Genomic DNA, 115,343 nt, shown 5'->3' with positions numbered 1-115,343 from the left:
GTCGTCGCCAAAGAGTTCGCGCCAGAAGGCCCGGTCGGCATCGCGCTGCAACTGGTCGGTGAGCGTGCGGAAGCCTTCGCCTGTGAAGCGTCGCCAATCGATGCTGATGCCCGTGCCGCTGGTTGCGAACGTTTTCGCGTAGCGGGCCCGGAAGCGATAGCCGCTTGTCGTGGCGCCGCCGGGTTGCGCTGCATTCGAGCGCGCGACATCGAGCGACGCTGCGCCGGCCGCGCCGAGGCTCCACCCGGCGCCGGCGGCCGTGCTGCGATAGCCGCGCGCCTCGACGATGCCGGCGAACGGACTGAGGCCGAGCGGCAACCCGAAACCGAGCGTCGCCTGCATGAACTCGGGTTGTGCATAGCGTTCATAGCTGCTTTCACGCCGGTAGCGGCCCACGTTGAACGCGTATTTGACGTCCCGCTCGTGCAGGAGCAGCGGCATGGAGATGTACGGGATGATCGTTACGCGCTCGGTTCCGTCCGCTTCCCGGATCGTGACGTTGAGATCGCCGCTGCTCGACGGTGGGTGCACGTCATGGAACGCAAAGGGCCCCGGCGCGACGTTCGCGTGATAGATCAGCACGCCGCGCTGGCGCACGAAAACCTCGGCGTTGCCAAGCGCCATGCCGCGTACCACGGGTGCGTAGCGCGTCAGGTAGTCCGGCCGCAGATCGTCTTCGGAGGCCAGTTGCACGCCGGTGAACGGCACGCCGTCGAACAGCAGGCTGTCAGTCGTGCCTTCGCCGATCAGCAGCCTTGCGCGCAACGAGGCGATATCGCGCTGTAGCCATGTGCCGAGGTTTTCCCACTGTGGCGGCCCCACCGACCCGCGTGAATAGACCTGGCGGGTGCGAAAGCGCCAGGGGCCGAAATTGGCCCCCCCGTTGATCGTGCCGTACAACGTGGTGGATCGTCCGTCGGCGGGTACGTTGGTGCCTTCGCTGCGCGACGCGCTGAACTGGTAATCGAGCAGGAGCGCCGATACGCCGTGGTCGAGTCGTGCAGGCTGCACGGAGCCGCGCGAGTGGCTCAGCAACGACGCGTCGATGCGCACCGTCATGCGCTGCTGGCTCGCGTCGTAACTGAGCCGCACCGCCTCGTCTGCGTCGCCGGGCGTGTCCGGCTGCGGGCCGGCGGGTAGGCGCTGGGGCTGCGCGCATTGCGTCGCGCCCGCGTCGCCATCCGGCACGAACCGCGCATCTTCTGCGACGCCCCATTCCAGCCAGTCTGAGACCGGCACGCAAAACAGGCCGTCGTCACGCACGGTCAACGAGTAATAGCCGTTCCAGCGGCCGTTCACATAGACGCCAGCCTTGATCGGCTCCAACTGCGGCCGGTCCTCATCGTTGGCGGGCGACTCAGGTGCATCGGCATCGTGTTCATTGGGAACGGCGGGTAAAAAGCTTGGCCCAGGTCGCGTAGCGTCATTCGCATCGCTTTCGAGATCGTCGCCCGAAAGATACGGCTCGCCAGCATAGCCGGTCAGCGGTGCAAACAGTAGCGCTACGCCGCAGACCGGAAACAGCGATCCTCTAATAGCCACCAACGTCGTGCTCGATCAATGAAAAAAGGACAGGGGGCGCCAGCCACCTGTCCCTGTATCAGGGGCGGCGCTTCGACTACGCGCGAAGCGCCGTTGGATCTCTTAGCCCTTCAGTGCGGCGAGATCCGCTTGGGCGACGCGCAGCTTGTCCATCTTTTCACGCAGCTTGTCCTGCTTGTCGGCAAGCTTTTCCTGGGCGCTCTGGATTTTCTTTGCGTCGCCGCGGCTTTGTGCGTCGCGCAGTTTGTCGGAGGCTTCTGCCACTTCGGCCTGCGCTTTGCGAACGTCTTCCTGCTTCTGTTGCACATCGCGCTGGGCGCGCTCGATCTGATCCGTGTCCCTGCAGTTCGCCTGCACGTTCGCCAGCGAGCGCTCGAGACCGGCGACCTGGTTGACGTTACCCCATTGCTTGGCGTTCTGGATCTGCGTCTGGATCGCGTTGATGCGGGTTGCGCAATCCTGCGAACCGGCAAACGTAGCAGTGCTGATGAAGATGAAAGGGAGGGCAGACGCGATGATGATTTTTTTCATGATGAATTTCTTCACTCCGTGAGTTGTGAGCGGCGCTGTGTGCCGCTCGTCGATACTGTGCCGCAGCTCGTCGCCGGCGAGCATCGAATTTATTCGAGAGTTGTCGTGCGCGCTGCCGCGCTTGCCGGACCCAGGCGGCGCGGCTTGGGCTAGCGAGCGGAATGCGCGCGCAAGAGCGCTGTGACGCGCGCGCCTTGCGCGCGAAGTCTTTCCGGAGCGGTTTGGCCTGCTCGTTTCGCGAGCATTTCGAGTACCAGGCAGGCCTGATCGATATCGGCGTCGGCGAGCGTGCAGGCGAGCACGCCGCGCAGGCGATGTGCGAGATCGGCGACTTCGAGCCATGCGTGCGCGGCGAGTGCGCGCTCCAGCGCCGCGCAGTCGTCTCGCAGGCTGTTCGCCAGTTCCGTTTCGATTCGCGGCGATGCGGGCGCCCCGGACCCGGCCGCCTGCGCTGGCCGGTCGGTCCGGGTCGCGAACCAGCGCGCGAGGACACGGCCGATTTGCGTCACGTCGAGCGGTTTGACGAGCACCTCGTCCATGCCCGCCTGGAGGCAGGCCGCGCGCGCCTCGGGCAGCGCATTCGCGGTGTAGCCGACGATCGGGCAGCGGGTGTAGCGGGTGCTTGAGCGCGCGGCTTCGTCGGCCCGGATGCGGCGCGCCAGCTCGATGCCGGAAACTACGGGCATGTTGCAGTCGGTGAGAACGAGGTCGACGCCGGCCTGCTGCAGGTGCAGCGCTTCTTGCGCGCCGGACGCTTCGATGGGCGTGTAGCCGAGCCAGTCTAGCTGGTCGGCGAGGATGCGCCGGTTGACGGGATGGTCGTCCACGATGAGGATGCGGCGCGATACTGCGGCGAAGAGCAGTGGCGTTTGCGCTTCCACGCCGCCCGACACGCTGCGGCAAGGCACTTCGAAGCTCACGCACGTGCCGCCGCCCGGTTTGCTCGCGAGTTCGATGCGCCCGCCCATCAGCGTAACGAGCCGTTTGACGATGCCAAGCCCCAGTCCCGTGCCCATATGGGCGGCCGGCGACGATGCCTGCCTGAACGGCTCGAAGAGCATCGGCAGGTCGTCGGCGGGAATGCCGCTACCGGTGTCGCGCACGACGATGCGCAAAAGCGGCGTGGCTTCCCGGCTCTCATCGTCGGCCACCGGCCCGGCTGCGACGAGGCTTGCCTGTAGCTCGATCTCGCCGTACGCGGTGAACTTCAGTGCGTTCGAGAGCAGATTGGAAATCACCTGGCGCAGTCTTAGCGGATCGAACGCGGCCCATTCGGGCACCTCGGCCGCCACGCCGTGCGAGAGGCGCAGTCCCTTGACCTCGGCCGCGTGGCGAAAGAGCGTCACCGTGTCGGCCAGCAGCGCGCGCAGTTGGACGGCGCACGGTGAGAGCGTCAGTTCACCGGCCTCTGCCTTGCGCAGGTCGAGCAGGTCGCCGACCAGATCGAGCAAGCCGCGCGCCGAGGATTCGGCGAGCGCGAGCGCCTGCTCGTCGGCCACGCCCGCCCGCGCACGCCGGTGCGCAAGCTCCAGCAGGCCAATCACGGCGCTCATCGGCGTGCGGATTTCGTGGCTCATGACGGCGAGAAAGTCGCTCTTGGCCGTGTTCGCGCGCTCTGCCTCGTCGCGCGCCGCGCGCAACTCGCGTTCGAGCTGCTTGCGGCGGCGGATCTGATAGCGCAGCAAGCTGTTCCACACGAGCGCAAGCCCGAGCGCGCCCAGCGCCCACGGCAGCCAGTGGAACACCTGGCGACGCAGGTTCTCCCACGTGCTGCTCGGATAGTTGATGTTGGCGAGCCATTTCGAGGCGATGCTGGCGCGCTCGGCGGGCGTGATGCCGGCCAGCGTCTTATTCAGGATGCCGAGCAGTTCCGGCGAATGGGTCTCCACGCCGAAGCGCGCCTGATCCGGGCCGCCGAACGCGGTCGCGGCAATCCGGAGCTGATTGGGAAAATACCGCTCGACCGTGTAGCTGGCGTTCGCCATGCTGAGCAGTGCCGCATCGGCGTGGCCTTGCGTCACCTGGACCAGCGCCTCGTTGGGCGTGGACGTGAACACGAGCGCGATGTCGGGGTGGAGCGCGCGCAGCGTGCCGGCCAGTCCGTGGCCGCGTGTCAGCGCGAGGCGCTTGCCGCGCAGGGCGTCGAGCCCATCGAGTCCGTCGAACACCGCGAGCGGCGTCGTGTCCGCGGGCGTCGTGCCGCGCCGCTCGACGAGCGCCCAGATCATGGGGGCAATGTCCTCGCTGAAATCCAGAAAGCCGCGCCGCTCGGGCGTGGGCATCAAGGTCGTCACGAGTTGCGTGCGTTGGGTGCGCAGATCGTCCTCGAGCCCGGCCGTCGACGCGCGCGCGGAAACCTCGAAGCGCAGCCCGGTGCGCCGGCTGATCAGCTTGAGCAGGTCGGCGTACATGCCGGTGAATTCGCCCGTGGAGTCGATAAACGTATAGGGGGCTTCGGTGGTGTTGACGCCGACCCGCACCACGGGATGCGCCTCGAGCCAACGTTGTTCGGCGGCGCTCAGTTGTGGCCGGCCAACGATGTCGGGCACTGCGCCCGCCGTCCAGCGGCGCAGGATGCTACGGCGCATCCATGCCGGCACCGCGTCGATGCCGGCGCCGACGATGCGCGCAGACGGGGCCGGTCCGCGGCGATGGCGAGTGCGAGCGTGGTTTCCTCGCTTTCGACACGCACGACGCGCAGGTTCAGGAAGATGCCCTGTTCGACGTAATAGCTGGCGCTGATCAGGTCGCCCACATAGAAGTCGGCCTGGCCGAGCGACACGGCTTCGAGCGCGTCGAAGAGCGTTGCCTTGCCGCTTGCCTCGAGCCGTTGCTTTTGCAGGGCGGCGAGCGGTTCCGGCTCGCTGTCTTTGACGACGCCGCGGCCATCCCATGCGCCGTTGCTCGCGAGCATGGGGCCCGCGCGGCGCACGGTGGCGAGCGGCATGCTCAGGCAGGGCACGGCGTAGGGCGCGTCGGGCTGCACGAAAGGCGCCGAACCGATCTCGCCCAGCACGTCGATTTCATGCGAGCGCAGTGCGGCGAGCGCGGCACTGCGATTGGCGAACCAGCGCACGCGCACGGGCCGCTGCAGCGCGTTGCCGAGCAGCACCAGATAGTCGACCGTGATGCCTTTGACGCTGTCGTTGTCCGAGCGAAACTGGAACGGCGCGTAATCGCCGCCGTACAGGCCCGCGACGAGCGTGCCGTGGCGATCCAGCCAGCCGACCTCCTCTCTGGACAAGTCGACAGGGAAGCGAGCGCGCGTGAGCGGGCTCGCCAGGGAAAGCTCGGCAACCTGAGCGGGCTGCGCCGCGCATGCCGTGCCCGCCCAGCTCATGGCGCACAGGCTCAGCACGATCCACAGCCGGAGCAACGGGGCAAGCAGGGCGCGCCACGGCGGTGTGGCGCACACGCTATCGGACGATCCCGACGTCGTAGGCATAGCAGATCAGATCGGCGTTATTCGCCAAGCCGAGTTTGTGCATGGCGTTCTGCTTGTGTGTGGCGACCGTGCTTTTCGCACGCTGAAGATTGGCGGCGATTTCGTCCAGCGTCTGGCCCTGCGCGAACAGGCGCACCACGTCAAGCTCGCGCTGGCTGAGCGCGGCGAGGTCGTTGCACGCGGGCTTGAGCGATTTGAGCGGCTCGTAGAGCCAGCCGCGCAGGCTGGGCGAGCGCCAGGGGAGCCTCGCTCCCGCCTCGATGGCGCGCAGTGCCCGCAGCACTTCGTGGCGCTCATCGTTCTTGCTGACGATCCCATGGACGCCCAGTTGCGCGAGCTGCCCGCACAGCGCGGGGTTCGACAGCATCGTGAAGACCACCAGCCGAAGCGGTGCGAACTGCCGCAAGACGCGCTCGATCAGGGCAAGGCCGTCGCCGCCCGGTGCGCCTTGCGTCATCGAGTAGTCGGTCACGACGTATTCGCACGGACTGGTGCGCAAGGCGTCCAGCAACTGCTCGCCCGTGCGTACCTTGAAGGCGATTTCGAATTCGCCCGTCTCGAGCAGCGCCGTTTCCAGCGCGTCCATGATGATGGGGTGATCGTCGGCCAAACCGATCCTGCGCATGATCATTCCCTGAAATTCGGATCGTAGACGCGTAACTCTACCCAAATCGGGCGCCGCATCTGTCCAAATAGGGGTGATATGCGTCAAATAGATGGGAGAACGGCTCAGGATGCGCGCAAAAGCCGTACGCATCGCCGCACGATGGCGGCCGGCACTCGCTCGCGGCACCAAAAACTTGGCTCCGCCCGATTTTTTCCTTTATAATCGTGGGTTTCCCGCATCCATGCCCGCGGGAGAAGAACAGGGAGAGCCTGCGCCGGCGCCAACGAGCGTCACCATACAAGCAGGACCGAATCAGGGCACAGCATATTTTTTGGATCGATCATGAAGACTTTTTCCGCCAAGGCACATGAAGTGCAGCGCGAATGGTACGTGATTGACGCGACGGATAAGGTTCTCGGCCGTGTCGCCAGCGAAGTGGCACGCCGTCTTCGCGGCAAGCACAAGCCTGAGTTCACCCCGCACGTCGACACTGGTGATTTCATCATCATCATCAACGCCGGCAAGCTGAAGGTCACGGGCAACAAGACCACCGACAAGAAGTACTACCGTCACTCGGGCTACCCGGGCGGTATCTACGAAACGACGTTCGGCAAGATGCAAGAACGCTTCCCGGGCCGCGCGCTCGAGAAGGCCGTGAAGGGCATGCTGCCGAAGGGCCCGCTGGGCTACGCGATGATCAAGAAGCTCAAGGTCTACGCAGACGCAACGCATCCGCACTCGGCTCAACAGCCGAAGGCGCTCGAGATCTAAGGGGAGCCCACATGATCGGTAACTGGAATTACGGTACGGGCCGCCGCAAGAGCGCCGTTGCTCGTGTCTTCATCAAGTCGGGCAAGGGCGACATCATCGTCAATGGCAAGCCCATCGCCGACTACTTCTCGCGCGAAACGTCGCTCATGATCGTGCGTCAGCCGCTGGAACTCACGAACCACGCCACGACGTTCGACATCAAGGTGAACGTGAACGGCGGCGGCGAAACCGGCCAGGCCGGCGCAGTTCGCCACGGCATCACGCGCGCGCTGATGGACTACGACGCAACGCTCAAGCCGGCACTGTCGCAAGCTGGCTTCGTCACCCGTGACGCACGTGAAGTGGAACGTAAGAAGGTCGGTTTCCACAAGGCACGTCGCCGCAAGCAGTTCTCGAAGCGTTAATCCGCTTTGGATCGTGCCCCTTCCTTCGCGGAACGGGGCGCGATGCAACTGCAAAAGCCGTCCGCGCGTATTGCGCTGGGCGGCTTTTTTCGTTTGTTCAGCAACGATGCGCGAGATGTGTAGCACCAGCCGCAAGAAAGTGGCGAGAAACCCTTGATTTTCTGGGCTTAAGCACGATCTGCGGAAGAGCCCTACAATAGCGGCTAGAAGCTTTTTTGGAGAGTTCGAATGAGCGCTGTCACCGAGACCCCCGTGACTGAAATGCCCGGTCCCTTCGTCTTTACTGACGCAGCGGCTGACAAGGTCAAGCAACTGATCGACGAGGAAGGCAATCCGGAGCTGAAGCTGCGTGTGTTCGTGCAAGGCGGCGGCTGCTCGGGCTTCCAGTACGGATTCACGTTCGACGAGACTGTCAACGAAGACGACACCGTGATGAACAAGAACGGCGTTCAATTGCTGATCGACTCGATGAGCTATCAGTACCTCGTCGGCGCTGAGATCGACTACAAGGACGATCTGAACGGCGCGCAGTTCGTCATCAAGAACCCGAATGCCACGACCACCTGTGGTTGCGGTTCGTCGTTCTCGGTTTGAGCGGACACGCCAGGCATTGAAAAACGGGGCATCACGCCCCGTTTTTCGTTTCTATGCCCGGAGTCTTTATCGCGGATAAATCGCGCCCAGCACGCGCTCTCCCGCCGCGCCCGTCACGGTCGGCAGATTGCCCGGCTCACGCGCGAGGCAGCGCATCGCAAGCCACGCGAAGGCCAGCGGCTCCACCTGCTGCGGCGGCACGCCCAGCGTCTCGGTGGTCGTGACCGGCACGCCCGCCACGCCGCCCGTCTCCAGCGCTTTTTGCAGCGCGCCCATCAACGCACGGTTGCGTGCGCCGCCGCCGCACACATAAACCGCGCGGCAGTCTCCCGCATGACGCTCGATTTCGCGCGCGACGCTCACCGCGGTGAGCGCGACGAGCGTGGCCTGCACGTCGGCGGGCGCGAGCGATTCGAAGCCCTTGAGCTTTGCATCGAGCCATGCGGCGTTGAAGAGATCGCGGCCCGTGCTCTTGGGTGGCTGTTGCTCGAAGTACGGTTCGTCGAGCAGCACGTTCAGGAGCGGCTGGTGCAGCTTGCCGCTCGCCGCGAACTGGCCGTTCTCGTCGTAGGGCTTGCCCAGATGCCGCTCGGCCCACAGGTCGAGCAGCGCGTTGGCCGGGCCGCAGTCGAAGCCGCGCACCGCGCCCGTCGCCGCGAGGATCGTGATGTTGCTGATGCCGCCGAGATTGCAGACGACGCGGGTTTCCTCGTGCGAACCGAACAGCGTCGCGTGAAACGCCGGAACGAGCGGCGCGCCCTGGCCGCCCGAGGCGACGTCGCGGCTGCGGAAGTCGGCGATCACGTCGATGTGCGCAAGCTCCGCGAGCAGCGCGGGGTTCTGGATCTGCACCGTGAAGCCCTTTTCGGGCCGATGGCGGATGGTCTGGCCGTGGGCGCCGATGGCGCGCACCTCGCTGGCGGAGAGGTTGCCGGCGCGCAGCAGCTCGTGGCAGCAGACCGCATAGCGCGCCGTGAGCGCGTTGCCTGCGAGCGCCGCGCGCTCGATCTCGTTTTCGCCGGGCTGCTGGAGCGAAAAGAGCGCTTCGCGCAGGCTCTGCGCGAAGCCCACGAAGGCCTCGGCCAGCACCACGGGCCGTTTGCCGTGCTCGAAGCGCACGGCGATGCCGTCCACGCCGTCCATGCTGGTGCCCGACATCAGGCCGAAATACACGCCGTCGGCTGGATGTGCGCTGTCTTTGCGTGCGTCGCGTGGCGCCACGTTTGTGCTCCTTTCGTGAGTGCGAAGAACGGATTCTGACGGTGATTATCGGGGCAATGGCCTTTCAGCGTAAGCCGATCGGATGAATTGAGCCGAACGCGCCTGGCATGTGACCCTATGGGCCTGTCTGGCTCGTGTGGGCACGGGCGAAACCTCGATTCGATCAAGTTTCGTGCTCAGGCACGTTGATTGTGCCAATCGTGGATTGTATAGTGAGGCTATACGCTATACAGATCGTCCGGCGCCCACGAACCGAGCTATCCATGTTCGTTTCGCTATGTCAGGGGCACCATGATCAAGTCGTGGAAACACAAAGGGCTCAAGGCGTTCTTTTTCGACGGGACGCAAGCGGGCATCCGGCCCGATCACGCACCCCGGCTGCGTCGCCAGCTTGCGCGGCTCGACGAGGCCGAGTCTGCGCGGGACATGAACGTGCCGGGATGGCGCTGCCATGCGCTCGCAGGTTCGCTCGAGGGCCATCACGCGGTATGCGTGAACGGCAGCTGGCGGTTGACCTTCGCGTTCGAGGGCAGCCATGCGGTGCTCGTCGACTACCGCGATTACCACTGAGGCAGATTGAAGATGAACGAGATCATCCGCATGCATAACCCGCCGCACCCGGGCGAGACGCTCCGCGAAGACATCCTCCCGGCGCTCGGGCTGAGCGTGACCGAGGCTGCGGCGCAGCTCGGCGTCACGCGCGTGGCGCTTTCGCGCGTGCTCAACGCTCGCGCCGGCATTTCGCCGGAAATGGCGCTGCGGCTCGAGGCGTGGCTTGGCGAGGAGCACGGCGGCCGCGCCGATCTCTGGCTCGCGCAGCAGGCAGCCTACGACCTTTGGCAGGCGCGCTCGAAGGGTGCGCCGCGCGTCGAGCGCGCCGTCGCTCGCCCGTGAGCGGCGCGGCTTCGTCGTAACCCCGCTCGTTCTTGCTTGCGCCGCCTCATGCGGACCCGCGCCGCATGAGGCGGCCGACGAGCCGTGTTCACCCGCAAACTTCGGCCTCGCGAGTCGAATCACGTAAAATCCCGGTCTAGACCCAGACCTAACGAATCCGATCGAAGCATGAGCACCGAGTCCACTCCCAACAGCGGCGCCAAAGACGCCTTTCCGGTCACCGACGAAGTTCGTCACGCGCTTGCCGTCACGAAGCGCGGCGTCGACGAACTGCTGATCGAAGAAGAATTCCAGCAGAAGCTTGCGAAGAGCGCCGCCACTGGCAAGCCGCTGCGCATCAAGCTCGGGCTCGATCCGACCGCGCCCGACATCCACATCGGCCACACGGTCGTGCTCAACAAGATGCGCCAGCTCCAGGATCTCGGCCACAACGTGATCTTCCTGATCGGCGACTTCACTTCGCTGATCGGCGACCCGTCGGGCCGCAACGCCACGCGCCCGCCGCTCACGCGCGAGCAGATCGAGTCGAACGCGAAAACGTATTTCGAGCAGGCCGCGCTCGTGCTCGACCGCGAGAAGACCGAGATCCGCTACAACAGCGAATGGTCGATGCCGCTCGGCGCCGACGGCATGATCAAGCTCGCGTCGCGCTACACGGTCGCGCGCATTCTCGAGCGCGAGGACTTCACCAAGCGCTTCCAGGGCGGCGTGCCGATCTCGATCCACGAATTCCTCTACCCGCTGATGCAGGGCTACGACTCGGTCGCGCTCAACGCCGACCTCGAGCTCGGCGGCACGGACCAGAAGTTCAATCTGCTCGTGGGCCGCGAACTGCAAAAGCAGTACGGGCAGGAGCAGCAGTGCATTCTCACGATGCCGCTGCTCGAAGGCCTCGACGGCGTCGAGAAAATGTCGAAGTCGAAGAACAACTACGTCGGCATCAGTGAGAAGCCCAACGACATGTTCGGCAAGCTCATGAGCATCTCGGACGTGCTGATGTGGCGTTACTTCGAACTGCTCTCGTTCCGTCCGATGGCGGAAATCGAAGGCTACAGGCACGAAATCGAAGCGGGCCGCAACCCGCGCGACTTCAAGGTGATGCTCGCGCAGGAAATCGTCGCGCGCTTCCATTCCCAGGCGGATGCCGAGCGCGCACTCGAAGACTTCAATCACCGCGCGAAGGGTGGCGTGCCCGACGACATTCCGTCGGTCACGCTCGCGGGCGCGCCGCTCGCCATCGGCCAGCTGCTCAAGCAGGCGGGGCTCGTGCCTTCCACGAGCGAGGCGCTGCGCAATATTGAGCAGGGTGGCGTGAAGATCGACGGTGCGACCGTGTCCGACAAGGGACTGAAGGTCGAGCCGGGCGAGTTCATCGTGCAGGTCGGCAAGCGCCGCTTCGCGCGCGTGACGCTCACCGCGTGATGACGGTTCGTGTTTTTGCCTGCATGCGCGCGGTGCGCGTGTGCGTGTTGAAGGAGCGCACGCGATGATCGCGCTGATTCAACGCGTGCGCCGCGCGGAAGTGCGTGTTGCCGACGGTCAAACCGAGCGCGTGACCGGCTCGATCGGCCAGGGGCTGCTCGCGCTCGTCTGCGCGGAGCGCGGCGACACCGAAGCGAATGCCGACAAGCTGCTCGCGAAGCTGCTGGGCTACCGCGTGTTCAGCGACGCGGCCGGCAAGATGAACCTGCCGGTGCAGAACATCGACGGCAACGGCGCGGCCGGCGGCCTCCTGCTCGTCTCGCAGTTCACCCTTGCCGCCGATACCAACAGCGGCCTGCGTCCGAGCTTTACGCCCGCCGCGCCGCCCGACGAGGGGCGGCGTCTGTTCGACTACTTCGCCGCCGCCGCGCGAGAAAAGCACCCGTTGGTCGAGACCGGCGAGTTCGGCGCCGATATGCAGGTCTCGCTCGTGAACGACGGCCCCGTCACGTTCTGGCTGCAGGTGCGCAATTAATCCATGACGACGCAGATTCTCTTCATCCGCCACGGCGAAACCGCCTGGAACCGCATCAAGCGCATCCAGGGGCACATCGACATTCCGCTCGCGGAGAGCGGCGTCGAGCAGGCCCAATTGCTCGGCGCGCGTTTTGCACATGAGGCGCACGAGGCGCACGAGGTGCGCAAAGGCGCACGCCTCGACGCGATCTGGTCGAGCGACCTGATGCGCGCGCAACAAACCGCGCAGCCGATTGCTGCCGCGCTCGGACTGCCGCTTCAGCTCACCGAAGGCCTGCGCGAGCGCAACTACGGCGCCTTCCAGGGCCACGACAGCGACCAGATTGCCGAACGCTTTCCCGATGAATACGCGCACTGGCAAACGCGCGACCCCGGTTTCGCGCCGCCCGAGGGCGAATCGCAGCGCGCGTTCTACCACCGTGTGCTGCACGCGCTGGAGCCGATCCTCGCGAAGCATCCCGAGGGGCGCATCGCCTGCGTTGCGCACGGTGGCGTGCTCGACTGCATCTATCGTTTCGCGAACGGGCTTACGCTCGACGCGCCGCGCGCCTGGCCGCTTCTCAACACGAGCGTGAACGTCGTCGACTTCGAGCGCGACGGCGCGGTGACGCAAGCGCGGGTGGTCGCGTGGGGCGACGTCACGCATCTGCCGGCCGCAAGCGCCGACGACGGCTTCAAGCGCACGCCCGAAGCGGGCCGTTAAACGCCGGGCAGTAAAAGAGAGCGCCGTTCGTCACACGAGCGGCGCTTTTACCGCATGCAGCGTTCGGCGCCGCCGTCAAGTCTCTTACCCGCGACTTTCATCTGCTTTCCAAAGGCCAACCGGAAAACGGGTGCGCCTGATACCATTCATCAGACCTTTGTGCTTTGCCGCGCTGGTGGGGCCTCGCAGCGATTCTCAACAATCCTTGCGAGCGCCGGCCGCGCGTTGAAGAGGGACGCACGCGCACCACGTGCAGGCGGTGTCGGCGAAGCCGGGGTAGCACATGAAAAACGAAAGGCAGTTTCCAGAAAGAACAAGTCGCAGGAGATTCTCAATGACGTTCAAGCTTCACAAGCTGTTGCCGGTGAGCGCCGCTGTCGTGGCGTTCGCTGCATGGTCGGCCAACGCTAGCGCAGACCAGGTCGTGAAGATCGGTCACGTGGGCCCGCTCACGGGCGGCTCGGCCCACCTCGGCAAGGACAACGAAAACGGCGCGCGTCTCGCGATCGAAGAGATCAACGCGAAGGGCCTCACGATCGGCGGTCAGAAGGTCACGCTCGTGCTCGACGGCCAGGACGACGCGGCCGACCCGCGCCAGGCGACCCAGGTGGCGCAGAAGCTCGTCGACGACAAGGTGGTGGCCGTGATCGGCCACCTGAACTCGGGCGCGTCGATCCCCGCCTCGAAGATCTATAGCGACGCGGGCATCGTGCAGATCTCGCCGTCGTCGACGAATCCGGCCTATACGCAGCAGGGCTTCAAGACCACCTATCGTGTGGTGGCGACCGACGCGCAGCAAGGCCCGGCGCTCGCCAACTACGCCGCGAAAGGCTTGAACGTGAAGACCGTTGCTGTGGTCGACGATTCGACCGCCTACGGGCAGGGCCTCGCGAACGAATTCGAGAAGACCGCGAAGTCGCTCGGCATGAAGGTCGTCTCACACGATGCGACCAACGACAAGGCCGTCGATTTCCGCGCGATCCTCACGAAGATCAAGGGCGAGAATCCCGACGCGATCATGTACGGCGGCATGGACGCCACCGGCGGCCCGTTCGCCAAGCAGGCGCGGCAGCTTGGCCTGCGCGCGAAGGTGCTGGCGGGCGACGGCGTGTGCACGGAAAGCCTCGCGCAGCTCGCGGGCACGGCGGCCGACAACATCGTCTGCTCGCAGGCCGGCATGGCGCTCGAGCGCATGGAAGGCGGCGCGGTGTTCTCGGCGAAGTACCAGAAGCGCTTTGGCCACCCGGTCGAGTACGATGCGCCGTTCACCTACGACGCGGTGTACATCGTCGTCGACGCGATGAAGCGCGCGAACTCGACCGACGCGGCGAAGGTCCTCGCGCAGATCCCGGGCACCGACTACAAAGGCGTGATCGGCGAAACGGTGTTCGATTCGAAGGGCGATCTCAAGCACGGCGTGATCTCGCTCTACAACTACAAGGCAGGCAAGAAGACGCTGCTCGACGTGGTGAAGATGTAAGACGCGTCCGGTCTCGCACCGGTCGACGTTTCCTGTCAAGCGAAAACGGCCAGCCTGCTCGAGCAGTCTGGCCGTTTTTCGTTGCGTGCGGGACGAGGAGGGGGCTCAGCGCGCCGCAGGGGCGGCCGCGCGCCGGCGCGCGCGCTTCGAGACGCCGTTCACGAGCGCCCAGCGCAACACGGGCGCGACCGCGCGCATGCCCGGCTGCACCATTGCGCGGCGTGCGAGGGCGAAGCGGTCGAAGCCGAGCATCTGCTGCGCGAACGGCGGCAGGAGGTCAATCCCGGCATTGCGCATCAGCGCGCCGGCGGGGCGCATTGCCGGACGCGGCACGGGCGCTTCCATCAGCACGCGCACGACTTTGCGCGTGCGCTCGCTCGCAACGAGCTCGGGCTGCATCGACTCCAGATACGCGGCGACTTCGGCGCGCGAGCGAGGCACCTCGGTTGCGCCCAGCAACTGCGCGATGAGGGCGACCTCGGCGTAGTACTGGTCTTGCGCTTCGCCCGGCAGCGCAGGATTCACGTAGCGCAGATACGCGGCGAGAAAGCTCGACACCTCGGCCACGTGCACCCAGGTGAGCAACGCGGGATCGCTCGCGCGATAGGGGCGGCCATCGGGTCCGGTACCCGTCACCGCGAGGTGGATTGTCTTCACGCGCTCGATCAGCGCGAGCGCGTCGGCGCGGCTGCCGTAGGTCGTGCCGGCAATGAAGGTCGCGGTGCGGCGCAGGCGGCCGAGAATGTCGGCGCGAAACGTCGAATGGTCCCACACCCCCGCGAGCGCGAGCGGGTGCAAGGCCTGCAGCAGCAGCGCGCTGATGCCGCCCGCCATCATCCCGGCGAAATCGGCGTGCACCTTCCAGCAGATGGCGTCGGGGCCGAACAGGCCGGGGTCGCCGGGCGGCGACGAGTAGTCGAGCTTCGGGCCGCTGCCCGTGGTGAGATGCGTGACGTTTTCGGCAAGCGTCATGCGCAGGCGCCGCGCGAGCTGGCCGACGAGGCTGGTCGGCTCGGGAGCGTTGGGAGGCAGGCCGGCGTGATCGGACATCGTGCTTTGGCTCGCGCTGCGCTGTGCCTTGCCGCGCCTTATGACGCGTCCGGGGTCCAGTCGCCGCCGGTCGATGCGTCGTCGGGCACCGTGAGGCCGAAGTGGCGGTAGGTGAGCTGCGTGGCCACGCGGCCGCGCGGCGTGCGCTGCAGGAAGCCTTGCTGGATCAGATAGGGCTCCAGCACGTCCTCGATCGTGTCGCGCTCTTCGCCGATGGCCGCCGCGAGGTTGTCCACGCCGACCGGGCCGCCGTCGAACTTGTGCAGGATCGCTTCGAGCAGCTTGCGGTCCATCAGGTCGAAGCCCACGGGATCGACGTCGAGCATCCTGAGCGCGGCGTCGGCGACTTGTGCGGTGATGGCACCGTCGGCCTTCACCTCAGCGTAGTCGCGCACGCGGCGCAGCAGACGGTTGGCGATACGCGGTGTGCCGCGCGAACGGCGCGCGATTTCGAGCGCGCCGTTGGGATGGATCTGCGCGCCGAGCAGCGCAGCCGAGCGCTGCACGATGCGCGAGAGCTCGCTCGCGTTGTAGAACTCGAGCCGCGAAACGATGCCGAAGCGGTCGCGCAGCGGATTCGTGAGCATGCCCGCGCGCGTGGTCGCGCCTACGAGCGTGAACGGCTGCAGGTCGAGCTTCACGCTGCGCGCGGCCGGCCCTTCGCCGATCATGATGTCGATCTGATAGTCCTCGAGCGCGGGATACAGGATTTCCTCGACGACCGGCGAGAGCCGGTGGATTTCGTCGATGAAGAGCACGTCGTTCGCTTCGAGATTGGTGAGCAGCGCCGCAAGGTCGCCCGCGCGTTCGAGCACGGGACCCGAGGTCTGCCGCAGATTGACCCCCATTTCGCGCGCGATGATGTGCGCGAGCGTGGTCTTGCCGAGGCCCGGCGGCCCGAACAGCAGGACGTGGTCGAGCGGTTCCGAGCGGCGCTTCGCGGCCTCGATAAAGATTTCGAGCTGGCCGCGCACCTTTTCCTGGCCGACGTATTCGTCGAGCTGGCGCGGGCGCAGGGCGCGCTCGAACGCCTCCTCTTTGGACGAGGCCGGCGTGGCGGCGATCACGCGGTTTTCGCCCGCACGGTCTGCGGCGAGTTTGTCGGTTTCGATCATGCAGCGATTGTACCGCGCGCCATGCGCGCAGGACGCCGCGTTTCCGGCACCACGCGGCGCGTGCAACTAACAGCCAGCCAAGGCCCGACCGTACCGCGCTCGCGTCGAACGCGCGTGTGCATCAGGCCTTCGAGAGCACCTTCAGCGCGAGCTTGATGCCTTCGGAGACGCCCGTGCCGGCCGGCACGTTCTTGATCGCCGCGAGGGCTTCCTTCTCTGAATAGCCGAGCGCGAGCAGCGCGTTGAGGATGTCGTTCGCGTGACCGGAGGGTGACGCGGCGGCCGCCATCGCGCCCAGATCCGCGCCCAGCTTGCCCTTGAGTTCGAGCAGCAAACGCTCGGCCGTTTTCTTGCCGATGCCCGGCACCCGCGTGAGGCGTGCCGAATCCTGCAGCGTGATGGCCTGCGAGAGGTCGTGCACGCTCATGCCCGAGAGGATGGCCAGCGCCATGCGCGCGCCAATGCCCGTGATCTTGAGCAGTTCGCGGAACGTCGCGCGTTCTTCCACCGTGGCGAAGCCGAAAAGCAGATGCGCGTCCTCGCGCACGATCATCTGCGTGAGCAGGACGACACGCTCGCCGTTGCCGGGCAGGTTGTAGAACGTGCTCATCGGCACATCGACTTCGTAGCCGACGCCGTTGCAGTCGATGAGCAGGTGCGGCGGGTTCTTTTCCAGCAATACGCCGGCAATGCGACCGATCATGGCGGATTCAGTGATGAGGGAAAGCGCAGAGTGTAGCGGAGCGCGCCGCGCCGCGGCGTGCTTTCCGGGCACGTTGGCCGACCGGCCAGGGGCGTCGTTGCGAAAACCGCTGCGCAGCCAGGCGCGCTTTTAAACGCGCTTCTAACCGCGCAGTCAACCAATCAAGCGTCCACGCCGCACGCGCACGCCCTTCTTCGCGAGCGCCGGCGCGATACCGCCGAGCGTCGCGAGCGTGTCGCCGCTGTGCGCGTGGCAGATCGCCATGCCGAGCGCGTCGGCGGCGTCGGTGCCGGGCGTGCCCGTGAGACAAAGCAGGCGCACGACCATCTGCTGCATCTGCTCCTTGGTCGCGCGGCCATAGCCCACCACGGCCTGCTTCAGTTGCAGCGCCGTATATTCGGCCACCGGCACGCCGCCCGAAACGAGCCCGCAGATGGCCGCACCGCGCGCCTGGCCGAGCAGCAGCGTCGACTGTGGGTTGACGTTGACGAAGACCTTTTCGATGGCGGCCTGGTCGGGCGCGTGCTGGCGGATCAGCGTGGAGACGCCTTCGAAGATGGTGCCGAGGCGCGTGGGCAGATCGGCATCGGCGGTGCGGATGACACCGCTTGCGACATATGTGAGCTGATGGCCGTGACGCTCGATCACGCCGAAGCCGGTCACGCGCAAGCCGGGGTCGATGCCGAGAATTCTCATGAAATGCGGGAAAAGCGAGTGTGCCTGCGATGGTACAACGAACGGCACAGGGCCCGCGAGCGCTGACTCGCGATGCGCATGGCGCGCGCGGCAAAGAAAAAGCCCGCAGAACACGCGTCCGGCGGGCCTTGCAGCGATGCGGCGACGCGTGCACGACGCGCGCCGCACGCGAGGATCAGTGACGGAAGTGGCGGATGCCCGTCACCACCATGGCGATGTTGTGCTCGTCGGCGGCGGCGATCACTTCGTCGTCGCGCATCGAGCCGCCCGGCTGGATCACGCAGGTCGCGCCGGCGTTGACCACCACGTCGAGGCCGTCACGGAACGGGAAGAACGCGTCCGACGCCACTGCCGTGCCCGCGAGCTTGAGGCCCGCGTTTTCCGCCTTGATGCTGGCGATGCGCGCCGAGTCCACGCGGCTCATCTGGCCCGCGCCCACGCCCATCGTCATGCCGTTCGCGCAGAACACGATGGCATTGGACTTCACGAACTTCGCGACGCGCCAGGCGAACAGCAGATCGTCCATTTCCTTCGGCGTCGGGTGGCGCTTCGTGACCACGCGCAGCTCGTGCGGCTGCACGTTCTTCGCGTCGAGCGACTGCACCAGCAGGCCGCCGCCCACGCGCTTCAGGTCGAACGCGTTATGGCCTTCGCCCAGGGCGATTTCGAGCAGACGCACGTTCTGCTTCGCCGCGAACACGGTCTTGGCGGCTTCCGAGAACGACGGCGCGATCAGCACTTCTACGAACTGCTTCGCCACGGCTTGTGCCGCCGCTTCGTCCACTTCGCGGTTGAACGCGATGATGCCGCCGAAAGCCGAGGTCGGATCGGTCTGGAACGCCTTCGAGTACGCCTCGTGCGGGTTCGCACCCATGGCCACGCCGCACGGATTTGCGTGCTTGATGATCACGCAGGCCGGCGCGTTGAAGGTCTTCACGCATTCCCATGCCGCGTCGGAGTCGGCGATATTGTTGTACGAGAGCTCCTTGCCCTGGATCTGCTTGTAGTTGGCGAGCGCGCCGGCGGGCGTTTGCAGGTCGCGGTAGAACGCGGCGCTCTGGTGCGGGTTCTCGCCGTAGCGCAGGTCCTGGACTTTGTCGAACGCGAGGTTCAGCACAGCCGGGTAGGTGTTGCGCGCCTTGTGGTCGAGCGCTTCAGTCAGGCTCGTGAGGTAGTTCGTGATCGCGCCGTCGTACTGCGCCGTGTGCGAGAACACCTTGGTCGCGAGGCGGAAGTTCGTGGCGTAGCTCACGGTGTTGCCGTTCGCGCGCATCTCTTCGAGCACCTTCGCATAGTCGGCCGGATCGACCACGACGGTCACGTCGCGATGATTCTTCGCCGCCGAGCGCAGCATGGTCGGGCCGCCGATGTCGATGTTCTCGATCGCGTCTTCCAGCGTGCACTCGTCCTTCGACACCGTCTGGACGAACGGGTAGAGGTTCACGACGAGCAGGTCGATCGTCGGGATGTCGTGCTTTTCGAGCGCGGCCATGTGCTCGGGCAGGTCGCGGCGCGCCAGGATGCCGCCGTGGACCTTCGGGTGCAGCGTCTTCACGCGCCCATCGAGCATTTCCGGAAAGCCGGTGTAGTCGGCCACTTCGGTGACGGAGAGGCCCGCGTCCGCGAGCAGTTTCGCGGTGCCGCCGGTCGACAGGATCTTGACGCCGAGGTCCGACAGCGATTTCGCGAAATCGACGATACCGGCCTTGTCGGAAACGGAGATGAGCGCTTGCTTGATCATGATGGGGGAGAAGTTGCCGAAGGATCGAGGAGTCCGCGCCAGAAGTCCAGTACCGCCCCTGAAGAGCGGCGACGGCCGTTACAGCAGGCCGTGCTGCTGAAGCTTCTTGCGCAGCGTGTTGCGGTTGATGCCGAGATACTCGGCGGCCAGCGACTGATTGCCGCCTGCCTGCTCGAGCACCACCTCGAGCATCGGTTTTTCGACGCACGCCATCACCATTTCATAGACGTCGTGCGGGTTGCTGCCGTCGAGATCCTGGAAGTAAATGCCCAGACTCTCGCGGACGGATTGTTCGATGTTGTGCTTGCTCATGCTGCCAGTCGATCGGTGGGTTCGCGCTCGCCGTCTGCACCGTTTTCGTCATCGACATAGACGAGGCGCTCGGAAACGGCCTTTTGCTCGTCGAAGAACTGGTTGACGGCGGCGAGCTGTTCGCGTGTGGTGTCCAGCGTGTTCATGCGATGCCGGAACGCGTTGGCGCCACAAAGGCCGCGAGTGTACCAGCCGATATGCTTGCGCGCAGTACGCACGCCCGTAAACTCGCCATAAAACGCGTAGTGGTCCTCCAGATGCTCGTTCATGATCGTCTGGATTTCATCGACGCGCGGGGGCGGCAGCAGCTCGCCCGTGGCGAGGAAATGCTCGATTTCACGAAAGAGCCACGGGCGGCCCTGCGCCGCGCGGCCGATCATGATGGCGTCGGCGCCCGTGAAGGCGAGCACCTCGCGCGCCTTCTGCGGCTTCGTGATGTCGCCGTTGGCGACCACCGGAATGCGCACGGCGGCCTTGACCGCGGCAATCGTTTCGTACTCCGCTTCGCCGTGATAGAGGTCGGTGCGCGTGCGCCCGTGCATGGTGAGCATGGAAATGCCGCTGTCCTCGGCGATGCGCGCGATGGTGAGCGCGTTGCGGTGCTCGCGGTCCCAGCCGGTGCGGATCTTGAGCGTGACGGGCACGGCATCGGGGCCGATGCCCACGGCGTCCACCACGGCCTTCACGATGCGCGCGACGAGCGGCTCGTTTTGCAGGAGCGCGGAGCCGGCCGCCACGTTGCAGACCTTCTTGGCCGGGCAGCCCATGTTGATGTCGATGATCTGCGCGCCGTTTGCGACGTTATAACGCGCCGCTTCGGCCATCATTTCGGGGTCGGCGCCGGCGATCTGCACGGCGATCGGCTCGACCTCGCCCGCGTGGTTGGCGCGGCGCATGGTCTTCTCGCTCTTCCAGAGCTGCGCGTTGGACGCGACCATCTCGGAGACCGCGTAGCCGGCGCCCAGGCGCTTGCACAGCTGACGGAACGGCCGGTCCGTGACGCCCGCCATGGGGGCGACGAACAGGTTGTTGCGCAGGGTGTGGCGGCCGATTGTGAACATGATGCGCGGACGAAAGCAGCGCCGCGCCCGGCTGGCTTCAACAGACGTCGAAGGCGTTGGCGCGGCTGCGGCTCGAAATGGGGAAACGCATATTTTAGCGTTAACGAGATGTGGGGTCTCGGCTTGCGGACCCTGGTGTTGTTCTGGGCAAGGCTTCGAAAGAGCAGGCGCTCCCTGAAAAATCCGACCCTTATACTTGTTGGGTGGCTTGGAGCGCTGTCTCGGGCGCAGGCAACCTTACCTAAGCATGAGCTTGCCAGTCCTCAACCCGCAACCCGTCCACGCGTGCAAATTCGCGCACATTGTGCGTGACGAGCGTCAGTCGACGGGCACGCGCTTGCCCGGCTATCAGTGCGTCGTAGGGGCCGATTGGCATGCCCGCGGCTGCCAGCCGGGCGCGGATCTCGCCAGCGTGTTGGGCGTCTTCCGCATCGAAAGCAACGACCTCAAACTGTAGCGCTTCGACGCGCGCCAGATTTTGCGTCGAACGCTGGCTCTTGTACGCGGCGTAATACAGTTCGTGCGCCACGATTGAGGGCAATCCAAAGTCGACCGGCAAGTACGCACGCAACTGCGTCAGCATCGAAGTTTCGCCCTTGAGTATTGCAATCACGGCGTTCGTGTCCAGCAGGAATTTCATTCGAACAGATCCAGTCCGGGCCGCAGTTGCTCGGCGGGTTGCGTGGTGGCCGCACTTTCGAAGTCGGTGTCGACCGGTCCGATCAGCGCGGTTAGCCAGGCCCAGTCTTGCGGAACGGGCTCGAGAATCACGGCGGTGCCGTGTCGGCGAATCCGGACCTCTTCTGCATCGAAGCGGAATTCCTTTGGTAGCCGGACGGCTTGCGACCCGCCGTGCTTGAAGATCTTGGCGATATCCACGTGTGCCCCCTTGAGAATATCTACAAATTGTAGATATTCTACTGCATATATTGAAGCGCACAGATACGGCTCGAAGATCAGATTTAAAACCGATCCGATCAGCTCCTTTGCCCGAACATCATCTGCCGCGCGAGCGCCGCTTTCACCGGCGGCGCGAATTCCAGCGCCGTGAGCGCAAGCCCGCGCAGCGTCGCGAGCGGCGCGAAGTCGATGGTGAACAGCCGGGCGAGGGTGTCCGTCGCCCCGATCGTCATGCGGCGGTCGAAGGCACGGCGGCCCGCGAAGTCGGCGAGCGCGAGCGGCGTGGCGCCGTGCTGCGCAAGGGCGTCGACGAGCGCATGAGCGTCGCGCAGGCCGAGATTCAGCCCCTGGCCCGCAACCGGATGCAGCGTTTGCGCGGCGTTGCCCACCGCGGCGATGCGGTTGTGGCCCGAGACCAGCGTATCGAGCGCGTTCAGGCCGAGCGGAAATGACGCGCGGCCGTGAATGTGCGTAAAACGGCCCATCCGTGCGCCGAAGGCGGAGCCGAGTTCGGCGAGGAAATCGGCGTCGGAAAGCTGGGCGCGGCGTTCGGCCTCGACCGGCGCCGAGCACCACACGAGCGCGTAGTCCGCGCCGCGCACGCCGCCCATCGGCAAAAGCGCGATCGGGCCTTCTTCCGTGAAGCGCTCCCAGGCCACGTGCGGCTGCGGTGCCGAGACCGTCACCACGCCGACCAGCGCGGTCTGGTCGTAGTCGCGGGTGCGTTTTGGCGTTTGCTTGTGCGTTCGATGCGGCGGGGCGCTGTCGCGCGCGGCCGTGGTGGCGCCTGCCACATCGGCCTCGCTCGCAGCCTCGGCAGCGGCGGCGTGGCTCGCGACGGCGGCGTGTTCCATTGCCGCCACGTCCTGATTTTCGTCTTCGTCTTCGTCCTGACGTGACCCGGCGCGCGGCCGCTTGTGCGCGGACTGCGTCCGATAAAGCCCGCCTTCCGCGTTCACGAGAATGCGCGCGCGCAGCGTGCGCGCGACGCCCGCGCTTTCTACGGGCAGCGTGACGCCGTCGTGCTCGACGACCGGCTCGTGCGCATGCGTGTGATGCAGCCAGTGCACACGCGTGCCGCGCACCGCGTGCGCGAGCGACTGCACGATCGCGCCATAGCGCGCGACATAGCCGAGCGCGGGCAAGTCGTAGTCGTGCCGGTCGATGAGCGTGCGGCCGAAGTGCCCGCGCTGCGAAACGTGGATGCGCTCGATCGGCGTCGCGTCCTGCGGCCACGCGAGCGCCTGCAACAGGGTGCGGCTGCCTTGCGAGACCGCGATGGCGCGCGGGTCGCCGGCACTGTCGTCCGGCTCGCGCGCGTCGATCAGCGCGACCGAGAGCGCGGCCGTCGCGCTGCGCCGCGCGAGCCAGCCGGCGAGCGCGAGCCCGACCGGCCCCGCCCCGACGATGATGACGTCATACTCGTTGGACGCGTGGCCGGTCCCGCTTGCTGGGTTCACTGCATTCATGTCGCTGGGGTCACTTCAGATCGTTGGCTTTTCCTGCGCGCTTCGGCGCTTGTGAGCGCGCGGCGGCCCGTCAGAGCGTTGGGCGTGCCTGCCGTTCGCGTCGCTCGCACGGCTCACGCGCCGCGGCTCGCGTTCTGCATCAGCGCCTCGATTTCGTCGGCGGCCACGGGCACGCCGCGCGTGATCAGCTCGCAGCCCGTGTCGGTGACGATGGCGTCGTCTTCAATACGGATGCCGATGTCCCAGTAGCGCTCGGGCACGTCTTCGGCGGCGCGCACGTAGAGGCCCGGCTCGATCGTGAGCGTCATGCCGGGCCGCAGCGTGCGCCAGGGCGGCGCGGCGGCGGCGCCCGGTGCGCCAGCGGAGTGCGCGCTGCCCGTTGCGCTTGTGAGGCCGGCCTGCGCATCGCGCTCGCGGTAGTCGCCGGCGTCGTGCACGTCCATGCCGAGCCAATGCCCCGTGCGATGCATATAGAAGCGCGCATAGGCGCGCTCGGCGATCACTTCGTCGACGCTTGCGAAGCGCTGCTTGTCCAGGATGCCCGTGTCGAGCAGCCCCTGCGCGAGCACGCGCACGGCGGCCTCGTGCGGCGCCTCGAAGTTCACGCCCGCGCGCGTGGCGTCGATGGCGGCCTGCTGGGCCGCGAGCACGATCTCGTAGAGCTCGCGCTGGGCGCTCGTGTAGCGGCCGCTCGCGGGAAAGGTGCGCGTGATGTCTGATGCATAGCCGTTCAGCTCGCAGGCGGCGTCGATCAGAATCAAGTCGCCTTCGCGCACCACCGCATTGCCGGCCGGATAGTGCAGCACGCAGGCGTTCGCACCGGTCGCGACGATCGAGCCATAGGCGGGCGCCTGGGCGCCATGCTTGCGGAACGTGTAGAGCAGCTCGGCTTCGATCTCGTATTCGCGCATGCCGGGGCGGCACGCCTGCATGGCGCGCACGTGCGCGAGCGCCGAGATCTTCGCGGCACGGCGCATGGTGTCGAGCTCGTGCGCGTCCTTGACGATGCGCATGTCGTCGAGCAGCGGCACGAGGTCGTACACAGCGGCCGGCGCGGCAACGCCGCTGCGCGATTGCGCGCGCACCGCTTCGATCCAGCGCTTCACTTGCGCATCGAAGCGGGCATTGGCCGCGAGCGCATAGTGCAGCGCCGGGCGATCGGCGATGAGGCGCGGCACCTGGGTGTCGACCTCGTCGATGGCAAACGCGGCGTCGAAGCCGAACGCCTCGCGCGCGCCGTCCGGCCCGAAGCGAAAGCCTTCCCACGTTTCGCGCTCGACGTTCTTCGCGCGGCAGAACAGGATCGACACGGGCTGATTCTCGCCCGCGCTCGCGTCGAGCACGAGCAGCGCCTCGGGCTCGGTGAAGCCGGTGAGGTAGTAGAAGTAGCTGTCGTGCCGATACGGATATTCGGCGTCGCGGTTGCGCAGCGCCTCGGGCGCGGTGGGCACCAGCGCCACGCCGCCGCCTTTGGCGCGCAATGCGGCGAGCACGCGCTCGCGGCGCGCGCGGTACAGCGCGGCGCCGCCATCGGGGCCGCGCGGCGCATCGGCAGCGGCGCGCGAGGCGGCCGAGGCGCTTTCCGTGAGGGTCGTGTCCATCGTGCGATTGTAGCGCCTGTGTAGAACCCGCATCGGCCGGCTAGCGCCCGTATTCGTGGCGCAATGCGTAGCGCAACCCCACTCGCGCAAGACGCCGCTGTTGCATCGAGCCGACAGCGCGGATCGGAGAAATCCGGCGCCAAGGAAGGTGACCCGTCAGAATTGGGGCATTCCAACGTATACTTCCGCCGGATTCCAGAAAAGGCAGGTGTGATGAAACTTATCGGTTCGCTCGGCAGCCCGTATGTCCGCAAGGCGCGGATCATGCTCGCCGAAAAGAAAATCGACTACAAGCTGGTGCTTGAAAACGTGTGGGGCGCCGAGACGGCAATCCACGATTTCAACCCGCTCGGCAAGGTGCCGTGTCTCGTGATGGAGGACGGCGAAGCCGTGTTCGACTCGCGCGTGATCTGCGAATACGTGGACATGCTCTCGCCGGTCGGCAAGCTGATTCCGCAGGGCGGGCGCGAGCGCGTGGAGGTGCGGTGCTGGGAGGCGCTCGCCGACGGCATGCTCGACGCCGCCGTGCTGATCCGCCTGGAAGGCACGCAGCGTACGCCCGAGCAGCGCTGCGAGGCATGGATCACGCGTCAGGAGCGCAAAATCCGCGAGGGCTTGAACGCGATGGCCAAGGGCCTTGCGGGCAATGCGTGGTGCGCGGGCAACCGCTATACGCTCGCCGACATCGCGGTCGGCTGTGCGCTCGGCTACCTCGACTTCCGCATGCCGGAGCTCGACTGGCGCGAGCCGCATCCCAATCTCGCGCGGCATTTCGACAAGCTCATGCAGCGCCAGTCGTTCGCGGATACGGTGCCGCAGGCTTGATGCCCGCGGGCGGCGGCGTGCCGTCGCCCGCATGAAGACGTAAAAAAAGCGCGCAATATATTCTTGCGCGCTTTTTTTTCGCGCCGCCGCCAGACATCGACCCGGGCGGCAAGCGGCGCGCAACCATCAAACCATCAAACCCTCAGACGATCTTTTCCACATTCGGCGCGAACGAATCGCTGCGCGCGACCGGCCACCATTTCTCGTACAGCTGATAGCGGTAGCGGCCTTCGAGCAGGTCGCCCGGCTTCAGGTACTTGAGCAACTCCGACATCAGCTTCACTTCATACGACGACACGCGCCGCACGATGTGGTGCGCGCGCAGATCGGCGGGGCTGTCGAGGCCCGCGGCCTGGAGAATTTCCTGCAGCGCGTGCAGCGTGTTGCGATGGAAGTAGTAGACGCGCTCGCCCTTGTCAGGCACGTTCAGCGCGCGCTGTCGCGCCGGGTCCTGGGTGGCGACGCCGGTCGGGCAGCGGTCCGAATGGCACTTCTGCGCCTGGATGCAGCCCACCGCGAACATGAAGCCGCGCGCCGAGTTGACCCAATCCGCGCCGATCGCGAGCGTCTTGGCGATATCGAACGCGGTGATGATCTTGCCGCTCGCGCCAATCTTGATCTTGTCTCGCAGGCCGATGCCGACGAGCGTGTTGTGCACGAGCAGGAGGCCTTCCTGCAGCGGCGTGCCGATGTGATCGGTGAACTCGATCGGCGCGGCGCCCGTGCCGCCCTCGGCGCCGTCCACGACGATGAAGTCAGGCAGGATGCCCGTTTCGAGCATGGCCTTGGCGATGCCGAAGAATTCCCACGGGTGGCCGATGCAGAGCTTGAAGCCGGTGGGCTTGCCGCCCGAGAGCTTGCGCAGGCGCTCGACGAATTCGAGCAGGCCGCGCGGCGTGGAGAACTCCGAATGGCGCGCGGGCGAGACGCAGTCTTGGCCCATCGGAATGCCGCGCGTCTCGGCAATCTCGGGTGTGACCTTCGCGGCCAGCAGCATGCCGCCGTGGCCCGGCTTCGCGCCTTGCGAGAGCTTCACCTCGATCATCTTCACCTGCGGCTCGTTGGCGAGGCGCTGGAATTTCTCGGCGCTGAAGGTGCCGTCGTCGTTGCGGCAGCCGAAGTAGCCCGAGGCGATCTCCCAGATGATGTCGCCGCCGTTTTCGCGGTGATACTTCGACATCGAGCCTTCGCCGGTATCGTGCGCGAAGCCGCCTTTCTTCGCGCCCAGATTGAGCGCGCGGATCGCGTTGGCGGAAAGGGCGCCAAAGCTCATCGCCGAGATATTGAAGATCGACATCGAGTACGGCTGCTCGCGCTCTGCGCCCACGAGCACGCGGAAGTCGCTGCCCGCGAGCTTCGTCGGCGCGAGCGAATGGCTGATCCATTCGTGGCCGACCGCCTTCACGTCGAGCTCGGTGCCGTACGGGCGGCTGTCGACGGTGTTCTTCGCGCGCTGGTAGACCACGCTGCGCTGCACGAGCGAGAAGGGCTTTTCGTCGGTGTCGTCTTCGACGAAGTACTGGCGGATCTCGGGCCGCACGAATTCGAACAGGAAGCGCAGATGGCCCCAGAGCGGATAGTTGCGCAGGATGGCGTGGCGCTGCTGGGTCATGTCGTAGATGCCGAGCGCGACGATGAGCGCGGGCACGACGGCGCACAGCCACGACAGATGATGGAACGCCGCTGCGAGAACACAGGCCGCCAGCAGCAGCACCGCACACCACATGGCGAGATAACGTCGGGAAAACATGGGGAACTCCTCGATCTCTTGTTTCGCTGCGCGTGGCCGGTGGGGGCCGCCCAGGTCAGGGCGCCCCGGGGCGGGGCCATGCGCGCCGGCCGCGCCCGGGTGAGGCGCCAGCGTGCCCGAATGATGCCGCAAGTTTGTGAATTTGGCCGGCAAAAAGGCAACAGCCGGGAATGAAACCGGGGATGGAACAACGTATCGCGCGTGGCGAGGATCGCACAGAGGCGATGGGGGAAGGCCGCGCGCGGAGTGCGAGTGCCGGCAAGAAGGGTGTTTGAGCGCAGTCGAGCCCGGATGACTTCGGGTGCGTCTGGAAGGGAGGAAGGTGAAAAACGCGCGACGCGTGCTGCGTCGCGCGCGTGAACTTACGCCTGGCCTTGCGCCGCCGATGCGGCGAACTGCGCGGACTTCTTGCGCGGCGTGCGCTTTTTCTTCGGCGCGACGGGTGGCGGCACTGCGGGCACGTGCGGCTCCAAAGTCGTGACGGATTCAATGATGCCGCCGCCGAGGCACACGTCGCCGTCGTACAGCACCGCCGACTGGCCCGGCGTCACGGCCCATTGCGCCGCGGGGAAGTGCAGCGCGAACTGGCCCGAGCCGCCGTCGACGCCGTCCACGCCCGAGGGCGCGGTCCTGAACGAGCAGGGTGCGTCCGCCTGGCGATAGCGCGTTTTCGCGCCGCACGCGTGGCCGTCGGCAGGCGGCTCGCCCGCGACCCAGCTCACGTTGCCCGCGCGCAGCTCGTGCGAGAGCAGCCACGGGTGGTCGTGGCCCTGCACGACGTAGAGCGTATTGGTGGCCATGTCCTTGCCCGCGACGAACCACGGGTCGCCGCTGCCGTCCTTGCTGCCGCCAAGGCCGATGCCCTTTCTCTGCCCGAACGTGTAGAACGCAAGACCGATATGCTCGCCCACGACCTTGCCTTCGGGCGTCATCATCGGGCCGGGCCTGGTCGGCAGATAGCGGTTCAGGAAGTCGCGGAACGGCCGCTCGCCAATGAAGCAGATGCCGGTGGAATCCTTCTTCTTCGCGTTCGGCAAGCCGATCTGCGCGGCGATCTCGCGCACCTTCGTCTTCGGGATTTCGCCGAGCGGGAACATCGTCTTCGAAAGCTGTGCCTGATTCAGGCGATGCAGGAAGTACGACTGATCTTTCGTTTGATCGAGGGCCTTGAGCAGCTCGAAACGTCCGTTGCGTTCGGGGTTCTGGCGCACGCGCGCGTAATGGCCCGTGGCGATGGTCTCGGCGCCCAGCGACATTGCATGGTCGAGGAAGGCCTTGAACTTGATCTCGGCATTGCAGAGCACGTCGGGGTTCGGCGTGCGGCCCGCCGAATACTCGCGCAGGAACTCCGCGAACACGCGGTCCTTGTACTCGGCGGCGAAGTTCACCGCCTCGACGTCGATGCCGATCAGGTCCGCGACCGACACCACGTCGATCCAGTCCTGGCGCGTCGAGCAGTACTCGCCGTCGTCGTCGTCTTCCCAGTTCTTCATGAAGAGACCGACGACGTCGAACCCCTGCTCCTTGAGCAGCCATGCGGTAACCGACGAATCGACGCCGCCCGACATGCCTACCACGACCTTACGTTTGCTCATTTGTCTGCTGCCTTGTTGCTGCTTTCAGCCTTTGGGTCCTGCCTTGGGTTCCGCTTTGGGCCCAACTGCGTGCGTATGCACGAAGTCGAGCGGCACGCGCTTGCCCGCGAGGTAATCGTCGACGCATTGCATGACGAGCGGCGTGCGATGACGCTCGCTCGCGGCGCGCAGTTCGTCGGCGCTCAGCCACAGCGTGCGGACGATGTCGGGATCGAGCGCGCGCGTTTGCGGCTCGCTCGCGACGCTGCCGCAATACGTGAAGCGCAGATACGTCGTGCCGCTTTCGCCGGGCTTGCCGAAATGGGTCATGTACATGCCGACCAGCGCCTCGGGCGCGAACGCATACGCGGTTTCTTCCAGCGTCTCGCGCACGACGGCCTCATGAAGCGTCTCGCCCGCTTCCAGGTGCCCGGCGGGCTGGTTCAGGCGCAAGCCGGCCGGCGTGTGCTCCTCGACGAGCAGAAAACGCCCGTCGCGCTCGACGATCGCGGCCACGGTGACGTGGGGTGCCCAGGTTTCATCATTCATGGGCCGCTATTTTACCGGCACGCGCATAACGCTGCCCGGGGCCGGATCGCGCGCCCGGCAACGCTATGCAGGTGGTGCGCGGAATCCGGCAGCAGCCTGCAATGGTCATCGCCGACCGTCCGGTCGGACATCTCAAAGTGTTGTGTGCAGTGCACAAAAACGGGCGAATCGGGCTACAACGGCGCCGCCGCTTTCGGTTAAAGTGGTGCGTCGTTTGCCGTTGCACCAGAAAGCCGGCGAGCCTCGTCGGCCTTACTCCGCTCGATTTAGAGCCAGATTAGAAAGAAAAGCAGGTCGAGGAGGAAACAACGATGCATATTGGAGTGCCCGCGGAAACCCGGGCGAATGAAACCCGCGTGGCCGCGACACCGGAGACCGTGAAGAAGTACGTCGCGCAGGGTCACACGGTCACGATTCAGGCAGGCGCCGGCACCGGCGCGAGCTTTCCCGACGAGGCCTATGTGGCCGCGGGCGCGCAGGTCGCCGATGCGGCCGCCGCCTTCGGCGCCGAGCTCGTGCTCAAGGTCCAGTCGCCTTCGGTCAGCGAGCTCGCGTTCATGAAACGCGGTGCGGTGCTGGCCGGCATGCTCGATCCCTTTAATGCCGAGAACGCGCAGAAGCTTGCCGAGGCCGGGCTCACGGCCTTCGCGCTCGAAGCCGCGCCGCGCACCACGCGCGCGCAGAGCCTCGACGTGCTGTCCTCGCAGGCCAACATCGCCGGCTACAAGGCGGTGCTCGTGGCCGCGAACCTCTATCCGCGCTTCATGCCGATGCTCATGACGGCCGCCGGCACCGTGAAGGCCGCGCGCGTGCTGATTCTGGGCGCGGGCGTGGCGGGCCTGCAGGCCATCGCCACGGCCAAGCGCATGGGCGCCGTGATCGAAGCCTCGGACGTGCGTCCTGCCGTCAAGGAGCAGATCGAGTCGCTGGGCGCGAAGTTCATCGACGTGCCGTACGAAACCGATGAGGAGCGCGAAGCGGCGCAAGGCGTGGGCGGCTACGCGCGGCCGATGCCGCCCTCGTGGCTCGCGCGCCAGTCCGCGCTCGTGCACGAGCGCGCGAAGCAGGCCGATATCGTCATTTCGACTGCGCTGATTCCGGGACGCGACGCGCCCACGCTGCTGCCCTCGGAAACCGTGCAGGCGATGAAGCCGGGCTCCGTGGTGATCGACCTCGCGGCAGGACGCGGCCCCGTGGCCGATCCGGCAACGGGACGGCGCGGCGGCAATTGCCCGCTCACCGAAGCGGACAAGGTGGTCACGCACCACAGCGTGCAGATCTGCGGCTACACGAACCTCGCGTCGATGGTGGCCGCCGATGCCTCGTCGCTCTACGCGCGCAACCTGCTCGACTTCCTGAAGCTGATCGTGACCAAGGAAGGCGCGCTGAACATCGATCTCGCGGACGACATCGTCGCGGCCACGCTGCTGGCCCGCGACGGGGCCGTCACGCGCAAGACCTGAGAGGAGACCCGGCAATGGAACTGATCAACCATACCGTCATCAACCTGATCATCTTCGTGCTGGCCGTGTATGTGGGCTATCACGTGGTGTGGAATGTCACGCCGGCGCTGCATACGCCGCTCATGGCCGTGACCAATGCGATCTCGGCCATCGTGATCGTCGGTGCGATGCTGGCCACCGGGCTCACGGTGGGCGGCCCGGGCAAGTTCTTTGGCACTTTTGCCGTGCTGCTCGCGGCGGTGAATGTGTTCGGCGGCTTCCTCGTCACGCGGCGCATGCTGGAGATGTTCCGCAAGAAGGAGCCGAAGAAGGTGGCCGCGAAGGAGGGTGCGTAAATGAGCATGAACGTCGTTACGCTGCTCTACCTGGTGGCGTCAGTCTGCTTCATCCAGGCGCTCAAGGGCTTGTCGAACCCGCGCAGTGCGCGCGCCGGCAATATGTTCGGCATGGTGGGCATGGCCATCGCCATTCTCACCACCATCGCGCTGATCGCGAAGCAGTCCGCCCAGTTCGGCTCGAACCTCGGGCTCGGCCTCGCGCTGCTGTTCGGGGCGCTGGTGGTCGGTGGCGGGCTGGGTGCGTTTGTGGCCGCGCGCGTCGAGATGACCAAGATGCCCGAACTCGTCGCGGCCATGCACTCGCTGATCGGTCTCGCGGCGGTGTGCATCGCGTATGCGGTCGTGTCGGAGCCGGCCGCGTTCGGACTCGTGGCCGAAGATGCGCCGTATCCGGGCTTCCTGCCGTACGGCAACCGCATCGAGCTGTTCATCGGCACGTTCGTGGGCGCGATTACGTTCTCGGGTTCGGTGATCGCCTTCGGCAAGCTCTCGGGCAAGTACAAGTTCAGGCTGTTCCAGGGCGCACCCGTGGTCTACGCGGGCCAGCACCTGATCAACCTGATGCTCGCGCTCGGCATGATCGGCTTCGGCATCCTGTTCTTCCTGACGCAATCGTGGCTGCCGTTCATCATCATGACGGCGATCGCGTTCGCGCTGGGCGTGCTCATCATCATTCCGATCGGCGGGGCGGACATGCCTGTCGTGGTGTCGATGCTGAACTCGTACTCGGGGTGGGCGGCGGCGGGCATCGGCTTCTCGCTGAACAACGCGATGCTGATCATCGCCGGGTCGCTGGTGGGCTCGTCGGGTGCGATTCTCTCGTACATCATGTGCAAGGCGATGAACCGCTCGTTCTTCAACGTGATTCTCGGCGGCTTTGGCTCGGAAGCGGGCGCGGCGGCTTCGGGCGGCACGCAGGAGCAGCGTCCGGTGAAGTCGGGCTCGGCCGACGATGCCGCGTTCATGCTCGGCAATGCCGAATCGGTGGTGATCGTGCCGGGCTATGGTCTCGCGGTGGCGCGTGCGCAGCATGCGCTGAAGGAGCTGACCGACAAGCTCGTCGAGAAGGGCGTCGACGTGAAGTACGCGATTCACCCGGTGGCGGGCCGCATGCCGGGCCACATGAACGTGCTGCTCGCGGAAGCCGAAGTGCCGTACGAGATCGTCCATGAAATGGAGGACATCAACGGCGAGTTTGGTCAGGTCGACGTTGTGCTCGTGCTGGGCGCGAACGACGTGGTGAACCCGGCGGCGAAGAACGATCCGAAGTCGCCGATCGCAGGCATGCCAATCATCGAGGCTTACAAGGCACGCACGGTGATCGTCAACAAGCGGTCGATGGCATCGGGCTACGCCGGCCTCGACAACGAGCTGTTCTACATGGACAAGACGATGATGGTGTTCGGCGATGCGAAGAAGGTGATCGAGGACATGGTCAAGGCGACGGAATAAGCCTTGCCGAACGCTTAAGCCTTCCGGCCAGCACAAAGCGCGCAGCGATGCGCGCTTTTTTTATGCCCGCATGCGGCGTTATTTCGATGGCGCTTCCACGCGCCGCAGATAGTCGGCGAGGCGTCGTCCGCTCACGTCGGGAAACGGCTCGAGCAGTTCCACGCCGTTCATCCGCGCGATGTTGAAGTTGCGGAAGTCCTCGCGCATTTCGCACCACGCGCCCACGGTCCACTGCGCGCCCCAGTACACGAGCCCGAGCGGCCAGATGCGCCGCTCCGTGTGTGCGCCGATCCGGTCGCAATACGCGAAGCGCACCACGAGCCGCGAGTCGACGGCGCGATGCAACGCGTCCACTTTCTCCGAATAAGCCGGGTCGACGTGATACGACGGTGCGAATACGGCGATGCGCTCGAGCACGGCCCGTTTCTCGGCGGGCATCGCGGCGGCGATCTTTGCGAGCGCGCCGCGCGCGCCGCCCGCCAGCACGGCGCCGCCCCAGGACTCGGCCATGCGCGCGCCCACCGCGAGGGCGGTGAGCTCGTCGGCGGTGAAGGTGAGCGGCGGCAGGCTCGCCGTGCGCGCGAGCCGGTAGCCGATGCCCGCTTCGCCTTCGATCGGCACGCCCGAGAGCTGCAGGTCGCGCACGTCGCGATAGACAGTGCGCGGCGACACCTCGAGCCACTGCGCGAGCTGCTGCGCGGTGGTGAGGCGGCGGCCGCGCAGCAGTTCGGCGATGCGGAACAGGCGGTCGGCTCGGCGGGTCATGGTGGGGCGGGCCAGGACGGTGGACTGGGGGCGGACTGCGGCGTGGACCGCGCCGCGGGCAGAGCCCGGGCGGGCGCGGTAGCGCCAATGCGCCAGCGCATCTGCGCCGGCGCATGGACGTCAGCGCAGATGATAGCGCCGATCGCGTGCCGCAGCGCTCAGCCGAGCTTGGCGGCGTGCAGGCCGACGCGGTTGCCTTCGGTATCGATGAAGAAGCCGATATAGCCGTAATTGTTCGGCAGCTCCACCGCCGGGCCCTGTTTCTTGCCGCCGGCCTTTTCCACGCGGTCCAGCACCGCCGTGACCGACGGCTGCGCGTTCAGATACACGAGCACGCCTTTCGGGTCCGGCTTGGCGTCGTGCGGATTGAACACGATGCAGCCGCCGGTCTCGGCTTCCGTGTGGGCGAACAGCGCCATCGGCACCCCGCCGACAACTTCGCGCTGCAACGGCACATCGAAAGCGGCTTCGTAGAAAGTGGCGGCGCGGTCCAGATCGTGCGCGGGGATTTCGAACCACGAGATGACACGGGAAACTTCGGTCGACATGATGCGCTCCTCGGATGCCAAAAGTGTCGATGGCAGATGCGGTGAAATGGCGGCAGCTGGCGGGATGCCATGGCGCCGACGGGCCCGCTGTGTGCTTTGCGCAGGGCGGGTTGGCGTAGAGACAGTGTGCAATGGGGCTACTGACAGCGTGCTGTCAGCAGGGTGGGGCCAGCGGGTGGGCCAACGGAAAGTCCGCACGGCCGCGCGGTTCAGGCCACGATCGAACCCCAGCCTGAGCCTGCGTTCATGCGGTTTTGAGCGCGCGTTCGCCTGCCTGGGGCGCGCGGACAGAAGCATCGTCAGCGTACGGCCGCGCACGAACAGCACGAAATCCTGCAGGCACAATCCACCGAACCTGCTCGCCGCGAGAGCCGCGTGCGTCATTCGCCGCTGGCCTGCCCTACCACACACCATGACCACCAAGCCCAGCCTCAGACGAAGCGCGATATTCAACTTGCTGGGCAGTGTGCTGCCCACATTTGTCTCGCTCGTCACTACACCGATTTATCTGCACCATATCGGCGCGGAGCGCTTCGGCGTGCTGGCTATCCTCTGGATGCTGCAGGGGTATTTCGGATTCTTCGATCTCGGCCTTTCCGCCGCAACCTCCAATCGGATTGCCCAGCTCGAGGACGAGACGCCGGCCGAGCGGGAGTCCGTTGTCTGGACCGCCCTGTTGCTGAATCTCGGCTTCGGCCTCGTCGGCGCGGTGTTGCTGTTTGCGCTCATGCATGTCATGCTCGCGCAATTCGACATCAGCCCGACACTAAGCGCGGAACTGCGGCCCGCGCTGTCATGGATCTGTTTCCTCGTGCCGCTGACGAACCTGATCAACGTCTGCAATGGCGCCATGTCGGGCCGCGAAAAATTCGGCGCGGTCAATGCCGTGCAGGTTCCGGTTGTCATGCTGTTCCAGCTTGTACCGCTCAGTTTCGCGCTCTTGTTTGGGCCGAGCCTGCGCTATCTCGTCTACGCAACGCTGATCGCCAGCGTCACCTCGCTCGTCATCACGTTTGCCATGATGGCGCATGTCTTTCCGTTGCGGCTTGCGGCGCCTCCTGCACGGCGGCACGTCAGGCAGCTCTTTTCCTATGGTGCCTGGATCAGCATATCGAGTCTCGCAACACCGGTGCTCGAGACCGCCGATCGCCTGCTCATCGGCAGCGTGCTCGGCCCGCCTGCGGTCGCCTACTATCAGGTGCCGTTCAGTCTTGCCGTGCGCGCACGGCTGTTGCCCAGCGTCATTACGCGCACGCTGTTCCCCCGCCTGTCGGCGCTCGAAAGCCAGGATGCCGCCCAGCTCTCCCGTGCGGCCGTGCGCGGGCTCAGCTCCGCGATGACGCCGGCCGTCGTGTTCGGCATCTTTCTGATGCAGCCGTTTCTTTCGATGTGGGTGGGGCACGACTTCGCGAGCAAGGCGTCCTCGGTCGGCGAGACCATTCTGCTTGGCGTCTGGATCAATTGTCTGGCCTATGTCCCTGCCTGCCATCTGCAGGCCATTGGGCGTCCGGGTATCGTGGCGCGCTTTCAGATTATCGAAACCGTGCTGTTCATCGCCGGCCTCTGGTGGGCGCTCCATGCCCTCGGTGTCTTGGGCGCGGCGCTCGCCTGGAGCGCCCGCTGCGCACTCGACGGCGTGCTCGTCTTTTGGGCGGCGCGCATCGGCCCGAATCCGCTGCGGCAGTTTGGCGTGCCACTGGTCTTGATCCTTGCGGCCTACGCGGGCTCATACGTCCTCGATCCGCTCTCGCTCATGGGCCTTTTCGTCTGGATCGGTTTAACCTGCGCAGCCCTCGCCTGGTCGCTATCGGTCGAGCCTCGATTGCGCGCCCGTATCGTGCAGACGCTCGCTTCGTTGCTCGAGCGCATACACGGACGCGCTCACGGGGGCGCGGGGCATCAGACGGCGAGCGGCGCAACGTCCAGCAACGGAGTAACACGTGAATCCAGTCAATAACAGTGTGTCTTCCGAGGCGGCACCCGGAGCTTCCATTCGTCACGTTGCGGGCCATCCGCGCGAAACGGCTACGCCGTCACGCCCGCCTGCCGGGCGAGGCTTGTGCTGGGAATACGACGCGGGCGAGCCCGCGAAGGTCGGCGCGCTCGCGCGTGCGCTCCACAGTGTCAAAGCATTCGCCAAGGCGCATATCCGCAATATCGCGCACTATCGACAGCTCACTTGCGTGCGGCTTTCGCCCGGACTCAGGGAGGCCAGGCACGTCATTATCATGCACGTCTACAACGAAGCGTCGCGCCTCGAGGCCTTTCTGAACCACTATCGGCGCCTCGGCATCAACGAGTTCATCATCGTCGACAACCGCTCCACCGATGGCCTGGCCGAATGGGTCAAAGGCCGCCCCGGCGTGTCGTACTTTTATGCGGATGGCGACTTCAAGCGCACGCGTTTCGGCGTCGACTGGATCAACGCCATCCTGTCGAAGTATTGTCACCGGAAATGGGTTCTCTACATCGACGCGGACGAATTCCTCGTTTTCCCAGATAGCGACGTCAAGACCATTCCGATGCTGACCGAGCATTTCGAACGCACTGGCCAGCAGTCGATGAACGTGCTGATGCTGGACATGTATAGCGCGCGTGCGCCGGAAGAGAACCTGTGCGCTCCCGGTGTCGATCCTTTGACCGTCTGCGCGCTGTACGACAGAAACGGCTATCACGCGAGTTTCGACCCGTGCACCCGCACGACCTGGATCAAGGGGGGCGTGCGCGGGCGGACTTACTTCGCCGACAATATCTGGAAGGGGCCCGCGCACAACAAGACGGTGCTTGTCCATTGGCGCAGGCATTTCGCCTTCCTCAAAGCGACGCACGAGGTCTGGCCGTATCGCATCAATGCGCCGTCTGCGCGTTCGGGCGGTCAGGTCAGTGGCGCACTGCTGCATTTCAAGTTCCTCGCCGACATGAAGGTGCGCCTGAACGCCGAGGTGGTCCGCCAGCAGCACACTTCGGAGTACGACGCCTACACGTCGCGGCTCGATACCGAGGCGGAGAGCCCCAACTTCGTCGGTCCATCGACTGCGCACTACGAGAGTTGGCGCTCATTACTGCGCGACGGGCTAATTGTCAGCGATGGGCAATGGAGCTGATCGGGCGACCCCGAATTCAGATGCATTGAACCCTACGCGGCTTTCGTCGATACATCCGGACTTTTCCGAGAGAGTTGCGGACACGTTTCTGCTGTAATGGGCGAGACCGTTCGACTCGTCCTCAGCACATGTCTCCAAACATCTCCATCATCACGCCCACGGCTAATCGCGAGGTTTTCCTGCCCGCGATCGCCCGTTGCGTGGCGCGTCAGCAAGTCGACTGGGAGTGGCTCGTGCTCGACGACAGCCCGCAGCCCAGCGCCTTCATGCGCCAACTGGCCGACACCGACCCGCGCGTGCGCTACTACTGGTCGAAAACGCGCATGTCGATTGGCGCGAAGCGCAATTTCCTCGTGGGCGAGTCGCGCGGCGAGCTGATCGCCCACTTCGACGACGACGACCACTACGCCGCGCACTATCTCTCGGGCATGGTGCGGCTATTGCGCGAGAGCGGCGCGCAGTTCATGAAGCTTTCGACATTCTGGATGTACGCGCCACATACGCAGTTTTTGGGCTACATGGACCTGAACGCGCGCGTCGGCCTGCACTATGTGCTCAAGGGCAAGGAAGTGAGCACGGTGACGTTCCACGAGAAGATGCAGATTGGTGCCGATTTCATCCTCTTCTACGGCTTTGCCTACGTGTACCGCAAAGCGCTCTTCGACCTCGCGCGCTTCGACGACGTCGATCTGGGCGAAGACGAGAGCTTCATCCGCCGTGTGGTGGAGGTGGGCCAGAAAGTGCTCGCTGCCGAGGACACGCAGGCGAGCTGCCTGCATCTGATCCATCCGGCTTCGACCTCGCGCTGCTTTTCGCGCCATTCGCTGCCGGTTTTCCTGCTGCCCAGGCTCTTTCCGGAGTACGAAGGATATCCGCTGCCCGTCGAGCCGGGCGGCGAGGCCGTCGGGCCTGCGCGCGTCTGAACGCGGTGCGCGGCGTAGGGGCCGCGCCGCCATGAGCGGCCCACGCGCACTGCGGCGCATGGGCTGCGGTCACGATCAGCCGTTGTTGTCGGCGCTGCCGGGGCCTTTGGCCGCCGCAGCGTCCGGGCTGGCATTCGCGGGACGCTGGCGCACGCTGCCGGCGATCAGGTCGAAGCGGAACAGACGGCATTCGAGCGCGCCATTGAAGAGCGGCGTCTTGGCGGCTTCACGCAGGCGCAACTGGCCTGGCAGCTTGCGGTCCGAGGTGAGGAAGAACGCGCGCCAGCCGGTGAAGCGCTGCTTGAGCGCGTCGCCGAGCGCCTGGAAGAACTCGGCGTCGGGGGCGTCGGTATGGACGCGGCGGAAAGCTTCCTGCGCCTCGTAGTCATCGCGCATCTCGCGGGGCGCGCGGGCCTCGCCGCGCGCATTGCGTCCGCGCACTTCAATACGCTCGCCGTACGGCGGATTCGCCACGAGGATCCCGTTGCCCTCGGCGGGCGGCGTCATGTTGCGCGCATCGAGCTGCTTGAGCGGCACGTTGCCGAGGCCCGCGCGCGCGAAGTTGGCGCGCGCCTTCTCGAGCATGACGTCGGAAATGTCGCTGCCGAAGATGCGCAGCTCCGTCGCGCGGCTCATGGCCGTGTTGCGCGCCGTATTCGCCTCGCTTTTCAGATGGCGCCAGGCGGCGGTATCGGCCTGCTTCAGACGCTCGAAGCCGAAGCTGCGCGTGAGGCCCGGCGCGATATCGAGCGCGACCTGCGTGGCTTCCGCGAGAAACGTGCCGCTGCCGCACATCGGGTCGTAGAGCGGCATCTCGGGCGTCCAGCCCGTGAGGCGCAGGATGCCGGCGGCGAGATTCTCACGCAGGGGCGCGGCGCCCTTGTCCAGGCGCCAGCCGCGCTTGAAGAGCGGCTCGCCCGAGGTGTCGAGATAGAGCGTGCAGTCGTTCGCGGTGAGGAAGGCGAACACGCGCACGTCGGGGTACGCGGTATCGACGCTCGGACGCGCGCCGGCCTTGTCGCGCATGCGGTCGCAGATCGCGTCTTTCACGCGCAGGGTGGCGAATTCGAGGCTGCGCAGCGGCGATTTGATCGCGGTGATGTCGATGCGGATCGTCTCGTTCGGCGAGAACCACTTTTCCCACTGTTGCTCGCGCGCGAGCGCATAAATGTCCTGTTCGCCGCGATAGGGCCGCTGGGCGATCTTCAGGAGCACGCGGCTCGCGATGCGCGAGTGCAGGTTTGCGGCCATGCCGCCGGCCCAGTTGCCGCGAAAATGCACGCCGCCGGGCACTTCGGCGCCGACCTGGAGCGCGCCGGGCGGCAGGCGCCGCTGCGCGGTTTCAGCCAGTTCGGCGGCGAGCGGGGCTTCGAGGCCGCGCGGGCAGGGAGCAAAGAAATCGAAAGACATGAGGAAAGTGGTGACGCTGCGGGGAAGGCGCTATTGTACGCGGGTTGGCGAAAGCGGCCTTCAGGCGGCTTGGCGGGCGAGCGGCTTGATCCTGGGGCGAGGCTGCTGGCGGGCGTGCCAAAGATCCCACTGGGTTTGCAGGCCGAGCCAATGCTCGGGTGTGGTGCCGAGCCACGCCGACAGGCGCAGCGCGATATTGGCCGTCACACCGGCCTTGCCGTTGAGCAGATTGGAGAGCGTGACGCGGTTGATCTGCAGCGCGTGCGCGGCTTGCGTCACGTTCACGTCCGGCGGGATCCACTCCCGCAACACTTCGCCCGGATGCGGCGGGTTGTGCATTCTGCTCATGTTCGTTCCCTTATAGGTGGTCCTGGTAATCGACGAGGACGGCGTCGGTGCCGTCGTATGTGAACGTGAGACGCCAATTGCCGTTCACCCAGACCGCCCAGTGCCCGACAGGACTGCCTTGCAGTGCGTGCAATCGCCAGGGCGGCGTGTTCATGTCCTGCGGGCCACGCGCCTGATCCAGCGCACCGAGCAGGATGCGCAGCCGGCCCGCATGATGCGCGAGAATTCTGCTTTTGCTGCCTTCCAGAAAAAACGATGCAAGACCTTTGTGCCGAAAGGTTTTGATCATGATGAGCTGTAGCCTATGTGACTACACGCTGCAGTGGCCTGTGGTGGCATGTCGCGGTGTAGAAAGGGGTGAGGGACGCCCCGCGAATGAGCGGGGTGTGAGCGTCCCTCAAGCCTGGCACTACGGCTTTGTACGCTTTTGGGATGGCGTCAAATTTGCGGCATCGTTGGCCGAACGAAGTATGAAACCGGTGGTGTCAATCGTTGTCTTCGCGCAACTTGCTGCGCCGGATCGGCCACACGAGATCGATCGGATGGCGCGTCACGCGCCGCCAGAACGCGCGCATGAGCGGGCGAACATCCTTGCGCCCGAGGTCGCGCGAGCGCAGTGCCATGTGCAGCGCGAGCGCGAAACTCACCGTCACGTTGAGCACGGCCATGCTTGCCACGCCCGCCACGGCCCACCAGAGCTCGCCGCTCTTGAGCGTAGCCGTGCCGAGCACGCCGAGCGCGACGCCGATCGAGCCCGATGAGAGCGTCACGTGCCGCACCTCGAAGTGGAACGCGACGGCCGAGATGATTGCCGGCACGAGACCGAGCAACATGCCCAGCACGAGGTTGCCCCACACGCCCGCCACGTTCGTGCGGCAGAAGTGCGCGAGGCGCGCCGCGCCCGCGGCACCCAGCGTCATGCGCAGGCGCCGGTTCCACGCGAGCGCGTCCTCGACACGGTGCAGCACGAACCAGTTGTCGGCCCAGCCCGCGAACAGGCTCGACGCCCACAGCAGCACGCCCGTCAGCGCGGCATAGAACGGCGTCGGGCCGATGAGCGAGAACGATTGGAGCGTGGCGTGCGCTTTCGCCGCCGTGATCAGGTTCGTGTGAAAGAGCCAGCCGCACACGAGCTGGATCGCGAGGCAGGCCGGAAACACGAGCAGCACGTTGCCGAGCACGGCGGCGGCCTGGGTGCGGATCAGCGCCACCACCGACGACACGAAGCGCGCGCGCCCCGCGCTTTCGTTGGCGCCGTCGAGCTCGCGGGCGAGGGTGGGCGCCGTCATCGCGGGCTGCTTGGTCGCGAGCGAAAAGTGGCAGAAGTGCATGACAAGGAAGCTCAGTGCGTAGTTGATGCCCGCGAAAAGCCCTTCGATCATCGAGGGCAGGTGCGCGCCCGTAACGCCGAATTTCACGTAGACCGTGACCGCCGTGACGAGGCCGCCGCCCGCCGCCATGCGCAGCATGGTGAGGTACTCGGCGCGGTCGCGGGCGATGTAGTGCTCGCCCGTATCGGCGGAAAGCTCCACCACCTTGCGCGAGAGCAGCGCGAAGTTGCTGCGCATGAGGTACGCCACGCTCTGGCTCTTCTGGTTCGCCTGCACGAGCTCGGCGACGAGGCGCGCCTGCGTCGAGGGATCGTCGGCGGCCATCCACGCGTCGAGCAGGCGCTCCGCGCGCACGATGCGCATGCGCATGCGCAAGACCTGGAACACCGTGTCCACGCGCACGCCGTGGCGGTAGAGGTGCGCGAAGACGTCGTCGGTGGCCTTGCGGCAATCGTCGAGCAAGAGGCGCAGCCACGTCACTTCTTGCAGCAGGCGCGCGGGCTCGCCCGCATCGCGCGCGTTCTCCACCGCGAGCATCGCGCGGGTGAGGCGGAAGAACGACAGCTTTTCGACGGCCACACGCGCGTCCTCGCTGGACAGGCGGCTGCGCACCGTGGGCGAGAGGCCCGTCGAGCTGATCTGGCAGGTCAGGTTGTGCAGCGCCGTGAGCAGGTCGAGCGAGAACTCGTTGGGCAGCGCCGCGGGCGCAGCGGCGCGCGTGCCTGGCGCGCCGCCATCGGTGAGACTGCTCGCGGATACGCTGGTGGGTTCGGCGGCGGCGCCAGCTTGCGCTGCACCGGCCTCGGCGATCAGGGCCTGCAGGCGCGCGAGCAGGTCGCGCGGCAGCGTCGCGATCCACTCGGGATCGTGGGTGGCGGGGAACATCAGCGTGACGAGTGCCGCGAGGTCACGTCGATTCGGCGCCGGCGGGATCAGCTGTGCCTGCACGCGGCCGATGAGCGCGCCGAACAGGCCCGAGTGGACCGGCATGCCCGCGTCGCAGAGCAGCGTGATGCTGTCACTCTCGCGCAGGAGCTTACGCACCATTGCGCCCACGTTGGCCTTCCATGCCGGATTGCGGTCCAGCACGTGCAGCAGGTAGCGCACGCGCGCGTGCTCGGGCGGCGCGCGCAGCGGAGCATCCGGCGCCGTGGCGGAGGACGTGGCGTCGGCGTCGAGCTTGCCGCGCCGGTGGATCCAGTGCGCGAGCTCGATCAGCCAGTCGCTGCGCTCCGCGTAGGGCGCGTCGGCGTCGGCGGTGGCCAGCAGCGCGTCGAGCTGACGAACCGCGCTGCGCGAAGCGCGCCATTTTTTCCAGAGCGTCGTGAACGAACGAAACATACAAAAACGTCAGGCAGTAGGGTAAAGCGGCATTGAACTAACCCGCTGAAGCGGGAGGAGGTGGTTGGCCAGCGACATCGGCTCCGGGATCATCTGCAGGGCGCCTCTGCTCGCCTGCATCGGCGGCCGGTGCTTTGGCGCTGCGGAGGCGCCAGCGCGGAAGGTGATTGAGGCGCACCCGGCACGAGATCTGAACGCGGCGCGCAGTGCGCACCGCGTTCGTCGAGACGTCGCTTTCCGGAGTGTCAGCCCGCCTTAGCGGCGGCAGGCATGGCCTGCGGGCAGGCCAGGTTGGTCACCGGCTTCATGTGCACGTTTTTTGTGCCGTTCTTCGTGGCGGGCGGCGCGCTCGCCTGCGGTGCGGCGGCGAGCGTGCGCACGCCGCTTGCGATGGCCTGCGAGAGCGCCGCCACCGCGCGACGGTGGCCGACCACGAGCGCGTCATAGCCGTCGCCGACGGGCTCATTGAGCACGCTGCGGCAGGTCATGACCGCCTGCGAATCGAGCGAGCGCACACTCCAGACCGCGTCGATGAGGGCGTGCGAGCCCGGCCACGATTCGAAGCGCTGCACTTGCACGCTCACGCGGTACACCGGCACGCCTTCGGGATGCGGCGAGCCATACACGTCGATGGTGTTGAGCTGCTGCGTGAGGTCGCCCGAGAGCGCGCGGCGGATCTCGTCGCCGGGCAGCGAAGCCCAGCGCTCCTGCTCGAGCACCTTGACCTGGGTGGCGTCGTTCTGCACGACGAACTGTAACTTCGCGACTTGCGGCGGCACGTCGACCGGCGCCAGCGCAACGAGCAGCGCCGGGTTGCCCGTGGTCGACGCGACGCTTGCGCGCGCGGCATCGTCGGTGGGGCTCAGCGTGTAGAAACGGCTGCCGGGCGAGGCGCAGCCCGCGAGCGCCGCCACAAGGGCGAGCGCCGCAAAGGCTGCCGGGAGCCGCAGGGGGAGCCGGCGAAACGTCATGGCTTGTCTCCTGATTTGCCGCGCAGCAGCGATTCGGGATGGCGCTCCAGATAGTCCGAGAGCGCGTTGAGGGACTGCAGCGTGCGCGTGAGCTCCTGCAGCGCCTGGTGCACGTCCGTTTGCATCGGCGAATCCTGCTGCAGCGTGGACTGCGCCGCGTTGAAGGTCTTCTGCGCCTGGTCGAGCGTGCCGCGCATCTGCGGGAGGATCTCGTCGTTGACCTTGCCGAACAACTGGTTCGCGTTCTTCAGCGAGTCGTTCAGATTGTTGCCGATCTGGTCGAACGGAATCTTGTCGAGCTTCTTCGCGATGTCGGCGACCTGCAGCTGCAATTCCTCGAGCGAGTTCGGAATCGTCGGCAGCTCCATGGGGTCGTGGTCGAGGTCCACCTTCGCGGGCGGCGCCTTCGGGAAGATGTCGAGCGCGACATAGAGCTGGCCCGTGATCAGGTTGCCGGTGCGCAACTGGCCGCGCAGTCCGCGCTCGACGAGGCGCTTGACGAGCTCCTGGCTTTGCGCCGTATGCGGTGCGGGCGCTTCGCCGTGGATGCGGCGCGAGAGGCGCTGCGGATACAGGTTCATCGCCACCGGCATCGTGAAGTTGTGCTCCTTCGGGTCGTACTCGATGCCGATGTCGGTCACCTGGCCGAGCACGATGCCGCGGAAGTCGATCGGCGCGCCCACCGAGAGGCCGCGCAGCGACTGGTTGAAGTACATCACCACGCGCACTGGCGCGCCGTCCGGCTCGCGCATTGCATCGGTCTCGTCGGACGCGAGCGTGAAGGTCGAGTTGTCGGGCGCCTGCGGACCCATGGCCTGGCCCGGCGGCGCCTCGAACGCGAGGCCGCCCACCACCACGGTCGCGAGCGACTGCGTGTTGACCTTGATGCCGCTCGAATCGAGCTGCACGTTCACGCCGCTCGCGTGCCACCAGCGCGTGTTGGTGCCCACGTACTGGTCGTAGGGCGCGCTCACGAACACTTGCACCGTGACGCCGTTGCCGTCCTTGTCGAGCGAGTAGCCCGTCACCTGGCCCACCTGGATGCGGCGATAGAAGATGGGCGTGCCGATGTCGAGCGAACCCAGATTGTCGCTATGCAGTGTGTAGCGGTGGCCCTTTTCGTCGATGGTCACGGCCGGCGGCGTTTCCAGCCCGACGAAGTCGGTTGCGGTTTCGTTCGAACGGCCCGCGTCGGCGCCGATATACGAGCCCGAGAGCAGCGTGCCGAGGCCCGAGACGCCGCTCGCGCCGATGCGCGCGCGCACGACCCAGAAATGGCTGTCCTTCTTGGCGAAGTTCTCGGCGTCCTTGGTGAGCTCCACGGTCACGAGCACGCGCGAGAGATTCGGCGAGAGCTTGATGGCGCGCACCGAGCCGATATCGACGTCCTTGTACTTGACCTTGGTCTTGCCGGGTTCGAGCCCTTCGGCGGTCATGAAGCTGATCGTGATGGTCGGGCCGCGCGAGGCCACGGACTTCACCACGAGTGCAACGCCGATCAGCGCCGCGACGAGCGGCACGATCCAGACGAGCGAAGGGAGCCAGCGCCTCGGCTTGACGATGTCCGGTTCGGGCAGGTCGGGCGGTAGCGAGCCACCGCCAGAAGGCGCGCCGCCTGAGGGCGGGTTCGGTCCTTTCGGACTATTCATTGGGGCGATCCTGAGAGTGTTGCGAGGGTTGCTGTTTGTCTTCGTCCACCGGATCCCAGATGAGGCGGGGATCGAACTGCATCGACGCGATCATCGTCAGGATCACGACCGAGCCGAACGCGATCGCGCCGGGCCCCGCCGTAATCACCGCAAGCGACTGGAAGCGTACCAGCGCGACAGTCAGCGTGACAACGAACACGTCCAGCATCGACCAGCGGCCGATGAACTCGACGAGCCGATAAAGCTTCGTGCGCTCGACCGGGCGCCACGTGGAGCGGCGCTGCGCCGTGATGCAGAGCAGGGCGAGCACCGAGAGCTTGAGCATGGGCACGAGAATGCTCGCGATGAAGACGATCACCGCGAGGGGGGCGTCGCCCGAGGTCCAGAAGTAGGCGACGCCGCTCATGATGGTGTCGTCCTCCTCGCCGACGAGCGAGGTCGTGTGCATCACCGGCAGCAGATTCGCGGGGATGTACAGGATCGCGGCGGCGAAGAGCAGCGCCCACGTGCGCGTGAGGCTGTCTGGGCGGCGCTCGTGCATCGGCGAGTCGCAGCGCGCGCAGCGTGCGTGCCCGCCCGGGCGCGCGCGTGGTTGCACGTGGCCGCAGGCGTGGCAGGAGACGAGGCCTGCGTCGGTGGCAGTGGTGAATTTCATCGTGATGCCTCGGTGCGCTGCGCGTTCATTGCGGGGTCCAGCCAGGCGCGTTCGCGCCGCCGCCGTGCCCCTTCGGCGCGGCGGGGTCGTGGATCTCGGGGCTGGCGAGCGGGCCGATCGCGTCGGGGGGGCGAGGTGTGTCTTCCCGGGATGATGGATCGGTGCCGCTGGCTGCGTCGCTCGCTTCGCGCGCGTCCCCGGCGAGTACGGCGGGCACGCCCGGGTCGAGCGCGCCGACGGGGTCGATAGCGAGTCCGCCCTGGTCCGAGGTCGCCCCGGGCACTCCGGTGCCGCTCATGTCGCTTGCGTCCCGGGAGAGCCCATGTGCGGCGGCACCGCCCAAGCCGCCCAGACCGCGCGGGCCGCCCGAACCGTCAAGGCTGCCCGGACCGCCTGGCCCACCCGAACCCGTCCCGCTGCCCGCCGGACCCGCGCCGCCGCGGCGCGCGGCGAGCGCGCTTTCGCGCAGGGCGTCGGCCACGTCCCATAGCGTGCGCGCGTCGAAGGTCAGGACCACGGTGATCATGAGTGTGAGCGCACCGAATGCAAACAGCGCGGTCTCCGGAATCACGCGTGCGAGGCTCACCATCTTCACGATGGTGATGAGCACACCCAGCATGAAGACTTCGAGCATGCCCCAGGGCCGCACGAACTGGATCGTGCGCAGCACGAGGTTGAAGCCCGGTGGAATGTAGCCGCGCCGGATCGGCAGCAGCACATAGAGCAGCGCGACCAGTTCAGTGAGCGGGCAGAGGATGGTGGCAAAAAAAACCATCACCGCGACGATTTCCATGCCCTCGTTCCACAGCACCACGAGCGCGCCGAACAGACTCGACTGCGAGATAATGCCGTTGGCATCGAGTTCGATGATCGGGAACGACTGCGCGATGACGAACGTGACGAGCGCGGCGATGGTGATCGCGCAGATGCGGTCGAGCTGCGACGAAGCGCTGTTATAGAGCGTTGCGCCGCAGCGCGTGCAGCGCGCGCTCTGTCGCCCGAGCAGGCGAGGCTTTTGGTAGAGCGCGTCGCATTCGTGACACGCGATCAGATTGTCCTGGGCCATGCGGGCAGAAGACGCAAAACGACGTGAACGGAACGAAAGGTGCTGGCGACGCAGCGGCGTTGGCGACCATGTTACCAAACGGCCCGGTAGCACGCGTTTCCTTCGTCAACGGGGCGCGGCGAGCCGCGCGTTCGATGGGACGGCCGCTTTGGCCGCCCGAACGGCGTGGGAGTGTGCCACGTTTGCTGCACCTGCGTATGCCACCCGCGCAGCCATCGTGCGCCAGCGCAGACTGGCGGGCCGGCTTTGCACGGCGGGCATTGCCGCGCGCCGGTGTTGCGCCGCCGCGGGCGCACCGCGCTTTGCCCTGGTGCCGGATGTTTGCATTCTGTTCGCCTGCACGCCACCAGGTTATCTTTCCTTCTGAGCGGCCGAGTGACCGGCCATCCCTCCTCAGGGTCCGCGCGGGCGGCGGGTGCGATTAGCGGAGGTTCCCAACGCCCGGGTTGGGGAAAAGCATGGAAGCATTGGCGGGACTGGCGCGTTTGATGAGAAGCCGGGCGCGCGTGGCCAGGGTGGGGGCGGCGCTCGTGCGGGCCGCGCTCGCGGCGCCGGTGATTTGGGCGGCGAGCAGCGCAGCCTGGGCGCAAATGGACGCGGGCAAGAGTACGCTCGTGGCGATCTCGCGGCAAATGAGCGTGCCCGTGGAGGGCAGCTTCACGAAGTTCGACGCACAGATCAACTTCGACCCGGCGAAGCCGGCGGCGGGCACGGCGCGCCTGACGGTCGATACCGGTAGCTACGACCTTGGCGACGCAAGCTATAACGACTCGGTGCGTGGCCCCGAATGGTTCGACGCCAAGGCGTATCCGCAGGCAACGTTCGTTGCCACGTCGATCGCGTCGACCGGCCCGAGCCAGTACAGCGTGAGCGGCAACCTCACGATCAAGGGGCATACCGAGCAGGTCGTGGCGCCGGTCGTGCTCACCCAGCAGGGCGCGACGCAGACCTTCGACGGCACGCTGCCCATTCATCGGCTCGCGTTCGGCATCGGCACGGGCGAGTGGAAGGACACCTCGACCGTCGCGGACGAAGTGCTGATCAAGTTTCACATCGTCGTCGCGCACAAGTAGTGGACAACGCGTGCGGCGGCGCGGTTCTCTCACGGCGTTGCCGGAGATTGGCCACGTAGCGCTTGCGCACTGAACACAAAGGAGGCGTACTTGAACAGATTCGTGTTGATGGCCGCCGGGGCCGCAGCGGTGTCGCTCGCCGCGTCGCTGGCGCATGCCGCGGATACCTACCAGCTCGACCCGAACCACACCTTTCCGAGCTTCGAGGCCGATCACTTCGGCGGCCTGTCGATCTGGCGCGGCAAGTTCACGAAATCCTCGGGCACGGTCACGCTCGACCGGGCGGCCAAGACCGGCACCGTCGACGTGACGGTCGACACGGCCTCGGTGCAGACCGGCAATCCGCAACTCGACAAGCATCTACAGGGCGACGACTTCTTCGACGTGGCGAAATACCCAACCGCCACCTACAAGGGCACGCAGATCGTCTTCGACGGCGACAAGCCCAAGGAAGTGATCGGCACCTTCACGCTGCACGGCGTGACGCGCCCGCTCAAGCTCGAGATCGAATCGTTCAAGTGCATGCAGCACCCGGTGCTCAAGCGCGAGGTGTGCGGCGTGGAAGCTGAAGCAGAGCTCAATCGCGACGACTACGGCATGGACTCGGGCAAGAAATACGGCTTCAAGATGAAGACCACGTTGCACATTCAGGCCGAAGGCATCAAGCAGTAAGCCGGTGTCAGCCCTCAAGCGGTGCGTGAGCGTTTGCGCCAGTATGCCCACGCGAAAAAAAAGCCGGTTCGCGAGAACCGGCTTTTTCCATTCGATGGAACGCAGCGCTGATTAAACCTGGGCGCCCGCGTTCGGATCGTTCGGATCGTACTTGTCCTTCTTGTCCTTGATGAGGTCCTCGCGCTTGACGCCGAGCCACATCGAGATCGACGCCGCGACGAACACCGACGAGTAGATACCGAACAGAATACCCACCGTCAGCGCGAGCGCGAAATAGTGCAGCGTCGGGCCGCCGAAGAAGAACATCGAGAGCACCATCATTTCCGTACAGCCGTGGGTGATGATGGTTCGCGACATTGTGCGCGTGATCGCGTGGTTGATGACTTCCACGACGCTCATCTTGCGCTCGCGCCGGAAGGTCTCGCGAATCCGGTCGAAGATAACGACCGACTCGTTCACCGAGTAGCCGAGCACCGCGAGCACCGCCGCGAGCACGGAGAGCGAGAACTCCCACTGGAAGAACGCGAAGAAGCCCAGAATGATCACCACGTCGTGCAGGTTGGCGATCACGCCGGCCACGGCGTACTTCCACTCGAAGCGGAACGACAGGTAGATGATGATGCCCGCCACCACGCAGGCGAGCGCGAGCAGGCCGTCGGTGGCGAGCTCCTTGCCGACCTGCGGACCGACGAACTCCACGCGCTGCAACTGCACCTGCGCATTGTCGGCCTTGAGCGTGGACATCACCTGATCGCTCTGCTGCGCCGAGGACAGGCCTTGCTTGATCGGCAGGCGGATCAGCACGTCACGCGAGGTGCCGAAGTTCTGCACCTGGGCGTCGCCATAGCCGATCTTCGCGAGCGAATCGCGCACCGGTTCGAGCGGGACCGCCTGCGGGTACTGCACTTCGATCACCGTGCCGCCCGTGAATTCGATCGACAGGTGCAGGCCGCGGTGAAACAGGAAGAACACCGCCGCGAGGAACGTAATGAAGGAAATCGCGTTGAAGATCAACGCGTGCTTCATGAACGGGATGTCTTTGCGGATGCGGAAAAATTCCATGTTCTTGACTCCGTATCAGCGGGACGAGCCCGTGTTGTCGGGGCTGTTGCGCCGACGCACCGTGGGCTTGGCGCGCGCGGCACCCTTGGCGCCGGCCTTCGCGGTTTCGCGCGGCTTGGTGGATTGCGCGATGGCGCGGCCCGTGTCGGTGCCGGCGTCGGCTGAGCCCAGTGCCGGCGTACCGGCCGTGTCCGTGCCCATTTCGGGTTCCGGACGCCACACCTGACCCACGGCCAGCGACTTGAGCTTCTTCTTGCCGCCGTACCAGAGATTCACGAGACCGCGCGAGAAGAACACGGCCGAGAACATCGAGGTCAGAATGCCGATGCAGTGCACGATCGCGAAGCCGCGCACCGGTCCCGAGCCAAACGCGAGCAGGGCGAGACCGGCGATGAGCGTGGTCACGTTCGAGTCGACGATCGTTGCCCAGGCGTGCGCGTAGCCGTTCTGGATGGCCAGTTGCGGAGGCGCGCCGTGGCGCAGCTCTTCACGCACGCGCTCGTTGATGAGCACGTTCGCATCGATCGCCATACCGAGCGCGAGCGCGATAGCGGCAATGCCTGGCAGCGTGAGCGTGGCCTGCAGCATCGAGAGCACGGCGATGAGCAGCAGCAGGTTCACCGAGAGGCCGATCATCGAGACCAGGCCGAACAGCACGTAGTAGCAGACCATGAACACGGCAATCGCGGCAAAACCGTAGACCACCGAGTCGAAGCCCTTGCGGATGTTGTCCGCGCCGAGGCTCGGGCCGACCGTGCGTTCCTCGATGATGTCCATCGGCGCCGCGAGCGAGCCTGCGCGCAGGAGCAGCGCGAGGTCGGCGGCGGCCTGCGGCGTGGGCTGGCCCGTGATCTGGAAGCGGTCGCCGAGCTCCGACTGGATTGTGGCCACCGTGAGCACTTCGCCCTTGCCCTTCTCGAACAGCACCATCGCCATCGGCTTGCCGATGTTGTCGCGCGAGACGGCGCGCACCGCGCGTCCGCCCGCCGAGTCGAGGCGGATATTGACCGACGGACGGTTGTGCTCGTCGAAGCCAGCGGATGCGTCGATGATGCGGTCGCCCGTGAAGATCACCTGCTTGCGCAGCAGCACGGGCCCGACGTTGCCTTGCGTGAAGAGCTCGTCTTCCGGCGGCACCGGCGCGTTCGGGTCCGGATGCAGGCCCAGCGGGTCGGCGAGACGCGCTTCGAGCGTGGCCGTGCGGCCGATGATGTCCTTCGCCTTCGCGGTGTCCTGCACGCCCGGCAGTTCAACCACGATCCGGTCGCTGCCTTGCTGCTGGATCACGGGCTCGGACACACCCAGCTCGTTCACACGGTTGTGCAGCGTCTGGATGTTCTGCTTGAGCGCGGCTTCCTGAACGGCTGTCTTGACCGCCGGCGTGAACGTACCGACGAGCTGCACGCCGCCTTCAGGCGCGTTCTGCGTGGCCCAGTTGAGCTCGCTCACGCCGCCGGTGCCCGAGAGCACCTTGCGCGCTTGCTCAGCCACCGCCGGATCGGCGAAATTGACGACGACGCTCTGGTCGACGCGGTTCACACCGCCGTCTCGGATGTACTTGTCGCGCAGGATCGTGCGCGCGTCCGAAGCGTCGGAGTCGAGCTTCTTGTTGAGCGCGCCGTTCATGTCGACCTGCAGCAGGAAGTGCACGCCGCCGCGCAGGTCCAGACCGAGGTACATCGGCAGCGCGTGCAGCGCCGTCAGCCAGCGGGGCGAGGCGCTTTGCAGGTTCAGCGCGACCACGTAGCTCGGATCGCTCGGGTCGGGGTTCAGCGCCTTCGTGAGCACGTCTTTCAGGCGCAGTTGCGTGTCCGTGTCGGCGACGCGCACGCGGATGTTTGCGTTCAGCGTCGAATTATCGAACGTGACGTCGTCGGCCTTGATGTTGTTAGCGGCGACCGCGGCTTCGATCTGCGCGAGCGTGCTCGAGTCCAGCTTGACGGTGGCTTTACCGCTCGATACCTGGACCGCCGGCGCTTCGCCGAAGAAATTGGGCAATGTGTACAAGAGGCCGATGGCGAGCGCCACCAGCATCACGACATATTTCCAGAGGGGGTAACGGTTCATTGGTTGGCCCAACGGGGGAGGGGAATGGCCTGCACGATGTGCGTGCGTCCGACCGAGCCTTCATGATGCCCTTCGCGGGCGATGCAGTGGCGGGGCCGGACGCGCAAGGCCGCGCATTGGTGCGGCGGCCTGGAGTGATCGCTGGAGGCTTACAGCGATTTGATCGTGCCCTTCGGCAGGATGGTCGAGACCGCCGACTTCTGCACGGTGATTTCCGTGCCGTCCGAGATTTCGACGCCCACGTAGGCTTCGCTGACCTTGGTCACCTTGCCGACGATGCCGCCGCTCGTGATGACTTCGTCGCCCTTGGCCATGGCGGCGAGCATGTTGCGGTGTTCCTTCTGGCGCTTCATCTGCGGACGAATCATGATGAAGTACAGCACGGCGAACATCAGAATGAGCGGCAGGAAGCTCATCAGGCTCGATTCTGCGCCACCGACTGCGGAGCCTTGGGCGAAGGCATTGGAAATAAACGACACGTTGGTCTCTCCGTTTATACGATCACTACGATCAAAGATACGATCAAAAAGCGAGCCGATTATTCTACCACCGGCAAGATACGCGACGACGACGCGAAATGGGCTTTCCGATCAAGCTGTTATCACGTATTTGCCCGCCTGGGCGGGGTTCGACGTGGCTCGCCTGGGGCCGGAGCGCCCATGAAGCATGAATGACGCGCCCATGAAGCGTCGACGTAGCGAAAGGCAATTGTAAAGTCTGGCCGCACTTGCCGCGTCCCGATATCGGAAACCTTCGAAAGCGCCGTCGGCAAGCGCCGCTGCTGCGGTCCGGCGCCCGACGGCCTTCGCGATGTTGCCGGGCCTTGGGGCCGCCGGGCCGGCGCTCAATCCACGCCGCGCGCGCGTTGCTCGGCAAAGCGCTTCCTGAACGCCTCGAACGTCTTCGTCTCGATTGCCGTGCGCATCTCGCTCATCAGCTCGAGGTAGTAGTGCAGGTTGTGGATCGTGTTGAGCTGCGCGCCGAGGATCTCGCCCACGCGGTGCAGGTGGTGCAGATAGCCGCGCGTGAAGTGGCGGCAGGTGTAGCAGCCGCACTGCTCGTCGAGCGGGCGCAGCGAGTTGCGGTGCACGGCGTTGCGGATCTTGATGTCGCCAAAGCGCGTGAAGATCCAGCCGTTGCGCGCGTTGCGCGTGGGCATCACGCAGTCGAACATGTCGACGCCCGCGGCCACGCCCGCCACCAGATCCTCGGGCGTGCCCACGCCCATCAGATAGTGCGGCTTGTCGGCCGGCAGCTTCGGCGCGATGTGCTCGAGCACGCGCATCATGTCTTCCTTGGGCTCGCCCACCGAAAGGCCGCCGATCGCGAAGCCGTGGAACGGCATCTGCGAGAGGCCGGCGAGCGATTCGTCGCGCAGGTCCTCGAACATGCCGCCCTGGACGATGCCGAACAGCGCATTCGGATTGCCGAGGCGGTTGAACTCGTCGATCGAGCGCTGCGCCCAGCGCATCGACATGCGCATGGAGTCGGCCGCTTCCTTGTGCGTGGTGGGCACGCCATTGGTCGCGTAGGGCGTGCACTCGTCGAACTGCATGACGATGTCCGAGTTCAGCACCTTCTGGATCTGCATCGACACTTCGGGCGAGAGGAACAGCTTGTCGCCGTTCACGGGCGAGGCAAAGCGCACGCCGTCTTCCGAGATCTTGCGCAGGTCGCCGAGCGAGAACACCTGGAAGCCGCCCGAGTCGGTGAGGATCGGCCGGTTCCAGCCCATGAAGCGGTGCAGGCCGCCGTGCGCCTCGATCGTCTCCAGACCCGGGCGCAGCCACAGGTGGAAGGTGTTGCCGAGGATGATCTGCGCGTGCATTTCCTCGAGCTCGCGCGGCTGGGTCGCCTTGACCGTGCCGTAGGTGCCCACCGGCATGAAGATCGGCGTTTCGACCACGCCGTGGTTGAGCGTGACGCGGCCGCGCCGCGCGAGGCCGTCGGTGCCGAGCAGCTCGAATTTCAGGCCGTTTTGCGGGCGTTCGCCCAGGTAAGCGCCGTGTTCGGCGCGTGCGTTGTTTTGATGACCGTCGGTCATGCATGGACTCCTGTGCTACCGGAAAACAGTCCGGCGCAATGGGTGAAACGCCGTCGCGCACGCTGCGCGGCGGCGGGGAAAGGGGGCGTGAGCGCGTCAGCTATTGAGCGCGTCGTCGGTTCTCGTCAACAGCATCGCGTCACCATAGCTGAAGAAGCGATAGCGCTCTTCAATCGCGTGACGATAAGCGGCGCGAATCGTCTCGACGCCCGCGAACGCCGAAACCAGCATCAGGAGCGTCGACTTCGGCAGGTGAAAATTCGTGACGAGCCGGTCCACCACGCGGAATGTGTAGCCCGGCGTGATGAAGATGTCGGTCTCGGCGGCCGTGGCGGCGAGTTCGCGGCCTTCGCGTTCGGCGTCACGCGCGGCGGCTTCGAGCGCGCGCATCGAGGTCGTGCCCACCGCGATCACGCGGCCACCGCGCGCGCGCGTGGCCGCGATCTTGTCGACGAGCGACTGCGGCAGCTGATACCACTCGCTGTGCATCTTGTGCTCGTCGATGTTCTCCACGCGCACCGGCTGGAACGTGCCCGCGCCCACGTGCAGCGTGAGCGTGGCGCGCTCCACGCCTCGCGCGTCGAGCTGCGCGAGGAGCGCGTCGTCGAAATGCAGACCCGCTGTGGGCGCGGCCACCGCGCCGGGATTTTGCGCGAACACCGTCTGATAGCGCTTTTCGTCGCCGGCGTCGGCGTCGTGCGTGATGTAGGGCGGTAGCGGCAGACGGCCAAATTGCTCGATCAGCGTGAGGCAGTCGTCGGGGAAATGCAGCGTGAAGAACGGCTCCACGCGCTCGCCCACCGTGACGTCGAACGCGTCGGCGAGGCGCAGCACCGTGCCGGGGCCCGGGCTCTTGCTCGCGCGGATCTGCGCGAGCGCCGTGCGCGCGCCGGTCAGGCGCTCGACGAGCACCTCGATCTTGCCGCCGCTGGCCTTCTGGCCGAAGAAGCGCGCCTTGAGCACCTTGGTATCGTTGAAGACGAGCAGGTCGCCGGGCGCGACGCACGCGGGCAGCTCCGCGAAGCGGCGGTCGGTGAGGCGCGCGGGTTGCGTGGCGTTATCCACCTCCAGCAGACGGCTCGCGCTGCGCTCGGGCAGGGCGGTTTGCGCGATCAGTTCGGGAGGCAGATCGAAATCGAAATCGGAAAGCTTGAACATACGGCCTGATGAAACGGAAATACGGCTGGGACCCGGCGCGCGCCGCCTTTTGAGCAGCTGGAACGCCGGGCGTGTGGCCCGCGGTTGCGCCCCAAAAAACGGCCGCAATGCCCGCCCGCGTACAACGAGCGGCTATGATTGCGGGACATGCCTGTCTGGGACGTGCCCGTCTGGGACATGCCCGTTTGGAGCGGGTTGCCGCGCGTCACGCGCTGCGCCTTGCCGGAAAGCCGATATTGTACTTGCGAAGCTGCTCATGCCCTCGTCCGTTAGCCGATTGATCGGGATGCGCGTCAAACCTCCTCGTTCACGGGGAGGAAGGATAGCGCGGACGCCACAGGCGTCCTTGACAACGCTTGAATGCTGATACGATTTGCACATGCAACGACTCCAGGCCTTCCGATTCGAACTGATGCCGACCGGCGAGCAGGTGCGCAAGATGCGCCAGTTCGGCGGTCTGTGCCGTCGCGTCTACAACGACGCGCTGGCCGCCCAGCAGAAGAATCGCGAGGATAGCGGGAAGTTCGTCGGGTATGCCGGTATGGCGAAGTGGCTGACGGGCTGGCGCAACAGCGCCGAAACGCCTTGGCTGAAGGATGCGCCAGTCCACGCGCAGCAACATGCCCTGAAGGATCTTGAACGGGCCTACAAGAACTTCTTCGAAGGTCGCGCTGGCTTCCCGCGCTTCAAGCGCAAGAGCGATCAGCGTGACAGCTTCCGCTATCCGGACCGCAAGCAGATCAAGCTCGACCGTGAGAACGGTCGCGTCTCGGTCCCCAAGCTCGGTTGGCTACGCTACCGCAATAGCCGCACGGTGCTCGGCGACGTTCGCTGTACGACGCTCTCACAGCGCGCGGGCAAGTGGTACGTCTCCATTCTGACGGCGCGTGAGGCCGAGCAGCCTGTTCCAGTTGGGCCTGCGGTCGGTATCGATGTGGGCGTCGCCCGATTCGCAACCCTGAGCGATGGGTCATATATCGAGCCGCTCGCCAGCTTTAAAAAGCACGAGCGGCGTCTCGCAAAGTATCAACGCAGTATGGCTCGCAAGATCAAGGGCTCGGCGAACTGGAGAAAGACGAAGGCCCGAATCCAGCGCATCCACGCGCGCATCGCCAACGCGCGCGCGGACTTCCTGCACAAGGCATCGAACACGATCAGCAAAAACCACGCAATGATCGCCGTCGAGGACCTGCAGGTTCGCAACATGAGCAGGTCGGCCAGCGGTACGGTCGCCGCTCCTGGGCGCAATGTTCGCGCGAAGTCGGGCCTCAACAAGGCGATACTCGACCAGGGGTGGTACGAATTCCGCCGTCAGCTCGAGTACAAGACGGCATGGCGCGGCGGGTTCTTCGTCGCTGTGCCGGCCCAGAACACGAGTCGCACATGCCCGTGCTGCGGCCATATTTCAGCCGGTAGCCGCAAGACACAGGCGCTTTTCGCCTGCGTAAATTGCGGCCACGAGGCCAACGCCGATCTGGTCGGCGCCATCAACGTGCTTCGCCGCGGCGAAGTACAACTGAGCAGTGAAGGGCTGGAACTAGCCCGGATCGCCTGTGGAGAGTCGGTGCAGTCGGGCCACTCGATGAAGCAGGAACCCACCCAGGTGCACTGCGATGGTTAACTCCGTCGACGGCACGGCAGGAATCCTCCCCATTCATGGGGAGGAGGATTTCAACTCCGAAGCCGATGCCGCGAGCGAAGCGCACGAGGACTTGCGCGAGCGCGACGAGGCGGGCGAGACTCAGGCGCCGAAGGCATCTGCGCCGCGCAAACGCGCCGCCAGTACGCCATCCGCCGATAAAGCCACTGATAAAGCTACCGACAAGGTCACGGCAAAAGACAAGCCCAAGCTCACCAAAACCGCCGACCGTCTCGCGAAGCTCGGCCTCACGCGCGACATCGACCTCGTGCTGCATCTGCCGATGCGCTACGAGGACGAGACCACGCTCACGCCCATCGGCGAATTATTGCCCGGCGGCGTGGCGCAGACCGAAGGCGTCGTGGTCGACAACGAGATCGCTTATCGCCCGCGCCGCCAGTTGCTCGTGAAGCTGCGCGACCACAACGGCGACGAACTGCATCTGCGTTTTCTGAACTTCTACGGCTCGCAGGTCACGCAGATGGCAGTGGGCAAGCGCCTGCGCGTGCGTGGCGACGTGCGCGGCGGTTTTTTCGGCATGGAGATGGTGCATCCGGCGGTGCGCGTGGTGGAGGGCGATGTGCCGCTGCCGCAGGCGCTCACGCCGGTCTATCCGTCGACGGCGGGCGTGAGCCAGGCGTATCTGCGCAAGGCGATCGACAATGCGCTCTCTCGCGCCTCGCTGCCCGAGCTGTTGCCCGACGCCGTCGCGCACGAATTCACGGCGCCGCTCAATCTGCCGCCGCTGATGGACGCGGTGAAGACGCTGCACCATCCCCCCATCGATGCCGATGAGCACGAGCTGATCGACGGCACGCACCCCGCATGGACGCGCATCAAGTTCGACGAGCTGCTCGCGCAGCAGCTCTCGCTCAAGCGCGCGCACGAGGAGCGCCGCACGCGCGCGGCGCCCGCGATGGCGCGTCACGTGGCCGGACGCGATACCAGCACGGCGCTGCTCGCGCGTCTGCGCGAGGCGCTGCCGTTCAAGCTCACGGGGGCGCAGGAGCGCGTGGTCGCGGAGATCGCGCACGACCTCGAACAGCCGCATCCGATGCAGCGTCTCCTGCAAGGCGACGTGGGCAGCGGCAAGACCGTGGTGGCGGCGCTCGCCGCCGCGCAGGCCATCGACGCCGGCTATCAGGCCGCGCTCATGGCGCCCACCGAAATCCTCGCGGAACAGCACGCGCGCAAGCTGCGCGGCTGGCTCGAGCCGCTCGGCGTGCAGGTGGCCTGGCTCTCGGGCAGCCTCAAGGCGAAGGAAAAGCGCGCGGCGATTGAAGCCGCGGCGCTCGGCACCGCGCAGCTCGTGATCGGCACGCACGCGATCATTCAGGACGCCGTGGAATTCGCGCGGCTCGGTCTCGTGATCGTCGACGAACAGCATCGCTTCGGCGTGGAGCAGCGCCTCGCGCTGCGCGCCAAGGCGCAAAACGCGAAAGCGCCGCAACACGGCGGCGCCGCGCGCGAGTTCCAGCCGCATCAACTGATGATGTCCGCGACGCCCATTCCGCGCACGCTCGCCATGACGTACTACGCGGACCTCGACGTCTCCACCATCGACGAGCTGCCGCCCGGCCGCACCCCCATTCTCACGAAGCTCGTCTCCGACGCGCGCCGCGAAGAAGTGATCGCCCGCGTGCGCGCGGCGGCGCTCACGGGGCGCCAGGTCTACTGGGTGTGTCCGCTGATCGAGGAAAGCGAGACGCTGCAGCTCCAGACCGCGGTGGAGACGTACGAGACGCTCGTGGCCGCGCTGCCGGAGCTCACGGTCGGGCTCGTGCACGGGCGTCTCGCGTCCGCGGACAAGGCTGCCGTCATGGACGCGTTCTCGCGCAATGAAGTGCAGCTGCTGGTTGCAACGACCGTGATCGAAGTGGGCGTGGACGTGCCCAACGCCTCGCTGATGGTGATCGAGCACGCCGAGCGCTTCGGGCTCGCGCAGCTGCACCAGTTGCGCGGGCGCGTGGGGCGCGGCACAGCGGCGTCGGTGTGCGTGCTGCTCTATACCGGCCCGCTCTCGCTCACGGGGCGCGCGCGTTTGCAAACCATGCGCGAAACTACCGACGGCTTCGAGATCGCACGCCGCGATCTGGAGATTCGCGGCCCCGGTGAATTCCTCGGCGCGCGCCAGTCGGGCGCGGCCATGCTGCGCTTCGCGAGCCTCGAAAACGATGCCTGGCTGATCGACCCCGCGCGCGACGCGGCGGAGTGCCTGCTGCGCGAGTGGCCCCACGTCGTCATGCAGCATCTGAATCGCTGGCTCGGTGCGCGCGAGCAGTATCTGAAGGCTTAGTGTCCGCGTGCCGCATCCGGTGGCCCCTGCTTTCCCGCTGTCAGCGCAATCGCCGCAAGCGCGGAACCTGCGCGCCGCTACGCCGTCTGACCCTTCATATGATCCCGCCCCGCATAGGGGTGTTGATTATTGGCGAATCGCCGCCATAGGTGTATAAGTACAAACTATTGATTCACCCTTTTTGATTGGTCCCCAATGAAATGACGCTCACTGAATTGAAATACATCGTTGCGGTTGCCCGCGAGCGCCACTTCGGCCGGGCCGCCGAGGCGTGCTTCGTGAGCCAGCCGACCCTCTCGGTCGCGATCAAGAAGCTCGAAGACGAGCTGAACGTGCAGATTTTCGAGCGCGGCACGAGTGAAGTCAGCGTGACCCCCATCGGCGAGCAGATCGTGACGCAGGCGCAGCGCGTGCTCGAGCAGACGCTCGCGATCAAGGAAATCGCCAAGCAGGGCAAGGACCCGCTCGTCGGTCCCCTGCGTCTGGGCGTGATCTACACGATTGGGCCGTATCTGCTGCCCACGCTCGTCAAGCAGATGATCAAGCGCGTCCCGCAGATGCCGCTGATGCTGCAGGAGAACTACACGCTCAAGCTGATCGAGCTGCTCAAGCAGGGCGAGATCGACGTGGCGATCATGGCGCTGCCGTTTCCCGAAACCGGGCTCACGCTGCGCGCGCTCTACGACGAACCGTTCGTGGTCGCGCTGCCTTCGGGCCACGCGTGGGAGCAGCGCGAGAAGATCGACCCGGACGACCTCAAGCAGGAAACCATGCTGCTGCTCGGCAGTGGCCATTGCTTCCGCGATCATGTGCTGGGCGTGTGTCCCGAGCTGATGCGCTTCTCGCAGAACGCCGACGGCATTCAGAAGACGTTTGAGGGCTCGTCGCTGGAGACCATCCGCCACATGGTGGCGAGCGGCGTGGGCATTACCGTGCTGCCGCGCATGTCCGTGACGGAAGTGAAGCCGCATGCGGGCGGCGTGGATTCGGGGCTGCTCTCGTATGTGCCGTTCGACGAGCCGGTGCCGGACCGCCGTGTCGTGCTCGCATGGCGCAAGAGCTTCACGCGCATGCCGGCGATCGAGGCGATCGTAGATGCGATTCACGCTTGCGAGTTGCCGGGCGTGAAGAAGGTCGAAGTGCCGGCCGAGGTGGCTTGAAGTTTGTGGCGCCGCGCACATGGAGCGCGCGGCGCCTTCTCCCTCACTGCGCGGCGTTCGCCCGCTCAGCCTTTCCTCATGTGTAATCTTTCTCGCGACCCTAATAAGTTGCGGCTATTCGATAGATTGAGTAAATCAAATTACTTGTATCGATAGTGTTTGATACAGTTTCTCCAACCGGCCCACCTTGGGATCCATAGGAGAAAGCGATGCAAACCAACGTTCCGAACACCGCCACCACCACTAGCACCACTGCTCAAGCACGCGTCGCTACGAGCCTGCGCACAGTCGCGTTTTCGTTGCTCGTCGACCGGGCGTTGTCTGCCTGAGGCCACCCGCTGGCGCGCTCGCCAGTTCCCCTGCATTGAACGCCGCTCCGCCGCACCGATCACCGCTCTTATCAGGAGTCCAGAATGACCGACCGTACCCTTACCTCCGCAGCAGGCGCACCCGTCGTCGACAACCAGAACTCGCTCACCGCCGGCCCGCGCGGCCCGGTCATGTTGCAGGACGTGTGGCTCATCGAAAAGCTCGCGCACTTCGACCGCGAGGTGATTCCCGAGCGCCGCGTGCACGCGAAGGGCTCGGGTGCGTTCGGCACGCTCAAGGTCACGCACGACATCTCGCGCTACACGAAGGCCAAGGTGTTCAGCGAAGTCGGCAAGGAAACGCCGCTCTTCATGCGCTTTTCGACGGTTGCGGGCGAGCGTGGCGCCGCCGACGCCGAGCGCGACGTGCGTGGTTTCTCGATCAAGTTCTACACGGAAGAGGGCAACTGGGACGTCGTCGGCAACAACACGCCGGTGTTCTTCATCCGCGATCCGCTCAAGTTCCCGGACTTCATCCACACGCAAAAGCGTGACCCGCGCACGAACCTGCGCAACAACGTCGCGGCGTGGGACTTCTGGGCGCGTCATCCGGAGTCGCTGCATCAGGTCACGATCCTCATGAGCGATCGCGGCATTCCGAAAAACTATCGGCAGCAGCACGGCTTCGGCTCGCACACGTTTTCGTTCATCAACGCGAATAACGAGCGCTTTTACGTGAAGTTCCACTTCAAGTCGGCGCAGGGCGTGGAGAACTACACGGATGCCGAAGCGGCCCAGGTGGTCGCGCAGGACCGCGAATCGGCGCAACGCGATCTCTACAGCGAGATCGAGAAGGGCAACTTCCCCAAGTGGCATTTCCGCATTCAGGTGATGCCCGAGGCCGATGCCGCGAAGGTGCCGTACAACCCGTTCGACATCACCAAGGTGTGGCCGCACAAGGACTACCCGCTGATCGACGTGGGTACGATCGAGCTGAACCGCAATCCGGAGAACTATTTCGCGGATGTCGAGCAGGCCGCCTTCACGCCCGCGAACGTGGTGCCGGGCATCGGCTTCTCGCCGGACCGTCTGCTGCAGGGGCGTCTGTTCTCGTATGGCGATACTCAGCGCTATCGGCTCGGCGTCAACCATCACCAGATTCCGGTGAATGCGCCGCGTTGCCCGTTTCACTCGTTCCACCGTGACGGCGCGCTGCGTACCGACGGCAACCTCGGCGGCACCGTGAACTACGAGCCGAGCCGCACGGGCGACTTTGCGCAGCGTCCCCAGGCCGGTGAGCCGGCGCTCGCAGCGGGTGCGGTCGATCACTACGATCACCGCGAGGACGACGACTACTACAGCCAGCCGGGCGCGCTGTTTCGCCTGTTCGATGCAGGCCAGCGCGAGCGACTCTTCGCGAATATCGCGCGCGCCATCGCGGGCGTGCCCGACGAGATCGTGCAGCGGCAGATCGAGCATTTCCGCCGCGCCGATCCGGCGTACGGGCAAGGCGTGAGTGCGGCAATTGCCGCGCTCGCCGAGGCGCAGAAGGCTGCGAAATAAGCGGGAAAGGAGCGGCGGCGTGTGGATTCGGGCCACAGCCGCTGCCCGCGGGCAGGGCGACACAGGAGCACGATCATGACCAGGACGATGACGATGACACTCAAGACCTTGGGCCCGGGCCGCGCGGCGGCCATGGCGCGCACGCGTGCCGAGGGTACGCAGGTGGTACGTCGCGTGGTGGGCTTCGCGATCGTGGCGAGCGGTTTCGTAGCACTCGCTACGCAAGGGCTCGCCCACCTGATGGGCCATTGAGCCCGAACGACGGCGCACGCCGCGCATGTCGCGCCGGACCGAAGGGGCGGGCGAGCGGCCGCACGAAATGATTGCGCCACAGAGCGCCCCATCTGGCATTCGCGTGTCGCGGGCCACATCGGCGCGACCACATTGAAAGACCGCTAGTCTCATTGCCAAAAAAGGAGTTCGCATGGGTAAGAAATCGGTTGTGCAGCACGTGAACATCGGCATCAGCGACCCGGACCGCAAGCAGATCGCGGAAGGGCTCTCGCGCCTGCTCGCGGACACCTACACGCTGTATCTGAAGACGCACAACTTCCATTGGAACGTCACGGGGCCGATGTTCAACACGCTCCATCAGATGTTCGAGACGCAGTACAACGAGCTGGCGCTGGCTGTGGACGCCATTGCCGAGCGTATCCGCGCGCTGGGCGTGCACGCGCCGGGCACCTACAGGGATTTCGCGAAGCTCTCGTCGATTCCGGAAGCCGACGGCGTGCCGGCCGCCGAAGACATGATTCGCCAGCTCGTGGAAGGTCAGGAAGCCGTCGTGCGCACCGCGCGCGCGATCTTCCCGTCGACGGAAGCCGCCAACGACGAGCCGACCGCAGACCTGCTCACGCAGCGCATGCAGACGCACGAGAAGACGGCGTGGATGCTGCGCTCGATGCTGGCGTGATCCCTGGCCGGCTTGCCCAGGGCGTGGCTATGCGCCCTCGGGTTCTCACATCGGCGTAGCAACTGAAGTGCAAAGCCCGCTGGCAAGTCAGCGGGCTTTTTTCTGGCGGCGTGTCGCGTTTCATGGCGGGCTCGTTGTGCCGACCGAGCGTGCCAACCGATCGTGCCCGTCCATCGTCGCCACCCATCGTGCCCGAATTTCCGCCCACGACGATGATGGCCAGGCGGCGAAGCACCTCGGCTCTCGCCTACAATAGCGGCATCGTTTTTCCCGCTCCCATCATGTTCGCCCGACTCCCGCTCTATCTGCGGCTCGTCCGCATGGACAAGCCGATCGGCAGCCTGCTGCTGCTCTGGCCTACGCTCAACGCGCTGTGGATCGCCTCGAATGGCCGCCCGCCGCTGTCCTTGCTGGTGATCTTCACGGTGGGCACGGTGCTCATGCGCTCGGCGGGCTGCGCGATCAACGATTACGCCGACCGCGACTTCGACCGCCACGTCAAGCGCACGGCCGAGCGCCCCATCACCTCGGGCCGGATCCGCGCCTGGGAGGCGGTCGCGATTGCGGTGGGGCTCGCGTTCGTCTCGTTCCTGCTGATCTTGCCGCTCAATGCGCTCACCAAGCAGCTTTCGGTGGTGGCGCTGTTCGTGGCGGGCTCGTATCCGTTCACGAAGCGCTTTTTCGCGATTCCTCAGGCGTATCTGGGCATCGCGTTCGGCTTCGGGATTCCGATGGCGTTCGCCGCCGTTCAGGACCATGTGCCGATGCTCGCGTGGATCATGCTGGTGGCGAACGTGTTCTGGTCGGTGGCCTACGACACCGAATACGCGATGGTCGATCGCGACGACGACATCAAGATCGGCATCCGCACGTCGGCGCTCACATTCGGCCGCTACGACGTGCTGGCGATCATGCTCTGCTACGCGCTCACGCTCGGCATCTACGTCTGGGTCGGCGTGACGTTGAGCTTTGGCGTGCTGTACTGGCTGGGCTGGGCGGCGGCGGTGGGTTGTGCGATCTACCACTACACGCTCATCAAGGACCGCGAGCGCATGCCGTGCTTCGCGGCGTTCCGCCACAACAACTGGCTGGGCGGTGCGCTTTTCGTCGGGATTGCGGCGCACTACGCGGCCGCGGGGATGTAAGCGATGCGGCTTTGCCTGGAACAGCCGTAAAAAAAGCGCCTCAGGGCGCTTTTTTTACGTGCGCGTCGCGGCAACGCACATCGCATACGTCGTTCGCGGCTGGCCGGGCATGACCGGACCTGCCCGGCCGGACCTGCCCGGCCAGACCGAATTACTGCTTGCCGAACTCCTCGCCCATCGCCTTCGCACGCGCATCCGCGGCCAGCGCGCCGCGCACGATCGCGTCCTTGATGGCCGATGCGTCGAACGAAGCGAGCGCCGCCGCGGTGGTGCCGCCCTTGGACGTCACGCGCTCGCGCAGCACCGCTGGCGGCTCGTCGGATTGCAGCGCGAGCTGCGCCGCGCCCGTGAAGGTGGCGATGGCGAGCGCGCGGCCTTGCTGCTCGTCCATGCCGAGCTGGCGGGCGGCCTCTTCGAGGGCCTCGATGAAATAGAACACGTAGGCCGGGCCGCTGCCCGAGATGGCCGTGACCGCGTCGATTTTGCTTTCGTCGTCGAACCAGACGGTCTGGCTGACCGCACCGAGCACGTTCGAGGCCAATTCGCGGCCCGCCGCGTCCACGCCACTGCCGGCGCACAGGCCCGTCGCACCCATGCCGATCAGCGCGGGCGTGTTGGGCATCGTGCGCACGATGCGTGCGTGGCCGTCGAGCCAGCGCGAGAGGTCTTCGATGCGGATGCCCGCCATGATGCTGATCACGACCTGATGCGCGCCCAGATGCGGCGCGATCGATTGCGCCACCGCCTTGGCGATCTGCGGCTTCACGGCGAGCAGGACCGCGTCGTATTCGGCGAGCGCGGCATCGGCGGCGGCGCCGGTGCGGATGCCGAACTGATCCGCGCTGCGTTTGCGCGCGTCTTCGCTAGGGTCGATCGCGTACAGGTCGCCGGCGCTCACGCCCTTGCGGATCAAGCCGCCGATGATTGCAGCGGCCATGTTGCCGCCGCCGATGAAGGCAATTTTCATCCTGTTGCGCGGGAAACCTCGGCCTTCAGGCCGGGGATGGATAGCGCGCCGTGCGAAGCACGGCCTTCTCCCGCATCTCCTCTTTGAAAGGCTATCCTTGGATATCCGTAGCCGTCGCTACGCTGAATCAACTGACAATGACGACGCGCGATGCCTTGCACCACGCGACCAGCCATCTGGATATTGAAGTAACCGGTGGCGCGTACCGCCACGCGGCCCACATGTGTGCCGGCCTTCTTGCCTGACGGCACCTCGGCGCGCACCAGGTCTCCGGTTTGAAACCCCTGTATCCGCTTGTCCCGGGTCAGGTGGCCGCGTGGGAAACCAAACCTGTCCAGCCGTGTGCGCTGGTAACTGCCACGGCCCGTGCAGCTCACCGACAGGGTCGGCCTCTGCCATCTCGTCATGCCCGACAATGCGCCGACGCAAGCGGCATCGAGAGCGTGCGTTTTGGGCACGCCGAGCGTCACGCGGTTGAACTTTGTCCGCCCGCCAGAGGCGAGCTCGACTGGGAGTCCGGTTGCACGAAGCACATTGGCGAGCGCCCAGCGCGTGGCATTGATCGCCGCCGCGTCCTTCCGCGGGCGCTTCGCCTGAGCCAGAATCGCCGCCATTCGCTTCGGCGCCTTCACGAGATACACCTCGACCGGCTGCGCACCCTTGTCCAGATTGCAGGGCTCGCAGCCCAGCGTCAGGTTGCTCACCCGGTTCGAGCCACCGCGCGCCCGTGCCACGATATGCTCGATTTGCAGCGGTACAGATGAGGCATCGCAGTACGCGCACCTGCGGTTCCACTTCTCCAGCAGATACTCGCGGACCTCGTAGCCAGCCAGCGTGCCCTGCTGGTATTCGACGCCACTGATTTCCGGGTTCTCAAGCGCCTGCATGTCGAAACGCACCAGCTCGCTTGAGATGGCCGCAGCCGGTGCCCAACGCATCAGCCGCCTGACCCATGCCATTGTGGTATCGACCCGGTGCTGCAGGGACGGCGCAAGCCACCCCGCCGGGCGAGTACGATTCAGAAAACGCGGTGCCCTGTAGCGCAGGTTACCCCGTCGCCGCCGGCGCATCGAGCGACGTGCAGTCAGTGCCTCGCTGATTTGCCGGCCGCGATGGACCAACTCGAACAGATTGAGTACCGCCGCGCCGCGCTGAATCTCGCCAGTGGATGCGTCCACAGTCTCGGTGTCACGCACCAGCGCCATGCCTGTCGCCGTGCTGCCGGGGTCAAGCTTGATTCGCAGGGATTGCAGGGTGCAAGAGTCGGCCTGACGGTCAACGAGCCGGATAACAAAGGGTATAACACGATGCACGCGTGCGCGGCCACGCTCGAGGAGCAACCTCGCCCGCTTCTCGCTGCACGGCATCACCGGCTTGCCCTTCCGGTCCAGCACAAAAACCGCCACTGTCACTCCAGTTATGTTGCGCCCCGGAAGCTGTCCGGCGCGGTTGCCCTTACGGGCCTTGTGACGCAGGCTATAAGGCCTGGCTCCCCTCGACCATGTTGTGCAGCAGGTGAAGCTTTCGCTTCGGTCACAGCCCGTTTCGTGCCTCCCCGGGGCGTGTCTGCTGCTGCGACTTCCAGAGCGTCGAACTGAGGAAGCATTCGACGGTGGGTCTACTGTCTTCTGCACAACGTAGTGCTTCACGGCACTGGGTCTGGTCAAACTCGAGCTAGTGGAACCTCCCACAAGCTCCGGCCTTTAGGCCGGGGTGATTGACGGTGTTGGAGTGCGTCAGTGGATCAGTGGGAGTAATCGCGTGCACCGAAGATGGCGGTGCCGACGCGCACGATAGTCGCGCCTTCGAGCACGGCGGCTTCGAGGTCCGCCGACATGCCCATCGAGAGCGTGTCGAGCGCGAGGCCATCGGCGCGCAGGGCATCGAAGAGCTCGCGCAACTGCCGGTGCGGTGCGCGCTGCGCGTCGAGCGTCGCTTCGGGCTCGGGAATCGACATCAGCCCGCGCAAACGCAGGTTGGGCAACGCGGCGACGGCGTGCGCGACCTGCGCGGCTTCCTGCGGTGCCACGCCGCTCTTGGTCGCCTCGCCGCTCACGTTCACCTGCAGGCAGACGTTCAGCGGCGCCATGCCAGCCGGGCGCTGCTCGGAGAGACGCTGCGCGATCTTGAGACGGTCGACGGAATGCACCCAGTCGAAACGCTCCGCCACGGCGCGCGTCTTGTTCGATTGCAGCGGTCCGATGAAATGCCATTCGAGGCTCGCGCGCAAATCAGCGAGCGTCTCGATCTTGTCCACGGCTTCCTGCACGTAGTTTTCGCCGAAGGCCCGCTGGCCCGCTGCGTGTGCGGCGCGCACGTCTTGCGCCGGAAAGGTCTTCGATACGGCGAGCAGCGCGACGGATTCCGGCGCGCGGCCCGCATTGCGTGCGGCGGCGGCGATGCGCTGGCGGACGGCTTCGAGATTGTGAGCGAAATCGGTCATCGGCATGGAGGCCGGCCGAGGCATTGCCGCGCTCGCGCGCGTGCCGTGGCCGTAGTGGCGAACTTGAAACGAACGAGGGCCATTATACGGACTATGCGGACCGCCCCCGGCGCTCAAAAGCCGGTTTGCGGTCCGCCGAAAGCCCTATGCCGAATGGCCGACTGTTGGCGCAAGCGGCGATTCGCTACGCTGGTTCGTCATCGAAACCCTCAGGCTCAGTTGGCCGCCAGCATATGTTCCACGAGTTCGATCCAGTGCGTGACCGGAATCGTCGTGCCGCTTTGCAGGTGCGCGATGCAGCCGATGTTCGCCGAAACGATCAGTTGCGGCTCCAGCGCCTTGAGCCGCTCCACCTTCTGGTTGCGCAGCGTGTAGGACAGGCGCGGCTGCGTGATCGAATAGGTCCCGGCGGAGCCGCAGCACAGGTGGCTGTCGACGGGCAGGCGCACGTCCAGCCCCAGCGCGGCGAGCACCTTCTCCACGCCGCCGCGCAGTTGCTGGCCATGCTGCAGCGTGCACGGCGGGTGATACGCCACGCTGTGAATGCCGCGCCGGCGTGTGGCCGCTACGAGCTGGTCCTGGAACGCGGGCAGGATCTCCGAAAGATCGCGCGTGAGATCGGCAATGCGTCGCGCCTTGTCCGCGTAGGCCGGATCGTTGCGCAGCAGGTGCGCGTATTCCTTGACCGTCGCGCCGCAACCGGAGGCGTTCATGACGATCGCTTCCACGCCTTGCTCGACGTACGGCCACCAGGCGTCGATGTTCGCGCGCACGTCGTGCAGCGCATCGTCCACGTAGCCGAGGTGCAGGCGGATCGCGCCGCAGCAGCCGGCCTGCGGCGCCACCACGGTTTCGATGCCGAGCGCGTCGAGCACGCGCGCCGTGGCCGTGTTGATGTTCGGCATCATCGAAGGCTGCACGCACCCCGCGAGCATGAGCATCTTGCGCGCATGCTTTGCCGTGGGCCACGCGAGCGGGCGCTGGCGCACCGGCACCTTGTCGCGCACGCGCCGCGGCAGCAGTGCGCGCACTTGCTGGGCCACGCGCATGACCGGCGAAAACAGCATGCGGTGCGGCAGGAAGCCCGCGAGGAAGCGGCGCGTGAGGCGCTGGCGCAACGGGCGCGGCACCATTTGCTCGGCATGCTTGCGGCCCACTTCCACGAGCCGGCCGTATTGCACGCCGGAAGGGCAGGTGGTTTCGCAGCTGCGGCAGGTGAGGCAGCGGTCCAGGTGCGTGAGCGTGCTTTTCGTGACAGGGGCGCCTTCCACCATCTGTTTCATCAGATAGATGCGCCCGCGGGGGCCGTCCAGCTCGTCGCCGAGCAACTGGTAGGTCGGGCAGGTCGCGGTACAGAAGCCGCAGTGCACGCACTTGCGCAGGATCGCGTCGGCTTCGTCGCCGTCGGGAGTGTTGCGAATGAAGTCCGCGAGGTTCGTCTGCATTGCCGCGTGAAGGTCCGGTCAGAAGTCGGAATAGAGGCGCCCGCGATTGAAGACGCGGGCCGGATCGAACGCGGCCTTCAGGCCGCGGTGGATCTTCATGAGTGGCGCGGGCAGGGGCGTGAACACCCCGGCGCTGCGGTCGTAGTCGCGGCCCGTGCGGAACATCGTGGCATGGCCGCCGGCCTGCTTCGCGCTGATGCGCACGGTTTGCGCGTCGGTTTCGGTGATCCACCAGCGTTGCGCGCCGCCCCATTCCATCAGCTGCGCGCCCGGCAACTGCAATGGCTCGGCAATCGAGGGCAGCGCGAGACGCCACAGCGCGGCGCCGGGCGTAATCGAGCCGAAGAACGGGTCGGTCTGCTCGCGCAGTCCCGCCCAGAAGCGTTCCGCCTCCACGGCGTCCACGACTTCACCGCCAAGCAACGCACGCGCGGCCTTCACACCTGCCTCGGCGCCCGCGAGCCGCACGGCGAGCGTGCCGTTGCGCCAGGCGCTGGCCGTCATCGGCAGTGGCCGGCCGCCCCATTCGTTGAGCTTGCGCACGGCGTCCGTGCCGTTCATGTCGAACTTGAGCGTGGTCTCCGCCTGCGCCACGGGCAGCACTTTCACCGAAAGCTCGAGAATGAGGCCGAGCGTGCCGAGCGAGCCCGCCATCAGGCGCGAGACATCGTATCCGGCCACGTTCTTCACGACCTGGCCGCCAAAGTGCAGCACTTCGCCGTGCCCGTTCATGAGCACCGCGCCCAGCACGAAATCGCGGGCGGCACCCGCGCTCGCGCGGCGCGGCCCGGCAATGCCGGCGGCGATGCAGCCGCCGAACGTGGCCTGGGGGCCGAAGTGGGGCGGCTCGAAGGGCAGCATCTGGCCATGCGCCGCGAGCGCGTGCTCGATCTCGAGCAGGGGCGTGCCGGCTCGCGCCGTGATGACGAGCTCGGCCGGGTCGTAGGAAACGATGCCCCGGTGCGCGCGCGTGTCGAGCACCTCGCCTTCGAGCATCTGGCCATACCAGTCTTTCGTGCCGCCGCCGCGTATGCGCAGCGTGCGCCCGTCTGCGGTCGCTGCGCGGATGCGCTCGGACCAGACCGCGACGATGTCTTCCTCTTCCATGATTTCCATGGCGCGTTTGTCGTTGTGATTCGTTCGATTGTACTGACGCGCCCCACTCTGGCAACCCGGGGCAGGCCCGCATGGTGGCAGGGTGCAAACGACGGAGGCCGCCGATGGCGACCGGCGACGGCACGCAGTGGGTCGTGCAAGCGGGTGAAATCGGGCGTGATGCCTGCGATTGGCATGCAAAACGCAAGATTTAGTGCGATGCACGCCAGATGGTTACGCAAAACGCATGCACTGCGCACTACGTAGGGCGCATGCATCGGCACTTGCATGACCTATGCGCTTTACGTCCCAGTTGGCGCACCGCTTCGGGCGGTGCGCCAGCGCGGTCCAGGAGCGGAGTTCAAAAGCGCGGCAGGTCCGGATGCGGCAGCAGGTTCCCGCGCACGTGCATCTTCCCGTATTCGGCGCAGCGTGCCCGCGTGGGGATGCCCTTGTCGGGGTTCAGCAGGCCGGCCGGGTCGAAAGCATGCTTCACGGCGTGAAAAGCGTCGCGCTCCTCGCGCGAGAACTGCACGCACATCGAGTTGATCTTCTCGATGCCCACGCCGTGCTCGCCCGTGACCGTGCCGCCCAGCTCCACGCAAGTTTCGAGGATGTCCGCGCCGAACGCCTCGGCGCGGTGCCACTCGTCGAGATCGTTGCCGTTGAAGAGGATGAGCGGGTGCATGTTGCCGTCGCCCGCATGAAATACGTTGATGCAGCGCAGCCCGTATTGCGCTTCCATTTCGTGGATGCGCGCGAGCAGCGGCCCGATCGCACGGCGCGGCACGGTGCCGTCCATGCAGTAATAGTCGGGAGAAATGCGGCCCGCGGCCGGAAACGCGTTCTTGCGGCCAGACCAGAACCGCAGGCGCTCTTCCTCGGTGCGCGAGATCTGGATGCGCGTGGCGCCATGCTCGCGCAGCACGATGGTCATGCGTGCAACTTCCTCGGCGACTTCCTCGGGGGTGCCATCGGATTCGCACAGCAGGATCGCGGCGGCGTCGAGGTCGTAGCCCGCGTTGACGAACTCTTCCACCGCGCGCGTGGCGGGCTTGTCCATCATTTCGAGGCCCGCGGGAATGATGCCCGCGGCGACGATCCCCGCCACCGCGTCGCCGCCTTTCACGACGTCGTCGAAGCTCGCCATGATCACCTGCGCCGTCTGCGGCCGCGGAATCAGCTTGACTGTGACCTCGGTGACGATAGCGAACATGCCCTCGCTGCCAATCATCACCGCGAGCAGATCGAGGCCCGGCGCGTCGGGAGCGAGCGAGCCGAACTCCACGATCTCGGCGTCCATCGTCACCGCGCGCACGCGCAGCACGTTATGCACGGTGAGGCCGTATTTGAGGCAATGCACGCCGCCCGAATTCTCGGAGACATTGCCGCCGATCGTGCAGGCGATCTGCGACGACGGGTCGGGTGCGTAATAGAGGCCGTAAGGCGCGGCGGCGTCGGACACCGCGAGATTGCGCACGCCGGGCTGCACGGTGGCCGTGCGCGCGTACGGATCGACTTCGAGGATGCGCTTGAAGCGCGCGAGCGAGAGCACGATGCCATGGCGGATCGGCATGGCGCCGCCCGACAGACCCGTGCCTGCGCCACGCGGCACGATTGGCACGTCGAGGCGCCGGCAGATCTGCACGATGCGCTGCACCTGCGATTCCGTCTCCGGCAGCGCGACGGCAAGCGGCAGCCGCCGGTATGCGGCGAGCCCGTCGCATTCATAGGCGACCGTGTCTTCTTCCCGATGCAGCAGGCAGTGCGCGGGCAGCACCGCCATCAACGCCTGAACGACTTCGCGCTGCCGTTGCGCGAGGACTTCCGGCGTCAGCTCCGGCAAATTCGCCTCCGGTGCGTTCATCTCTCCTCCGGTCCCATGCATGATGATTGTGGCCCGATCGTTGTCCGTCCGGGCCGTTGTTGCCGTTGTTGCCTTTGCCTGTATGGCGCTCCCGCTTCGAGCGGGGCGCTCAAACCCGGACGTCCCCGACTACGCCGCCCAACTGAAGATCTTGCCGGGGTTCATCAGATTGTGCGGATCGAGTGCGTGCTTGATGGCGCGCATCGTGTCGACCGTGTCGGCGCCATGCTCTTCCACGAGGAAGTCCATCTTGTGCAACCCCACGCCATGCTCGCCCGTGCAGGTGCCGTCCATGCGGATCGCGCGCTGCACGATGCGGTGGTTCAGGCGTTCAGCTTCCTCGATTTCCTCGGGCTTGTCCGGATCGATCAGGATCGCGACATGGAAGTTGCCGTCGCCCACGTGGCCCACGATCGGGCAGGGCAGCGGCGAGGCCTTGAGGTCGGCCTCGGTCTCCACCACGCATTCGGCGAGGCGCGAGATCGGCACGCAGACGTCCGTCGTCACGGCGCGGCAGCCGGGCCTGAGCTGCAACATGGCGAAGTAGGCGCTGTGCCGCGCGTTCCACAGGCGGTTGCGGTCTTCGGGGCGCGTGGCCCATTCGAAGCCTTCGCCGCCGTTTTGCGCGGCCAGCTCCTGCACGAGCTGCGCCTGTTCGGCCACGCCCGCTTCGGTGCCATGGAACTCGAAGAACAGCGTGTGCTTCTCGCGCAGCGTCAGGTTCGAATGGCGATTGATCGCGCGCACCGCGAGCGAATCGATGAATTCCACGCGCGCGATCGGCACGCCCATCTGGATCGTCTCGATGACCGTGCGCACGGCCTCGGCCATCGAAGGAAACGCGCAGACCGCGGCGGACACCGCTTCGGGCTGCGGGTAGAGCCGCACCGTGATTTCGGTGATCACGCCAAGCGTGCCCTCGGAGCCCACGAAAAGACGCGTGAGGTCATATCCCGCCGACGACTTGCGCGCGCGCGTGCCGGTCTTGATGAGGCGGCCGTCCGCGAGCACGGCGGTGAGGCCGAGCACGTTCTCGCGCATCGTGCCGTAGCGCACGGCGTTGGTGCCGGAGGCGCGCGTCGCCGACATGCCGCCGATGCTCGCATCCGCGCCCGGATCGATGGGGAAGAAGAGGCCGGTGTCGCGCAGCGCTTCATTGAGCGCCTTGCGCGAGATGCCGGGCTCGACGGTGACGGTGAGATCTTCGGCGTTGATCGCGAGCACGCGGTTCATCTGCGAGAGGTCGATCGAGACGCCGCCCTGTACCGCGAGCAGATGCCCTTCGAGCGACGAGCCGTTGCCATAGGGAATGATCGGCACGCCATATTGCGCGCACAGTCTCACGATGGCCTGGACCTCTTCGGTGTTTTGCGCGAAGACGACGGCGTCGGGCAACTGCGGATCGAAGCGCGATTCGTCGCGGCCATGATGCGCGCGCATGGCTTCGGAGGTGGACACGCGTTCGCCGAACGCGCTGCGCAACTGGTCGAGGAGATCGGCGGGGAACGGACGGCGGGGAGCGGACGTAGCGGCCGGCGGCGCGGGATGATTCACGCGGGTGTCTCCTTCGTTTGAACGTGATATTCAGCGCGTTTCATTTTACGCTCAACGTTCACACCGGCGTTCGCGCACGAGACAATGACGATTCAACCTGTTTGCGATACGGAGAGACACATGGGCAACCGCCTGAGCAAGATCGCCACACGCACCGGCGACGACGGCACGACGGGCCTCGGCGACGGCAGCCGCGTGCGCAAGGACGACACGCGCATCGCCGCGATCGGCGAAGTCGACGAGCTGAATTCGCACATCGGCGTGCTGCTGTGCGAGACACTGCCCGACGACGTGCGCGCCGCGCTGACGGCGATTCAGCACGATTTGTTCGACCTGGGCGGCGAGCTGTGCATGCCGGGCCACACCATCGTCACGGACGCTCATCTTGCGCGTCTGGACGGCTGGCTCGCCGAGTACAACGCCACGCTGCCGCCGCTCAAGGAGTTCATCCTGCCCGGCGGCTCGCGCGCGGCGGCGCTCGCGCATGTCTGCCGCACCGTGTGCCGGCGCGCGGAGCGCCTGATCGTCGCGCTCGGCGCCGAGCAGGGCTCGAACGCATCGACCGCGCCGCTCGCGCAAACGCCGCGCCGGTATGTGAACCGGCTCTCCGACCTGATGTTCGTGCTCGCGCGCGTGCTCAACCGGGCGGCAGGTGGCGCCGACGTGCTCTGGCGCCACGACCGCGGTGCAGCAAATGGCCAGCCCGAAGCCGGCTCCGACGAATAAAGGGGTCGAAACGAAGCGGTAGAGGAGCGGCGACCGCCTGGAAAACCGGACCGCCGATGCCGCTCCCACCGCGCAATCAGAACAATGCGGACAATGCTGGGGTGCGACAAAATGCCTGGGCCGGCTCGTCTCTTTAAACATGTATCGTATATGCATGTTTAACAAGGAGAAGCCGCAATGACTGCGCTCACCGCCGACCAGATTGCCCGCGTCAAGGCCACCGCGCCCGTTTTCGCCGAACACGGCACCACCATCACGAAGCACTTCTACAAGCGGATGTTCAACGCGCATCCGGAGCTGAAGAATCTCTTCAACCAGACGCACCAGCAGAGCGGCAGCCAGCCCGAAACGCTCGCACGCGCGGTCTACGCTTATGCGGCGAACATCGACAATCTCGGCGCACTCGGCGGCGCGGTCTCGCACATCGCGAACAAGCACGCGAGCCTGAACATCCGTCCGGAGCACTATCCGATCGTCGGCCGTCATTTGCTGGGCGCGGTGGTGGACGTGCTCGGCGACGCCGTCGATCAGCCCACGCTCGACGCCTGGGCGGTGGCTTACGAGCAGCTCGCGAACATCATGATCGGCGCCGAGGCGAAGCTCTATGAAGCGGCGCCGTGGAGCGGCTTCCGTCCGTTCAAGGTGGTGCGAAAGCAGATTGAAAGTGAAGAGATCACCTCGTTCTATCTCGCGCCCGCCGACGGGGCGCCGGCCGGTGGCTTCGAACCGGGCCAATACGTGAGCGTGACGCGCTATGTCGACAAGCTGGGCGTCGACCAGCCGCGCCAGTACAGCCTCTCCGACGCACCGCACGGCGGCTGGCTGCGCATCTCGGTCAAGCGCGAAGACGGCCGCGGCGACGTGGAGCCGGGCCACGTCTCGAACCTGCTGCATGACGGCGTGGAAGAAGGCGCGATCGTGCACGTGAGCGCGCCGATGGGCGAATTTAAGCTCAACCGCAACAAGACCACGCCGGTTGTGCTGATGAGCGGCGGCGTGGGTGTCACGCCGATGGCGTCGATGCTTGCCACGTTGCTGGCCGAGCGCAGCGAGCGCAGCGAGCGCAAGGTGAGCTTCGTGCACGCCTGCCGTAACCGCAGCGTGCATGCGTTCGGCGACTGGATGCGCCGCAGCGCGGCCGAGCATCCGAACGTGAAGCTCGCGGTGTTCTATGAAGAAGTGGGCGCAGCGGACCGCATGGGCATCGACTACGACTTCGAAGGCCGCGTCGAGCTCGAGCGCATCGCCGCGGACGCGATCCTGCCGGATGCCGACTACTACGTCTGCGGCCCGGTCGCATTCATGCGCGCGCAGCGCGACGCGCTGGTCGCCCGCGGCGTCGATCCCGCGCGCATCCACACGGAGATCTTCGGCTCCGGCATGCTGTAACGCGTCGCGCCGAAACGGCGTGATCTTCAGGCGCCGCGCGCATGCGCGGCGTCGCGCGTTTGCGGGTCCGCGCAGCGCAGGCGGCTCGCTCTCGCGCCTTACTCCTGCGACGCGCGCCGGTTCACCGCGCGATAACCAGACGGCGAGATCGACAGACGGCGCCGGAAGATCCGTGCGAGCTGCTCGCCGCGCGGCACGCCGCAGCGTTGCGCAATCTCGTCGATCGGCAGATTGGTTTGCGCGAGCAGCAGGCAACTGGCGTCGAGGCGCGCGCGCAGCAGATATTCGGAAGGTGTGAGGCCGGTCTGCGTTTTGAAGTGACGCAGGAAGTTGCGCATGCTCATCTGCGCGACGCGCGCCGCATCGGCAACGGTGATCGGCTGGTGGTAGTTCTCGCGCAGCCAGTGCGCGGCCGAGCTGATCTTGCCATTCGCGCTGTCCGATTCGCCGTCGTCGAGCATGGGTCCAATGCGCTCCCACGCGCCAGGCATCGCGTCTTCGGAGACCCGCTGCGCGAGCGCGATGCCCAGATTGCGCTTGACGACCTTCAGCGCGGCAAGCAGCGCCTCGGGCGGCGTCGAGATCACCGAAGCGCTCGCTTGATGCGCCTCGAGCGAGCGGCGCAGTCGCTGCGCCGAGGCCGCGGCGTTCAAGCCGGTGCGCAGGAACGACATGTCGGCGGCGGCGAGCACCGCGCGTCCCTCGCCGAGCGCGCGCACGATGCGCACCTTTGGCACGAGTGCCTGCAGGCGCGCGAGCAAGCGTTCGTTGTCGCGCGCCCGGGTGGCGCCCGAGCCGCCCGCGATGAAGAGGGTGTCGAAGGCGCCGCGCAGCGGCCCGTGCAAACTCTCTGTCCAGACGCGCAGCCCGCAGTTGCTCGCGACGCTGTTGCCCGCCTCGGAGAGCATCGCAAGCGAATAGAACGGCAGCATGCCGGCGCAGGCATCGTTCGCAAGACGAAACACATCGGCGAGCAGACTCACGTCCCCGAGCGGGAAACCCTCGAAAACCAGAATGCCGATGCGCTTGCCCATGTGTGCCAGGTTGAAGTGAGTGCCGCGTGGCCCGAAAGCGGCTTGCCGGCAGATCACCCGATCGATGTGCATGGCCGGTTCCTTGCGCAGAAATGGATTCGCAGGAGTACGTTGCGTTTTCGCGGGTGCAGACAGGCCGCGTTTCGATGGCCCTCATGATAGGCCGCAAGCTGTCGCCGCCGCGCGGCGCAGTCGGAAAACGCCGAGAAATTGGCAGAATGGTTCGATAGGCGCTGGTTACGCAGCCTTCGGCGCATGCGCCCGTGCGTCCTGGGCGCCACGCACCTAGCGGAAATAAGCCTTCGTATTCGCGTGCACGTCGTCGCGTGTGAGCAGTTCCTCAGGCGTGAGCCACGCATACTGGCTGTGCTGGTCGAAGCGCCCGACCGCCACGGTGCTGTCGAGCGTGAACGCGTAGGCGAGCACCACGTAATGCGTGCCGATGCCGTTCTCCGCCGCGAAGTTGTCCGGATACAGATGCTCGTACACGCCGCCAAAGCGCGCAGCCGATCGCTGCATGCCTGCGATGCCAAGCTCCGTTTCGACGATGCGTGCAAACGCGGCGTCCAGACGTTCCTCCTTGCGGATGCGTCCACCCGGCACGAACCACGTGCCGCGCGCGGGACGATTGCGCCGCTGGCCCACGAGGATGCGGCCATCCGGGTCCGCGACGATCAGGTCGATCGCGACGAGCGGCGCGAGGCGCACCACATCGAGGAATTCGGTAGGCGACAGCATGAGCGGGCGTTTCCGTAGGGTGGAGAAGACGCGTGGCGCAGAAAGCGGCGAAGCGTACGAAGCGTACGACACGTATGAAGCGCGCGGCACCGCGGTCAACTGCAATCAGTCTAGGCGGCGCAATATTGCGGCGCACTGTCGTTTGCCGCCGAAGTTTCGCTATCGCGGGCCAAGATGCGCGCAGCCTGGCAATGCGAGGCACTGCGCTGCCTCCTTTGCGGCCTCAGTGCGTGACGTAGCCTGCGGGCGTCATCGCGTTCGCCTTGACGACGGCCGCGTTGTCGGACACCACGTAGACCGGCGACTCGGTCAGGCTGAGCGGCAGCAGCCCGTCCTTGTAGCGCATCGTCGAGACGTTGCCCATCATGTCGAACACGCTCACCTGGCCCGAGCGGCCACGCGCATCCACCTGGAGCGTCCAGAGGGTCGCGCGGGTCGCGTCGAAACCGGCGCTCGCGCTCCAGTGCGCGTTGTCGTGGCTCCACAGCGCCGTGACCACCTTGCCGTCGGGCCGCGCGAACGCATAGGCGTAGACGCCGGCGGGCGTGCCGCGCAGCGGCCCGAGCGTGAAGGTGCCGTCTATCAGGCGTGTCATGGCCGCAACCGCGAGCGCGGCCGGCTTGGGGCTGATGTTCGCCGCGCCATAGGCGCCCTGCGGATGATCGAGCTCGAAAAACACACCGTAGCCGGGCGTGGTTTCCGGCATGTCCGCACCGTAGAACACGAAGGTCACGTCCGCACCTTCGCCCAGCATGATCAAATGCGTGCGCGCGACCACCGCGCCCTGTGCGTAAAGCGTCTGCGCGTCGGGATAGTGCGGGCCGTACTTCGCGCCGATGTCGTAGCTGATGCCGGTCTCGGTCACGAACAGCGGCGCACCGGGCTTGAGCAATTCGTGCATCGCGGCCCGCAGTTCGCGCATCGCGACGGGCAAGGAGGGCGTGCCGCCCGCGGGGGCGTCGGCGAGCCGCTCGGGCGGATGCGAGGGGCTCGTGCCGAAGTCGTAATAGCCGTGGATCGTGAGGCCGTCGAGATAGCGCGCAATGCCAAGTTGTGCGAAATGTCTGAGCCACTTCGTGTTGTCGCTCACGCCGGAATAGGTGAGCCCCATCACGACCGCGGAGGGGTCGGTGGCGTGAATGCCTTGCCAGACGGAGGCATAGAGATCGACGAAATGGGCGTCGGTGTCTTTCCATGGCAGGCCGCCCTCCGGGTCGGGCTCCCACGTGACCTGGTAGTAGTTGTGCGCCTCGCGCGGGAAGGTCCTCGCGCGCACGCGCGCGGACTCGGTGCCCACGCGCGCCATGTAATCGCGTAGTTGTGCCTCCGAGGCGGGCGCGTAGCTATGGGTTTCCTGGCCGTTCGCGCTCGCCCACGCCGGTATGCCATCGAGCAGAATCAGCCGCATGATGTCGCCGGGGCGAAATCCGCTGGCGAGCTGCGCGCTCGAGGGATCGAACGTATCCGGACCTTTCGGCTCCATGATGTACCAGTTGCGGTTGTCGTTGGCCCACGCGAGACCGAGGTCGGTATAGAGCGGACGAAAGCCGTCGCCGCCGCAGCAGTGCTGGCCGGGCGCGATGTAGGCCGTGCCCTGGCCGCCGAAGCGATGCTGGTCCTGGCGCGTGAAGCGCGGCGCCGGCAAGGTGGCGAAAACGTCGGGCAGCACGCCGAATGTGGCGATGCCGGCCGGACGTGTGCCGCGCTGAGGCAAGCCGACGGCGGGTTCAGAGGCGAGCGAGGCGGAGAATGCGAAGTAACCCGCGAGCGGCATCGTGCAGACGAGCGAGGTGATGCGCGCGCCGGCCGGCACGGGGAAGGTGCCGCTCGCCGCGGAGCGGCCCCACGTATCGGCGATCTGCCATTGCACCGTGTCGTCGCGCGCGGCGCGCGTGAGCACCTCGATGCGCACGCCCTTGCCGTGCGCAAAGAGCCGCGTGCCGTCGCTACCGGGCGTGTCGGCCGAGATCAGTTCGTCGCCCGCCGGCGCCGCGATGACGCCGGGGCCGCGGCGGCAGACCGGCGCGTCGGCGGCGCGGCACGTTTGCGTGGCGACCAGGGCGCCGAGCGCAAGCGCGAGCAAGCCGGCGGACCTGAAGGCGAGCGCCGCAGGCAATGCCGCCTGACGCGAGTCGGCCCGCGTGGCGAGCGCAACGTCAGGGGCATGCGTGGCCCGCGCATGCTTCGGAGCGGACCCAACGGAGGAGCGCAGCTTCATCGGCGAATTCCCGGCAGCGTGGAAAGGCAAGCCTAGCGGTTCGCAGCCTGCGCGCACCGCCAGGGTCCAGGCTTTTCACGCAATTGTCCGTGCGCTGGCGCACGCAGGCCGCGCAATTGACGGCGCACTGTCATTTGGGCATATAAGCGCCCGCATCGATTATTTGTAATTGTGCAGTGCAACCAAATTTGAAACGGTTAATATCCTGAATGCGCACGCCGATCCGGCGTTTAAAGCTTATTCAGCCCATTTAAATCGGACGAATGAGCGCGCAGTTATTGCTTTTCCGCCCCCCTTTTTTCCATCCTGCGTCCGCGCAAAGATCGGAAGACAACGCCGGCTTTTGTCGTATTAATGGCCGCTATGCCGCCTTTTGTAAGGCGTGCACGCTTTGTTCACTTCATCGAAGAAATCGGCGCTTGAACGGCTCGTTTTTCGATGCGAGCGGTAAGGTGCATGCTTCAAAACGGTTCGCGACCGGACTAAATGCGCCAATGTCTCGCCAGTTTCGGTCAGTCGTCGTTGCGCTGATTTTTCTCTGCCTATGATGCACTGCACACCGAATGCTATTACCAGGACTTTTCGCTTTGGACGGGGAGTGTTTGGAGGAAAAGCATGGCATACGCAAGTCTGGATTTGCCGCCGTTCGCTCATGCGCATCTGGTGACCTCGGGTATCAGTCGTGAGGTGCGCCACATCGCGATACTGCTATTCGATGGCTGCTCGCTGCTCGGCGCCGGCATTGTGGCGGAGGTGTTTCATGTCGCCAACGAACTGTCGTCGGATGCGTCACGCTGCTTGCCTTATGACGTGAGGATCCTTTCCTCCGATGGCGGCAACGTGACCTGCTCGTCGTCGGTGCGGGTCTGGACCGATGGGCTCGATGCGCATCACTATGTGGGATTCGACGCGCTCTTCGTCGCGGGCGGCAAGGGTGCATACGCGGCCGCCAACGACGAGCGCCTGATCGCCTGGTTGCGCCATGTGCACGCGAATACGGGCACGATCCGCCCGATCGGCGAAGGGCGCTCGCTGCTGGAGGCGGCGAGCCTGTGCAGCCAGAGCGCGGCATGCTCGTACCCGGTGCACAACGTGTACGACGAACCCGGCGGCGACGGCAGTGACCGGCTCGAGTCGATGAAGAGCGCGCTCACGCTTGTCAAGCGCGATCTGGGCGTGGACATCGCGCGTGCGGTGACTGACCGTTTGATGCCCGACTCGGGCGGCAACCTGACCCCGTTCCTTGGCGACGCGCTCGGCAGCGCGCCCGCCGACAAGGTGCGAACGGCCGCGCGCTGGCTGCAGGAGAACTGCCAGCGGGCGATCTCGATTGCCGACGCCGCGCAGGTCGCCGCGATGAGCGAGCGCAATTTCCTGCGCCGCTTCAAGCTGGAGATGGGCATCACGCCGTCGAACTATCTGCTGCATGCGCGGCTCGCCATTACCTGCAGCCTGCTGACCGATTCGGAGTTGCCGGTCGACAAGATCGCGCGCCGCACTGGCATGGGAAATGGCGATCGTCTCGCCAAGATTTTCCGTAAGCGCATGATGATTTCGCCATCCGAGTATCGCGAGCAAAGCCGTCGCGAAGCAAGAGGGTGAGCGCCGCCGGCAAGCCGCTTAATCCCTCGCGTATTCGTCCGCTCATTCGTCCGGCTATTGACCCGCCAGGCGTGCCCCTGGCCGTCATTTAGCCGCGGCTTCCTTAAGGTTGCGGATCGTGCGCGGCGAGGCGATGTGACCCTCTCTGATGTATAGGAGTACGAACATGAATGAAAGATCAGGGGTAGGTCAAGAAGTGCTCCCGCAAGCTGTCGCGCCAGACGCGCCGCAGAGCGATGCGCTTGCGTGCACACGCATCGTGCCGGTGGTGCTGGCGGGTGGCTCGGGCACGCGCTTGTGGCCCATGTCGCGCGAGCATTTTCCGAAACAGCTGATCGGCGTGGTCGGCAGCGATACGCTGCTGCAGGCGACAGTGCGCCGGCTCGACGGTTTCCCGCCGGGCTGGCAGGTGGCGGGCGCGCCAATCGTCGTGTGCGGCGAGCCTCACCGCTTCGTCATCGCCGAGCAACTGCACGCGTGCGGCATGGACGCGCGGCTCGTGATCGAGCCCGCGCGCCGTGACACGGCGCCCGCCCTCACGCTCGGCGCGGCGCTTGCGAGCGCGAACGGCGACGACGCGATCCTTGTCGTGATGCCGTCCGATCACGCGATCACCGACGTGGGCGCCTTGCAGCGCGCGCTCGCATGCGCCGCGCGCCACGCGCAGCGCGGTGCGATCGTCACGCTCGGCGTGCCGCCGCGCTCGCCCGAGACGGGCTTTGGCTACATCCGCGTGGGCGCGGCGCTCGAAGACGGTGCGCACCGCATCGACGGCTTCGTCGAAAAGCCCGCGGCCGAGCTTGCCGCGCAATACGTCGCGCAGGGCGGCTACTGGTGGAATAGCGGCATCTTCGTGATGCGCGCGAGCGTCTGGCTCGATGCGCTGCGCGCGCTGCAGCCCGATATGCATGCGGCCTGCCTCGCGGCGTTCGCCGACGGGCAGATGGACGGCACGGTATTTCGTCCGGACGCGGCGGCGTTCGCGCGCACGCCTGCCGACTCGATCGATTACGCGGTGATGGAGCGGCTTTCCAGCAGCAGCGGCTGGGCACCCGAAGGTGTGGTGGTCGCGCTCGACGCGGGCTGGTCAGACCTCGGCTCGTGGGACGCCGTGTGGGCCGCGATGGAAAAGGACGAAGCCGGCAACGCGGGGCGCGGGCGCGTGATGTTCGAAGGCGCCGTCGCGAGCTATGCGCATTCCGAAGGCCGTCTCGTCGCCTGCGTGGGCACTTCGAACCTCGTCGTGGTCGAGACCGCCGACGCGGTGCTGGTCGTCGACCGCTCGAAGGTCCAGGAGGTGAAGGGGCTGGTCTCGCGCATCAAGGCGCAGCACGCACCCGAGGCCGACGAGCACCGCAAGGTCCAGCGCCCATGGGGTTTCTACGACTCGATCGATCATGGCGAGCGTTTTCAGGTGAAGCGCATTGTCGTGACACCCGGCGCGCGGCTCTCGCTGCAACTGCATCACCATCGCGCGGAGCATTGGACCGTCGTGCGCGGAACCGCACTCGTCACACGTGGTGAGGAATCCTTCCTGTTGAGCGAGAACGAGTCGACCTATATACCGCTTGGCGTGCGCCATCGGCTCGAAAACCCCGGCAAGGTGCCGCTCGAGATCATCGAGGTGCAATCGGGAGCGTACCTCGGTGAGGACGATATCGTCCGCTTCGACGATACCTACGGCCGCTGCAGTTGAGCGGCCCGGCGCGAGCGGCAAGGTGACTGACATGCGCGAGCTTCAAAACCTGATGGCGAGGCTGCTGGACGTGACCGCGGTGGGGCTGGGCGCGAGCGTGGCGTCGCAGATTCGCTTCGACGACATCGCGCCGCGCGGCATGAACGAGGCGTTCGTGCTGCTGGCGGCCGCGTTCACCCTTACGATCTTTCCGGCGTTCGAGCTTTATCAGTCGTGGCGCGGCCGCTCGAAGGCGCTGCTGGCCGGCGAGGTGTCGCTCGCGTGGCTGGTGGTGCAGGGCTGCGCGCTGATTGCGATGTACTCGATGGTGCATCATGTGGACGCGGTTTCGCGTCTCTGGTTCGCGTACTGGACCGCGATGTCCGGCGCGCTGCTCATCGCGTGGCGCATCGGCGCGCATGGCGTGCTCGCGCGCGTGCGGCGCGCGGGACACAATCTTCATCAGGTCGCGATCGCCGGATCGGCCTCGCAGTGCGACGAGATCGCGCGGCGCATCGATGCCGAGCCGGGCTCGGGTTTTCGCGCCGCCGCGCTCTACAACACGATGCCGCAGATGCGGCCCGCAAACGCTGGCCAGGCGACGCTCTGCGACACCATCGAGGCGTTCGCCCAATACATCCGCGAGCATGACGTGCACGAGCTGTGGCTCGCGCTCTCGCTGGCCGAAGAGCGCACCGTGGTGCGGCTCGTCACCGAATTCCGCAACGATCTCGTGAATATCCGCTTCATTCCCGACGTGCGCTCGCTGGCGCTCTTCAACACCAGCAGCGTGATCGAGCTGCTCGGCGTGCCGGCGATCAATCTGGTCGCCTCGCCGTTGTCCGCGGGCGCACAGTTCAAGAAGGCGCTGTTCGACCGGCTGTTCGCGAGCGCGGCGCTCCTCGGCCTGATGCCGCTTTTGATCGGCATCGCCATCGCCGTGAAGCTCTCGTCGCGCGGGCCGGTCCTCTTCAGGCAGCGCCGCAAGGGGGCTGACGGCCGCGTGTTCACGATCTACAAGTTCCGCACGATGCGCGAGCATACCGAAGCGCCGGGCACGCTCAGCCAGGCGACGCGCGGCGACCCGCGCGTCACGCGGCTGGGCGCGTTCCTGCGTCGCACGAGTCTCGACGAGCTGCCGCAGTTCTACAACGTGTTGCGTGGCGACATGTCGGTGGTCGGCCCACGCCCGCACGCGCTCGAGCACGACGATCTCTACCAGCGCGTGGTGACAGGGTACATCCACCGCTACCGCATCAAGCCGGGCATCACGGGCTGGGCGCAGGTCAACGGCTTTCGCGGCGAGACCGATCGCCTCGAAAAAATGGAACTGCGCGTGGCGCACGATCTGTACTACCTCGGCCATTGGTCGTTCTGGCTCGACATGCGCATCATCGCGGCCACGATCGCTCACGGGCTGACCAGTCCCAACGCTTACTGAGAACGCAGGCTGAGCATGCTGAATAAGTGTGCTGAATGAACGCGGGACGCGGACACCGGCGAAGCGATCGACGCACAGGCACTCCGCGCGAGTTTCACCAGGTTTCGGGAGATCGACGATGGCGATGAACTTTGAAGGCGGTTATGCCGTGGCAGGCGCCGACGAGCGATATCTGGGCGACTATCTGCAAACCATCGTCTCGAGCTGGCGAGTCATTGCGCTCGTGACGCTCGCCGTCACGCTGCTCGGCGCCTCGTATGCCTTCCTCGCCCGGCCGACCTATCGCGCCGACGTGCTGTTCCATATGGTGGACAAGACCGACAGCAGCAAGAAGGACGCCAGCCTGCCGCCGCTCACCGGCATGTTCGATACGAAGACGTCCGCAAACGGCGAGATCGAGATGCTGAAATCCCGCATCGTCACCGAGGAGACGGTGCGCCGCCTGCATCTGGACATCGCTGCGCACCCGCGCGAGCTGCCGGTCATCGGCGCGCTCTTCTCCGGACTTGTGAACGGCAACTGGGGCGTGAAGCTGCCATCGTCCTTGAAGCCGTCCGGCTATGCGTGGGGCAGTGGCGATATCGTGGTGTCGCGCTTCGACACGCCGGATACGCTGTACGACCGCAACTTCACGCTGGTCGCGGGCGAGGACGGCAGCTTCGTGCTGCGCGACCCCGATGGCGCCGCGCTGCTCCAGGGCCGCGTGGGTGAGGACGTTGCGGTCAACACGGTCGACGGTCCGATCGCCCTGCGTGTGGAACGTCTCAGCGGGCCTCCCGACACGCCGTTCGTGCTCACGCGTGCCTCGACGCTGACCACCGTCGAACGCCTGCAGCGCGCGCTCGACGTGTCCGAAGTCGGGCTGCAGTCGGGCGTGATTCGCGCGAGCCTCGAAGGGCACGACAGCCAGCTGACCGCGGCGATCCTCAACAACATGGCGCGCGAGTTCATCGTGCAGGACGTGGAAAGCCGTTCCGCTGAAGCGGAGCACATGCTGGGGTTCCTCGACGAACAACTGCCGCAGTTGCGCGCGCAGCTCGACGCAGCCGAGCAGCGCTACAACAAGTTCCGCAACGAGCACGGCACGGTCGACCTGGGCGAAGAAAGCCGGCTATTGCTTCAGCAGGTCGTCGACAACAAGACGCGTCTCGAAGATCTGCAGCAGCAACGGGCGGAACTGGCCCAGCGCTTCACCGAGCATCACCCGGCGGTCGCCGCGCTCGACGCGCAGATCGCGACGCTGCAACACGCGCAGGGGGCGCTGACACGCAACGTCGCTTCCTTGCCCGACACCGAGCAGACCGCGGTGCGGCTGCTGCGCGACGTGCACGTGGACACGGAGCTGTACACCAACCTCCTGAACAGCGCGCAGGAGCTGCGCGTTGCGAAGGCGGGCCAGGTCGGCGACGTGCGGGTCGTCGATTACGCGCAGGCGCCCAACGACCCGGTGCGGCCCAGGCGCGTGCTCGTGATCGTTCTGTCCTTCGCCGGTGGGATCGTGCTGGGCATCCTGATTGCCTTCGTGCGCAAGTCGCTGTACGGCGGCGTCGAGCGTCCCGACGAGCTCGAGGCGGCGCTCGGCGTGCCGGTCTTCGCGGTGGTGCCGCGCAGCGCGCAGCAGTTGCGGCTGCAGCACCACGTGTCGTTGCGCCGGCGCGGGCTGCACGTGCTCGCGCAGCAATCGCCGCAGGACGTCGCGGTCGAGGGCGTGCGCAGCCTGCGCACCTCGCTGCAGCTCACGCTGAACGACGCGCGCAACAACATCGTGATGCTGACCGGCTCGCGGCCCGACGTCGGCAAGTCGTTCCTGTCGGTCAATCTCGCGGCGCTGGTCGCGTCGGTGAACAAGCGCGTGCTGATCGTCGACGGCGACATGCGGCGCGGCGACGTCCACTCGCACTTCGGCATTGCGCATCAGCCGGGACTCTCCGACGTGCTGCTCGGCGCCGACCTGCACACGGCGATCCAGCACGAGGTGCTGCCGGGCCTCGACGTGCTCGCCAAGGGCTCGCTGCATGCGCACCCGTCCGAATTGCTGATGAGCGCGCGCTTCGAGGCGCTGCTCGACGAGCTGAAAGAGAAGTACGACCTCGTGATCGTCGATACGCCGCCGGTGCTCGCGGTGACCGACTCGACCGTGATCGGGCGCTACGCGGGGACGTCGCTGCTGGCGATCCGCCACGGCCGGCATCCGCTCTCCGAGCTCGAGGAGACCGTCAAGCGCCTGCGCAACGGCGGCGTGAACCTGTGCGGCGTGCTGCTCACCGACGTGCCGAAGACCGGCGCGTTCGCCGGCGGCGGCTATCGCGGCGGCTACTACGGATACGAAAGCATTGCGGGTTGAGCAGGACGTCCGCGGCCGGCCGGCGCCGCGCGGACGGCGCAAGCGTGGAAACCATTTCGCTCACGCGAGGAGAGAACAATGGCTCGTAAGGTTGCGTTGATCACCGGCATCACCGGTCAGGACGGTTCGTATCTGGCAGAACTGCTATTGAACAAAGGCTACGAGGTGCATGGCATCAAGCGGCGCTCGTCGCTGTTCAACACCGACCGGATCGACCACTTGTATCGCGATGTGCATGACCCGGAACCGGGCATCCAGCTGCATCACGGCGAGCTGACCGACTCCACGGCATTGCTGCGGGTGATCCAGCGCGTCGCGCCCGACGAGATCTACAACCTCGCCGCGCAAAGCCACGTGGCGGTGTCGTTCGAGGAGCCCGAGTACACCGCGAACGCGGACGGGCTCGGCACGCTGCGCATCCTGGAGGCGATCCGCATTCTCGGTCTCACGGGCAAGACGCGCTTCTACCAGGCGTCCACCTCGGAGCTGTACGGGCTCGTCCAGGAGGTGCCGCAGCGCGAGACCACGCCGTTCTATCCGCGCAGCCCCTACGCAGTCGCGAAACTGTTCGCCTACTGGACCACGGTCAACTACCGCGAGGCGCACGGCATGTACGCATGCAATGGGATCCTGTTCAATCACGAGTCGCCGCAGCGCGGCGAGACGTTCGTGACGCGCAAGATCACGAGGGCGATCGCGCGCATCGCGGTCGGGGTGCAGAAGACCCTATACCTGGGCAACCTCTCCGCGTTGCGCGACTGGGGCCACGCCCGCGATTACGTCGACATGCAGTGGCGCATGCTGCAGCAGGCGGAGCCGGAAGACTTCGTGATCGCAACGGGCGTGCAGTACAGCGTGCGCGACTTCGTGCGCGCGGCTGCGGCGGAACTGGGCGTCACCGTGCGCTTCGAGGGCTGCGGCGTCGATGAGGTCGGCATCGTCGAGCAGGTGCAGGGGCGCGAGACGCGGCTGGAGGCGGGCGACGTGATCGTGCGCGTCGATCCGCGCTACTTCCGTCCGACCGAGGTGGAAACACTGCTCGGCGACGCCTCGAAGGCCCAGCAAAAGCTGGGCTGGAAGCCCACCACGACATTCGAGTCGCTCGTCAAGGAGATGGTGCGCTCGGACTTCCAGATCGCCAGGCGCGACGCGCTCGTCACGCTGGCCGGCTTCAAGGCTCTCGAACATCACGAGTGACGCACATGGACACGAACTCCCGAATCTTCGTCGCGGGCCACCGCGGCATGGTGGGATCGGCGCTGTTGCGCGCGCTGCAGGCGCACGGCTACTGGAACCTCGTCACGCGCGCACACGAGGCGCTGGACTTGACGGATCAGTCCGCGGTCGACGCCTTTTTCGACGGCGAGCATATCGACGCAGTGCTGCTCGCGGCCGCGCGCGTCGGCGGCATCCTCGCGAACGCGACGCAGCCCGCGCAGTTCGCGTACGACAATCTCGCGATCGAAACCAACGTGATACGCGCCGCTTGGCAAGCGGGCGTCGAGCGGCTGGTGTTCTTCGGTTCCTCGTGCATCTATCCGCGCGAGTGCCCGCAGCCGATCCGCGAAACCTACCTGCTCACCGCGCCGCTCGAGCCGACCAACGAAGCCTATGCGATCGCGAAGATCGCGGGCCTCAAGCTCTGCGAAGCGTACAACCATCAGTACGGCACACACTTCGTCTCGCTGATGCCGACCAACCTCTACGGCCCGAACGACAACTACGACCTCGGCAGCAGCCATGTGCTGCCGGCACTGATTCGCAAGGCGCACGAGGCGCGCGCGAACGGCGCGCGCACGCTGACCGTATGGGGTTCGGGCACGCCGCGCCGCGAGTTCCTGCACGTCGACGACCTCGCCGACGCGACGCTCTTCGTGCTCGAGCACGAGACCGGCGACGGCGTGTACAACGTCGGCGTGGGCGAGGATTTGTCGATCCGCGACCTGGCGCAGCGCGTGTGCGACGTGGTGGGCTTCGCGGGCGAGCTGGTGTTCGACGCGACCAAACCCGACGGCACGCCGCGCAAGCTGCTCGACGTGTCGCGGCTCGGCAGCCTTGGCTGGCATGCGCAAATCGGCCTGGACGAGGGGCTCGCGCGCACCTATGGCGACTTTCTTCAGTCGCATGCGGCGCCGGCTTGCGAGGCCGAGGCGCGCGCCTGAGGCACGCTTGAGGGTGTGCCTTTGTGTTGGCGGCGGGCGCCGTGTGCGGACCGGCTAAATGGCACCCGCTTTTTTTTGTGTGGGGAGGTTCGGCGCCGCGGCCGCCGCATGGCGCCGATCCGGCTTCGGCCGTGCGCCAGACGAAACGAAACAGAAAGGCGACGCGATGAGAATCCTGATCTACGGATTGAACTACGCGCCCGAGGTGACGGGCGTCGGCAAGTACACGGCCGAGATGGCGGAGCTGCTGGTGGCGCGGGGGCACGAAGTGCGCGTGGTGAGCGCCCAGCCGTACTACCCGCAGTGGCGCGTGCACGACGGCTATCGTGCGTGGCGCTATCGGCACGAAACGTGGCACGGGGTGCCGGTCTGGCGCGCGCCGCTGTGGGTGCCGTCGCGGCCCGGCGGGCTCAAGCGCATCGTGCATCTGGCGAGCTTCGCGCTCTTGTCGCTGCCGCTGCTCGTGCGCCAGGCGCCATGGCGGCCGCAGGTCCTGATGCTGATCGCGCCTACGCTGGCGTGCGCGCCGGGCGCGCTGGCGCTCGCGCGGCTCGTCGGCGCGCACGCCTGGCTGCATATTCAGGATTTCGAAGTTGACGCCGCGTTCGATCTGGGGCTGCTGCAGGGCGGCGGCGCGTCGCGTATCGCACGTGCGGCCCATGCCGCCGAACGCGCGCTGCTGCGTAGCTTCGACGTCGTGTCGTCGATTTCGGTGCGCATGGTCGAGCGGGCGATCGACAAGGGTGTCGACGCGTCGCGCGCCATGTGCCTGCCGAACTGGGTCGACATCCGCGCGATCTTTCCGCTGCCTGAGCCGAGCATGTTCCGTCGGCGGCTCGGCATCGCGGCGGACAGTATCGTCGTGCTGTACGCCGGGAGCATGGGCGCGAAGCAGGGTATCGAGATACTCGCGGACGTCGCGACGGCGCTGGCAGACCGGCGCGACATCCGCTTCGTGTTCTGCGGCGACGGCGCGGCCAGACGCGAGCTGATGACGCGCTGCGCACCGCTGGCGAACTGTCACGTGCTGCCGGTGCAGCCGGCCGAATGGCTCAACGCGTTGCTGAACGTTGCCGATATCCACGTGCTGCCGCAGCGCAACGACGCCGCCGACCTCGTGATGCCGTCGAAGCTGACCGGCATGCTCGCGAGCGGCCGCGCGGTCGTTGCCATGGCGCGGCCCGGCACGTGCCTTTTTGACGTGGTGTCGGACCATGGGATCGTGGTGCCGCCCGAGGACAGCGCCGCGCTCGCGGCGGCGATCGTCACGCTGGCCGGCGACCCCGCGCGGCGCGCGACGCTAGGCCGTGCCGCGCGTCAGTACGCGCAGCGCATGCTCTCGCCGCAGTCGATCTTTGGTGCGCTCGAAGCCCGACTCGCCGCGCTCACGGGCGGCGATGCCGCGCCAGCGGCCGGCCCGCAGCAGCCCGCGGGCAGCGCAGCCCCTGCGGCACGCAAATCAGGCACGAGCGGGAAGGCGCTGCAGGAGGTCGAGCAGTCCGATGCGGGCACGTAGGGCCGCGTGACGGCTGAACCCGTGGCGACGCCTGGCGCCATCAGCCGTGCGCCCGGCTCACCACGGCGATTTGTATAGCTGCTCCGCGGCCTCGCCGGGCGACGTATAGGGGGTGCTGTACGGGTTGCCGTAGACCTGGGCGGTCGGGGAGGTCTGGCTGGCGCCGTAGTCATACCCCGCGGTGCCGCGATGTGCGCTCGAACCCGAGCCATTCGCCAGCGCGTTGCCGGCCCGCGAGATGCCGTTCTTGCCGATCCTGCTGGCGCTCGTGGCGACGCGGCCGGTTCTCGACACACCGCCGCCGGTCGCGCTCGCGCCGCTTGCGGCGGCGTCCGAAGGCGTGACGATGTGCATGTGCTTTTCGTTCGTGAGCGCGTCTTCCGCGTCGTCGGGCGAGGCGCCGTTCGTGCTGTACGGATTGGCGCTGTAGGGGTTGCTGCCCGACGAACCCGGGCTGCCGAGCAGCCGTTGCTCGTCGGACTTTTCGCGGCTCACGGTCGAGGACAGGGTGTCGCCCGTCTGTTCGCCCGGCGTGGCGGACGCTGAACCAGGCGCCGCGCGCTGCGCAAGCGCCATGCACGGCCACGCAAGGCACGCGGCAACGAGTGCGGCAGCGAGCATATTGGGCGGCACGCTGTGGACCGCCACGGCGGAGCCAGCGCAAGCGGCCAACGGAGACTGACGGCAAAACGTGAGCATGGCGTCTATCCTGCGCGCCGCGAACCATGCGGCATGATGCCTTCATGGTGCCCATGCCGCGTCGCGCCGCCGCGCCAAAACCCCTGCCGTGTCGGCCATGCGCGCCAGGCGCTGCGGCGCCCGCCGGACAATGGCCTCGTGGGCCGGCGCAGGCTCGCAACCCGCAGGAGCGGACCCGCATGGGCAAGGAGCATTCATGACGGAAGCGGTCGAAGGTATCGGCGGTATCGGTGTCGGCGGGCTGGCGGACGGGTCCGGCGACGCCTCGCCGGCAGGCGTCGTGCCGCCGCAGGCGTACCGGTCTGCGGCCGCCGACATTCCCGTGATCGACCTGAGCCGCGCGGGCAAGGGCAACTACGTCGCGCGGCGCGGAAAGCTCGTACAGGCTGTGTGGTACGTCGTCGAGACCTGTGTGCTCGACAATCGCCTGCTGCCGCTCTCGGCGCTGCGGGTGGGCCTGCTGCGGCTCTTTGGCGCGAAGGTCGGCGAGGGCTGCCGGCTCGTGCATCCCATGCGCGTGAAGGCGCCCTGGAATCTCGAACTCGGCGACCACTGCTGGATTGGCGTGGACGTGTGGATCTACAACCAGGCGCCTATCCGCATCGGCTCGAACGTCTGCATTTCGCAGGGCGCGTTTCTCAGCGCCGGCTCGCACGACATGCGCACGAACATGGACCTCCATGTCGCGCCGATCGTGATCGAGGACGGTGCGTGGGTGTCGTCGAAATGCGTCGTGCAGATGGGCGTGACGATCGGGCGCTCGGCCGTCGTCACGCCGTTGTCGGTCGTGCATCGATCGCTCGAAGCAGGCGGCGTGTATGGCGGCAACCCGTGCCGCTTCATCCGCTGGCGCTTCGAGGAACGCTGATCCCCGCGCGAGGGCGCGGCCCCTCCTTTCGTGAACCGTCGTTGCGACGTGAGCAGGCCATCAGGCCCGCTCACGCACCGCTTATGCCCCGCTCTCGCTGATTAGCCGTTAGTACCCGGCTCCGACGTACCGGCCCGCCGATGCCGCCTGCGTGCTCGGCAGGATCAGGTTGACCACGCGGCTCCACTTCACGAGCGCCGATGCATCGACGAACACGACGTCGTTCGGCTTCAGCTCGAACTCGTCGGCGGTGGCCATCGCTTCCGGCGTCGACGCATCGAGGTGAAACACCGTGCGGTGGCCTTCCTTCTGCCCGCGCACCACATAGACCTGCGAAGCGTCGCCCGATCCCTGGCTGATGCCGCCCGCGTCGCCGAGCGCGTCGTTCAGCGAGAGGCGGCCATTGTCGAACGGCAGGGGGCCCGGGTGCCCGACTTCGCCCAGCACGTACACGCGGCTTTCATTCGACGAATACACGCGCACGAGGTCGCCGTTCTGCAGCAGGATGTTGTCCGGGTTCACGCCTTTCTTGATCATGTCGGGAATGTCCACCATGATCGTTTCCTTGCCGCGCGTCACACTAACCCGCGAACGGTCGCCCGACGCCGTGAAGCCGCCCGCGCGGTTGATCGCCTCGGGCAGCGACATCGTCATGTCGTTGAGCACCATCAGCCCGGGCGTGCGCACTTCGCCGTCCACATAGACGCGCCGGCTGCGGTATGCCTCGATACGCAGCGTCACCTGCGGCTTGTTCAGGTAGTAGGCGAGCTTGTTCGCCACGAGGTCGCGCGCCTGCAACTCGGTCAGCCCGGCCACGTGGATCGCGCCCACATAGGCGACCTGGATCGAGCCCGTCGAGTCGACGGTATAGCCCGACACGACCTGGCTCGTGCTCTGGTCCTGGGAGCCGCTGTTGGCCGACGACGTGGTCGGCAGGTTCATCTCGGGGTGGTCCCACACGACGATGCTGAGCACGTCGCCGGGCCCGAGCGTATAGGGCATGGGCGTGCCGAACAGCTTCTCGACGTCGCTCGGGATCGTCGTCGGTCTCGCCGCCGCCTGCTTCGCGACCAGTTCGTTGTTGATCTCGACGAGCGCGCCCGCCGGCGGCTGATCGTCCTTGCCTGAGCCGGTGCGCGCCGCTTCGGTCGCGGCCTTCGCCTGCGTGACGCTCGAAGGCGCGGTCATGCCCGGCGACAGACCGCAGCCCGCGATCAGGGCCGTGAACGTCACTGCGGCCACCGTGGCCGCCATTGCCGCCCATGCGCGGCCCGGCAGTGCCCTGCGACGGCGGCCCGCGCGATCGCACGAGAGGGCCTCGCGCACGCGCGCTGTTGCGGTTCCGTCGGCGGCCTCCGCGCTCGAAAATTCAGGTGTGCTGTCTTGTAACATAGCCTTGCCCCCTCACTATCAGGATTCGCACATCGCTACGAAAGTGCAACGCCCGCTCATCGTTTGACTGTTTTTTCCGGTTCAGCTGCGTTGCTTCGTCACCCCTGCCAATCCCTACCAATCCCTACCCATGCCTGCCCATGCCTGCCAGTCTGCAATCTGATATTCCTGTTCTGATCCGATCCACGAGCGGCCGGCGCGCACGCGCCGCTTGGGGCGCTCAGTTCTGCGCCGAGGCCGCTTCCTCGGCCGGTTCCCCCGGTTCGACGCGCGCCCTGGCGCTCATCGGGCGCCCCGCGCGCGAACGCACGGCGGCGAGCGACGGATGCTCCTGCAGCAAGCCGAGCAGCGCGCGCACCATGCCGTCCATCGCGAAGCGCGCGTCGAACGTGCGCCGTGCCTGGGCGCGCATCGAATTGCGCGCGCGTTCGTCCAGCGCGCGCCAGGCCGCGAAGAGCCGCTTCGTGCCGGCGATGGTGTCGGGCGCGACGAAGCCCGCGTGATCGGCGTCGATCTCGCGCCATACGCCCACCTTGTCCGAGACGAGCGCGGGCAGGCCGCACGCGAGCGCTTCCGCGACCGAAACGCCGAAGTTCTCCTGGTGCGAGGGCAGCACGAACACGTCGCTCGCGTGGAGCGCCCCCCACTTGAGGTCGCCTTGCAGCATCCCGGGCCAACTGATGCGATGCGCGATGCCTTGCGACTGCGCGATCGCGTGCAGCGCGGGCTGCCAGTTGCCCTTGTCGGGGCCCGCCATCAGCAGATGCGCATCCGGCGTTTCGCGCGCATGCTCGGCGAACGCGTGAACCAGCATGTCGCAGCCCTTCTTCGGATGCAGACGGCCGAGGAACAGCACGATGCGCTTGTTCTGCAGATGCGGCGACGCGTGCAGGAACGCTGCCCGCAACGCGTTCGCATCCTCGCGGGGCGCGTTGGTGCCGAACGGCACGACACGCTCGTTTGCGCGATACAGCCAGAACGATTCGCGTGCGAGCAGGCGTTCCTCGTCGGTCGTGAAGATCACGGCGGCCGCGTCGCGCAGCACGCGGTAGTCGGCCCACGGCCAGTAGGTCCACTTCTTCAGATGCTTGAGCGGGTAGGTGACCCGGAACCACGGGTCGAGCATGCCGTGCGTGTACACGTAGTACGGCACTTGCGCATGGCGCAACGCGCGCCACGCACCGAAGCCGTGGTATTGCCAGAGGCCATGCACGATCGCCGCGTCGAAGCGGGCGGCGTTAGCCCGCAGCCACGGCACGTAGCCGGGGCAGTAGCCGTAGTGTCCGCGGCCGGGGCCCAGCGCGTGAAGCGAGAGCGGGAAGTCGCGCACGCAGGGGGCGTCGATCGGGTCGAGCGATGCCACTTCGATCTGATGGCCGAGCGCCGCCATCGCCAGACCGCTCTGGCGCACGCCTTCGATAGGTCCGCCCGAACGCGGGTCGACGGTGGACACGAGATGCAGGATTTTCATCGGGGCTCCGGGGGCGCACAGGTATTGAGCGGCACCGGCGCCGCCGGGGGCGCCGTTGGCCGGAAGGCGGGTTCGGCAGGCTCGCGCCGGCAGGGCGGCGGGTGCAGGTGCTGGCGCCGGCGCACGAGGTCGATCCGGTAATGGAGCTGCGAGTACAGCGCGACGATGAGTCCTAGCGCGAGCCCGTAGACGAGGCCCGAAAAACGCGCGCCGAGCGGATTGCCACCGATCGACGCGCCCGGCAGCGCCGCGAGCACGAGGATCGACATGCTCAACGGCATCAGCAGCGGGTGGCGCGGCGCAATGCGGCGCCAGCGCCGGAACGCGCAGCCCGCCACCACGAGCGCGACGATCACCGCGAGCGGCATGCAGGCGCCGAACAGCAGGCCTTCCGCATAGAGCTGGTAGACCCAGAAGTTGTGGCCCGCCACCCAGTCGCTGGTGTCGAAATAATCAGACTTGCTAAACGTTTCGCTTACGTAGGGATAGTAGATCGGCGAATAACGGTAGTCGTGGCCATAGCCCTTGCCGAACAGCAGCGTTTCCGCCGACTCGGTGACCTGGTCGTACTGGTCGCGCATTTCCGCAATACGCGTGACGGTGGTCGGATCGCGGTCGGAGTCCGAGTTTTCCGCGGCGGTGACGCGCTGCGTCCAGTGATTCGTGATGGAAGGGAAGAGCCACGCGGTGCCCACCCCGAGCGCCACGATGAACGACAGCGCCACGCCCGTGCGCACGAACGACTTGATCAGATGGCTGAACGACGGCGAGGCCAGCCACGCGGCGAACATGGCGAGCAGCACCGTGGCGAGCAGCAGGCTGCGCGTGACGCTCAGCAGTTCGACGACGAGCGTGGCGAGGAAGATCAGCACCATCGTCATCGTGAAGCGCCGCGCGACGATGAACTGATGCAGCAGCATGGCCTGGAGCGCGAGCATCGTCGGCGAGACGATCCGGAAGCGGATGTCGGCGAGCGGGCCGCCCACCACGAAGATCCCGAAGAGGAAGGTGAAGACGAGACCGAGCACGTTTGCGTAATAGAGCGCGTTCTGCATCTGCATGAGGCGTATGGGGTGCCACGGGCGGCACATGGCGAAGTAGCCGAGCACGAACAGCAGGAACGGCAGGATCACGCGCAGGTACTGGCCGGTCGGGTTGTGCTGCAGCATCTGCGCGACGACGCTGCCCACGAGGCTCAGCACGAGCGCGCTCGTCACGAACGAGCGCAGCCGCGACGGACGCGAGAAGCGCGGGCCGATCATCGTGAGGATGGCCGCGCCCGCCAGGGCCGGAAAGACAACCAGCCATTGCGCGCTATGGCCGAACTGGGAGTCGGGTGCCTTGTAGTCGAAAGCGAGAGGCACGAGACACACCCAGATCCACATGACGGCATGTTTGTTTCGCATCGGCGTTTCTCCCGGTGCGTGCATGGCATGGATTCGCGCACGGCAAATGCGCCGCATGCGAAGGCTCGACTCAATATAAAACGGCGCAAGCGGCTTGCGTATGCGCGTGGCGCGAAACGACCGGGTTGTGGCGGCAGAAAAAATATTCCGATCCGGCACCCGCCTGGCCGTGCACGCCTGTCCGAGAACGGCGGGAAGTTGGCGCACGCTGCACGATGTCCGTGCGCATGATGGGGTCGGCAGCGATACGTTCGTCGTCTGCTTTTGTCCAGAGATTCGGCACGGTTCGAGCGAGGGAAGCGTCATGAAGCTATTGCACGGCGCACGACTGGCGCGAAGTCGCTCCGTCGAGCTCGATTTCGTGCGCGGCATCGCGATCCTCGCGGTCATGGGTTATCACTTCCATACCGTGCACACCGGCCGTGCGTGGGTCGACTTCCTCGAGTACCCGCTGAAAAGCTTCGGCCACGAGGGCGTGAACCTGTTCTTCACGCTGAGCGGCTTCCTCGTCGGCGGTCTTCTGCTGCGCCAGTATGCGCAGACCGGCCGCATCGGCGCGCGCCGCTTCATCGTGCGGCGGATCTTCAAGATCTGGCCCGCGTACTACGTGCTGATTCTCTTTCACGTGTTCGCGGGCCGCCATCCGCGCGACACGTTCCTCTGGCAGAACCTCACGCACATGCAGAACTATTTCGGCACCTCCATTGCGCAGACGTGGAGCCTTGCCGTCGAGGAACACTTTTACCTGTTTCTGCCCGCGTTCCTGATCCTGCTCGCGCATTTCCGCTTGCGCGCGAACGCGCTGATCGCGGTGATGGCCGTGCTGTGCGCGCTCGTGCTCGGCGTGCGCTGCTTCGCCGTCGCGAACGGCGAGCTCGAGCAGGCGTTCAACTACACGCAATACCGCATGGACAGCCTGCTCATCGGCGTCATGCTCGCGACCGTCTACTGGATGAAGCCCGAAATGTGGCGCAGCCTCGCCGCGAAAAAGCGCTGGCTCGTCGGTGGGGTGGTGCTGCTCGTTGCGTGGCTCGCGTTCGCCACGCCGCATATCGCGCTCGACGAGAGCATCGGCTATACGCTTCAGGCTGCAGGTTATTGCGCGCTCATCGTGCTCGTGCTCGAGCACTCGGGCGGCTTGCGCACGTCGTGGCTGTATCGTGGGCTCGCGTGGCTCGGCGTGTACTCGTATGGCATCTATCTGTGGCACTCGCTTGCGCTCGCACCGGGCGACTATCTGATCCACAAGGCGAGTGCGCTCGGCGTGTCGTCGCTGCTCGCGTGGCCGGTCGTGCTCGCCGCGCAGTTCGTCATCGCGATTGCGCTCGGCTATCTGACCACGCGTGCCGTCGAGTTTCCATTCCTGCGCCTGCGCGACGCGTTGTTCCCGGACCTGCGCGGAGGGGCCGTCGCCGCCGAGCGCCGCGAGCCTCCCGCCGTGGAGGGCAAGATCGAAGGCATTGCCTGAGCCGCGCGGGCAGGGCCGGTCCGTTGACGATCCCCTGAACTGTCGATGCGCGAAGGTGCGCGCACCGCGCCGCTCAGGCCATTGCGGCCTGCAGCGTGCGCTTGAACTGCTCGAGTGTGTTGCGCGAGAGGAGGTTCGACTGCGCGGGCTGCACGGCGGGCGCGTCGCGGTTCCACAGAACGGCGAGCGCTTCGAGCGCGCGCGCGATCGTGGCGGGGTCGAGATTGTCGAGCAGCGGTCCGAGGGAGCCGTCGCGGCAGTACCAGCCGATCAGGCCGTCGGCGCTCGCGACCACCGGCTTGCCGAAGCGATAGGCCTGCACGAGCACGCCGCTCATGCCGTAGTGCTGCTTGTAGCCTAGCCACACGGCGTCGCACGCGGAAAAGAGATCGCGCTCCATCTCCTCTGACACGAACTGGTTGAAGATCACCGGCGCGGGCGTGAGTTGCGGCGCGTGAGCGTCGATGAACGCGCGGGTCTCGTCGTCCTGCACACCGGCGATCACGAGACACGGCGCATCGTCCTTGTGTGCGAGCGCGAGCATCAACTCGCGGATGCCCTTGCGCTCGCCGATCGCGCCATAGACGAGCAGATAGCGTGCGTGCGCGTCGAGCTTCAGACGCGCGCGGGCGAGCAACGGATCGACGGCCAGGATCTCCGGAAACGGGTCGGCCACGTAGCGCAGCGTCGCGGCGTGCCGGGGATGCTTGCTCGCGAACCAGTCCGGCATCGTGGGGTCGATCGTGAAAACCGCGCGCAGTCCGTGCGCGCGCATCGCGCGGCGGAACAGGAGCGACTTCGCCATGTCGACGATCGGGCGGCGCGGCGTGCGCAGGCCGATGCTCGCGTGATGGAACGTCATGCCCATGACGATGGCGATCCACGGCGTCTTGCCGAACGGCGTGCCTAACTCCGCGACCGTGTAGAAGAAGTAATCGGCGTAGGGCGCCACGACAAGGCGCACGCGCGTCGTGCGGCTCACCTCTTCGAGCGCGCGCGCATAGAAGTTCCGAAAGCGCATGTAGACGCTGAACGCGTATTGCGGGCCGAACGGCACGGTGTGCAGGTCGAGCAGCGCGAGGCGCAGATCGGGCCGCGCTTCGCTCGCAATGCGCTGCGAGAGCGGATGGTTCGCGTAGGCCGTATCGGTGACGACGAGGCAGCGATGGCCCGCCTCCACGCATGCCTGCGCGATCCACTCGACGTAGCGCCAGCGGTGGCCGGTGAAATTCGGCTCGATGACGACGACCCAGTCCTCATCCGTGGACGCGTGCAGGCTGGGCGGCTCGGATACGACGTTCACGTCGGCCTCGGCATCGGGCAGAACCGATGCGCTTGGGGAGTGGGGCGCGGCACTGCGGTATCTGGCGATCGACACGGTGTCCATGCAGGAGGCCTGACGAATGAAAGGTGTTGCGAACACCATAGCAGCGTGGTGCGCGCGCCAAGCGCCAAATTGAGGGTCGGGCTGGCCGAAAACGCCTGGGTCATGCGGGGTGGGGGGATGCACGGATGGCCGCCGCACGGATGCCCGCCCCCCGGATGGCCGGCCCGTCCGATTCCACCTGGCTGATGGCGCTTGGTGACATTCGCGCCGCGGTAACTTGCAGAACCTGAGTCAAGACGCGTTCTCAAACGTGAGTAGCACGTGCGCAACCGGCGCGCGGCGTCACAACAAGCAACCATCCTGCATGGGAGGCACATTGCGCGCGATGCGGTTGCCGGCGTGGCCGGTCAAGGCGGGTTTCGGTCCCGGCGCGGCGACCTGGGTGCTGCTGCAGCAGGTCGTGGTGCGCGGCCTCGTGGCCGTCAAGTTCCTCGTGATCGGGCGCATTCTCGGGCCGTCCGCGATCGGTCTTGCGAGCGTCGCGCTGCTCGCGGTCGCGATCGCCGAAGCGCTTTCGGACACCGGCCTCGCGCAGGCCGTGATCCAGGGCCCGGCGCCGCCAACCCGCGCCGAAGCCGGCGCGGTGTGGACCACGCTCGCCACGCGCGGTCTCCTGATCGCGCTCCTGCTCGTGGCGAGCGCGCCGTTGATGGACGCCCAGTTCCACCTCGGCGGCGCCATCGGGCTCGTCCAGATCGCCGCGCTGCTGCCGCTCTTGCGCGGGCTGGCGTCGCCCGCCTACTTCATCGCGCAGCGCGAGCGGCACTTCCAGCATATTGCGGCAATCGAGATCTCGTCCTCGTGCATCGACTGCGGCCTCGGCATCGCCCTCGCGCTGGCGGGGGCGGGACCGTACTCGCTGCTGCTCGGCATGATGGTCGGCGAGGCGGTCAAGAGCGTCGTCACGTGGGTCGCGCTCTCGCCGCGCCCGCCGGTGCGGCTGCGCTGGTCGGGCATCGGCCACTACGTCGGCTTCAGCCGCTGGATCTGGGCCAGCAGCGTCATCATCCTGATCACCAACCAGTTCGACAAAGTGGTGGTCGGCAAGCTGCTCGGGCCGACGCAGCTCGGCGCCTGGCAGATGTCCTCCAAGCTCGCGCAGATGCTGCTCGCCGACGCGGCGATCGCCATGTCGCAGTATCTGTTCCCCACGTTCGCCGCGCATCATCGCGGCGGCGCGCAAGCCGCGGCGCGGCTGTTCCGGCTGTATCTCGCGGCGGCCGTGGTGGGGCTCGCAGGCGTGGTCATCGTGCTGCGCTTCGCCGCCGAGCCGCTCTTTTCGCTTGTGCTCGGCGCCGCGTGGCGGCCGGCTGTGCCGCTCTTTCGCATCTTCGTCATCAACATGGCGATCAGCGCGCTGAACTCGGTGCTGGCTTCGTATCTGCGCGCCGTTGGCGACGCGCGCGCCGTCACGGTCGCGTCGCTGCTTCAGGTCGTCGCGCTGATCCTGTCCGTGCCGCCCGCCATGCATGTGTGGGGCGTGACCGGCATTGCCTGGTCGATGACGTTCGGTCTGGCTTCGGGCGCGGGATGGATGCTGTATCGCGTTTCGCGGCAGAAATAGCGGGCATGGGCACAGCGGCAGCGCGCGGCACTCAAGCGTGCAGCGCGGCTTCGACGATTTCCGCGAGCTGGTGCCCGAGCGTCGGCGAGTTGAGCTGGCCGTACACCGCATGCGCGGCAGTGGCGGTCGCACGCATGGCCTCGGGCGGCAGCGCCCAGATGCGCCGCAGCGTGGCGGCGAGCGCGTCCGTTCCACCGTCGCGGCTGAAGAAGAAGCCGGTGCGGCCGTCCTCGATATAGCCCGGCTCCGGGCCCATGTGCAGCGGCAGATGGTCGTGCACGATGGGCGGCAGGCTCAACGCGAACATGTGGACGACGCTCAACCCCGCCGAACCCGGATAGCAGCCCACGCGGCAGCGCAGGCTGATCGCCGCGATCGCATTGTCGTCGAATACCGCGCCATACCAGATCACATAGCTGCGGTCGCCATACTTGCGCTTCAGGCGCTCGCCGTGCTCGCCGTCGCCTATCACGTGCAGTGTGATATCGCTGCCTTCACCGTGCAGCTGGCCAACCACGTCGATGAGCGGTTCGATCTCCGAACCTTCGCGCAGCCTGCCGATGAAGAGGATGCCGTTCTCCGTGCCGGTTTTGATGGCGGGCTCCACGCCGCAGGACACGGTCAGCGAATTGTTCGCGACGACGAGTTTCGCAACCGGGCAGCCGATATCGATGAGCGAACGGCGCGACGCCTCGGTGTAGCAGACATAGCGCACGGCGAGCGCGACCGCGAGCCGGTAGCAGGCCGTGCGCAGCAGGCCCGCCGACCGATGCCGGTACAGCCCCTGTCCGTGAATGAGCACGGGCACGCGCACCATGCGCCCGGCGACGAGCGCGAACCACAGCGATAGATAGCGAACGTCGGCAAAGATCAGCACGGCGTCGGGACGTTCGAGAACGATGCGGCTCAGCACGCGCTTTTGCATGCGGATGCGCCGCGAGGGCAATCCGGCGATGTGCGTTTCGACGAACTCGTCGCAGTCGGGCCGCTCGCGCGAAAAGCCGCTCGCCTCCACGCCCTCGGAGCAGGCGAACACCTTGACGGAAAAAAGGCGGTTCAGCGATTCGATGACTTCGATGCGATAGCGCGCGATCAAGGGCTGCACGTAGAAGAGGACAGGCCGTTTGATCCGTGCGCCACATGCGCCTTCGCCTTCGCCGGCAGGCGTCCCGGAAGAGACGATCTCGTTGTCCTCGGCCTGGCTCCGGCGTGTCGACGCAGTCATGTTGGGGCGAATCTTCCGGTTACCTGCCTGGTTGTTCAGTCATATTTGCGCGATCTCTTTTAGCAGTTGTAGGCGAGCCGTTGCGAAAGAGGAATCCGAAAATTGCTATTGGAAAAATGCCGCTGGTGGTGCCGCACTATGGGTAATGCGTAATCGATAAATACGCAATGAATCGGCGATAAATGCGCGATCAACACACAGGCGACGCACGACAAGCGTGCGAAAAAGAGCGAGAAAATGGCGTGAAAAAGGAGTCTCGTTACGCGCGGGCCTGACGTGTCGTTCGCAAACCGCTGGAATCAGTCGATGAATAGTTCGTTTCGGACAACTTGATTCGGGGACGGCTCGCAGCGCGCGGGCCTCTGCTAACCTCGGCAGGAGTCGAGGCGCGGCGTGTTGCGCCGCCTGTGCGATGCGCTATCGCGCGACAACTGCCGGTTCCAGGCGACCACCGGACTGCGGAGAAACCGATGACAACGCGCGCAACCGACAATCTCCCGTTTCCCATCGCGGCTCGCGACGGTGCAAAGGGGCGCATGCGCGTCGCGGCCGTGATCGCGACGAAAGGCCGGCCTTCTGCGACGGCATGGGTCGTGTGTTTGCTCGCGCGGCAAACGGTGCCGCCGGATCAGGTCATTCTCTCGGCGAGCAGCGCGGACGACATCGGGCCTTACGACGCCAACGGGCTGCGCGTGGACGAGCTGATCGGCACCGCGGGTTCGAGCGTGCAGCGCAATCGCGCACTCGATGCGCTCGCACCGGATATCGACGTCGTGATTTTCCTCGATGACGACTTCGCGCCCGAACAGCACTGGATCGAACTCTGCGTGCAGTTGTTCGAGGGCGATCCGTCCTTGGTGGGGTTCTCGGGACGCACGCTGCGCGATGGCGCCAATACCCAGCCGCTTGCGTGGGAGGAGGCGGTCGCGCTCGTGGACGGCGCGCAGGCCGAGGTGCTGCGGCGTCCGCCGCTGCGGCCCTGTGTGGAGCTATACGGCTGCAACATGGCGTGCCGCGCGCAGGCCATCGCCGATCTGCGCTTCGACGAACGCCTCGTGCTGTACGGCTGGCTGGAGGACAAGGATTTTTCGCGGCGCCTCGCGAAGCGTGGCGCGATCGTGTACTGCGATTACGTGCTCGGGGTCCATCTCGGGCTGCGCGGCGGGCGCGTGTCGGGCCGCCGCTTCGGCTATTCGCAGGTGGTCAACGCGATGTATCTGTGCCACAAGGGCGTGATGTCGCGCAAGGAAGCCACGAGCAACATCCTTCGCGCGTTGAGCATGAACTGCGTGAAGTCGGTGCGCCCGGAGGCGCATCTCGACCGGCGCGGCCGGCTCATCGGCAACGTGATCGGCATTGCCGACCTGTGCGTCGGCGCAATCCGGCCGGAGCGCGCCGAACGGCTTTGAGCGTCAACAGGGCGCGCATGCCGCCCGATGCGGCACGCGCGCCTGGTGCCGATCAGTTGCCCGAGCCGCGCGCGACACGGCGCTGCTTGACCGCCTCGGCGAGCCCTTCGAGCACACCCACGCTTTCATCCCAGCCGATGCACGCATCGGTGATGCTCTGGCCATAGGTCAGCTCGCAGCCTTCCTTGAGGTCCTGGCGGCCCGCCACGAGGTGCGACTCCACCATCACGCCGATGATGCGCTCGTCGCCCGCCGCAACCTGGCGGCCGATGTCCGCGCACACTGGAATCTGGTTTTCGTGCTTCTTCGAGCTGTTCGCATGGCTCGCGTCGATCATCAGGCGCGCGGCGAGACCCGCCTTGCCGATGTCGCTGCACGCGGCATCCACGCTTTGCGCGTCGTAGTTCGGCGTCTTGCCGCCGCGCAGGATCACGTGGCAGTCCTCATTGCCGGCCGTCGAGACGATGGCCGAGTGGCCTCCCTTCGTCACCGAGAGGAAATGGTGCGGCTGCGAGGCGGCCTTGATCGCGTCCACGGCGATCTTCACGTTGCCGTCCGTGCCGTTCTTGAAGCCGACCGGGCACGAGAGCCCCGAGGCCAGCTCGCGGTGCACCTGCGACTCGGTCGTGCGCGCGCCGATCGCGCCCCACGAAACGAGGTCGGCGATGTACTGCGGGCTGATCATGTCGAGGTACTCGGTGCCCGCCGGCAGGCCGAGCTCGTTGATCGAGACGAGCAGCTCGCGCGCGGTGCGCAGGCCGTCGTTGATCTTGAAGCTGTTATCCATGTACGGGTCGTTGATGAGACCCTTCCAGCCCACCGTCGTGCGCGGCTTTTCGAAGTACACGCGCATCACGATCTCGAGTTCGTTCTTGAAGCGCTCGCGCTGCGCCACGAGCCTGTTCGCGTATTCGAGCGCGGCCGTGGTGTCGTGGATCGAGCACGGACCGACGATGACGATCAGGCGGTCGTCCATGCCGTGCAGGATGCGGTGCATGGCCTGACGCGACTCGAAAATCAGCGTGGAGGCGGCTTCCGAGCACGGGAACTCGCGGATCAGGTGTGCGGGCGGCGTGAGTTCCTTGAGTTCGCGAATGCGGACATCGTCGGTGTTGTGCGGGGGCATGGTCGTTTCTCCTGATCCTGTGTGTAGCGTGCGTCTCTCAGACGGTGCTTCGAAAATCGGTTAGATGAAAGTGAGGCTCGTATGGGGTAAGGACGAAAAAAAACCGCCAGACTTTGCTGGCGGTTTCTCGTGTATTCGGGTTCCTGCGCGTACTGTCAACCCTCTCGATCCGCCAGCGGTCTGAGATACCAAAAGAAGTAAAAGTAAAACTTCGTGGCGAACATGGCGGGTTGCGTGTCGAAACGTTCGTACGTCGAAAAGGGTGATTGCCTTTATAACCCGAGCTTCTCGTGGCTGGCAAGCGGGGTTGTCGAAAAATGCGGATTATTTTCTCGAATCGTGCAAGTGATGCGGAAAATTCGCGTGGCCATGCGGAATATCCGCATGGCCACGCATGAAGCCTTTGGCTGGTGGCGGGAGAATTTCGCCAGGCCCGGATTTGCCCTGCTTGATTCCGTGGGCTTTTGCAGCGACAGGCCGAGCAAGGCTGGGGTGCCAAGGTCATCGAGCGCCTCGCGCATGACCTGCGCACGGCCTTTCCGGAAATGAAGGGCTTTTCCCGCTCCAACCTCATGTACATGCGGGCATTTGCCGAGGCCTGGCCGGTTCCCGAGTTTGTCCAACAGGCTGTTGGACAATTGCCCTGGGGACATAATCTGGTCCTGTCGACGAGACTGAAGCAGCCGGAGCAGCGCCTGGCCTATGCGCAGGCGGCATTGGTGCATGGGTGGTCACGTAATGTGTTGAACATCCACATTGAAACCCGCTGGCTGGAGCGCACGGGCCAGGCCGTGACAAATTTTTCCGAGCGTCTGCCGCTGTTCAACGCGGCGCCGAAACCGATCTGGCTGGCGCCGCGCAACCTCACTGTCGACCTGGGGGCCGTGGGCCCCTAGACCGTGCCCCCCACCGTCATGCGGTCGATGCGCAGCGTCGGCTGGCCCACGCCCACGGGCACGCTCTGGCCCTCCTTGCCGCACACGCCCACGCCCGAGTCGAGGCGCATGTCGTTGCCGATCATGCTCACGTACTTGAGCGATTCCGGGCCGCTGCCGATCAGCGTCGCGCCCTTCACGGGGTAGGTGATCTTGCCGTCCTCGATCATGTACGCCTCGGAGGCCGAGAACACGAACTTGCCGTTCGTGATGTCGACCTGGCCGCCGCCGAAGTTCACGGCATACAGCCCGTTCTTCACCGAAGCGATGATTTCCTGCGGATCCCTGTCGCCGTTGAGCATGTAGGTGTTGGTCATGCGCGGCATCGGCAGCGCGGCATACGATTCGCGGCGCGCGTTGCCGGTCACGGGCATCTTCATGAGGCGCGCGTTGAGCGAGTCCTGGATGTAGCCCTTGAGGATGCCGTCCTCGATCAGCGTCGTGCACTGCGTGGGGTTGCCTTCGTCGTCGATATTGAGCGAGCCGCGGCGGTTGGGCAGCGTGCCGTCGTCCACCACGGTCACGCCCTTGGCGGCCACGCGCTGGCCGATCTGGCCCGCGAACGCCGACGAGCCCTTGCGGTTGAAGTCGCCCTCGAGCCCGTGGCCGATGGCCTCGTGCAGCAGCACGCCGGGCCAGCCCGGGCCGAGCACCACGGACATCGCGCCGGCCGGGGCCGGACGCGCTTCCAGATTGACGAGCGCCGCGTGCACGGCGTCGTCGACGTACTTCGAGAGCACGTCGTCGGTGAAATAGGCGTAGTCGAAGCGTCCGCCGCCGCCGCCGTTGCCGATCTCGCGGCGGCCGTTCTGCTCGGCGATCACGGTGACCGAGACGCGCACGAGCGGGCGGATGTCGGCGGCGAGCGCGCCGTCGCTGCGCGCGACCAGCACCACGTCGTATTCGCCCGCGAGCGCGGCCATCACCTGGGTGATGCGCGGGTCGCGGCTGCGCGCCATCTGCTCGATGCGCTCGAGCAGCTTCACCTTCTCGGTGGCGTCGAGCGAGGAAAGCGGGTCGGAAGGCAGATAGAGGTCGCGGCCCGCGATGCCCTTGAGCGAGGTGGCCACCTTGATCTTCTGCTTGCCGCCGCCCGCCTGCGCGATCGAGCGCGTGGCGATGGCCGCCTGCCGGATCGCCTCGGGCGAGAGGTCGTCGGAGTAGGCGAAGGCGGTGCGCTCGCCGGACACGGCGCGCACGCCGACACCCTGGTCGATGCTGAAGCTGCCCGACTTGACGATGCCTTCCTCGAGGCTCCAGGCCTCGCTGCGCGTGGTCTGGAAGTAGAGGTCGGCGTAGTCGACGCGGTGCGTGAAGATCTCGCCGAGCGTGCGCGTGAGCACTGCCTCGTCGAGGCCGTAGGGCGTGAGGAGCAAGTCCTTCGCGGTCGCCAGATTGCGGATGCCGGGTTCGATGATGTTCATGCGCTCAGTAGCAATCTCAGTAAGCAATGTCTGTCAGGATAAATTCGGGCGAAACGCCTTGAAATCAAGCACTGCAGTTGCGCTTGAAGGCCGTCTCAGGGGCAGTCCAGTACGCGATGCCGCCACGCGGGCAGGCTCGCGCGCACGGCGGCAATGCGTTCGAGGTCGATGTCGCCGATCACCACGCCGGGGTTTTCGTCGCGCACGTCGACGATCTCGCCCCACGGGTCGATCAGCATGCTGTGGCCCCAGGTGCGGCGGCCGTTCTCGTGCTGGCCGCCTTGCGCCGCGGCGAGCACGTAGCACTGGTTCTCGACCGCGCGGGCGCGCAGCAGGGTTTCCCAGTGCGCGCGGCCCGTGGTGTATGTGAAGGCGGACGGTACGACCATCAGCGCGCAGTCCCCCATACGTCGATAGAGCTCGGGAAAGCGCAGATCGTAGCAGACCGACAGGCCGACGCGGCCGAACGGCGCATCGAAGGTGCGCACTTCGGCGCCGGGGCGGATCGTGCGCGCCTCGTCGAACGATTCGGCGCCTTTTTCGAAGCTGAACAGATGGATCTTGTCGTAGCGTGTGCGCTCCGCGCCGCTCGGGTCGAACACGAGCGTCGTGTTCAGCACGCGCGTTTCCTCGGGCGCCTTCAAAGGCAGCGTGCCGCCGATGACCCAGACACCGTGACGCTTCGCAGCATCGGCAAGGAAGCGCTGGATCGGACCGTCGCCGTAGGCCTCGCGCACGGCGAGCTTGTCGCTGTCCTTGTGGCCCATGAAGCAGAAGTATTCCGGCAGCAGCACGAGGCGCGCGTCTTGACTCACGGCTTCAGCGATCAGGCGATCGGCGTCGGCCAGGTTGCGTTCGCGATCGGGTGTGCTGACCATCTGCAACGCCGCGACGCGAAACGGCGTCTCGGCCGATCCACTGGATCCATTGGAGGCGGGCGTTGCGGGAGAGGGCGTATCGCTCATCGACGGCTCTTGAATGAACAGAAGAGGGTGGTCCCGGGATTAGTGCGTTGTGCGGCGCAATCGCCGGCACAGGCCCGCATGCGCCGTGCCCGGCACGCGGCCGCATCGGCGATCGGGGTCCGGCGCGAGGCGGCGAAGCGAGCCGATGCGTCTCTCAATGCGCCACCGCCGGAGCCGGCGCATTCATCTTACCCTGATCGCCTTGCTCCCGCTCGACGTGCGGTTTGGACCACGAGCCCGAGATTGCATAGGTGCGCGCCAACGTCGATTCGACGGTATGCAGGAGCGCGAAATCGGCGATCAGCGCGCCAAGGCCGAACAGCGGGTTGATGATCGCCGCGGCGATCACGCCGGCGCCCGCGCTCACCGTGGGCACGACGTGCACGCGCAGGTCCTCGGTCTTGTGGGCGAGGTCGATGGTGCCCGTCATCTGCGCGCGGCCGGGTGCGGTCACGATCTTGAAGTCGTCCGTGCGGGCGATGCCGTTCTGGATCTGGCCGGTGCCGGTGACGCTCGTGAAGGGCAGGCCGGTGCCGATCACGTCGCGGAAGTCCATTTCCGGAAAATGCGCGAGGCTTTGCAGGCTCAGCACGCCGAGCAGCGACGCCACGCCCGGATTGATCTTGAGGATCTCGCCGTGGTGCAGGTCGAGTGCGAGGCTGCCGTCGAGCGTCGGATAGTCGAGCATCGTCGGGCCGCCGCGCCACGCGAGCTTGCCACTGAGCGTGCCTTGCCCGCCCTTGAGCACATGGACCACGCCGGCGCGTTCGAGCAGCGCGCCCGCGTCCTTGATGTCGAGGTGGAAGTCGACCGCGGTGCGCCGCGGCGTCTCGCCCGCACCGCCTGCGGAGTCGGTGGGCGGCGCCTCGTCGCCGACGGCGCGCCAGTTCTCGGTCGCCGTGAGGTGCGCGGCCGGGTTGACGATGTCGAGCGTGTCGAGCTGCCAGACCGGCACGCCGTTGTCGACGTAGTTGTGGGCGTTCATCTGCAGGCGGCCAAGGTCGTGGCCGCGCACGATGAGCTGGTTCACGACGAGGTCGATCGACGGCATGTTCTGGGCGCGCTGCGACATGGCCTGGCCGAGCAGGTCGTTCTCGGTCGCGGCGGGCACGACGAGGCGCGCGAGCCGCGCCTCGAGCGTGCCGGGCGAGCCCGCCACCGGGCCCGGCTTCCACGAGACGTGGCCCGAGACCTGGTTCGATGCGACGTTGGCCTGCCACTCCTTGCCGGTGCGCGTGGCGCCCACGATCACGTTTTCCCAGTGACGCTTGAGCAGCGTGAGCATGCCGACGTGGACCGCGAAGCGCGAGGGCACGTAGGACGCGAATACCCCGCCGGGCACCGCCGGGTTGTTGGCGTCTGCCGTCGCCATCGCTTGCGATGCGGCTTGCGGCGCGCTGGCGGCCGCCTGCGTTTGCGAAGCGGCTTGCGTCGGAGGAGTGGCCGTTGCCAACGTTTGCGATGCGGGTAGCGCGGCGGCCGCTGGCGCTTGCGTGCCTTCTCCGGTTTCGGGCGTGGCGCTGGCGGTCGCCGCGCGGGCCGCCGCGTTTGCCGCTGCCTGCGTCGCCGCGTTGCTCGCCATGTTGGTCGCCGGGTTTGCCGCCGTATTCGCTGTCGTGCTTGCCGCCGCGGCAGCGCTCGCCGCCGCCGTGCCGCGCAGCTCCTGCGCGACGCGCCGCCATGCGTCGGCGTCGAAGGTGGGCACGTCGACCACGGCGACCACGCCCTCGGTGGGCAGATCGGCGGGCCGGTTCATGGCGATCACGCCGCGCATGACGTCCGGCACGTGGCCCGGATTGCGCCGCAGCACGTAGCGCGCCGCAAAAGGCCCGAGCGCGAGCTCGGCATGCTCGTACTTCGACGCGTCCGTGGGGGCGGCCACCGTGCCGGCATCGTTGCTGTCACCGGTGCCGGGTTGCAGCTCGAAGCGCAACGGCATCGAAGTTCCGGCGGTCTTGCCGAACGGCGCGGGCAGGTCGATGGCGAGATCGGTCAAATCCGAGTTCGCCTTCACGTCCGGCAGATGGCCGCGCATGCCCGCCACGGAGAGCGACCAGGGCGCCGAGCCCGAGAAGCGGCCGAGCACCGCCGCCGGCGTGCCGCGCAGGTTCAGGCTGCGCGCGGTGTCGGCGCCCACGGCCACGTTGCCCGCGAGGTTCACGGTAAAGCGGCCGTCCTCGCTCAAGCCGCCGTTCGCGCGCACGTCGCCGCCGAGAAAGTGCCCGGTGAGCCGCTCGACCTGCGCGCTGCGGTTCGTGAAGCGCACCTTGCCCGTGAGGCTGGAAAGCGGCGGCACGTTTTGCGCGCTGAGCGTGTCGTTCTCGAACCCGACGGCGCCCGCGACTTTCACCTTCGGCATCGGCTTGCGCGGGATCGTGAGCTTGAGCGCGAACGTGGCCGGCCCTTGCGCCCGCACCTTCGCGGTCGCGTGCTTCGACATCGCGCCGATCGAGCTGTTGTCCGCGTAGTCGAGCAGGTCCGCGAGCGGCCCGCTTCCGGCACCCTCGATCACGAGATCGGAGCCCTTGATGCCCAGCTCGTCGATGCGGCCGCTCACGTCGCGCAGCACGAAGTTGCGGTAGTGGCCGCGCGCCACGTCGAAACGCAGCTTGTTCTCGTGGAGCCGGAACACGCCGTCGATGCCGTCGAAGGCGGGCCAGACGTTCGGCGCCCCGTTGCGCAGTTTGCGCGGCGGATACGGTGACGGGTCGAAGCGCCCATGCTGGAACGGCGCGACGATGCGGAACTGGCCCGCCTGCGGGTCGCGCGAGTAGGGGAATAGCGCGAGATCGCCGTGAATCTCGAGCGTTGCGCCCTTCGAGAGGCCCGCCTGCAGTCCGTGGCCCAGATAGGTGCGGGTCTTTTCGGGGATGCTGGTGGGCAGGTAGCGCGGGATGGCCTTGACCTGCGCCGTATCGAACTTCGCGACGAGGTCGAGCGCGCCGCGCCCGTGTCCGGGGTTCGTGTAGTGCGCGGTCATGGTGGCGCGCGCGTCGGCGTTCTGCACGCCGAGCTTGCTCACGTCGACGGCGAATGCCTTGAGCTTGTTGCCGGGCTCGCGCTGCGCGGCGACCGTCCAGGTCATGGCGCCCCACAGGCGGTCGAACTTCAGGCGCGGATCGTCGAACACGCCGGGCAGCGTGAGGGCGGTCGCGACCGTGTCGAGGTGTAGCGAGCCGTGCGATTCGTCGGCATCGATGTGCCCCCAGAGGTTTTCGATGCCGGGCAGGCCCGCGCGCGGGTGGCCGCGCGGCGTGAGGCCGGGGCCCGGCTCCTGGGCCGCCACGCTGATGCCCTGCAGGTCGCCCTTGAAGCGATAGCGGATGATGGGCTCGGTGCCGGCGGTGCGCTGCTCGGCGGCCGCTTCGCCCGCCTCGGGCGTGGCGCGCTCCATGGCGAGCTCGTAATTCGCGATGAGCCCTTGCGGATTGAAGCGCACGAGCGCGGACTCCGCGCGCGCGGGCAGCGGCAGCGCGCGCATGAATTCGGCGAGGATGCCCAGGTCGACACGGTCGCCGTGAACCGCAAAGAGCTGGCCGTGCTGCAGCGACTGCTTGCGAAAGCGTCCATCGAGCGTCGTGAACGCGAGCGTGCGCGTCACCGGCGTGCCGTCGTCGAGCGGCGGTTGCCCGAGCTCGGCGTGGAAGTCGTTCATCTGCAGCGTGTAGTCGCCGGGCTCGATCCCCATGCGCCAGCTGAACTGCGCGACGGGCAGATCGAGGCGTGGCTGGGTCGCCTTCACGCGCAGGGCGATGTCGTTGCCGCTCAGCACGCCGTCGGCGGATTTGATCCGGCCCGCATCGAAGCTCGCCCAGATCGCGTTGTCGATGCGCCCTGCATAAGTGGTGAGCGGCAAGTCGATGTAGCGCGCGAGCGTGGGCAGGTCGACGGGGCCGGTCGAGATGTAGGCGTCGCCGCTCCAGCCAATCGGCTTGCCCGCCTGCGCGGCGCGCGCGTGCTTGAAGTGCGCGCGGAAGTCGAGCGGCCCGTGCAGCACGGTGCCCTCGGCGGGCGCCTGGAGCGCGATGCGGTGGTCGTAGCCGTCGTTGAGGATCGCGAGGCGGATGTCCGAGAGCTTGAGCTCGGGCACGCTGCGCGTGGCGTCGTTCCAGCGCAGCGTGCCGCCGCGCAGCACGATGGCCTGCTGGCGCATGAGCCAGGTCGTGAAGGTCGCGTTGCCTGTGTGCGCCGTGGGCACGGGCACGCCTGCGACGGTGAGCGTGCCGTCGTCTTCGCGCGCGATCAGCACGTCGGGGCGCTCGACCACGACGCTGGAGAGCAGCAGCTCGAAGGTGACGAGCGAGCGCCAGGACACCGCCGCCGTGGCGTGCGGCACGTTCAGCGCGATGTTGCCGTGGCGGTCGCGGATCGTCAGCCCGGTGACGCCGATGCCGGGCTGGAAACCCGACCAGTGCGGCGAGAGCTTGTCGATGCGGAACTCGGCGTGGATCTTGTCGGAGACGAGCTTTTCGATGCGCGGACGAAAATCGTCGACGTGGGGCAGCACGACATAGCGCAGCCCGAGCAGCAGCACCGAGACAATGAAATAGAGGACGAGCGCAATGGCGGCCAGCACGCGAAACGTGTGGCGCAGGACCGGATGATGGTGATGTGAGCCTGCGTCGCCGCTTTCCCGGCTGACATGTCCGGTTTGATGCGGGCCGGCGGGGTCGTTACGCTCGGACATGCTGCGGCGGGTGGGGTATGGTAGCGTTGCGTTCTGACGTCGAAATGTATCACAGGGGGCCGTGGGGCCGGCCATCCGGGGAAGCCGGGATGGCTTGCGGCGCGCTGGTGCACGGGGTTCTTCGCACGGCGGCGGGGGCGTTCGAAGCGGTTGATGCCGCTTCAGGTAAGGCTACGTCTACCCACTCACCCCCGCTCAACGAGCCGGGCAAGATCCTACATGACTAACGTTCCCCTTTTGAGTTCCAGCTATTCGCGGTATGCGGCGCGTGTCTACGGCGCTCGCCCGGGCCTCGCCGCCCAGGTCGAGGCGCTTGCCGCCGAGCCGCTCACGCGCGAGCGTATCGCCGCGCGGCTCGATACCTTGTGCGACGAGGCGCGTGGCGCAGCCTCCGCCAACCCCGGCCAGCCCGCCGCGCCGCTCACCGACGAGCAGTTGAAGAAGGCGCTGCACCAGCTGCGCGCCGAGGTGATCTGCGCGGTGATGGAGCGCGACCTCGCCCGCGTGGCTGATGTCGGCGAAGTCACCGGCGCCATGACCGATCTTGCCGAAGTGACGATCCAGCGCGCGCTCGCGGTCGTGAGCGCGGACCTCGAAACGGTCTTCGGCGAGCCGCGCGGGCCGAACGGCGAGCGCCTGACGCTCGGCGTGGTGGGCATGGGCAAGCTCGGCGGGCGCGAGCTCAACGTGTCATCGGACATCGACCTGATCTTCGTCTACGAGGACGATGGCGAGACCACGGGCGGCCAGCGCTCGCCCATCGCCACCCAGGACTTCTTCGCGCGCGTGGGCAAGCGCTTGATCGGCGCGCTTTCCGACGTGACGGCGGACGGCTTCGTGTTTCGCGTCGACATGCGGCTGCGCCCTAATGGCGACTCGGGCCCGCTCGTGTGCAGTCTCGGCATGCTCGAGGAGTACTTCTATGTGCAGGGCCGCGAATGGGAGCGCTACGCGTGGATCAAGGGGCGGCTCGTCTCGGAGGAGACGAGCGAGAGCGCGCTGCGCCTCGCCTCGCAGCTCGAAGGGCTCGTGAAGCCTTTCGTCTACCGGCGCTATCTGGACTTCGGCGTGATCAGCGCGATCCGCTCGCTGCACGTGCAGATCCGCCACGAGGCGCAGCGCCGCGCCAGCATGCGTCCCGACAAGGCCGACGACATCAAGCTCGGGCGCGGCGGCATCCGCGAGATCGAATTCAGCGCGCAGGTGTTCCAGCTGATCCGCGGCGGCCAGGACGCGGGGTTTCGCGTGCGGCCGACGCTCGCCGTGCTTGGCTACGCGGCGGCGCGCGGGCTGATCGCGTCCGAGGTCTGCGGCGAGCTCACGTGCGCCTACAACTTTCTGCGCGAGCTCGAGCATCGCCTGCAATACCGCGACGACGCGCAGACTCACGCGATGCCCGTCGACCCCGAAGAGCGCTTGGCGCTCGCGAAGTCGATGGGCTTTGACGACTATGCGGCGCTGATGGCCGTGCTCGAGACGCACCGCGAGAACGTCGAGCGCCAGTTCGACCAGATCTTCTCCGACAAGGTGAGCGGCGATGGCGGCTGCGCGGTGCCCGAGGACGGCGCGGCGGCCTGGGTCTGGAGCGACGCGCTGACCGAGGAGGGCGCCGACGGCGCCTTGCTCGAAAGCCTTGCGGAGCTCGGCATCGACGACCCGGCGCCGCTGCTCGCGCGGCTGCGCGGGCTGTGGCAGTCCTCGCGCTATACGGGCCTGCCCGAGAAGAGCCGCGAGCGCTTCGACAGCGTCGCGCAGCGCGCGCTCGAAGCGGCGCGCACACTCGAGCCGAGCGAACGGCGCGGCGACACGCTCGCGCGTATGTTCGACCTGCTCGAAGCGGTGATCCGGCGCGGCGCCTATCTCGCGCTGCTCACCGAATATCCGGATGCGCTCAACCGCGTGCTCAAGGTGCTCGGCGCGTCGCGCTGGGCGGCGGGCTATCTGATCCGCCATCCGCAACTGCTCGACGAGCTGCTCGACGACGAGGCCGTCGCCACGCCGTTCGACTGGCCGGAGTTCTCACGCCTGTTGCGCGTGCGGCTCGCGGCGGCGGCCGACGTCGAGCAGCAAATGGACCTGCTGCGCCACGCCCACCAGGCCGAGGTATTCCGCATCCTGCTGAACGATCTCGCGGGCCGGCTTTCGGTCGAGCACGTGAGCGACCGGCTCTCCGAGCTCGCGGACGCGGTGCTCGACGTGACCATCGAGACCGTATGGAAACAGTTCGCCAGGCGCCACCGCGAGGTGCCGCGCTTCGCGGCCATCGCTTACGGCAAGCTCGGCGGCAAGGAACTCGGCTATGCGTCGGACCTCGACCTGATCTTCCTCTACGACGATGAGGACGAGCGGGCTTCCGAGATCTACGCGACGTTCGCGCGCCGCCTCATCACGTGGCTCACGACGTCCACGGGCGCGGGCACGCTCTTCGACGTCGACCTGCGCCTGCGGCCCAACGGCGAATCGGGGCTGCTCGTCACCGATCTCGGCTCGTTCAGGCGCTATCAGCTGCGCGAGGGCGATGCCGCGAACACGGCATGGGTCTGGGAGCATCAGGCGCTCACGCGCGCGCGCTTTTCGGCGGGCGACGCCGCCATCGGCCAGGCATTCGAGGCGATTCGCGTGCAGGTGCTCACGACGCCGCGCGATGCGGCGCCGCTCGCCAAAGAGATCGTCGAGATGCGCCAGCGCGTGGAAGACGGCCACCCGAACCGCACCGAGCTTTTCGATCTGAAGCACGACCGCGGCGGCATGGTCGACATCGAATTCCTCGTGCAGTACTGGGTGCTGCTGCATGCGGCGCAGGACCCCGAGCTGATCCGCAACACGGGCAATATCGCGCTGTTGCGCGAGGTGTCGCGCTTCGGGCTGATGAGCGAGGAGGAGGCCGACACGATCGGCTCGGCGTACCGGCTCTATCGCAAGCTCCAGCACCAGTTGCGCCTCGACGGCATGGAGACGGCGCGCGTCGATCCCGCGCGGGTCGAGCGCGAGCGCGAGGCTGTGCTCGCGCTGTGGAAGCGGGTGTTTGGGGAGCGTGGGAAGGTGTAGTGCGCGTGCGAGGAGTTCTGGCGGCGAATGAATTGCCTCAAGCCGCCAGCATCTCCTTCGCGTGCCGGCGCGTGGTGGCGGTAATCTCCAGA

At 66.4% G+C, this 115,343-nt stretch carries 94 protein-coding genes and 2 pseudogenes (2 of these 96 cut by a window edge); 40 read left to right on the top strand and 56 right to left on the bottom strand.

Features of this window, described 5'->3' with window-relative positions; translation table 11 throughout:
• The 5 genes from BO1_RS02390 to BO1_RS02370 form a co-directional block, all read right to left on the bottom strand.
• Positions 1 to 1,542, bottom strand: partial view of a fimbria/pilus outer membrane usher protein gene (locus tag BO1_RS02390; protein ID WP_167338307.1) — the 5' portion only. Its footprint begins 819 nt before the window's first position; the window shows 1,542 of its 2,361 coding nt (coding positions 1-1,542); it begins with the start codon at positions 1,540 to 1,542; its stop codon lies beyond the left edge, outside the window.
• 102 nt (positions 1,543 to 1,644) lie between these two features.
• Positions 1,645 to 2,157: a DUF1090 domain-containing protein gene (locus BO1_RS58775; protein ID WP_052409341.1), complete on the bottom strand. Its 513-nt coding sequence runs from the start codon at positions 2,155 to 2,157 to the stop codon at positions 1,645 to 1,647.
• 65 nt (positions 2,158 to 2,222) lie between these two features.
• Positions 2,223 to 4,661: an ATP-binding protein gene (locus tag BO1_RS02380; RefSeq protein WP_156992089.1), complete on the bottom strand. Its 2,439-nt coding sequence runs from the start codon at positions 4,659 to 4,661 to the stop codon at positions 2,223 to 2,225.
• Positions 4,592 to 5,518 carry a type 2 periplasmic-binding domain-containing protein gene (locus BO1_RS02375; protein ID WP_084687731.1) on the bottom strand — a complete coding sequence of 309 codons (927 nt, stop codon included), beginning with the start codon at positions 5,516 to 5,518 and terminating at the stop codon, positions 4,592 to 4,594. The genes BO1_RS02380 and BO1_RS02375 overlap by 70 nt, the downstream gene beginning before the upstream one ends.
• Positions 5,490 to 6,143, bottom strand: a complete 654-nt coding sequence (locus tag BO1_RS02370) for a response regulator transcription factor (RefSeq protein ID WP_167338306.1) — start codon at positions 6,141 to 6,143, stop codon at positions 5,490 to 5,492. Before BO1_RS02370 ends, BO1_RS02375 begins: the two co-directional genes overlap by 29 nt.
• Before the next feature lie 324 nt (positions 6,144 to 6,467).
• Here BO1_RS02370 and rplM point away from each other — a divergent pair, with 324 nt between their 5' ends.
• The 3 genes from rplM to erpA all read left to right on the top strand — a co-directional run bounded on the left by rplM (position 6,468) and on the right by erpA (position 7,894).
• Positions 6,468 to 6,896, top strand: a complete 429-nt coding sequence (rplM, locus tag BO1_RS02365) for a 50S ribosomal protein L13 (RefSeq protein ID WP_027795838.1) — start codon at positions 6,468 to 6,470, stop codon at positions 6,894 to 6,896.
• An 11-nt stretch (positions 6,897 to 6,907) separates the two neighbouring features.
• Positions 6,908 to 7,300 carry a 30S ribosomal protein S9 gene (gene rpsI, locus BO1_RS02360; RefSeq protein WP_028216172.1) on the top strand — a complete coding sequence of 131 codons (393 nt, stop codon included), beginning with the start codon at positions 6,908 to 6,910 and terminating at the stop codon, positions 7,298 to 7,300.
• Positions 7,301 to 7,528: 228 nt separating this feature from the next.
• Positions 7,529 to 7,894, top strand: a complete 366-nt coding sequence (erpA, locus tag BO1_RS02350; protein ID WP_028216171.1) for an iron-sulfur cluster insertion protein ErpA — start codon at positions 7,529 to 7,531, stop codon at positions 7,892 to 7,894.
• A gap of 66 nt (positions 7,895 to 7,960) precedes the next feature.
• On the opposite strand, the gene BO1_RS02345 is transcribed toward erpA, so the two are convergent.
• Positions 7,961 to 9,115 carry an anhydro-N-acetylmuramic acid kinase gene (locus BO1_RS02345; RefSeq protein ID WP_028216170.1) on the bottom strand — a complete coding sequence of 385 codons (1,155 nt, stop codon included), beginning with the start codon at positions 9,113 to 9,115 and terminating at the stop codon, positions 7,961 to 7,963.
• Positions 9,116 to 9,406: 291 nt separating this feature from the next.
• Here BO1_RS02345 and BO1_RS02340 point away from each other — a divergent pair, with 291 nt between their 5' ends.
• The 6 genes from BO1_RS02340 to BO1_RS02315 all read left to right on the top strand — a co-directional run bounded on the left by BO1_RS02340 (position 9,407) and on the right by BO1_RS02315 (position 14,151).
• On the top strand, positions 9,407 to 9,685 hold the full coding sequence (locus BO1_RS02340) for a type II toxin-antitoxin system RelE/ParE family toxin (protein ID WP_028216169.1): 279 nt from the start codon (positions 9,407 to 9,409) through the stop codon (positions 9,683 to 9,685).
• 21 nt (positions 9,686 to 9,706) lie between these two features.
• Complete coding sequence (locus BO1_RS02335) at positions 9,707 to 10,009, top strand: HigA family addiction module antitoxin (protein WP_028216168.1); 303 nt, start codon at positions 9,707 to 9,709, stop codon at positions 10,007 to 10,009.
• 168 nt (positions 10,010 to 10,177) lie between these two features.
• Positions 10,178 to 11,431 (top strand): tyrosine--tRNA ligase, encoded by a 1,254-nt coding sequence (tyrS, locus tag BO1_RS02330; protein ID WP_028216167.1) that lies wholly within the window; start codon positions 10,178 to 10,180, stop codon positions 11,429 to 11,431.
• A gap of 64 nt (positions 11,432 to 11,495) precedes the next feature.
• Complete coding sequence (gene dtd / locus BO1_RS02325) at positions 11,496 to 11,966, top strand: D-aminoacyl-tRNA deacylase (RefSeq protein WP_028216166.1); 471 nt, start codon at positions 11,496 to 11,498, stop codon at positions 11,964 to 11,966.
• 3 nt (positions 11,967 to 11,969) lie between these two features.
• Positions 11,970 to 12,671 (top strand): histidine phosphatase family protein, encoded by a 702-nt coding sequence (locus BO1_RS02320; protein ID WP_028216165.1) that lies wholly within the window; start codon positions 11,970 to 11,972, stop codon positions 12,669 to 12,671.
• Between the two features lie 334 nt (positions 12,672 to 13,005).
• Entirely contained in the window at positions 13,006 to 14,151 is a 1,146-nt protein-coding gene (locus BO1_RS02315; RefSeq protein WP_028216164.1) for a branched-chain amino acid ABC transporter substrate-binding protein, read from the top strand.
• 105 nt (positions 14,152 to 14,256) lie between these two features.
• Here BO1_RS02315 and BO1_RS02310 read toward each other — a convergent pair whose 3' ends face one another.
• From BO1_RS02310 to BO1_RS02260, 11 genes are all read right to left on the bottom strand, one after another.
• A complete protein-coding gene (locus BO1_RS02310; protein ID WP_245643690.1) occupies positions 14,257 to 15,123 on the bottom strand; it encodes an oxygenase MpaB family protein in 867 nt (288 codons plus the stop codon).
• A gap of 116 nt (positions 15,124 to 15,239) precedes the next feature.
• A complete protein-coding gene (gene ruvB / locus BO1_RS02305; RefSeq protein ID WP_028216162.1) occupies positions 15,240 to 16,316 on the bottom strand; it encodes a Holliday junction branch migration DNA helicase RuvB in 1,077 nt (358 codons plus the stop codon).
• A gap of 121 nt (positions 16,317 to 16,437) precedes the next feature.
• Positions 16,438 to 17,019, bottom strand: coding sequence for a Holliday junction branch migration protein RuvA (gene ruvA / locus BO1_RS02300; protein WP_028216161.1), 582 nt, complete (start codon positions 17,017 to 17,019; stop codon positions 16,438 to 16,440).
• A 153-nt stretch (positions 17,020 to 17,172) separates the two neighbouring features.
• On the bottom strand, positions 17,173 to 17,715 hold the full coding sequence (gene ruvC, locus BO1_RS02295) for a crossover junction endodeoxyribonuclease RuvC (protein ID WP_028216160.1): 543 nt from the start codon (positions 17,713 to 17,715) through the stop codon (positions 17,173 to 17,175).
• A gap of 175 nt (positions 17,716 to 17,890) precedes the next feature.
• Complete coding sequence (gene purH, locus BO1_RS02290; protein WP_028216159.1) at positions 17,891 to 19,456, bottom strand: bifunctional phosphoribosylaminoimidazolecarboxamide formyltransferase/IMP cyclohydrolase; 1,566 nt, start codon at positions 19,454 to 19,456, stop codon at positions 17,891 to 17,893.
• Positions 19,457 to 19,534: 78 nt separating this feature from the next.
• Positions 19,535 to 19,768, bottom strand: a complete 234-nt coding sequence (locus tag BO1_RS02285) for a Fis family transcriptional regulator (RefSeq protein ID WP_028216158.1) — start codon at positions 19,766 to 19,768, stop codon at positions 19,535 to 19,537.
• Positions 19,765 to 20,829 carry a tRNA dihydrouridine synthase DusB gene (dusB, locus tag BO1_RS02280; RefSeq protein WP_028216157.1) on the bottom strand — a complete coding sequence of 355 codons (1,065 nt, stop codon included), beginning with the start codon at positions 20,827 to 20,829 and terminating at the stop codon, positions 19,765 to 19,767. Before dusB ends, BO1_RS02285 begins: the two co-directional genes overlap by 4 nt.
• 241 nt (positions 20,830 to 21,070) lie before the next feature.
• On the bottom strand, positions 21,071 to 21,469 hold the full coding sequence (locus BO1_RS02275) for a type II toxin-antitoxin system VapC family toxin (RefSeq protein ID WP_028216156.1): 399 nt from the start codon (positions 21,467 to 21,469) through the stop codon (positions 21,071 to 21,073).
• Positions 21,466 to 21,708 carry an antitoxin gene (locus BO1_RS02270; RefSeq protein WP_028216155.1) on the bottom strand — a complete coding sequence of 81 codons (243 nt, stop codon included), beginning with the start codon at positions 21,706 to 21,708 and terminating at the stop codon, positions 21,466 to 21,468. Before BO1_RS02270 ends, BO1_RS02275 begins: the two co-directional genes overlap by 4 nt.
• A gap of 98 nt (positions 21,709 to 21,806) precedes the next feature.
• Positions 21,807 to 23,198, bottom strand: a complete 1,392-nt coding sequence (locus tag BO1_RS02265; protein ID WP_028216154.1) for a UbiH/UbiF/VisC/COQ6 family ubiquinone biosynthesis hydroxylase — start codon at positions 23,196 to 23,198, stop codon at positions 21,807 to 21,809.
• 113 nt (positions 23,199 to 23,311) lie between these two features.
• Positions 23,312 to 24,832, bottom strand: a complete 1,521-nt coding sequence (locus BO1_RS02260) for an aminopeptidase P N-terminal domain-containing protein (protein ID WP_156992087.1) — start codon at positions 24,830 to 24,832, stop codon at positions 23,312 to 23,314.
• Between the two features lie 180 nt (positions 24,833 to 25,012).
• Between BO1_RS02260 and BO1_RS02255 the strand changes: the two genes are divergently transcribed.
• Complete coding sequence (locus tag BO1_RS02255) at positions 25,013 to 25,624, top strand: glutathione S-transferase (protein ID WP_043283556.1); 612 nt, start codon at positions 25,013 to 25,015, stop codon at positions 25,622 to 25,624.
• A 142-nt stretch (positions 25,625 to 25,766) separates the two neighbouring features.
• Here the strand turns inward: BO1_RS02255 and BO1_RS02250 are convergent, their stop codons facing one another.
• From BO1_RS02250 to BO1_RS02240, 3 genes are all read right to left on the bottom strand, one after another.
• Positions 25,767 to 27,374: an FMN-binding glutamate synthase family protein gene (locus BO1_RS02250; RefSeq protein ID WP_028216151.1), complete on the bottom strand. Its 1,608-nt coding sequence runs from the start codon at positions 27,372 to 27,374 to the stop codon at positions 25,767 to 25,769.
• Positions 27,375 to 27,736: 362 nt separating this feature from the next.
• The gene (gene mnmA, locus BO1_RS49380; protein WP_043283554.1) at positions 27,737 to 28,969 is read right to left on the bottom strand and encodes a tRNA 2-thiouridine(34) synthase MnmA; all 1,233 of its coding nucleotides are present in this window, start codon (positions 28,967 to 28,969) and stop codon (positions 27,737 to 27,739) included.
• Between the two features lie 24 nt (positions 28,970 to 28,993).
• Positions 28,994 to 29,497, bottom strand: a complete 504-nt coding sequence (locus BO1_RS02240; protein ID WP_028216150.1) for an NUDIX hydrolase — start codon at positions 29,495 to 29,497, stop codon at positions 28,994 to 28,996.
• A gap of 311 nt (positions 29,498 to 29,808) precedes the next feature.
• Between BO1_RS02240 and BO1_RS02235 the strand changes: the two genes are divergently transcribed.
• From BO1_RS02235 to BO1_RS02225, 3 genes are read left to right on the top strand one after another with little or no spacing between them, the layout of a single operon-like run.
• Positions 29,809 to 30,960, top strand: a complete 1,152-nt coding sequence (locus tag BO1_RS02235) for a Re/Si-specific NAD(P)(+) transhydrogenase subunit alpha (protein WP_028216149.1) — start codon at positions 29,809 to 29,811, stop codon at positions 30,958 to 30,960.
• A 14-nt stretch (positions 30,961 to 30,974) separates the two neighbouring features.
• On the top strand, positions 30,975 to 31,295 hold the full coding sequence (locus BO1_RS02230; protein ID WP_028216148.1) for an NAD(P) transhydrogenase subunit alpha: 321 nt from the start codon (positions 30,975 to 30,977) through the stop codon (positions 31,293 to 31,295).
• Positions 31,296 to 32,750, top strand: coding sequence for an NAD(P)(+) transhydrogenase (Re/Si-specific) subunit beta (locus BO1_RS02225; RefSeq protein ID WP_028216147.1), 1,455 nt, complete (start codon positions 31,296 to 31,298; stop codon positions 32,748 to 32,750). It begins immediately after the preceding gene.
• A 78-nt stretch (positions 32,751 to 32,828) separates the two neighbouring features.
• On the opposite strand, the gene BO1_RS02220 is transcribed toward BO1_RS02225, so the two are convergent.
• Both BO1_RS02220 and BO1_RS02215 read right to left on the bottom strand, forming a co-directional pair.
• On the bottom strand, positions 32,829 to 33,515 hold the full coding sequence (locus tag BO1_RS02220; protein WP_028216146.1) for a helix-turn-helix transcriptional regulator: 687 nt from the start codon (positions 33,513 to 33,515) through the stop codon (positions 32,829 to 32,831).
• Positions 33,516 to 33,673: 158 nt separating this feature from the next.
• Entirely contained in the window at positions 33,674 to 34,063 is a 390-nt protein-coding gene (locus tag BO1_RS02215; RefSeq protein ID WP_028216145.1) for a VOC family protein, read from the bottom strand.
• A gap of 412 nt (positions 34,064 to 34,475) precedes the next feature.
• Here BO1_RS02215 and BO1_RS02210 point away from each other — a divergent pair, with 412 nt between their 5' ends.
• From BO1_RS02210 to BO1_RS49370, 3 genes are all read left to right on the top strand, one after another.
• Positions 34,476 to 36,020 (top strand): flippase, encoded by a 1,545-nt coding sequence (locus BO1_RS02210; protein ID WP_167338305.1) that lies wholly within the window; start codon positions 34,476 to 34,478, stop codon positions 36,018 to 36,020.
• Entirely contained in the window at positions 36,004 to 37,167 is a 1,164-nt protein-coding gene (locus BO1_RS49375; protein ID WP_156992086.1) for a glycosyltransferase family 2 protein, read from the top strand. The genes BO1_RS02210 and BO1_RS49375 overlap by 17 nt, the downstream gene beginning before the upstream one ends.
• A gap of 128 nt (positions 37,168 to 37,295) precedes the next feature.
• Positions 37,296 to 38,090, top strand: a complete 795-nt coding sequence (locus tag BO1_RS49370; RefSeq protein ID WP_043283553.1) for a glycosyltransferase family 2 protein — start codon at positions 37,296 to 37,298, stop codon at positions 38,088 to 38,090.
• A 75-nt stretch (positions 38,091 to 38,165) separates the two neighbouring features.
• Here the strand turns inward: BO1_RS49370 and BO1_RS49365 are convergent, their stop codons facing one another.
• The 8 genes and pseudogenes from BO1_RS49365 to BO1_RS60920 form a co-directional block, all read right to left on the bottom strand.
• Entirely contained in the window at positions 38,166 to 39,500 is a 1,335-nt protein-coding gene (locus tag BO1_RS49365; protein WP_043283551.1) for a THUMP domain-containing class I SAM-dependent RNA methyltransferase, read from the bottom strand.
• 60 nt (positions 39,501 to 39,560) lie between these two features.
• Positions 39,561 to 39,848, bottom strand: coding sequence for a HigA family addiction module antitoxin (locus BO1_RS02190; protein WP_028216143.1), 288 nt, complete (start codon positions 39,846 to 39,848; stop codon positions 39,561 to 39,563).
• A gap of 10 nt (positions 39,849 to 39,858) precedes the next feature.
• On the bottom strand, positions 39,859 to 40,137 hold the full coding sequence (locus tag BO1_RS02185; RefSeq protein ID WP_028216142.1) for a type II toxin-antitoxin system RelE/ParE family toxin: 279 nt from the start codon (positions 40,135 to 40,137) through the stop codon (positions 39,859 to 39,861).
• Positions 40,138 to 40,333: 196 nt separating this feature from the next.
• Positions 40,334 to 42,520, bottom strand: a complete 2,187-nt coding sequence (locus BO1_RS02180; RefSeq protein ID WP_028216141.1) for a site-specific recombinase — start codon at positions 42,518 to 42,520, stop codon at positions 40,334 to 40,336.
• A 245-nt stretch (positions 42,521 to 42,765) separates the two neighbouring features.
• Positions 42,766 to 43,491, bottom strand: coding sequence for a PqiC family protein (locus BO1_RS49360; protein ID WP_052409339.1), 726 nt, complete (start codon positions 43,489 to 43,491; stop codon positions 42,766 to 42,768).
• Positions 43,488 to 45,140 (bottom strand): PqiB family protein, encoded by a 1,653-nt coding sequence (locus tag BO1_RS02170; RefSeq protein WP_028216140.1) that lies wholly within the window; start codon positions 45,138 to 45,140, stop codon positions 43,488 to 43,490. Before BO1_RS02170 ends, BO1_RS49360 begins: the two co-directional genes overlap by 4 nt.
• Positions 45,133 to 45,795, bottom strand: coding sequence for a paraquat-inducible protein A (locus BO1_RS02165; RefSeq protein WP_028216139.1), 663 nt, complete (start codon positions 45,793 to 45,795; stop codon positions 45,133 to 45,135). Before BO1_RS02165 ends, BO1_RS02170 begins: the two co-directional genes overlap by 8 nt.
• A gap of 349 nt (positions 45,796 to 46,144) precedes the next feature.
• A pseudogene (locus BO1_RS60920) lies at positions 46,145 to 46,861 on the bottom strand (paraquat-inducible protein A); the annotation flags it as partial.
• A 488-nt stretch (positions 46,862 to 47,349) separates the two neighbouring features.
• On the opposite strand from BO1_RS60920, the gene BO1_RS02155 reads away from it, so the two are divergent.
• Together BO1_RS02155 and BO1_RS02150 are read left to right on the top strand one after the other, a co-directional pair.
• On the top strand, positions 47,350 to 47,934 hold the full coding sequence (locus BO1_RS02155; protein ID WP_043283549.1) for a YceI family protein: 585 nt from the start codon (positions 47,350 to 47,352) through the stop codon (positions 47,932 to 47,934).
• Positions 47,935 to 48,036: 102 nt separating this feature from the next.
• The gene (locus BO1_RS02150) at positions 48,037 to 48,606 is read left to right on the top strand and encodes a YceI family protein (RefSeq protein WP_028216137.1); all 570 of its coding nucleotides are present in this window, start codon (positions 48,037 to 48,039) and stop codon (positions 48,604 to 48,606) included.
• A gap of 111 nt (positions 48,607 to 48,717) precedes the next feature.
• On the opposite strand, the gene secF is transcribed toward BO1_RS02150, so the two are convergent.
• From secF to queA, 5 genes are all read right to left on the bottom strand, one after another.
• Entirely contained in the window at positions 48,718 to 49,668 is a 951-nt protein-coding gene (secF, locus tag BO1_RS02145; protein WP_028216136.1) for a protein translocase subunit SecF, read from the bottom strand.
• Between the two features lie 15 nt (positions 49,669 to 49,683).
• The gene (secD, locus tag BO1_RS02140) at positions 49,684 to 51,735 is read right to left on the bottom strand and encodes a protein translocase subunit SecD (protein WP_028216135.1); all 2,052 of its coding nucleotides are present in this window, start codon (positions 51,733 to 51,735) and stop codon (positions 49,684 to 49,686) included.
• A 149-nt stretch (positions 51,736 to 51,884) separates the two neighbouring features.
• Positions 51,885 to 52,214 (bottom strand): preprotein translocase subunit YajC, encoded by a 330-nt coding sequence (gene yajC, locus BO1_RS02135; RefSeq protein ID WP_028216134.1) that lies wholly within the window; start codon positions 52,212 to 52,214, stop codon positions 51,885 to 51,887.
• A 365-nt stretch (positions 52,215 to 52,579) separates the two neighbouring features.
• On the bottom strand, positions 52,580 to 53,779 hold the full coding sequence (tgt, locus tag BO1_RS02130) for a tRNA guanosine(34) transglycosylase Tgt (RefSeq protein ID WP_028216133.1): 1,200 nt from the start codon (positions 53,777 to 53,779) through the stop codon (positions 52,580 to 52,582).
• A gap of 96 nt (positions 53,780 to 53,875) precedes the next feature.
• Positions 53,876 to 54,937, bottom strand: a complete 1,062-nt coding sequence (queA, locus tag BO1_RS02125; RefSeq protein WP_028216132.1) for a tRNA preQ1(34) S-adenosylmethionine ribosyltransferase-isomerase QueA — start codon at positions 54,935 to 54,937, stop codon at positions 53,876 to 53,878.
• Positions 54,938 to 55,316: 379 nt separating this feature from the next.
• On the opposite strand from queA, the gene BO1_RS02120 reads away from it, so the two are divergent.
• The 7 genes from BO1_RS02120 (at position 55,317) to ubiA (ending at position 63,961) form a co-directional block, all read left to right on the top strand.
• Positions 55,317 to 56,558 carry an RNA-guided endonuclease InsQ/TnpB family protein gene (locus BO1_RS02120; RefSeq protein ID WP_028216131.1) on the top strand — a complete coding sequence of 414 codons (1,242 nt, stop codon included), beginning with the start codon at positions 55,317 to 55,319 and terminating at the stop codon, positions 56,556 to 56,558.
• Positions 56,551 to 58,872, top strand: a complete 2,322-nt coding sequence (recG, locus tag BO1_RS49350) for an ATP-dependent DNA helicase RecG (protein ID WP_084687726.1) — start codon at positions 56,551 to 56,553, stop codon at positions 58,870 to 58,872. Before BO1_RS02120 ends, recG begins: the two co-directional genes overlap by 8 nt.
• 200 nt (positions 58,873 to 59,072) lie before the next feature.
• Positions 59,073 to 60,032: a hydrogen peroxide-inducible genes activator gene (locus BO1_RS02110; RefSeq protein WP_028216130.1), complete on the top strand. Its 960-nt coding sequence runs from the start codon at positions 59,073 to 59,075 to the stop codon at positions 60,030 to 60,032.
• Between the two features lie 413 nt (positions 60,033 to 60,445).
• On the top strand, positions 60,446 to 61,903 hold the full coding sequence (locus BO1_RS02100; RefSeq protein WP_028216129.1) for a catalase: 1,458 nt from the start codon (positions 60,446 to 60,448) through the stop codon (positions 61,901 to 61,903).
• Positions 61,904 to 61,978: 75 nt separating this feature from the next.
• A complete protein-coding gene (locus BO1_RS58770; protein WP_156992085.1) occupies positions 61,979 to 62,155 on the top strand; it encodes a hypothetical protein in 177 nt (58 codons plus the stop codon).
• A gap of 172 nt (positions 62,156 to 62,327) precedes the next feature.
• On the top strand, positions 62,328 to 62,816 hold the full coding sequence (locus tag BO1_RS02090; protein WP_028216128.1) for a Dps family protein: 489 nt from the start codon (positions 62,328 to 62,330) through the stop codon (positions 62,814 to 62,816).
• Positions 62,817 to 63,097: 281 nt separating this feature from the next.
• Positions 63,098 to 63,961, top strand: a complete 864-nt coding sequence (gene ubiA / locus BO1_RS02085) for a 4-hydroxybenzoate octaprenyltransferase (RefSeq protein WP_028216127.1) — start codon at positions 63,098 to 63,100, stop codon at positions 63,959 to 63,961.
• Between the two features lie 151 nt (positions 63,962 to 64,112).
• Here the strand turns inward: ubiA and proC are convergent, their stop codons facing one another.
• The 7 genes from proC to BO1_RS02045 form a co-directional block, all read right to left on the bottom strand.
• Positions 64,113 to 64,928 (bottom strand): pyrroline-5-carboxylate reductase, encoded by an 816-nt coding sequence (gene proC, locus BO1_RS02080; protein ID WP_028216126.1) that lies wholly within the window; start codon positions 64,926 to 64,928, stop codon positions 64,113 to 64,115.
• A complete protein-coding gene (gene iscB / locus BO1_RS02075) occupies positions 64,925 to 66,334 on the bottom strand; it encodes an RNA-guided endonuclease IscB (RefSeq protein ID WP_028216125.1) in 1,410 nt (469 codons plus the stop codon). Before iscB ends, proC begins: the two co-directional genes overlap by 4 nt.
• Positions 66,335 to 66,672: 338 nt before the next feature.
• Complete coding sequence (locus BO1_RS02070; RefSeq protein WP_028216124.1) at positions 66,673 to 67,371, bottom strand: YggS family pyridoxal phosphate-dependent enzyme; 699 nt, start codon at positions 67,369 to 67,371, stop codon at positions 66,673 to 66,675.
• Positions 67,372 to 67,586: 215 nt separating this feature from the next.
• A complete protein-coding gene (gene glcF, locus BO1_RS02065; protein WP_028216123.1) occupies positions 67,587 to 68,816 on the bottom strand; it encodes a glycolate oxidase subunit GlcF in 1,230 nt (409 codons plus the stop codon).
• An 18-nt stretch (positions 68,817 to 68,834) separates the two neighbouring features.
• Entirely contained in the window at positions 68,835 to 69,923 is a 1,089-nt protein-coding gene (gene glcE, locus BO1_RS02060; RefSeq protein ID WP_028216122.1) for a glycolate oxidase subunit GlcE, read from the bottom strand.
• Positions 69,924 to 70,272: 349 nt separating this feature from the next.
• Positions 70,273 to 71,778, bottom strand: coding sequence for an FAD-linked oxidase C-terminal domain-containing protein (locus BO1_RS02050; RefSeq protein ID WP_028216121.1), 1,506 nt, complete (start codon positions 71,776 to 71,778; stop codon positions 70,273 to 70,275).
• 129 nt (positions 71,779 to 71,907) lie between these two features.
• Positions 71,908 to 73,332: an FAD-binding oxidoreductase gene (locus BO1_RS02045; RefSeq protein ID WP_028216120.1), complete on the bottom strand. Its 1,425-nt coding sequence runs from the start codon at positions 73,330 to 73,332 to the stop codon at positions 71,908 to 71,910.
• A 120-nt stretch (positions 73,333 to 73,452) separates the two neighbouring features.
• Between BO1_RS02045 and BO1_RS02040 the strand changes: the two genes are divergently transcribed.
• Positions 73,453 to 74,058 (top strand): cob(I)yrinic acid a,c-diamide adenosyltransferase, encoded by a 606-nt coding sequence (locus BO1_RS02040; RefSeq protein ID WP_028216119.1) that lies wholly within the window; start codon positions 73,453 to 73,455, stop codon positions 74,056 to 74,058.
• Positions 74,059 to 74,235: 177 nt separating this feature from the next.
• Complete coding sequence (gene hmpA / locus BO1_RS02035) at positions 74,236 to 75,447, top strand: NO-inducible flavohemoprotein (RefSeq protein WP_028216118.1); 1,212 nt, start codon at positions 74,236 to 74,238, stop codon at positions 75,445 to 75,447.
• A gap of 98 nt (positions 75,448 to 75,545) precedes the next feature.
• Here the strand turns inward: hmpA and BO1_RS02030 are convergent, their stop codons facing one another.
• From BO1_RS02030 to BO1_RS49345, 3 genes are all read right to left on the bottom strand, one after another.
• Positions 75,546 to 76,553 (bottom strand): GlxA family transcriptional regulator, encoded by a 1,008-nt coding sequence (locus BO1_RS02030; protein ID WP_043283547.1) that lies wholly within the window; start codon positions 76,551 to 76,553, stop codon positions 75,546 to 75,548.
• A 213-nt stretch (positions 76,554 to 76,766) separates the two neighbouring features.
• Positions 76,767 to 77,219 carry a GDP-mannose mannosyl hydrolase gene (locus tag BO1_RS02025; RefSeq protein ID WP_028216116.1) on the bottom strand — a complete coding sequence of 151 codons (453 nt, stop codon included), beginning with the start codon at positions 77,217 to 77,219 and terminating at the stop codon, positions 76,767 to 76,769.
• 223 nt (positions 77,220 to 77,442) lie between these two features.
• Positions 77,443 to 79,437, bottom strand: coding sequence for a hypothetical protein (locus BO1_RS49345; RefSeq protein WP_052409338.1), 1,995 nt, complete (start codon positions 79,435 to 79,437; stop codon positions 77,443 to 77,445).
• Positions 79,438 to 80,052: 615 nt separating this feature from the next.
• On the opposite strand from BO1_RS49345, the gene BO1_RS02015 reads away from it, so the two are divergent.
• The 7 genes from BO1_RS02015 (at position 80,053) to BO1_RS01985 (ending at position 90,177) form a co-directional block, all read left to right on the top strand.
• Positions 80,053 to 81,039 carry a GlxA family transcriptional regulator gene (locus BO1_RS02015; protein WP_028216115.1) on the top strand — a complete coding sequence of 329 codons (987 nt, stop codon included), beginning with the start codon at positions 80,053 to 80,055 and terminating at the stop codon, positions 81,037 to 81,039.
• Positions 81,040 to 81,205: 166 nt separating this feature from the next.
• Positions 81,206 to 82,735 carry a mannose-1-phosphate guanylyltransferase/mannose-6-phosphate isomerase gene (locus BO1_RS02010; protein ID WP_028216114.1) on the top strand — a complete coding sequence of 510 codons (1,530 nt, stop codon included), beginning with the start codon at positions 81,206 to 81,208 and terminating at the stop codon, positions 82,733 to 82,735.
• 31 nt (positions 82,736 to 82,766) lie between these two features.
• On the top strand, positions 82,767 to 84,155 hold the full coding sequence (locus BO1_RS02005; RefSeq protein WP_028216113.1) for an undecaprenyl-phosphate glucose phosphotransferase: 1,389 nt from the start codon (positions 82,767 to 82,769) through the stop codon (positions 84,153 to 84,155).
• 118 nt (positions 84,156 to 84,273) lie between these two features.
• A complete protein-coding gene (locus BO1_RS02000) occupies positions 84,274 to 86,499 on the top strand; it encodes a polysaccharide biosynthesis tyrosine autokinase (RefSeq protein WP_028216112.1) in 2,226 nt (741 codons plus the stop codon).
• A gap of 78 nt (positions 86,500 to 86,577) precedes the next feature.
• Positions 86,578 to 87,696, top strand: coding sequence for a GDP-mannose 4,6-dehydratase (gene gmd, locus BO1_RS01995; protein ID WP_028216111.1), 1,119 nt, complete (start codon positions 86,578 to 86,580; stop codon positions 87,694 to 87,696).
• A gap of 5 nt (positions 87,697 to 87,701) precedes the next feature.
• On the top strand, positions 87,702 to 88,661 hold the full coding sequence (locus BO1_RS01990) for a GDP-L-fucose synthase family protein (RefSeq protein ID WP_028216110.1): 960 nt from the start codon (positions 87,702 to 87,704) through the stop codon (positions 88,659 to 88,661).
• Between the two features lie 166 nt (positions 88,662 to 88,827).
• Positions 88,828 to 90,177 carry a glycosyltransferase WbuB gene (locus BO1_RS01985; protein WP_028216109.1) on the top strand — a complete coding sequence of 450 codons (1,350 nt, stop codon included), beginning with the start codon at positions 88,828 to 88,830 and terminating at the stop codon, positions 90,175 to 90,177.
• 57 nt (positions 90,178 to 90,234) lie between these two features.
• Here BO1_RS01985 and BO1_RS01980 read toward each other — a convergent pair whose 3' ends face one another.
• On the bottom strand, positions 90,235 to 90,876 hold the full coding sequence (locus tag BO1_RS01980) for a hypothetical protein (protein ID WP_028216108.1): 642 nt from the start codon (positions 90,874 to 90,876) through the stop codon (positions 90,235 to 90,237).
• 196 nt (positions 90,877 to 91,072) lie between these two features.
• On the opposite strand from BO1_RS01980, the gene BO1_RS01975 reads away from it, so the two are divergent.
• Complete coding sequence (locus tag BO1_RS01975) at positions 91,073 to 91,744, top strand: DapH/DapD/GlmU-related protein (RefSeq protein WP_245643686.1); 672 nt, start codon at positions 91,073 to 91,075, stop codon at positions 91,742 to 91,744.
• Positions 91,745 to 91,852: 108 nt separating this feature from the next.
• On the opposite strand, the gene BO1_RS49340 is transcribed toward BO1_RS01975, so the two are convergent.
• The 3 genes from BO1_RS49340 to BO1_RS49330 all read right to left on the bottom strand — a co-directional run bounded on the left by BO1_RS49340 (position 91,853) and on the right by BO1_RS49330 (position 96,013).
• Positions 91,853 to 93,136: a polysaccharide biosynthesis/export family protein gene (locus BO1_RS49340; protein WP_245643685.1), complete on the bottom strand. Its 1,284-nt coding sequence runs from the start codon at positions 93,134 to 93,136 to the stop codon at positions 91,853 to 91,855.
• 220 nt (positions 93,137 to 93,356) lie between these two features.
• Positions 93,357 to 94,607, bottom strand: a complete 1,251-nt coding sequence (locus BO1_RS49335; RefSeq protein ID WP_174490578.1) for a glycosyltransferase — start codon at positions 94,605 to 94,607, stop codon at positions 93,357 to 93,359.
• The gene (locus BO1_RS49330; protein ID WP_156992084.1) at positions 94,604 to 96,013 is read right to left on the bottom strand and encodes a hypothetical protein; all 1,410 of its coding nucleotides are present in this window, start codon (positions 96,011 to 96,013) and stop codon (positions 94,604 to 94,606) included. Before BO1_RS49330 ends, BO1_RS49335 begins: the two co-directional genes overlap by 4 nt.
• 304 nt (positions 96,014 to 96,317) lie before the next feature.
• On the opposite strand from BO1_RS49330, the gene BO1_RS01955 reads away from it, so the two are divergent.
• Positions 96,318 to 97,481, top strand: coding sequence for an acyltransferase family protein (locus tag BO1_RS01955; protein WP_028216106.1), 1,164 nt, complete (start codon positions 96,318 to 96,320; stop codon positions 97,479 to 97,481).
• Between the two features lie 73 nt (positions 97,482 to 97,554).
• Here the strand turns inward: BO1_RS01955 and BO1_RS01950 are convergent, their stop codons facing one another.
• Positions 97,555 to 98,868 carry a glycosyltransferase gene (locus BO1_RS01950; RefSeq protein WP_084687725.1) on the bottom strand — a complete coding sequence of 438 codons (1,314 nt, stop codon included), beginning with the start codon at positions 98,866 to 98,868 and terminating at the stop codon, positions 97,555 to 97,557.
• A 316-nt stretch (positions 98,869 to 99,184) separates the two neighbouring features.
• Here BO1_RS01950 and BO1_RS01945 point away from each other — a divergent pair, with 316 nt between their 5' ends.
• Positions 99,185 to 100,432: an oligosaccharide flippase family protein gene (locus BO1_RS01945; protein ID WP_028216104.1), complete on the top strand. Its 1,248-nt coding sequence runs from the start codon at positions 99,185 to 99,187 to the stop codon at positions 100,430 to 100,432.
• A gap of 31 nt (positions 100,433 to 100,463) precedes the next feature.
• On the opposite strand, the gene BO1_RS01940 is transcribed toward BO1_RS01945, so the two are convergent.
• Positions 100,464 to 101,657: a glycosyltransferase family 4 protein gene (locus BO1_RS01940; protein ID WP_043283544.1), complete on the bottom strand. Its 1,194-nt coding sequence runs from the start codon at positions 101,655 to 101,657 to the stop codon at positions 100,464 to 100,466.
• Between the two features lie 470 nt (positions 101,658 to 102,127).
• On the opposite strand from BO1_RS01940, the gene BO1_RS01935 reads away from it, so the two are divergent.
• Complete coding sequence (locus BO1_RS01935; RefSeq protein ID WP_245643684.1) at positions 102,128 to 103,066, top strand: glycosyltransferase family 2 protein; 939 nt, start codon at positions 102,128 to 102,130, stop codon at positions 103,064 to 103,066.
• A gap of 52 nt (positions 103,067 to 103,118) precedes the next feature.
• Here the strand turns inward: BO1_RS01935 and aroG are convergent, their stop codons facing one another.
• The gene (gene aroG / locus BO1_RS01930; RefSeq protein ID WP_028216101.1) at positions 103,119 to 104,192 is read right to left on the bottom strand and encodes a 3-deoxy-7-phosphoheptulonate synthase AroG; all 1,074 of its coding nucleotides are present in this window, start codon (positions 104,190 to 104,192) and stop codon (positions 103,119 to 103,121) included.
• A gap of 455 nt (positions 104,193 to 104,647) precedes the next feature.
• Between aroG and BO1_RS49325 the strand changes: the two are divergent.
• Positions 104,648 to 105,010, top strand: a pseudogene (locus BO1_RS49325) (DUF1016 N-terminal domain-containing protein); the annotation flags it as partial.
• 74 nt (positions 105,011 to 105,084) lie between these two features.
• On the opposite strand, the gene tldD reads toward BO1_RS49325, so the two are convergent.
• From tldD to BO1_RS01910, 3 genes are all read right to left on the bottom strand, one after another.
• Positions 105,085 to 106,551 carry a metalloprotease TldD gene (gene tldD / locus BO1_RS01920; RefSeq protein WP_028216100.1) on the bottom strand — a complete coding sequence of 489 codons (1,467 nt, stop codon included), beginning with the start codon at positions 106,549 to 106,551 and terminating at the stop codon, positions 105,085 to 105,087.
• Between the two features lie 95 nt (positions 106,552 to 106,646).
• Positions 106,647 to 107,516 carry a carbon-nitrogen hydrolase family protein gene (locus BO1_RS01915; RefSeq protein WP_028216099.1) on the bottom strand — a complete coding sequence of 290 codons (870 nt, stop codon included), beginning with the start codon at positions 107,514 to 107,516 and terminating at the stop codon, positions 106,647 to 106,649.
• A 154-nt stretch (positions 107,517 to 107,670) separates the two neighbouring features.
• A complete protein-coding gene (locus BO1_RS01910; RefSeq protein WP_028216098.1) occupies positions 107,671 to 112,203 on the bottom strand; it encodes a YhdP family phospholipid transporter in 4,533 nt (1,510 codons plus the stop codon).
• 219 nt (positions 112,204 to 112,422) lie between these two features.
• Here BO1_RS01910 and glnE point away from each other — a divergent pair, with 219 nt between their 5' ends.
• Positions 112,423 to 115,251, top strand: a complete 2,829-nt coding sequence (glnE, locus tag BO1_RS01905; protein WP_028216097.1) for a bifunctional [glutamate--ammonia ligase]-adenylyl-L-tyrosine phosphorylase/[glutamate--ammonia-ligase] adenylyltransferase — start codon at positions 112,423 to 112,425, stop codon at positions 115,249 to 115,251.
• A 37-nt stretch (positions 115,252 to 115,288) separates the two neighbouring features.
• On the opposite strand, the gene recN is transcribed toward glnE, so the two are convergent.
• A protein-coding gene (gene recN / locus BO1_RS01900) for a DNA repair protein RecN (RefSeq protein ID WP_028216096.1) crosses the window boundary here: on the bottom strand, positions 115,289 to 115,343 show its end. The gene runs 1,625 nt beyond the window's last position; the window shows 55 of its 1,680 coding nt (coding positions 1,626-1,680); its start codon lies beyond the right edge, outside the window; the stop codon is at positions 115,289 to 115,291.

Origin of the sequence: Paraburkholderia oxyphila NBRC 105797 (assembly GCF_000685075.1) — a bacterium.
Lineage (GTDB): Bacteria > Pseudomonadota > Gammaproteobacteria > Burkholderiales > Burkholderiaceae > Paraburkholderia > Paraburkholderia oxyphila.
This window is presented reverse-complemented; position numbering and strand designations above follow the sequence as displayed.

Coding starts and splice junctions, on each gene's coding strand:
- BO1_RS49330 (WP_156992084.1), bottom strand. CDS start 96,013: ATGCGAAACAAACATGCCGTCATGTGGATCTGGGTGTGTCTCGTGCCT.
- BO1_RS02210 (WP_167338305.1), top strand. CDS start 34,476: ATGACCACCAAGCCCAGCCTCAGACGAAGCGCGATATTCAACTTGCTG.
- BO1_RS02225 (WP_028216147.1), top strand. CDS start 31,296: ATGAGCATGAACGTCGTTACGCTGCTCTACCTGGTGGCGTCAGTCTGC.
- BO1_RS01990 (WP_028216110.1), top strand. CDS start 87,702: ATGGACACGAACTCCCGAATCTTCGTCGCGGGCCACCGCGGCATGGTG.
- BO1_RS02230 (WP_028216148.1), top strand. CDS start 30,975: ATGGAACTGATCAACCATACCGTCATCAACCTGATCATCTTCGTGCTG.
- BO1_RS58775 (WP_052409341.1), bottom strand. CDS start 2,157: ATGCTCGCCGGCGACGAGCTGCGGCACAGTATCGACGAGCGGCACACA.
- BO1_RS02190 (WP_028216143.1), bottom strand. CDS start 39,848: ATGAGCAGAATGCACAACCCGCCGCATCCGGGCGAAGTGTTGCGGGAG.
- purH (WP_028216159.1), bottom strand. CDS start 19,456: ATGATCAAGCAAGCGCTCATCTCCGTTTCCGACAAGGCCGGTATCGTC.
- proC (WP_028216126.1), bottom strand. CDS start 64,928: ATGAAAATTGCCTTCATCGGCGGCGGCAACATGGCCGCTGCAATCATC.
- glcF (WP_028216123.1), bottom strand. CDS start 68,816: ATGCAGACGAACCTCGCGGACTTCATTCGCAACACTCCCGACGGCGAC.
- tgt (WP_028216133.1), bottom strand. CDS start 53,779: ATGACCGACGGTCATCAAAACAACGCACGCGCCGAACACGGCGCTTAC.
- tyrS (WP_028216167.1), top strand. CDS start 10,178: ATGAGCACCGAGTCCACTCCCAACAGCGGCGCCAAAGACGCCTTTCCG.
- BO1_RS02100 (WP_028216129.1), top strand. CDS start 60,446: ATGACCGACCGTACCCTTACCTCCGCAGCAGGCGCACCCGTCGTCGAC.
- secD (WP_028216135.1), bottom strand. CDS start 51,735: ATGAACCGTTACCCCCTCTGGAAATATGTCGTGATGCTGGTGGCGCTC.
- ruvC (WP_028216160.1), bottom strand. CDS start 17,715: ATGAGAATTCTCGGCATCGACCCCGGCTTGCGCGTGACCGGCTTCGGC.
- BO1_RS49335 (WP_174490578.1), bottom strand. CDS start 94,607: ATGAAAATCCTGCATCTCGTGTCCACCGTCGACCCGCGTTCGGGCGGA.
- BO1_RS01935 (WP_245643684.1), top strand. CDS start 102,128: ATGACAACGCGCGCAACCGACAATCTCCCGTTTCCCATCGCGGCTCGC.
- BO1_RS02025 (WP_028216116.1), bottom strand. CDS start 77,219: ATGCTGTCGCCTACCGAATTCCTCGATGTGGTGCGCCTCGCGCCGCTC.
- BO1_RS01950 (WP_084687725.1), bottom strand. CDS start 98,868: ATGGACACCGTGTCGATCGCCAGATACCGCAGTGCCGCGCCCCACTCC.
- BO1_RS49365 (WP_043283551.1), bottom strand. CDS start 39,500: ATGTCTTTCGATTTCTTTGCTCCCTGCCCGCGCGGCCTCGAAGCCCCG.
- BO1_RS02255 (WP_043283556.1), top strand. CDS start 25,013: ATGAAACTTATCGGTTCGCTCGGCAGCCCGTATGTCCGCAAGGCGCGG.
- BO1_RS02180 (WP_028216141.1), bottom strand. CDS start 42,520: ATGTTTCGTTCGTTCACGACGCTCTGGAAAAAATGGCGCGCTTCGCGC.
- BO1_RS02310 (WP_245643690.1), bottom strand. CDS start 15,123: ATGACGCTTGCCGAAAACGTCACGCATCTCACCACGGGCAGCGGCCCG.
- secF (WP_028216136.1), bottom strand. CDS start 49,668: ATGGAATTTTTCCGCATCCGCAAAGACATCCCGTTCATGAAGCACGCG.
- BO1_RS02000 (WP_028216112.1), top strand. CDS start 84,274: ATGGCGATGAACTTTGAAGGCGGTTATGCCGTGGCAGGCGCCGACGAG.
- BO1_RS02265 (WP_028216154.1), bottom strand. CDS start 23,198: ATGAATGCAGTGAACCCAGCAAGCGGGACCGGCCACGCGTCCAACGAG.
- BO1_RS02070 (WP_028216124.1), bottom strand. CDS start 67,371: ATGACCGATTTCGCTCACAATCTCGAAGCCGTCCGCCAGCGCATCGCC.
- BO1_RS02110 (WP_028216130.1), top strand. CDS start 59,073: ATGACGCTCACTGAATTGAAATACATCGTTGCGGTTGCCCGCGAGCGC.
- BO1_RS01915 (WP_028216099.1), bottom strand. CDS start 107,516: ATGAGCGATACGCCCTCTCCCGCAACGCCCGCCTCCAATGGATCCAGT.
- BO1_RS01975 (WP_245643686.1), top strand. CDS start 91,073: ATGACGGAAGCGGTCGAAGGTATCGGCGGTATCGGTGTCGGCGGGCTG.
- BO1_RS49360 (WP_052409339.1), bottom strand. CDS start 43,491: ATGACGTTTCGCCGGCTCCCCCTGCGGCTCCCGGCAGCCTTTGCGGCG.
- BO1_RS49345 (WP_052409338.1), bottom strand. CDS start 79,437: ATGAAGCTGCGCTCCTCCGTTGGGTCCGCTCCGAAGCATGCGCGGGCC.
- BO1_RS02260 (WP_156992087.1), bottom strand. CDS start 24,832: ATGCGGGTTCTACACAGGCGCTACAATCGCACGATGGACACGACCCTC.
- BO1_RS02375 (WP_084687731.1), bottom strand. CDS start 5,518: ATGCCTACGACGTCGGGATCGTCCGATAGCGTGTGCGCCACACCGCCG.
- BO1_RS01985 (WP_028216109.1), top strand. CDS start 88,828: ATGAGAATCCTGATCTACGGATTGAACTACGCGCCCGAGGTGACGGGC.
- glcE (WP_028216122.1), bottom strand. CDS start 69,923: ATGGAAGAGGAAGACATCGTCGCGGTCTGGTCCGAGCGCATCCGCGCA.
- mnmA (WP_043283554.1), bottom strand. CDS start 28,969: ATGAGCAAACGTAAGGTCGTGGTAGGCATGTCGGGCGGCGTCGATTCG.
- recG (WP_084687726.1), top strand. CDS start 56,551: ATGGTTAACTCCGTCGACGGCACGGCAGGAATCCTCCCCATTCATGGG.
- hmpA (WP_028216118.1), top strand. CDS start 74,236: ATGACTGCGCTCACCGCCGACCAGATTGCCCGCGTCAAGGCCACCGCG.
- BO1_RS02155 (WP_043283549.1), top strand. CDS start 47,350: ATGAGAAGCCGGGCGCGCGTGGCCAGGGTGGGGGCGGCGCTCGTGCGG.
- BO1_RS02275 (WP_028216156.1), bottom strand. CDS start 21,469: ATGAAATTCCTGCTGGACACGAACGCCGTGATTGCAATACTCAAGGGC.
- BO1_RS02220 (WP_028216146.1), bottom strand. CDS start 33,515: ATGACCCGCCGAGCCGACCGCCTGTTCCGCATCGCCGAACTGCTGCGC.
- BO1_RS02050 (WP_028216121.1), bottom strand. CDS start 71,778: ATGAACGCACCGGAGGCGAATTTGCCGGAGCTGACGCCGGAAGTCCTC.
- BO1_RS02015 (WP_028216115.1), top strand. CDS start 80,053: ATGGCATACGCAAGTCTGGATTTGCCGCCGTTCGCTCATGCGCATCTG.
- BO1_RS02240 (WP_028216150.1), bottom strand. CDS start 29,497: ATGAATGATGAAACCTGGGCACCCCACGTCACCGTGGCCGCGATCGTC.
- BO1_RS02090 (WP_028216128.1), top strand. CDS start 62,328: ATGGGTAAGAAATCGGTTGTGCAGCACGTGAACATCGGCATCAGCGAC.
- BO1_RS49340 (WP_245643685.1), bottom strand. CDS start 93,136: ATGTTACAAGACAGCACACCTGAATTTTCGAGCGCGGAGGCCGCCGAC.
- BO1_RS02185 (WP_028216142.1), bottom strand. CDS start 40,137: ATGATCAAAACCTTTCGGCACAAAGGTCTTGCATCGTTTTTTCTGGAA.
- tldD (WP_028216100.1), bottom strand. CDS start 106,551: ATGAACATCATCGAACCCGGCATCCGCAATCTGGCGACCGCGAAGGAC.
- BO1_RS02340 (WP_028216169.1), top strand. CDS start 9,407: ATGATCAAGTCGTGGAAACACAAAGGGCTCAAGGCGTTCTTTTTCGAC.
- BO1_RS02170 (WP_028216140.1), bottom strand. CDS start 45,140: ATGAATAGTCCGAAAGGACCGAACCCGCCCTCAGGCGGCGCGCCTTCT.
- BO1_RS01955 (WP_028216106.1), top strand. CDS start 96,318: ATGAAGCTATTGCACGGCGCACGACTGGCGCGAAGTCGCTCCGTCGAG.
- erpA (WP_028216171.1), top strand. CDS start 7,529: ATGAGCGCTGTCACCGAGACCCCCGTGACTGAAATGCCCGGTCCCTTC.
- BO1_RS01980 (WP_028216108.1), bottom strand. CDS start 90,876: ATGCTCACGTTTTGCCGTCAGTCTCCGTTGGCCGCTTGCGCTGGCTCC.
- rpsI (WP_028216172.1), top strand. CDS start 6,908: ATGATCGGTAACTGGAATTACGGTACGGGCCGCCGCAAGAGCGCCGTT.
- BO1_RS01940 (WP_043283544.1), bottom strand. CDS start 101,657: ATGACTGCGTCGACACGCCGGAGCCAGGCCGAGGACAACGAGATCGTC.
- BO1_RS02370 (WP_167338306.1), bottom strand. CDS start 6,143: ATGCGCAGGATCGGTTTGGCCGACGATCACCCCATCATCATGGACGCG.
- BO1_RS02215 (WP_028216145.1), bottom strand. CDS start 34,063: ATGTCGACCGAAGTTTCCCGTGTCATCTCGTGGTTCGAAATCCCCGCG.
- rplM (WP_027795838.1), top strand. CDS start 6,468: ATGAAGACTTTTTCCGCCAAGGCACATGAAGTGCAGCGCGAATGGTAC.
- glnE (WP_028216097.1), top strand. CDS start 112,423: ATGACTAACGTTCCCCTTTTGAGTTCCAGCTATTCGCGGTATGCGGCG.
- BO1_RS02250 (WP_028216151.1), bottom strand. CDS start 27,374: ATGTTTTCCCGACGTTATCTCGCCATGTGGTGTGCGGTGCTGCTGCTG.
- ruvB (WP_028216162.1), bottom strand. CDS start 16,316: ATGATCGAAACCGACAAACTCGCCGCAGACCGTGCGGGCGAAAACCGC.
- BO1_RS02315 (WP_028216164.1), top strand. CDS start 13,006: ATGACGTTCAAGCTTCACAAGCTGTTGCCGGTGAGCGCCGCTGTCGTG.
- BO1_RS02040 (WP_028216119.1), top strand. CDS start 73,453: ATGGGCAACCGCCTGAGCAAGATCGCCACACGCACCGGCGACGACGGC.
- BO1_RS02320 (WP_028216165.1), top strand. CDS start 11,970: ATGACGACGCAGATTCTCTTCATCCGCCACGGCGAAACCGCCTGGAAC.
- BO1_RS02165 (WP_028216139.1), bottom strand. CDS start 45,795: ATGAAATTCACCACTGCCACCGACGCAGGCCTCGTCTCCTGCCACGCC.
- dtd (WP_028216166.1), top strand. CDS start 11,496: ATGATCGCGCTGATTCAACGCGTGCGCCGCGCGGAAGTGCGTGTTGCC.
- BO1_RS02285 (WP_028216158.1), bottom strand. CDS start 19,768: ATGAGCAAGCACAACATCGAACAATCCGTCCGCGAGAGTCTGGGCATT.
- queA (WP_028216132.1), bottom strand. CDS start 54,937: ATGTTCAAGCTTTCCGATTTCGATTTCGATCTGCCTCCCGAACTGATC.
- BO1_RS02120 (WP_028216131.1), top strand. CDS start 55,317: ATGCAACGACTCCAGGCCTTCCGATTCGAACTGATGCCGACCGGCGAG.
- BO1_RS02380 (WP_156992089.1), bottom strand. CDS start 4,661: ATGCGCCGTAGCATCCTGCGCCGCTGGACGGCGGGCGCAGTGCCCGAC.
- BO1_RS58770 (WP_156992085.1), top strand. CDS start 61,979: ATGACCAGGACGATGACGATGACACTCAAGACCTTGGGCCCGGGCCGC.
- BO1_RS02010 (WP_028216114.1), top strand. CDS start 81,206: ATGAATGAAAGATCAGGGGTAGGTCAAGAAGTGCTCCCGCAAGCTGTC.
- ruvA (WP_028216161.1), bottom strand. CDS start 17,019: ATGATCGGTCGCATTGCCGGCGTATTGCTGGAAAAGAACCCGCCGCAC.
- dusB (WP_028216157.1), bottom strand. CDS start 20,829: ATGTTCACAATCGGCCGCCACACCCTGCGCAACAACCTGTTCGTCGCC.
- BO1_RS02235 (WP_028216149.1), top strand. CDS start 29,809: ATGCATATTGGAGTGCCCGCGGAAACCCGGGCGAATGAAACCCGCGTG.
- aroG (WP_028216101.1), bottom strand. CDS start 104,192: ATGCCCCCGCACAACACCGACGATGTCCGCATTCGCGAACTCAAGGAA.
- ubiA (WP_028216127.1), top strand. CDS start 63,098: ATGTTCGCCCGACTCCCGCTCTATCTGCGGCTCGTCCGCATGGACAAG.
- BO1_RS02005 (WP_028216113.1), top strand. CDS start 82,767: ATGCGCGAGCTTCAAAACCTGATGGCGAGGCTGCTGGACGTGACCGCG.
- BO1_RS01910 (WP_028216098.1), bottom strand. CDS start 112,203: ATGTCCGAGCGTAACGACCCCGCCGGCCCGCATCAAACCGGACATGTC.
- gmd (WP_028216111.1), top strand. CDS start 86,578: ATGGCTCGTAAGGTTGCGTTGATCACCGGCATCACCGGTCAGGACGGT.
- BO1_RS49370 (WP_043283553.1), top strand. CDS start 37,296: ATGTCTCCAAACATCTCCATCATCACGCCCACGGCTAATCGCGAGGTT.
- BO1_RS02030 (WP_043283547.1), bottom strand. CDS start 76,553: ATGCACATCGATCGGGTGATCTGCCGGCAAGCCGCTTTCGGGCCACGC.